General features: G+C 40.8%; 112 protein-coding genes and 1 pseudogene (2 of these 113 running past the window's edge). 65 read left to right on the forward strand and 48 right to left on the reverse strand.

Features of this window, described 5'->3' with window-relative positions:
- The 3 genes from ASE42_RS05745 to ASE42_RS05755 all read left to right on the forward strand — a co-directional run.
- Positions 1-1554, forward strand: the 3' portion of a protein-coding gene (locus tag ASE42_RS05745) for a phospho-sugar mutase (protein WP_056766029.1). 192 nt of this gene lie to the left of the window's left edge; 1554 of the gene's 1746 nt are visible here — the last part of the coding sequence; the start codon falls outside the window, past its left edge; the stop codon is at positions 1552-1554.
- Positions 1555-1709: 155 nt separating this feature from the next.
- On the forward strand, positions 1710-2855 hold the full coding sequence (locus ASE42_RS05750; protein WP_056766031.1) for a GAF domain-containing sensor histidine kinase: 1146 nt from the start codon (positions 1710-1712) through the stop codon (positions 2853-2855).
- Positions 2852-3502: a response regulator gene (locus tag ASE42_RS05755; protein ID WP_056766033.1), complete on the forward strand. Its 651-nt coding sequence runs from the start codon at positions 2852-2854 to the stop codon at positions 3500-3502. Before ASE42_RS05750 ends, ASE42_RS05755 begins: the two co-directional genes overlap by 4 nt.
- A gap of 366 nt (positions 3503-3868) precedes the next feature.
- On the opposite strand, the gene ASE42_RS05760 is transcribed toward ASE42_RS05755, so the two are convergent.
- Entirely contained in the window at positions 3869-4117 is a 249-nt protein-coding gene (locus ASE42_RS05760; RefSeq protein ID WP_024425297.1) for a YhdB family protein, read from the reverse strand.
- Positions 4118-4308: 191 nt separating this feature from the next.
- Here ASE42_RS05760 and ASE42_RS05765 point away from each other — a divergent pair, with 191 nt between their 5' ends.
- A complete protein-coding gene (locus ASE42_RS05765) occupies positions 4309-4629 on the forward strand; it encodes a YqzG/YhdC family protein (protein ID WP_390892003.1) in 321 nt (106 codons plus the stop codon).
- Between the two features lie 112 nt (positions 4630-4741).
- Here ASE42_RS05765 and ASE42_RS05770 read toward each other — a convergent pair whose 3' ends face one another.
- Positions 4742-6217 (reverse strand): catalase, encoded by a 1476-nt coding sequence (locus tag ASE42_RS05770; protein WP_041109904.1) that lies wholly within the window; start codon positions 6215-6217, stop codon positions 4742-4744.
- Positions 6218-6376: 159 nt separating this feature from the next.
- A complete protein-coding gene (locus ASE42_RS05775) occupies positions 6377-6808 on the reverse strand; it encodes an Rrf2 family transcriptional regulator (protein WP_024425294.1) in 432 nt (143 codons plus the stop codon).
- Positions 6809-6991: 183 nt separating this feature from the next.
- Between ASE42_RS05775 and ASE42_RS05780 the strand changes: the two genes are divergently transcribed.
- Both ASE42_RS05780 and ASE42_RS05785 read left to right on the forward strand, forming a co-directional pair.
- Positions 6992-8191: a globin domain-containing protein gene (locus ASE42_RS05780; RefSeq protein ID WP_056766037.1), complete on the forward strand. Its 1200-nt coding sequence runs from the start codon at positions 6992-6994 to the stop codon at positions 8189-8191.
- Positions 8192-8258: 67 nt separating this feature from the next.
- Entirely contained in the window at positions 8259-9680 is a 1422-nt protein-coding gene (locus ASE42_RS05785) for a SpoVR family protein (protein ID WP_370880851.1), read from the forward strand.
- A 46-nt stretch (positions 9681-9726) separates the two neighbouring features.
- On the opposite strand, the gene ASE42_RS05790 is transcribed toward ASE42_RS05785, so the two are convergent.
- Entirely contained in the window at positions 9727-11091 is a 1365-nt protein-coding gene (locus ASE42_RS05790) for an alkaline phosphatase (RefSeq protein ID WP_056766039.1), read from the reverse strand.
- Between the two features lie 353 nt (positions 11092-11444).
- On the opposite strand from ASE42_RS05790, the gene ASE42_RS05795 reads away from it, so the two are divergent.
- Both ASE42_RS05795 and ASE42_RS05800 read left to right on the forward strand, forming a co-directional pair.
- A complete protein-coding gene (locus ASE42_RS05795) occupies positions 11445-12275 on the forward strand; it encodes a C40 family peptidase (protein ID WP_024426592.1) in 831 nt (276 codons plus the stop codon).
- Positions 12276-12727: 452 nt separating this feature from the next.
- A complete protein-coding gene (locus ASE42_RS05800; RefSeq protein ID WP_024425289.1) occupies positions 12728-14128 on the forward strand; it encodes an amino acid permease in 1401 nt (466 codons plus the stop codon).
- A gap of 64 nt (positions 14129-14192) precedes the next feature.
- Here the strand turns inward: ASE42_RS05800 and ASE42_RS05805 are convergent, their stop codons facing one another.
- The 3 genes from ASE42_RS05805 to ASE42_RS05815 are packed head-to-tail and all read right to left on the reverse strand — an operon-like array spanning position 14193 to position 16013.
- The gene (locus ASE42_RS05805; protein ID WP_024425288.1) at positions 14193-14483 is read right to left on the reverse strand and encodes a hypothetical protein; all 291 of its coding nucleotides are present in this window, start codon (positions 14481-14483) and stop codon (positions 14193-14195) included.
- Positions 14471-15529, reverse strand: a complete 1059-nt coding sequence (locus ASE42_RS05810) for an anti-sigma factor (RefSeq protein ID WP_056766041.1) — start codon at positions 15527-15529, stop codon at positions 14471-14473. The genes ASE42_RS05805 and ASE42_RS05810 overlap by 13 nt, the downstream gene beginning before the upstream one ends.
- Positions 15522-16013, reverse strand: coding sequence for a sigma-70 family RNA polymerase sigma factor (locus ASE42_RS05815; protein ID WP_024425287.1), 492 nt, complete (start codon positions 16011-16013; stop codon positions 15522-15524). The genes ASE42_RS05810 and ASE42_RS05815 overlap by 8 nt, the downstream gene beginning before the upstream one ends.
- 371 nt (positions 16014-16384) lie before the next feature.
- Here ASE42_RS05815 and ASE42_RS05820 point away from each other — a divergent pair, with 371 nt between their 5' ends.
- Complete coding sequence (locus ASE42_RS05820) at positions 16385-16987, forward strand: lysophospholipid acyltransferase family protein (protein ID WP_024425286.1); 603 nt, start codon at positions 16385-16387, stop codon at positions 16985-16987.
- A 199-nt stretch (positions 16988-17186) separates the two neighbouring features.
- On the opposite strand, the gene ASE42_RS05825 is transcribed toward ASE42_RS05820, so the two are convergent.
- Both ASE42_RS05825 and ASE42_RS18505 read right to left on the reverse strand, forming a co-directional pair.
- A complete protein-coding gene (locus tag ASE42_RS05825; protein WP_024426590.1) occupies positions 17187-18518 on the reverse strand; it encodes a hemolysin family protein in 1332 nt (443 codons plus the stop codon).
- A gap of 58 nt (positions 18519-18576) precedes the next feature.
- Complete coding sequence (locus ASE42_RS18505; RefSeq protein WP_034667702.1) at positions 18577-19017, reverse strand: MerR family transcriptional regulator; 441 nt, start codon at positions 19015-19017, stop codon at positions 18577-18579.
- A gap of 337 nt (positions 19018-19354) precedes the next feature.
- On the opposite strand from ASE42_RS18505, the gene ASE42_RS05835 reads away from it, so the two are divergent.
- Entirely contained in the window at positions 19355-20737 is a 1383-nt protein-coding gene (locus tag ASE42_RS05835; protein WP_025093319.1) for a hemolysin family protein, read from the forward strand.
- A gap of 90 nt (positions 20738-20827) precedes the next feature.
- Positions 20828-21220 carry a hypothetical protein gene (locus ASE42_RS05840; RefSeq protein ID WP_056766044.1) on the forward strand — a complete coding sequence of 131 codons (393 nt, stop codon included), beginning with the start codon at positions 20828-20830 and terminating at the stop codon, positions 21218-21220.
- On the opposite strand, the gene crcB (ASE42_RS05845) is transcribed toward ASE42_RS05840, so the two are convergent.
- The 3 genes from crcB (ASE42_RS05845) to ASE42_RS05855 are packed head-to-tail and all read right to left on the reverse strand — an operon-like array spanning position 21217 to position 22699.
- Positions 21217-21582, reverse strand: a complete 366-nt coding sequence (gene crcB / locus ASE42_RS05845) for a fluoride efflux transporter CrcB (protein WP_056766046.1) — start codon at positions 21580-21582, stop codon at positions 21217-21219. The genes ASE42_RS05840 and crcB (ASE42_RS05845) overlap by 4 nt on opposite strands.
- On the reverse strand, positions 21583-21978 hold the full coding sequence (gene crcB, locus ASE42_RS05850; RefSeq protein WP_056766047.1) for a fluoride efflux transporter CrcB: 396 nt from the start codon (positions 21976-21978) through the stop codon (positions 21583-21585).
- 4 nt (positions 21979-21982) lie between these two features.
- Positions 21983-22699 carry a glycerophosphodiester phosphodiesterase gene (locus ASE42_RS05855; protein ID WP_056766049.1) on the reverse strand — a complete coding sequence of 239 codons (717 nt, stop codon included), beginning with the start codon at positions 22697-22699 and terminating at the stop codon, positions 21983-21985.
- A 305-nt stretch (positions 22700-23004) separates the two neighbouring features.
- Between ASE42_RS05855 and ASE42_RS18915 the strand changes: the two genes are divergently transcribed.
- The 3 genes from ASE42_RS18915 (at position 23005) to ASE42_RS05865 (ending at position 25120) form a co-directional block, all read left to right on the forward strand.
- Complete coding sequence (locus ASE42_RS18915; protein ID WP_017360338.1) at positions 23005-23106, forward strand: YhdX family protein; 102 nt, start codon at positions 23005-23007, stop codon at positions 23104-23106.
- A 164-nt stretch (positions 23107-23270) separates the two neighbouring features.
- On the forward strand, positions 23271-24359 hold the full coding sequence (locus tag ASE42_RS05860) for a mechanosensitive ion channel family protein (protein ID WP_041109924.1): 1089 nt from the start codon (positions 23271-23273) through the stop codon (positions 24357-24359).
- Between the two features lie 29 nt (positions 24360-24388).
- Positions 24389-25120 (forward strand): NAD-dependent protein deacylase, encoded by a 732-nt coding sequence (locus ASE42_RS05865; protein WP_411809619.1) that lies wholly within the window; start codon positions 24389-24391, stop codon positions 25118-25120.
- 39 nt (positions 25121-25159) lie between these two features.
- Here ASE42_RS05865 and ASE42_RS05870 read toward each other — a convergent pair whose 3' ends face one another.
- The gene (locus ASE42_RS05870) at positions 25160-26014 is read right to left on the reverse strand and encodes a polysaccharide deacetylase family protein (RefSeq protein ID WP_041109926.1); all 855 of its coding nucleotides are present in this window, start codon (positions 26012-26014) and stop codon (positions 25160-25162) included.
- Between the two features lie 296 nt (positions 26015-26310).
- Between ASE42_RS05870 and dat the strand changes: the two genes are divergently transcribed.
- Complete coding sequence (gene dat / locus ASE42_RS05875; RefSeq protein WP_056766053.1) at positions 26311-27168, forward strand: D-amino-acid transaminase; 858 nt, start codon at positions 26311-26313, stop codon at positions 27166-27168.
- A gap of 46 nt (positions 27169-27214) precedes the next feature.
- Here the strand turns inward: dat and ASE42_RS05880 are convergent, their stop codons facing one another.
- Positions 27215-27721 carry a universal stress protein gene (locus tag ASE42_RS05880; protein WP_025093324.1) on the reverse strand — a complete coding sequence of 169 codons (507 nt, stop codon included), beginning with the start codon at positions 27719-27721 and terminating at the stop codon, positions 27215-27217.
- Between the two features lie 556 nt (positions 27722-28277).
- Here ASE42_RS05880 and ASE42_RS05885 point away from each other — a divergent pair.
- A complete protein-coding gene (locus ASE42_RS05885) occupies positions 28278-30035 on the forward strand; it encodes an ABC transporter ATP-binding protein (RefSeq protein WP_034282232.1) in 1758 nt (585 codons plus the stop codon).
- Positions 30032-32047: an ABC transporter ATP-binding protein gene (locus ASE42_RS05890; RefSeq protein WP_056766054.1), complete on the forward strand. Its 2016-nt coding sequence runs from the start codon at positions 30032-30034 to the stop codon at positions 32045-32047. The genes ASE42_RS05885 and ASE42_RS05890 overlap by 4 nt, the downstream gene beginning before the upstream one ends.
- Positions 32048-32163: 116 nt before the next feature.
- Here ASE42_RS05890 and ASE42_RS05895 read toward each other — a convergent pair whose 3' ends face one another.
- The 7 genes from ASE42_RS05895 to ASE42_RS05925 form a co-directional block, all read right to left on the reverse strand.
- The gene (locus ASE42_RS05895) at positions 32164-32781 is read right to left on the reverse strand and encodes an NAD(P)-dependent oxidoreductase (RefSeq protein WP_041109935.1); all 618 of its coding nucleotides are present in this window, start codon (positions 32779-32781) and stop codon (positions 32164-32166) included.
- Between the two features lie 285 nt (positions 32782-33066).
- The gene (locus ASE42_RS05900; protein ID WP_024425744.1) at positions 33067-33270 is read right to left on the reverse strand and encodes an alpha/beta-type small acid-soluble spore protein; all 204 of its coding nucleotides are present in this window, start codon (positions 33268-33270) and stop codon (positions 33067-33069) included.
- A gap of 236 nt (positions 33271-33506) precedes the next feature.
- Positions 33507-34613, reverse strand: a complete 1107-nt coding sequence (locus ASE42_RS05905; RefSeq protein WP_041109937.1) for an ABC transporter ATP-binding protein — start codon at positions 34611-34613, stop codon at positions 33507-33509.
- A 144-nt stretch (positions 34614-34757) separates the two neighbouring features.
- Positions 34758-35633: a helix-turn-helix domain-containing protein gene (locus ASE42_RS05910; RefSeq protein WP_024426580.1), complete on the reverse strand. Its 876-nt coding sequence runs from the start codon at positions 35631-35633 to the stop codon at positions 34758-34760.
- Positions 35634-35653: 20 nt separating this feature from the next.
- A complete protein-coding gene (locus tag ASE42_RS05915) occupies positions 35654-35863 on the reverse strand; it encodes a YheE family protein (RefSeq protein ID WP_003211787.1) in 210 nt (69 codons plus the stop codon).
- Positions 35864-36015: 152 nt separating this feature from the next.
- Positions 36016-37374 (reverse strand): YheC/YheD family protein, encoded by a 1359-nt coding sequence (locus ASE42_RS05920; RefSeq protein ID WP_056766057.1) that lies wholly within the window; start codon positions 37372-37374, stop codon positions 36016-36018.
- Positions 37331-38443: a YheC/YheD family protein gene (locus tag ASE42_RS05925; RefSeq protein ID WP_056766059.1), complete on the reverse strand. Its 1113-nt coding sequence runs from the start codon at positions 38441-38443 to the stop codon at positions 37331-37333. The genes ASE42_RS05920 and ASE42_RS05925 overlap by 44 nt, the downstream gene beginning before the upstream one ends.
- 213 nt (positions 38444-38656) lie before the next feature.
- Here ASE42_RS05925 and ASE42_RS05930 point away from each other — a divergent pair, with 213 nt between their 5' ends.
- The 5 genes from ASE42_RS05930 (at position 38657) to ASE42_RS05955 (ending at position 44550) form a co-directional block, all read left to right on the forward strand.
- Positions 38657-39790 (forward strand): DUF445 domain-containing protein, encoded by a 1134-nt coding sequence (locus tag ASE42_RS05930; RefSeq protein ID WP_024426577.1) that lies wholly within the window; start codon positions 38657-38659, stop codon positions 39788-39790.
- Positions 39791-39911: 121 nt separating this feature from the next.
- Positions 39912-40268 (forward strand): YlbF family regulator, encoded by a 357-nt coding sequence (locus ASE42_RS05935; protein ID WP_056766061.1) that lies wholly within the window; start codon positions 39912-39914, stop codon positions 40266-40268.
- A 452-nt stretch (positions 40269-40720) separates the two neighbouring features.
- Entirely contained in the window at positions 40721-41587 is an 867-nt protein-coding gene (locus tag ASE42_RS05945) for a Cof-type HAD-IIB family hydrolase (protein WP_039177545.1), read from the forward strand.
- Positions 41588-41700: 113 nt separating this feature from the next.
- Positions 41701-43200: a coproporphyrinogen III oxidase gene (locus ASE42_RS05950; protein ID WP_056766065.1), complete on the forward strand. Its 1500-nt coding sequence runs from the start codon at positions 41701-41703 to the stop codon at positions 43198-43200.
- A 75-nt stretch (positions 43201-43275) separates the two neighbouring features.
- Entirely contained in the window at positions 43276-44550 is a 1275-nt protein-coding gene (locus tag ASE42_RS05955; RefSeq protein ID WP_056766066.1) for a lysine N(6)-hydroxylase/L-ornithine N(5)-oxygenase family protein, read from the forward strand.
- 37 nt (positions 44551-44587) lie between these two features.
- Here the strand turns inward: ASE42_RS05955 and ASE42_RS05960 are convergent, their stop codons facing one another.
- From ASE42_RS05960 to ASE42_RS18510, 3 genes are all read right to left on the reverse strand, one after another.
- Positions 44588-45811, reverse strand: coding sequence for a cation:proton antiporter (locus ASE42_RS05960; protein WP_056766068.1), 1224 nt, complete (start codon positions 45809-45811; stop codon positions 44588-44590).
- 3 nt (positions 45812-45814) lie between these two features.
- The gene (locus ASE42_RS05965) at positions 45815-46312 is read right to left on the reverse strand and encodes a cation:proton antiporter regulatory subunit (protein WP_024425442.1); all 498 of its coding nucleotides are present in this window, start codon (positions 46310-46312) and stop codon (positions 45815-45817) included.
- A gap of 64 nt (positions 46313-46376) precedes the next feature.
- Positions 46377-46703: a potassium:proton antiporter gene (locus tag ASE42_RS18510; protein ID WP_235566684.1), complete on the reverse strand. Its 327-nt coding sequence runs from the start codon at positions 46701-46703 to the stop codon at positions 46377-46379.
- Positions 46704-46884: 181 nt separating this feature from the next.
- Between ASE42_RS18510 and ASE42_RS05975 the strand changes: the two genes are divergently transcribed.
- Positions 46885-47658, forward strand: coding sequence for an enoyl-CoA hydratase (locus tag ASE42_RS05975; RefSeq protein ID WP_056766070.1), 774 nt, complete (start codon positions 46885-46887; stop codon positions 47656-47658).
- A 31-nt stretch (positions 47659-47689) separates the two neighbouring features.
- On the opposite strand, the gene ASE42_RS05980 is transcribed toward ASE42_RS05975, so the two are convergent.
- The gene (locus ASE42_RS05980; RefSeq protein ID WP_024425445.1) at positions 47690-47878 is read right to left on the reverse strand and encodes a YhzD family protein; all 189 of its coding nucleotides are present in this window, start codon (positions 47876-47878) and stop codon (positions 47690-47692) included.
- A gap of 172 nt (positions 47879-48050) precedes the next feature.
- Between ASE42_RS05980 and ASE42_RS05985 the strand changes: the two genes are divergently transcribed.
- From ASE42_RS05985 to ASE42_RS06000, 4 genes are all read left to right on the forward strand, one after another.
- Positions 48051-49265, forward strand: coding sequence for a metallophosphoesterase family protein (locus ASE42_RS05985; protein ID WP_056766072.1), 1215 nt, complete (start codon positions 48051-48053; stop codon positions 49263-49265).
- 16 nt (positions 49266-49281) lie between these two features.
- Positions 49282-52068: an ATP-binding protein gene (locus ASE42_RS05990; RefSeq protein ID WP_056766074.1), complete on the forward strand. Its 2787-nt coding sequence runs from the start codon at positions 49282-49284 to the stop codon at positions 52066-52068.
- Positions 52069-52130: 62 nt separating this feature from the next.
- On the forward strand, positions 52131-53078 hold the full coding sequence (gene yhaM, locus ASE42_RS05995; RefSeq protein ID WP_024425447.1) for a 3'-5' exoribonuclease YhaM: 948 nt from the start codon (positions 52131-52133) through the stop codon (positions 53076-53078).
- Positions 53079-53194: 116 nt separating this feature from the next.
- The gene (locus ASE42_RS06000; RefSeq protein ID WP_024425448.1) at positions 53195-53425 is read left to right on the forward strand and encodes a sporulation YhaL family protein; all 231 of its coding nucleotides are present in this window, start codon (positions 53195-53197) and stop codon (positions 53423-53425) included.
- Positions 53426-53478: 53 nt separating this feature from the next.
- On the opposite strand, the gene ASE42_RS06005 is transcribed toward ASE42_RS06000, so the two are convergent.
- Positions 53479-54363: a peptidylprolyl isomerase gene (locus tag ASE42_RS06005; RefSeq protein ID WP_024425449.1), complete on the reverse strand. Its 885-nt coding sequence runs from the start codon at positions 54361-54363 to the stop codon at positions 53479-53481.
- A gap of 161 nt (positions 54364-54524) precedes the next feature.
- Between ASE42_RS06005 and ASE42_RS18515 the strand changes: the two genes are divergently transcribed.
- Both ASE42_RS18515 and ASE42_RS06010 read left to right on the forward strand, forming a co-directional pair.
- Positions 54525-54611 carry a YjcZ family sporulation protein gene (locus tag ASE42_RS18515; protein WP_008361129.1) on the forward strand — a complete coding sequence of 29 codons (87 nt, stop codon included), beginning with the start codon at positions 54525-54527 and terminating at the stop codon, positions 54609-54611.
- Positions 54612-54756: 145 nt separating this feature from the next.
- Positions 54757-54846: a YjcZ family sporulation protein gene (locus ASE42_RS06010; RefSeq protein ID WP_017360317.1), complete on the forward strand. Its 90-nt coding sequence runs from the start codon at positions 54757-54759 to the stop codon at positions 54844-54846.
- Positions 54847-54897: 51 nt separating this feature from the next.
- Here ASE42_RS06010 and ASE42_RS19190 read toward each other — a convergent pair whose 3' ends face one another.
- Together ASE42_RS19190 and ASE42_RS06015 are read right to left on the reverse strand one after the other, a co-directional pair.
- Positions 54898-55083 carry a hypothetical protein gene (locus ASE42_RS19190; protein ID WP_080652927.1) on the reverse strand — a complete coding sequence of 62 codons (186 nt, stop codon included), beginning with the start codon at positions 55081-55083 and terminating at the stop codon, positions 54898-54900.
- 82 nt (positions 55084-55165) lie between these two features.
- On the reverse strand, positions 55166-55687 hold the full coding sequence (locus tag ASE42_RS06015) for a DUF3267 domain-containing protein (RefSeq protein WP_024425450.1): 522 nt from the start codon (positions 55685-55687) through the stop codon (positions 55166-55168).
- A 232-nt stretch (positions 55688-55919) separates the two neighbouring features.
- Between ASE42_RS06015 and ASE42_RS06020 the strand changes: the two genes are divergently transcribed.
- On the forward strand, positions 55920-56264 hold the full coding sequence (locus ASE42_RS06020; RefSeq protein ID WP_056766076.1) for a YhaI family protein: 345 nt from the start codon (positions 55920-55922) through the stop codon (positions 56262-56264).
- Here ASE42_RS06020 and ASE42_RS06025 read toward each other — a convergent pair.
- Entirely contained in the window at positions 56242-56862 is a 621-nt protein-coding gene (locus tag ASE42_RS06025; protein WP_056766078.1) for an HTH-type transcriptional regulator Hpr, read from the reverse strand. The genes ASE42_RS06020 and ASE42_RS06025 overlap by 23 nt on opposite strands.
- 187 nt (positions 56863-57049) lie before the next feature.
- On the reverse strand, positions 57050-57406 hold the full coding sequence (locus ASE42_RS06030) for a YtxH domain-containing protein (protein ID WP_024425453.1): 357 nt from the start codon (positions 57404-57406) through the stop codon (positions 57050-57052).
- Positions 57407-57534: 128 nt separating this feature from the next.
- On the opposite strand from ASE42_RS06030, the gene ASE42_RS06035 reads away from it, so the two are divergent.
- Positions 57535-57726 (forward strand): hypothetical protein, encoded by a 192-nt coding sequence (locus tag ASE42_RS06035; RefSeq protein ID WP_024425454.1) that lies wholly within the window; start codon positions 57535-57537, stop codon positions 57724-57726.
- A gap of 253 nt (positions 57727-57979) precedes the next feature.
- Here ASE42_RS06035 and ASE42_RS06040 read toward each other — a convergent pair whose 3' ends face one another.
- The 3 genes from ASE42_RS06040 to ASE42_RS06050 all read right to left on the reverse strand — a co-directional run bounded on the left by ASE42_RS06040 (position 57980) and on the right by ASE42_RS06050 (position 60493).
- The gene (locus tag ASE42_RS06040; protein ID WP_024425455.1) at positions 57980-58498 is read right to left on the reverse strand and encodes a tryptophan transporter; all 519 of its coding nucleotides are present in this window, start codon (positions 58496-58498) and stop codon (positions 57980-57982) included.
- Between the two features lie 127 nt (positions 58499-58625).
- Positions 58626-59705, reverse strand: a complete 1080-nt coding sequence (gene serC, locus ASE42_RS06045; protein WP_044333715.1) for a 3-phosphoserine/phosphohydroxythreonine transaminase — start codon at positions 59703-59705, stop codon at positions 58626-58628.
- Between the two features lie 359 nt (positions 59706-60064).
- Positions 60065-60493, reverse strand: coding sequence for an HIT family protein (locus tag ASE42_RS06050; protein WP_024425457.1), 429 nt, complete (start codon positions 60491-60493; stop codon positions 60065-60067).
- Positions 60494-60979: 486 nt separating this feature from the next.
- On the opposite strand from ASE42_RS06050, the gene ASE42_RS06055 reads away from it, so the two are divergent.
- The 3 genes from ASE42_RS06055 to ASE42_RS06065 are packed head-to-tail and all read left to right on the forward strand — an operon-like array spanning position 60980 to position 63686.
- On the forward strand, positions 60980-61720 hold the full coding sequence (locus ASE42_RS06055; protein WP_024426563.1) for an ABC transporter ATP-binding protein: 741 nt from the start codon (positions 60980-60982) through the stop codon (positions 61718-61720).
- Positions 61713-62933, forward strand: coding sequence for an ABC transporter permease (locus ASE42_RS06060; RefSeq protein WP_056766079.1), 1221 nt, complete (start codon positions 61713-61715; stop codon positions 62931-62933). Before ASE42_RS06055 ends, ASE42_RS06060 begins: the two co-directional genes overlap by 8 nt.
- 45 nt (positions 62934-62978) lie before the next feature.
- On the forward strand, positions 62979-63686 hold the full coding sequence (locus ASE42_RS06065) for an EcsC family protein (protein WP_056766081.1): 708 nt from the start codon (positions 62979-62981) through the stop codon (positions 63684-63686).
- Positions 63687-63916: 230 nt separating this feature from the next.
- Here ASE42_RS06065 and ASE42_RS06070 read toward each other — a convergent pair whose 3' ends face one another.
- A complete protein-coding gene (locus ASE42_RS06070) occupies positions 63917-65104 on the reverse strand; it encodes a M20 family metallopeptidase (RefSeq protein ID WP_024426560.1) in 1188 nt (395 codons plus the stop codon).
- Between the two features lie 148 nt (positions 65105-65252).
- On the opposite strand from ASE42_RS06070, the gene ASE42_RS06075 reads away from it, so the two are divergent.
- Positions 65253-65540: a hypothetical protein gene (locus ASE42_RS06075; protein WP_225315487.1), complete on the forward strand. Its 288-nt coding sequence runs from the start codon at positions 65253-65255 to the stop codon at positions 65538-65540.
- Between the two features lie 65 nt (positions 65541-65605).
- Here ASE42_RS06075 and ASE42_RS06080 read toward each other — a convergent pair whose 3' ends face one another.
- Positions 65606-66091, reverse strand: coding sequence for an antibiotic biosynthesis monooxygenase family protein (locus ASE42_RS06080; protein WP_056766083.1), 486 nt, complete (start codon positions 66089-66091; stop codon positions 65606-65608).
- 127 nt (positions 66092-66218) lie between these two features.
- Here ASE42_RS06080 and ASE42_RS06085 point away from each other — a divergent pair, with 127 nt between their 5' ends.
- The 7 genes from ASE42_RS06085 (at position 66219) to ASE42_RS06115 (ending at position 76263) form a co-directional block, all read left to right on the forward strand.
- Positions 66219-68354 (forward strand): transglycosylase domain-containing protein, encoded by a 2136-nt coding sequence (locus ASE42_RS06085; RefSeq protein ID WP_024426558.1) that lies wholly within the window; start codon positions 66219-66221, stop codon positions 68352-68354.
- 125 nt (positions 68355-68479) lie between these two features.
- Positions 68480-69538, forward strand: coding sequence for a uroporphyrinogen decarboxylase (gene hemE, locus ASE42_RS06090; protein WP_056766086.1), 1059 nt, complete (start codon positions 68480-68482; stop codon positions 69536-69538).
- 32 nt (positions 69539-69570) lie between these two features.
- Complete coding sequence (gene hemH, locus ASE42_RS06095) at positions 69571-70509, forward strand: ferrochelatase (protein ID WP_024426557.1); 939 nt, start codon at positions 69571-69573, stop codon at positions 70507-70509.
- Positions 70510-70531: 22 nt separating this feature from the next.
- The gene (hemY, locus tag ASE42_RS06100) at positions 70532-71944 is read left to right on the forward strand and encodes a protoporphyrinogen oxidase (RefSeq protein WP_056766088.1); all 1413 of its coding nucleotides are present in this window, start codon (positions 70532-70534) and stop codon (positions 71942-71944) included.
- 173 nt (positions 71945-72117) lie between these two features.
- On the forward strand, positions 72118-72696 hold the full coding sequence (locus ASE42_RS06105; protein WP_024426555.1) for a TetR/AcrR family transcriptional regulator: 579 nt from the start codon (positions 72118-72120) through the stop codon (positions 72694-72696).
- A gap of 64 nt (positions 72697-72760) precedes the next feature.
- Complete coding sequence (locus ASE42_RS06110) at positions 72761-75070, forward strand: YhgE/Pip domain-containing protein (RefSeq protein ID WP_056766090.1); 2310 nt, start codon at positions 72761-72763, stop codon at positions 75068-75070.
- A gap of 143 nt (positions 75071-75213) precedes the next feature.
- On the forward strand, positions 75214-76263 hold the full coding sequence (locus tag ASE42_RS06115) for a M42 family metallopeptidase (RefSeq protein WP_056766091.1): 1050 nt from the start codon (positions 75214-75216) through the stop codon (positions 76261-76263).
- Between the two features lie 34 nt (positions 76264-76297).
- Here ASE42_RS06115 and ASE42_RS06120 read toward each other — a convergent pair whose 3' ends face one another.
- Both ASE42_RS06120 and yhfH read right to left on the reverse strand, forming a co-directional pair.
- Positions 76298-77587, reverse strand: coding sequence for a cation:dicarboxylate symporter family transporter (locus tag ASE42_RS06120; protein ID WP_024425470.1), 1290 nt, complete (start codon positions 77585-77587; stop codon positions 76298-76300).
- A 339-nt stretch (positions 77588-77926) separates the two neighbouring features.
- Entirely contained in the window at positions 77927-78064 is a 138-nt protein-coding gene (gene yhfH, locus ASE42_RS18525; RefSeq protein ID WP_008359029.1) for a protein YhfH, read from the reverse strand.
- 156 nt (positions 78065-78220) lie between these two features.
- On the opposite strand from yhfH, the gene ASE42_RS06125 reads away from it, so the two are divergent.
- The 3 genes from ASE42_RS06125 (at position 78221) to ASE42_RS06135 (ending at position 81682) form a co-directional block, all read left to right on the forward strand.
- Positions 78221-78964 carry an MBL fold metallo-hydrolase gene (locus tag ASE42_RS06125; RefSeq protein WP_056766861.1) on the forward strand — a complete coding sequence of 248 codons (744 nt, stop codon included), beginning with the start codon at positions 78221-78223 and terminating at the stop codon, positions 78962-78964.
- A gap of 2 nt (positions 78965-78966) precedes the next feature.
- Positions 78967-79956: a lipoate--protein ligase gene (locus ASE42_RS06130; protein WP_024425472.1), complete on the forward strand. Its 990-nt coding sequence runs from the start codon at positions 78967-78969 to the stop codon at positions 79954-79956.
- A 172-nt stretch (positions 79957-80128) separates the two neighbouring features.
- On the forward strand, positions 80129-81682 hold the full coding sequence (locus tag ASE42_RS06135; protein ID WP_025093351.1) for a fatty acid--CoA ligase family protein: 1554 nt from the start codon (positions 80129-80131) through the stop codon (positions 81680-81682).
- 81 nt (positions 81683-81763) lie between these two features.
- Here the strand turns inward: ASE42_RS06135 and ASE42_RS06140 are convergent, their stop codons facing one another.
- Entirely contained in the window at positions 81764-82171 is a 408-nt protein-coding gene (locus tag ASE42_RS06140) for a hypothetical protein (RefSeq protein ID WP_024426550.1), read from the reverse strand.
- A gap of 195 nt (positions 82172-82366) precedes the next feature.
- On the opposite strand from ASE42_RS06140, the gene ASE42_RS06145 reads away from it, so the two are divergent.
- Positions 82367-83632 (forward strand): M48 family metallopeptidase, encoded by a 1266-nt coding sequence (locus ASE42_RS06145; RefSeq protein ID WP_029707551.1) that lies wholly within the window; start codon positions 82367-82369, stop codon positions 83630-83632.
- Positions 83633-83834: 202 nt separating this feature from the next.
- On the opposite strand, the gene ASE42_RS06150 is transcribed toward ASE42_RS06145, so the two are convergent.
- The 5 genes and pseudogenes from ASE42_RS06150 to ASE42_RS06165 all read right to left on the reverse strand — a co-directional run bounded on the left by ASE42_RS06150 (position 83835) and on the right by ASE42_RS06165 (position 88933).
- Positions 83835-84980, reverse strand: a complete 1146-nt coding sequence (locus ASE42_RS06150) for a serine alkaline protease SapB (protein ID WP_025093353.1) — start codon at positions 84978-84980, stop codon at positions 83835-83837.
- A 386-nt stretch (positions 84981-85366) separates the two neighbouring features.
- Entirely contained in the window at positions 85367-85951 is a 585-nt protein-coding gene (locus ASE42_RS06155) for a histidine phosphatase family protein (protein ID WP_024426547.1), read from the reverse strand.
- A gap of 61 nt (positions 85952-86012) precedes the next feature.
- Entirely contained in the window at positions 86013-86624 is a 612-nt protein-coding gene (locus ASE42_RS19475; protein ID WP_404841197.1) for a methyl-accepting chemotaxis protein, read from the reverse strand.
- Positions 86625-86768: 144 nt separating this feature from the next.
- Positions 86769-87308, reverse strand: a pseudogene (locus ASE42_RS19480) (protoglobin family protein); the annotation flags it as partial.
- 92 nt (positions 87309-87400) lie between these two features.
- Positions 87401-88933 (reverse strand): FAD-dependent oxidoreductase, encoded by a 1533-nt coding sequence (locus ASE42_RS06165; RefSeq protein WP_056766092.1) that lies wholly within the window; start codon positions 88931-88933, stop codon positions 87401-87403.
- Positions 88934-89074: 141 nt separating this feature from the next.
- On the opposite strand from ASE42_RS06165, the gene ASE42_RS06170 reads away from it, so the two are divergent.
- The gene (locus tag ASE42_RS06170; RefSeq protein WP_024425480.1) at positions 89075-89935 is read left to right on the forward strand and encodes an SDR family oxidoreductase; all 861 of its coding nucleotides are present in this window, start codon (positions 89075-89077) and stop codon (positions 89933-89935) included.
- A 56-nt stretch (positions 89936-89991) separates the two neighbouring features.
- Here ASE42_RS06170 and ASE42_RS06175 read toward each other — a convergent pair whose 3' ends face one another.
- Positions 89992-90228 carry an IDEAL domain-containing protein gene (locus tag ASE42_RS06175; protein ID WP_008348804.1) on the reverse strand — a complete coding sequence of 79 codons (237 nt, stop codon included), beginning with the start codon at positions 90226-90228 and terminating at the stop codon, positions 89992-89994.
- Positions 90229-90517: 289 nt separating this feature from the next.
- Here ASE42_RS06175 and ASE42_RS06180 point away from each other — a divergent pair, with 289 nt between their 5' ends.
- The 8 genes from ASE42_RS06180 to ASE42_RS06215 all read left to right on the forward strand — a co-directional run bounded on the left by ASE42_RS06180 (position 90518) and on the right by ASE42_RS06215 (position 97285).
- Positions 90518-91096: a competence protein ComK gene (locus tag ASE42_RS06180; protein WP_024425481.1), complete on the forward strand. Its 579-nt coding sequence runs from the start codon at positions 90518-90520 to the stop codon at positions 91094-91096.
- Between the two features lie 299 nt (positions 91097-91395).
- Complete coding sequence (locus tag ASE42_RS06185; protein WP_024425482.1) at positions 91396-91878, forward strand: hypothetical protein; 483 nt, start codon at positions 91396-91398, stop codon at positions 91876-91878.
- 266 nt (positions 91879-92144) lie between these two features.
- A complete protein-coding gene (locus ASE42_RS06190; protein ID WP_056766863.1) occupies positions 92145-92423 on the forward strand; it encodes a barstar family protein in 279 nt (92 codons plus the stop codon).
- 161 nt (positions 92424-92584) lie between these two features.
- A complete protein-coding gene (locus tag ASE42_RS06195) occupies positions 92585-93535 on the forward strand; it encodes an ABC transporter permease (RefSeq protein WP_056766093.1) in 951 nt (316 codons plus the stop codon).
- Positions 93528-94478, forward strand: a complete 951-nt coding sequence (locus tag ASE42_RS06200) for an iron chelate uptake ABC transporter family permease subunit (RefSeq protein WP_056766094.1) — start codon at positions 93528-93530, stop codon at positions 94476-94478. The genes ASE42_RS06195 and ASE42_RS06200 overlap by 8 nt, the downstream gene beginning before the upstream one ends.
- Positions 94469-95227, forward strand: a complete 759-nt coding sequence (locus tag ASE42_RS06205) for an ABC transporter ATP-binding protein (protein ID WP_056766095.1) — start codon at positions 94469-94471, stop codon at positions 95225-95227. The genes ASE42_RS06200 and ASE42_RS06205 overlap by 10 nt, the downstream gene beginning before the upstream one ends.
- Positions 95228-95248: 21 nt before the next feature.
- A complete protein-coding gene (locus ASE42_RS06210) occupies positions 95249-96193 on the forward strand; it encodes a siderophore ABC transporter substrate-binding protein (protein WP_056766096.1) in 945 nt (314 codons plus the stop codon).
- Positions 96194-96331: 138 nt separating this feature from the next.
- Complete coding sequence (locus ASE42_RS06215) at positions 96332-97285, forward strand: LCP family protein (protein WP_024425490.1); 954 nt, start codon at positions 96332-96334, stop codon at positions 97283-97285.
- A 72-nt stretch (positions 97286-97357) separates the two neighbouring features.
- Here the strand turns inward: ASE42_RS06215 and ASE42_RS06220 are convergent, their stop codons facing one another.
- Complete coding sequence (locus ASE42_RS06220; protein ID WP_024425491.1) at positions 97358-97720, reverse strand: hypothetical protein; 363 nt, start codon at positions 97718-97720, stop codon at positions 97358-97360.
- 156 nt (positions 97721-97876) lie between these two features.
- Here ASE42_RS06220 and ASE42_RS06225 point away from each other — a divergent pair, with 156 nt between their 5' ends.
- Both ASE42_RS06225 and lepB read left to right on the forward strand, forming a co-directional pair.
- Positions 97877-98494 (forward strand): TVP38/TMEM64 family protein, encoded by a 618-nt coding sequence (locus ASE42_RS06225; RefSeq protein WP_024425492.1) that lies wholly within the window; start codon positions 97877-97879, stop codon positions 98492-98494.
- The gene (gene lepB, locus ASE42_RS06230) at positions 98494-99006 is read left to right on the forward strand and encodes a signal peptidase I (protein ID WP_025093360.1); all 513 of its coding nucleotides are present in this window, start codon (positions 98494-98496) and stop codon (positions 99004-99006) included. Before ASE42_RS06225 ends, lepB begins: the two co-directional genes overlap by 1 nt.
- 39 nt (positions 99007-99045) lie before the next feature.
- On the opposite strand, the gene ASE42_RS06235 is transcribed toward lepB, so the two are convergent.
- The gene (locus tag ASE42_RS06235) at positions 99046-100191 is read right to left on the reverse strand and encodes an AbrB family transcriptional regulator (protein WP_024425494.1); all 1146 of its coding nucleotides are present in this window, start codon (positions 100189-100191) and stop codon (positions 99046-99048) included.
- 268 nt (positions 100192-100459) lie between these two features.
- Here ASE42_RS06235 and ASE42_RS06240 point away from each other — a divergent pair, with 268 nt between their 5' ends.
- Genes ASE42_RS06240 through ASE42_RS06250 form a run of 3 tightly spaced genes read left to right on the forward strand, consistent with a single transcriptional unit; the run spans position 100460 to position 102182 of the window.
- Positions 100460-100882, forward strand: coding sequence for a BlaI/MecI/CopY family transcriptional regulator (locus tag ASE42_RS06240; RefSeq protein ID WP_024425495.1), 423 nt, complete (start codon positions 100460-100462; stop codon positions 100880-100882).
- Entirely contained in the window at positions 100875-101714 is an 840-nt protein-coding gene (locus tag ASE42_RS06245) for a M56 family metallopeptidase (RefSeq protein ID WP_024425496.1), read from the forward strand. Before ASE42_RS06240 ends, ASE42_RS06245 begins: the two co-directional genes overlap by 8 nt.
- A gap of 57 nt (positions 101715-101771) precedes the next feature.
- The gene (locus tag ASE42_RS06250; RefSeq protein ID WP_024425497.1) at positions 101772-102182 is read left to right on the forward strand and encodes a DoxX family protein; all 411 of its coding nucleotides are present in this window, start codon (positions 101772-101774) and stop codon (positions 102180-102182) included.
- A 196-nt stretch (positions 102183-102378) separates the two neighbouring features.
- On the opposite strand, the gene ASE42_RS06255 is transcribed toward ASE42_RS06250, so the two are convergent.
- Positions 102379-102825, reverse strand: a complete 447-nt coding sequence (locus tag ASE42_RS06255) for a ferritin-like domain-containing protein (protein WP_044334155.1) — start codon at positions 102823-102825, stop codon at positions 102379-102381.
- A 151-nt stretch (positions 102826-102976) separates the two neighbouring features.
- Here ASE42_RS06255 and addB point away from each other — a divergent pair, with 151 nt between their 5' ends.
- Genes addB through ASE42_RS06280 form a run of 5 tightly spaced genes read left to right on the forward strand, consistent with a single transcriptional unit; the run spans position 102977 to position 115082 of the window.
- Positions 102977-106486, forward strand: a complete 3510-nt coding sequence (gene addB, locus ASE42_RS06260) for a helicase-exonuclease AddAB subunit AddB (RefSeq protein WP_056766097.1) — start codon at positions 102977-102979, stop codon at positions 106484-106486.
- The gene (addA, locus tag ASE42_RS06265) at positions 106464-110168 is read left to right on the forward strand and encodes a helicase-exonuclease AddAB subunit AddA (protein WP_056766098.1); all 3705 of its coding nucleotides are present in this window, start codon (positions 106464-106466) and stop codon (positions 110166-110168) included. The genes addB and addA overlap by 23 nt, the downstream gene beginning before the upstream one ends.
- Before the next feature lie 26 nt (positions 110169-110194).
- Entirely contained in the window at positions 110195-111370 is a 1176-nt protein-coding gene (sbcD, locus tag ASE42_RS06270) for an exonuclease subunit SbcD (RefSeq protein WP_024425501.1), read from the forward strand.
- Positions 111367-114762, forward strand: coding sequence for an AAA family ATPase (locus tag ASE42_RS06275; RefSeq protein ID WP_034621811.1), 3396 nt, complete (start codon positions 111367-111369; stop codon positions 114760-114762). Before sbcD ends, ASE42_RS06275 begins: the two co-directional genes overlap by 4 nt.
- A gap of 20 nt (positions 114763-114782) precedes the next feature.
- Positions 114783-115082, forward strand: coding sequence for a hypothetical protein (locus ASE42_RS06280; protein WP_024425503.1), 300 nt, complete (start codon positions 114783-114785; stop codon positions 115080-115082).
- A 47-nt stretch (positions 115083-115129) separates the two neighbouring features.
- On the opposite strand, the gene ASE42_RS06285 is transcribed toward ASE42_RS06280, so the two are convergent.
- Positions 115130-115343: the 3' portion of a spore germination protein gene (locus ASE42_RS06285; RefSeq protein WP_003211468.1), read on the reverse strand. The gene runs 5 nt beyond the window's last position; the window shows 214 of its 219 coding nt (coding positions 6-219); its start codon lies beyond the right edge, outside the window; it ends in the stop codon at positions 115130-115132.

Raw genomic sequence — 115343 nt, forward strand, 5'->3', positions numbered from 1 at the left:
GTTCGTAAAGCATCAGCAGGTCTTGCTACGTATATTGCGAAACATGGAGAGGATGCAAAAAATAGAGGCGTCGCCATTGCATATGATTCACGCCATAAATCGCCTGAATTTGCGATGGAAGCAGCCAAAACACTTGCTTCACAAGGCATTCAAACGTACGTATTTGATGAATTGCGTCCGACACCAGAGCTCTCCTTTGCGGTTCGTGAACTGCATGCATTTGCTGGAATCGTCGTGACAGCAAGTCATAATCCACCAGAATATAATGGCTATAAAGTGTATGGTGAAGATGGCGGGCAGCTTCCTCCATTTGAAGCAGATCAAGTCATTCAAGAAGTAGATGCAATTGAAAATGAACTGTCGATTTCAGTTGACTCTGAAGAAACGTTGAAACAGCAAGGGCTGATCAAAATAATCGGAGAAGAAATCGACCATGCTTATATTGAAAAATTAAAAACCATTAGTGTGCACCCTGAGCTGGCACATGAGGTCGATGTCAAAGTCGTGTTTACTCCGCTTCATGGGACAGCCAATCACCCTGTCAGAAACGGGCTGCAGGCTCTTGGATATCAGCATGTCACTGTTGTGCCTGAGCAGGAAAAACCAGATCCACAATTCTCAACAGTGACCTCGCCGAATCCAGAGGAGCATGCAGCATTTGAGTACGCCATCAAGCTTGGTGAAAAACAAAATGCAGATATCCTTATTGCCACAGACCCAGATGCTGACAGGTTAGGCATTGCGGTCAGAGATCACGAAGGAGAATTTACCGTCTTAACAGGTAACCAAACAGGCGCTCTGCTGCTCCATTATTTATTGTCTGAAAAACAAAAGCTGGGTCAGCTGCCGCCTCGTTCCGTTGTGATGAAAACCATTGTTACAAGTGAGCTTGGGCGCGCTGTAGCATCAGCTTTTGGTGCCGACACGATAGACACACTCACAGGCTTTAAATTTATTGGAGAAAAAATTAAGCAGTATGAAAAGAGCGGAGAATACACGTTTCAATTCGGTTATGAAGAGAGCTATGGCTATTTGATCGGTGACTTTGCCCGAGATAAAGATGCGGTGCAAGCGGCACTTTTAGCCGTTGAAGTCGCTGCTTTCTATAAAAAGCAGGGCAAGTCCTTGTACGATGCGCTTGTCGATATTTTCAAGCAGTTTGGATTTTACCGGGAAGGATTAAAGTCGTTAACCTTAAAAGGAAAAGAAGGAGCAGAGCAGATTTCAGCGATCCTTCATACCTTTAGAACAAACCCGCCAGCTGCCATCGCAGGGCAGCGCATCACAGTGATTGAGGATTATCAATCAAGTCAAAGACAACTTGTGGCTGAAAAGAAAGAGGAAACCATTCACCTGCCAGCATCAAATGTGCTGAAATACTTCCTTGAGGATGGTTCGTGGTTCTGCTTAAGACCTTCCGGCACTGAGCCTAAAGTGAAATTTTATATTGCAGTCAAAGGCACGTCTTTAACAGATAGTGAAGAAAAGTTAAAGCATTTGTCAGAAGAAGTGATGAAAGTCGTTTATGATATTGTGGAAGAAACAGCGAAATAACGAAAGACAAGGCCGTCGTGTATGAATACATGATGGCTTTTTCTCAGCCAAAAGGATGAGAAGAAATCATTCTTTTGGAGAAAGGGCGACGAGGGGGCCCATGGTATAATGAGCGTAATGATAAGTGAAGGCTGCAAATGCCGGGGGTAAACAGTATGGGAGAATACCAAGAGAAGGTTGAAACATTAAAAACGTTAAAAGAAATTGCTGAAAAGCTTAATGAAGGTATGGAAATGAAAGAAACGCTCCATGAAGTGCTCCATATGCTGATGGATGTCACAGGCTTTCATTCAGCATGGATTTATTTTATAGAAAAAGACGGGTCATATGAACTGATGGCAGAGGTTTCCTTACCTGAAGCACTAGCAAAGCATCAAAAGCAGCTCATGTGTCAAAATGATTGTTATTGCATCAGTCGATACACAAAAGGTTCACTGCAATCAGCCACCAATATTATTAATTGCAAACGGATTGAAACGGCGATTGAAGAAAAGCTCGGGGATACAGAAGGAATTACTCATCATGCGACCGTACCGCTAAAAGCGTGTAAGCGTACATTCGGTTTATTAAATGTGGCGGCAAAAGGAAAAGTCACGTTTACGCAAGAAGAGCTGAATTTGCTTGAAAGCATTGCACTTCAAATTGGCACTGCCATTCAGCGGATGAAGCTTGTGCAAAATGAACAGCAGCACGCACTTCTGGAAGAAAGAAACCGGCTCGCACAAGACTTGCATGATTCTGTCAACCAAATGCTGTTCTCTGTCAGTCTGACTGCTAAGGCTGCACGGCAAATGACAAGCGATCAGAATCTAGGGGAAATGATTGATTTTATTCAGCATTTGTCACAAGACGCTCTGATTGAAATGCGATCACTCATTTGGCAGCTGAGACCAAGAGGCCTTGAAAAAGGGTTTACGACAGCAATTGAAGAGTATGCACAGCTTTTAGGATTACGCTGCACTTTATCTTTATCAGGCTGTATAGAAATGGATCATTCTCACAATGAAACTTTGTTTCGGGTATGTCAAGAAGCGCTGAATAACTGTCAAAAACATGCGGAAGTAGAAGAAGTCGAGGTCAAGCTTGAGCAATCAAAAGACACGTTGGAGATGAAAATCCTTGACCACGGAAAAGGTTTTCAATATGACGAGCAGATGAGCCTTCCTTCACTTGGGCTGAAAGGGATGTCTGACCGCATCCGAAGAGCAGGAGGTACATTTTGTATCCATTCAGAGTTAGGTAAAGGAACTACGATTCATGTAAAAGTGCCATTTTCACAAGAAAGGAAGGGATCGTCATGAGAGTTGTCATTGCAGATGATCATCATATTGTGAGAAAAGGGCTTGTGTTTTTCTTGCAGACACAGCCTGATGTGGACATCGTTGGTGAGGCGTCCAATGGGCAAGAGGCATTAGAGGTTGTCAGAGAGTCTCAGCCTGACATTGTCTTAATGGATTTGTCTATGCCTGTAATGAATGGCATTGAGGCAACGAAACAAATGACGCTGGAAATGCCGGACGCCCGCATTGTGATCCTGACAAGCTATGCGGATAAAGATTATGTCATTCCCGCCATTCAAGCAGGGGCGAAAGCCTATCAATTAAAGGATGTAGCACCAGAAAAGCTGCTTTCGACCATGATTGAAGTCCAAAATGGCACCTATCAGTTAGATGGTCATATCACGACCTTTCTCGTGCAGCATCTGACAGAGCCAAAAGAGCAGAAATGGGCATTGATGAAAGAGCTCACCAATAGAGAGCGAGATGTCTTATTTGAGATTGCAAAAGGCAAAAGCAACAAAGAAATTGCCTCATCGCTGTTTATTTCTGAAAAGACTGTCAAAACGCACGTATCTCATGTATTATCAAAATTAGAGCTGGCAGATCGAACCCAAGCGGCTCTGTATGCAGTGGATTATCAAAAAAATCAGCCGAAAGAGCTGCTATAACAGAAAAGAATTTAGTCGTTATGCTAAAACTTTTAAGCGCACATTCAAAACAATGAATTGAATAAAAAAGAGCACAGATGTTGGTTATTTGACGTTTCTAATAGAAAAACAAAAAAAGACTTGATGAGAGTATGCTCATCAAGTCTTTTTTTATTTTAAAGGAGGTGAAGAGCTGGTCAATCAAAGGTGAATGTAAAATGGGGGGGGATCAGGTGGAGGCATATGAATTAGTAAGTGATTTTCGTTAGGATTATCTCTAACGCTCCCGTCTATTTCATGTCAGCCACTTTATGTTTCCCATCACAGCGCACTGCTAATTGTATGTAAAAGGGAAGGGCTAAAAAAATTCATTTTAGCCCTTTTTCTTTATGTGTACATCGGTTGTGAATAAACTTCAGCAGCAGCAGCCTCTGAAGCATGGTCAATGTACTGCAGGAGCCCATATAAACATTTTTCAACATCTGCATCGTTCCGGTTAAATTGATACGCATGTAAGAAATGCTCAATACGTTTCGAGAGCAAATCATCTTGCGTACGTACCATAAGAATAAGTAAATTATCCCATTGCGAGCGATGCGTATAATAAAGTGCTTTATCATAATCCGCCACATTCATTAAACCTTCTCCTTTCCCTTGAGAAGTCCTCATTAGTTTGCTCGGATGATATCGACTTTTTCAGGGGAAAAGTTGGTGTCCGCATCAATCGTGTACCGGGAATTATAGGCTGAATAATTGCTTCATGTATGAAAAAGGACCAGCCAGCTAAACCTAAACAAAACATATATGAAAGTGAGTTCAATGATATCATGCAGCCGAAATTGTGGATGCTTATTGCAGCAGGAATCGTTTTGCTTGGCAGTTTGATGATTCATCCTGCATCAAAAGCAGCGGTGCAGCCGTTTGAAAATTGGGAAAGACTTGCGTACACAGCGTTTAAAGATGAATATAAAGGTGCCGCTTTCAATGATTATCATTACATTGGCCGGACAGAAGTGAATGATGAGCAGACAAAAGATGTGTTTCGCGTCACTGTAAAGGAAGGATCAACTCGCTTTGCCGCACATGCAGAAATTTATTTTCATCCGGTAACCGGTCATTTGATTAGTATTAACGTGTTTCGGCTATAAAGAAGCACCTTTTTTTGTAAAAGATGCTCGAGGCGTTCAGTCAAAAAAGACAAAGGGCTAAAATCAAGATCATTTTAGCCCTTTGTCCAACAATTTTTTTTTCGAAATGGAATTACTTCATGCTACCTTGAAGATAAGCGCGAATATCCACTCCAAGTGAATCTGCTAAACGCTGGCCGTAATCTTCATCGGCACGATAGAAGTTGCAGATTGCAAGTAATTTTGTTTTGTCATTCACATCTTTCAAATCAGCTGTTAGGTTTTTAATCAATGCTTGTTTCTCTTCTTCAGAGTAGCTTCGATATTTTTCTCCAGCTTGTTTGAAATCGTTCGGTTTTTCAATTTTTTGTCTCACCATACGGTCACCGTGAAGAACTGGCTCACTTTCTTTGTAGTGAGGGTTTTCTTTTGGCTGATCGGCATAACGGTTTGGTTCATAGTTAATATGACCGCTTGGACGAGTCGTTGTCATAAAGCCATCCTGCTGGTTATTGTGTACAGGTGCATAAGGGCAGTTAACCGGAATGCGCATGTAGTTCGCACCAAGACGGTGGCGCTGCGTATCAGGATATGAGAACAGACGGCCTTGAAGCAGTTTATCTTCAGATGCCTCAATTCCTGGAACAAATGCACTTGGCGTGAAAGCAGACTGTTCTGTTTCAGCAAAGAAGTTATCAGGATTGCGGTTGAGTGTCATGCGTCCTACCTTTTGAAGCGGGTAATCTTCCTCGCTCCACGTTTTTGTTGGGTCACATGGATCATAATCAAGGTCATCATAATCGCTAAGCGGCATAAGCTGAACATATAAGTCCCATGCTGGGAAGTTGCCTTTTTCAATGCGGTCATATAAATCTCTTGTCGCATGCTGGAAATCGTTTGCTTGAATTTCCGCTGCTTCTTCCATAGATAAGTTGCGAATACCTTCAGAAGGTCTCCAGTGATATTTCACATATTTTGCTTCGCCGTATTTGTTCACCCATCTAAATGTATGCACACCAGAACCGCGCATTTCAGCGTAGCTTGCAGGGATTCCTTCGTCAGAGAAAAGCCATGTGAGCATATGAGTGGATTCAGGCGTTAAGGTCATAAAATCCCAATAACGGTCAGGATCTTGAATATTGGTTACAGGATCTGGCTTGAGAGAGTGAACCATATCAGGGAATTTCAATGCATCACGAATAAAGAAGATCGGCAAGTTGTTACCAACGAGATCATAGTTGCCTTCTTCTGTATAAAATTTGACAGCAAAGCCGCGCGGATCACGCAATGTTTCAGGTGAACCTTTCGGATGAATAACGGTAGAGAAGCGAACAAAAACGTCTGTTTGTTTTCCTTCTTCACTTAAGAAGGCTGCTTTTGTATGTTTCTCCATGCTGTTTTCTACTTCAAACACACCGTAAGCGCCGGCGCCTCTTGCATGAACGACGCGCTCTGGAATACGTTCACGGTCAAAGTGTGCGAGTTTTTCAATCAAATGGTAATCATCAAGAAAGGTAGGTCCGCGGTGACCAGCTGTTCTTGAGTTTTGGTTATCGCCAACAGGCACGCCTTGGTTCGTTGTCAAATTTTTATGATTTGAATTTGTCATTCTTTTCTCCTCCTGTAAACAAAAAAGTGTTTTCTAGCAATCTATATACCCTAATTATATTGAATCAAACATGATAGTCAATATTTATTTATAATAATTTTAAATAAATTATTATTACAAGAAGGTAAAGAAAAAGACGAAAGAATAAATTCTTTCGCCTTAAAGCAGGAGCTCTCTAAGAGCATCTTTGTTTTGTGTTAAATCGTTTAGTGTGTATCGGTCTAGAACGCTTAAATAAGCAGTGAGTGCTTCATGAAGTACATGCTTTAATGAACAAATTGGGGAGATGATGCAGCTGTTTTTCTTTGGATCAAAGCATTCAACCATGACTAAATCATCCTCTGTATAACGGACAACCTCTCCAATATTAATGCTTTCTGGGCTTTTTCCAAGCCTGATCCCGCCATTTCTTCCGCGAATCGTTTCCACATACCCGCGTTTCCCAAGATGATAAATCACCTTCGTCAGATGATTTTTAGAAATGCCATAAACATCGGCGATCTGCTGAATATTTGACAGTTCATTATTTTCTCTCGAAGCTAAATAAATGAGTACCCTTAATGAGAAATCTGTGTAATTCGTAAGTTTCATTTTGACGACCTCTAAACCTAATAGAGTTTTGTATCATCGTAACACATTTTAGACAAAAACTGTTCGAGAAAGTGTAAAATGTGACAACATTTAAAACATGTATTATAAATATTGCTTTTAGAGACTGTCATCTATTACGATAAAGATGTATTTAAAATACTTCTTTTGAAAGAAGGAATGACGATGTTATCTAAAGATCAAATGAATGCAATAAAGCAATCAGCTCCTCTTCTAAAAGCCGAGGGAACCAAACTTGTCACTGTTTTTTATCAAAATATGATTCGCCAGCACCCGGAGCTGCTCAATCAATTTAATAAAACAAATCTGATGAACGGAAGTCAGCCAGAGGCACTTGCTGCGACACTATATCAAGCTGCACTGCACATTGAACGGTTAGAGGAATTACTTCCTGCGGTCAAACAAATTGCCCATAAGCATGTCAGTGTCATGGTCAAAAAAGAACAATACCCAATTGTCGGATATCACCTGATTGAAGCGATGAAAGAGGTGTTTGGCTTAAGAGAAGAAGATGCCACTTTATTAGCTTGGAAAGCTGCATATGACATCATTGCGAATATTTTCATGACCATAGAAGCAGAAATGATGGATGAAAATGTGAAACAGACAGGCGGATGGGCAGATGTGAAGCCGTTTGTGATTAAGAAAAAGAAGCAAGAATCTCCTTCGCTTATCTCATTTTATTTAGTACCAGAAGATGAATCAGAGCTGCCAATGTATAAAGCAGGCCAATACATTACGGTTCAGGCAGATATGCCAGGAGAAGCCTATATGTGCAGCAGACAATACAGCTTATCAGACGAGCATCATCCATCTTATTACCGTATTACGGTGAAGCGTGACGGTCATGTGTCTACATTTTTGCATGATGAAATGGAAGAAGGGGACGTTCTTCAAGTGAGTATGCCGCAGGGAATGTTCTGTTTGCAAGATGACATAAAAGAGCCTGTTTATTTCATCAGTGCTGGGTCTGGTGTTACACCAATGATTGGTTTAGTGAAAACTGCCGCACAAAACAGCCAGATATTCACGATGATTCATGCAGATCGATTAGAGGATGTAAACGCTTTTGAAAATGAGTTTGAACGCGTTCTAGCTTCAGCTTCCTATGGACGCATCATCCTATGTAACGAACAATTTGCGCAGTCTGGAAAGGGTGAACTTGTTGAGAAAGCGGCTTCCCGCATTGACCGTCCATTTCTTCAATCGGTGATTGGAGAAGGGAAAGGCCAATTTTATCTATGCGGTTCCCCGGTGTTTACACAGGAGATCATTCATCTTCTAAAAGAGCTGGGAATTCCAGCACAACATATTCATTTCGAATCATTCGGCGGGCAATCCACGAAAGAAATAGAAGTCGTCTAAACGATTGGCGGAACATCATGTTTTTTTACATACGCTCATATAGTAGGGATAAGTCCGATGAGGAGGGATGGTTTCCTTGAGCGTATCTGAAAAACGTCTTTTACAAAGAGCGATTGATGAAATTACAGAGATTGCAGAAGGATTTGGTCTAGATTTTTATCCGATGAGGTATGAAATCTGTCCCGCGGAAATTATTTATACGTTCGGTGCATATGGAATGCCAACACGATTCAGCCACTGGAGCTTTGGGAAGCAATTTCATAAAATGAAGCTTCATTATGATTTAGGGTTAAGTAAAATTTATGAACTTGTCATCAATTCAAATCCTTGCTACGCCTTTCTACTTGATAACAATACGCTTGTTCAAAATAAATTAATTGTGGCTCATGTATTGGCACACTGTGATTTCTTCAAAAATAATTGCCGTTTCCAAAACACAAAACGAGATATGGTCGAAAGTATGTCAGCAGCGGCAGAGCGGATCAAAGAATATGAGCATATCCATGGAACAAAAGAAGTCGAGTCCTTTTTAGATGCCGTATTGGCTATCCAAGAGCATATTGATCCGTCTCTTGTTCGATCAAAATTAAGCTGGAATATGGACGATGAAGAAAGTGAAGATGATAAACCAAAACGTCAAACGCCATATGATGATTTGTGGGGAATGGATGAGCCGAAAACGCGTGAGAAAAAGAAAACCGTTAAGCAGTTTCCCCCAAAGCCGGAAAAGGATCTTTTACTCTTTATTGAGGCGCATTCCCGCGAGCTGGAGCCGTGGCAGCGGGATGTCCTTACCATGCTGAGAGAAGAAATGCTCTATTTTTGGCCGCAGCTGGAAACAAAGATTATGAATGAAGGCTGGGCATCGTATTGGCACCAGCGGATTATGCGGGAGCTTGATTTGGATTCAAGTGAATCGATAGAGTTTGCGAAATTAAATGCAGGTGTGGTGCAGCCATCTAAAACAGGCATCAATCCTTACTATTTAGGGCTGAAGATTTTTGAAGATATCGAAGAGCGCTATAACAACCCGTGTGAAGAATTAAAAAAAGCAGGGGTCACAGAAGGATCTGGCCGCAGTAAAATGTTTGAAGTCAGAGAAATTGAGTCAGATATTTCCTTTATTCGAAACTACTTAACGAAAGACCTTGTGATGAGAGAAGATTTGTACTTGTTTCAAAAGCAGGGGAGAGACTATAAAGTCATTGATAAAGAATGGAAGGCGGTTCGTGATCAGTTAGTCAGTATGAGAGTGAATGGCGGCTTTCCGTATTTGACCGTGATCGATGGCGACTATTTAAAAAATAACGAACTTTATATCAAGCATTGGTATGAAGGCATTGAACTTGATCTGAAATACTTAGAAAAAGTCCTTCCGTATTTATATCAGCTGTGGGGAAGAAGTGTGCATATCGAGTCCGTTCTTGAAGGAAAAGAAGTGATGTTTTCTTATGATGGAAAAGGGGTTCATAGGAAATATCTTGCATGAAAAAGACAAAAAAGATGTCTCTTAGCAGACATCTTTTTTGTCCATTTTATTGGTTTTTCAGCAGTTTGAAAATGTGTTTTGCTTGATCGGTATTTTCCATTAGACCTTTTAGCTGCTGGCTTGTTGGGCCATACGCAAAGAATGGAACTTCATCACCGGTATGGCCAGATGTTGTCCAGCCTGTATGGGATCTTGTATTGATCACTTCTTCAATCGCATCATCAATTTTAACAGTATCCTTTGTTTCAGCGGCCTTTTGAATAGATGCTATTTCTTCTTTTGTGAAATCAAGATTGATATATTGTTTCAGGGCTGACTCGACAGGCATGCCGCTGACAATTTTGTTTGCGATAAAGTCAGGCGTTTTTTTCGCTGCTTTTACCGGTTTGTAATCCCAGCTCCCTGAACCGTCTGCTCCGAAGGAAAGTCCGCCAGTTGAATGATCCGCGGTCGTGATGACTAACGTGTTTTTATCCTTTTTCGCAAAACGAATCGCTTCTTCAAATGCTTTTTCAAAATCCTTCATTTCACTCATCGCACTGACAATATCATGATCATGTCCAGCCCAGTCAATTTGACTGCCTTCGACCATAAGGAAAAATCCTTTTTTGTTTTTAGACAGCTGTTTGATGGCTGAGGATGTCATGTCTTGCAGGGAAGGGGTCGTTTGATCACGATCAATGGCTTTATCGAGACCTCCATCGGCAAAAATGCCTAACACTTTTTCATTTTTGTTTTTTTGTAAGGCGGCTTTATTGGTGACATAATCATAACCGGCTTGTCTGAATTCCTTCGTCAGATCACGATCCTTTCGGACAAAGTCGACAAGTCCTCCGCCCAGCATGACATCGACTGTATGCTGTTTTCCGATTTTCTCATCGAAGAAGTCATCAGCGATGGCTGCAGTGTTTTTCCTAGACACATCGTGAGCGGCATACGCAGCAGGCGTAGCATTTGTTAATTCAGATGTCACGACAAGACCCGTCGATTTTCCTTTTCGTTTGGCTTCTTCTAAAACGGTTTTTAGTTTTTTGCCGTTTTTGTTTACACCAATGGCATTGTTGTATGTCTTTTTACCAGTTGCCATGGCTGTACCAGCTGCTGCTGAATCGGTAATGTTATTTTTAGAGTCGTCAGGGTATGTTTTGTGCATGCCAGTGAGGTAAGGGTCAAACGCTGTTTGCTTTGAAAGGTCACCGTTGTGTTTAAATGAGCGGTAAGTTGAAAGATAAGGTGTTCCCATGCCATCTCCAATCAGCACAATCACATTTTGCACGTCATTTTTCGGCTTCTTTTTAGCCTCAGCTTTGTCAGCTTGTCCAAATTCAATCCCTGAAAAAATGCCAATCGATAGCACAGATGCTGCTGCCACTGCAGTGATTTTCGTTTTCGAGCTTTTCAACACACTCATTCATTTTGCCTCCTCATTGTTTATGTATCGCTCTTACGTTTACAATGGTAGAGCAGAAGTGTGGATTCCTTTTTACAGCACCGTAAAGTTCACTTTAAAATTGTAAAGGTCCACTTTACATAGAATGAACCAAAAAGAGAAATGAATGTATCATTTATCCATGACAAGATGCGATTATTTTGTCATGATTGTGTAATAAAAATGAAATAAAAAGAACCCTAAAAAAAAATAAATTTTGCCGAATTAATAAGCATAATGTCGTAGGAAGTCAAGACTATTTCTTCTGGTATTTGATCCTTATAATAGGGAGTAGATAAAAATTCGGATCAGATAGATACATACAGGAGGAACAAATGAAAAAACAATTGATCACAGCTGCAAGTGCAGTTCTACTTGGGACGACATTATTTGCCGGAGCTGCCTCAGCACAATCAGTAAAAGTTCAAAAAGGTGACTCTCTTTCTGTTCTAGCGAAAAGATACAAAACAAGCGTGAGCAAAATTAAATCAGACAATAAGCTGAAATCTAACGTGATTTATGTTGGACAAACCTTAAAAGTGAATGGCACTTCTTCGAAAAAAGCAGTGAAGACATCAAAAACAACAACAAAAGTAAAAACGGCTTCAGCAACTGCCACTCATAAAGTTGTCAAAGGTGATACATTATCTAAGATTGGCAAAAAATATGGGATGACTGTGAAAGAGTTGAAATCGTTAAATAAACTTAAAACAGACCTCATTAAAATCGGGCAAAAGCTAAAGGTGAAAAAGACGTCTAAAGTAAAGACGAAACCTGTGAAAGAAAAAACAGTCTCTACTTCTTCCTTAAACACGTCTAAGCTTATAGCAGATGCTAAAGCGCAAAACGGTACTCCATATAGATGGGGTGGAACGACACCGAAGGGCTTTGATTGCAGCGGATTTATGTGGTATATCATTAACAAACAAAAAAAGATTTCAAGACAAACAACTGAAGGTTTCTGGGGATCGATGAAAAGTGTATCCAAACCAAAGGCTGGAGATTTTGTCTTCTTTACAACGTATAAATCGGGTCCATCTCACATGGGTGTCTACCTTGGGAACAATAAGTTTATCCATGCTGCTTCTGACGGTGTAACGATCAGTGATATGACATCAAGCTATTGGAAGCCTATTTATCTTGGAGCGAAAACATTTGTAAACTAATTCATTTTAAGAGACTGCTATGAAGCAGTCTCTTTTTTCATATATCATTTACGCCGCAGAACTGGTCTTTTTCTCATAGATCACTATCAGTCTAAAGGCTTTAAAATAACATAATTGTGGACCCGCTTTTAAAAAAAGGGTCTTATTTTTGTTGAATAATAAGTATATGAAAAAAATATAATCTTCCATGTTGTATAATAGATAGAGGGAGGCAAACTATCAATTGAATAAGGATTGAAGAAAATCTAACCGTTTTATTGACAATATTTTCGTTGATATATAAGAATTTTCACTCTATTTTTAAAAAAAGTGTTTTCATTTTTTAATTTTCATATATAATAATTTTACGCCACCAATTTATTGCGCTAAATTTAATCTAAATATTCAGAAAATATTGTGAATTATATGAATGTGGCGTCTTTAGACCGATACTAAGTTTTGGGAGTGATGGTATGAGCAATTCATTGTTTAGAAAAAAGAGCATTTCAGAGCTCATTGCGGCAACACAAGGGGAAAAAGCATTAAAAAAGGAATTGGGTTCATTTGATTTAACCATGCTGGGCATTGGAGCCATTATCGGGACAGGGATATTTGTTCTAACAGGTACAGGAGCCGTCACTGCGGGGCCAGGACTTGTTCTATCATTTGTCATCGCAGGTCTTGCTTGTTTGTTTGCAGCACTGTCATATGCGGAATTTGCTTCCACAGTGCCTGTATCAGGGTCTGTGTATACATTTACGTACGCATCAATGGGGGAATTTCTAGCATTCATCATTGGATGGGATTTAATATTAGAATATATGCTGGCCGCTAGTGCCGTTTCAGCGGGCTGGTCAGGCTATTTTGTGTCTTTTTTAAATGGGATAGGGATTCATATACCAGTTGAGTTAACAGCAGCACCAGGTGGTTTAAAGGGGCAAGTGACATATTTTAATCTTCCAGCATTTATTATTTTAATGGTCATCACCTTCCTGCTGTACTTTGGTATTAAAGAATCAAAACGAGTCAATAACATCATGGTTATTATGAAAATTGCTGTGATTCTGCTCTTTATTTTAGTCGCTGTGAAATATGTAAAACCTGAAAACTGGACACCATTTGTTCCATTTGGGACATCAGGGGTTTTAAGTGCAGCAGCCCTCGTATTCTTTGCATTTATCGGGTTTGATGCAGTTGCTTCTGCGGCAGAGGAGACAAAAAATCCATCACGCAACCTGCCTAGAGGGATTATTACTTCCTTATTGATTTGTACACTGCTTTATGTCGTTGTCAGTGCGATTATGACGGGCATCGTTCCTTTCATGAATTTTGAAGGAGTATCACATCCAGTGTCTCTCGTTTTACAAGTAGCCGGACAAAACTGGGTGGCTGGTATTGTGGATGTCGGAGCGATTCTAGGGATGACAACCGTAATGCTTGTCATGCTGTACGGCCAGACACGCGTGATGTTTGCTATGTCTCGTGATGGCTTGGTGCCAAAGGTATTATCAAAAGTTCACCCAAAGCATAAAACTCCTTACATCAATACACTGTTCTTCGGTACATTGTCAGCATTAATGGGTGGATTTATTCCACTTGATGAGCTGGCAAGCCTAGTGAACATCGGGACACTTTCAGCATTTATTTTGATTTCAGTGGCGGTCATTGTGATGAGAAAAACGCAGCCGGACTTACCACGAGCTTTCAGATGCCCAGCAGTTCCGCTTATTCCGATCTTAGCTATTCTATCTTGCGGATTGCTCATTTATAAGCTTGGTGCAATCACCTTTGTTCGTTTCTTAATCTGGCTTGCCATTGGGCTGGTTGTGTATTTCTTATATTCAAGAAAGCATTCAGAATTGAATAAAAAGTAAATGAAAAAAGCCCGTGCTGCTTGGCATTAGTCAAGTAACACGGGCTTTTGCTTTTGAATGCTGATTAAAAACCTAACTGAAGATCGACATCGATTGATACGATGGCATAGACACAAACAATGACAAAGATATTCAGTACGACACCGAGGAAACCTGGACCCGTACGGCCTTTTTTAATGAACAGTTCAATAATGCCAAATGGAACTGCGGCCATTGCAAAAGGAAGCATTTGAAAAGAATAAAATGTCACGTTGCTGATAATGGCGAGGTTTAGCATGAGCAGGGATAATATCGCTGTGCCGACAGAAATCCAGCCAAATACATTATGCTCTTTAAAAATTCTTACCAATTCCATAATTCCACCTCGCTCACTTTTGCCGTTTTAATGCGTTTTGTCTTTACAAATTTCTCAATTTCTTTAGAAGGTCCAGTGACCACAGAGCCATAAACGGTGACGCCATTTTGATCGATATAGCGTATACGATTAGACAGATCAAGATCAGGTCTGCCAGAGATCGTTGTTGCCCATGTCGGGTGCTGATTAACATAAGCAAGGGCATCTTTGAATTGATCTACCTCAGTTTTTGATGTGTGCTGAAGCTCTTTTAAAAATTCAGAGTCCTTCCCAGGAAAGCCGATTGGCCGCTGATTTCCACTTAATGAATCCTCTGTTTTAATCGCATTCCACAGCACTTTCATATCGTATTTTTTAGCAAAGGAATAAATATCCTTTGGTGTGTAAGCTCTATCATAGGATACATACACTTCACTTACTGTTCCTTCAGGAAGCTTGTCTAACGTAGTGAGTGTTTGTTTTTTTGAGGCATCTGCCTGCGCCGAAGGATGGGTAAAGAAACCCTCCGTTTCGCGTGCGCTGTCACCATAATAAGAGATAGTAGGCTGCTTTAATTTATCGAAAAACATCTCGATTTGTTCACTGCCAATGGCTTCTGTTTTATTGCCAATTTGCTTTTGCAGCTTCAATTCGGTGTTCATCCCAAAAAGCTTGACCTGACCTTTTAAATCCTTCATATCAATGGCCACGTTTGGTTTGGTCAAAGCGACGGTGACAGCGGCTGTTTCCATGAAGTGATTGCCTTTGCTCTCGGCTCCACCAACGCCGTAATATAAATAACTTCCTAATGTACAAAGCGGTAAAATAATGAGTGTCGATATGACAGCAAGTACGGAAATACGTAAATATGACTTTCTTTTTCCGTATTGTAAAATGGCTTTTTGCTTCTCAGGACTGATGGAAAAATCTGTCCAATCCGAGTCGCTCAGTTCCTGGCTTAAGCGTTTTTCGTTTTCTTCAAGCTCTTCCTCAAACGCTATCATTTCTTCCTCATTCATCTCACCATTATTATATTGTTCCCATCGCTTGTTAAACTCTTCATTCATCATTAACACCTCTGTTGTAAAGTGCTTTTAGGCGCTGCCTTGCACGAAATAAAACACTTTTGAAATTTGCTTCAGTAATATTCATGACCTTGGATGCTTCCTTGTAATTTAGTTCTTTTAAATAATACAATGTCAACGCTTCCTTGTAGTTATCTGGAAGCTGCTCTAAATACATGGTGAGGACTTCCTTTATTTCAACCTGTTCAGCAGGGCTTTGTACAGACGTTTGTAAAAGACCGCCAATGAGGTCATCCGATATGGTCACTTCTTTTTTATGTTTCCTGACATAATCAATAAAAGCATTTCGTGCCACCTGAAATAACCAAGGTTTCACTTTGCTATGGTCGTAGGAATGAATATGTATATACGCACGCATAAAGGTTTCCTGCAATAAGTCTTCTGCCAAATGTTTGTCTTTTGTCATGGAGAGCAGAAACCTGTAAACATCGTTCATATACATTTGATAAATTTCATCGATCGTCACTGATTTTTCTCCCCTCTATGTTATACACGCATAAGAAAGGCATAAAGTTGCACGAAACTTCTCATTACCGTACATTACTCATTTCTTTCGCCGAATCAAAATCATTTCTCCTTATCATAGCGAAATTTGCATCATTTATAAAGTATTTTCAATAGAACAAATCAGGAAAAAACATCGAAAAACGACAAAATTGGACACAATTCCTATTCTATTCTCCCCTAAAACCTTGTGCTTGAATACAGACAGAACGTTCATTTTTAAACGAAAAAAATAGGGAGGATAGGACTGTGTACAAATTTTTAGTACCAGGTAATAAAAAATTTGTTATAATAGAGACAAATCCTTCATTCTTCAAACAAAGGAAGTGCACTATGTATAAATTTTCAGGCTATACCGTCAAACTATTATTTGGTCTCCGAGGTGGAATCAAAGTATATCAAAAAGAGAATCTGCCAACTGATCGGGGTTTTGTCATTGCTTGTACACATGAGGGTTTTGTGGATGTTCTTGCATTAGGCGCAGGAATTCTTCCGTTTGAGATCCACTACATGGCGAAAAAAGAATTGTTTGCAAATAAATGGATCGGTGGATTTTTAAAAAAGATTCATGCCTTTCCTGTTGATCGAGAGAATCCTGGGCCAAGCAGTATTAAAACGCCCATTAAATTATTAAAAGAGGGAAAGATCGTTGGGATTTTTCCAAGCGGAACACGTACAACAGAGGATGTTCCTCTAAAAAGAGGGGCGGTTACCATTGCGCAGCTCGGTAAAGCGCCAATTGTTCCAGCCGCATACAAAGGACCTTCAAATGCGAAAAGTCTTTTCAAAAAAGGGAAAATGCGCTTAATCATCGGTGAACCGATTGAGCTGTCTGAATTTGACCATCTGCCGCCAAAAGAAAGATTAGGTGCCATGACAGAAGTATTAAACACAAGAATCAAAGAGCTAGAAGCTCAATTAATGGAAAAGGCATAAGAAAAACGACCGCTTGCTTAGGCAAGGGTCGTTTCAGCGTGTAGACAAACCCTCGCATTCGGTGTCAGTCCTGCGTGCCGGTGCTCACGAATGCTCAATTCGCTCCGCTCCGGTACTCGTCCTTCCTAGACTTCAAAGRTTTTAGCCCTTTGTCCACAATGTGAAACGCCCACTTGCTTAAGCAAGTGGGCGTTTTTTGTTACGAAGCGCCTTCTTCAGCTGCTTCTAATAATTGTTCATTTAACTTTTTTACTTCGATGTATGCCACATGGTGTCCATCGACTTCATTAATAATAAATTCATAGCCTTGTTCACGAATGGCGTCATTTTTCTCTACTTCATATTTCTGAGTAAGGAACCAGCCGCCGATTGTGTCGACCTCTTCATTATCAAGCTGTGTACCTAATAGCAGGTTGACTTGATCAACAAGAACCTTGCCATCAAAGATGTAATGGTCTTCTCCAAGTTTACGCACTTCGTTGATTTCATCAATGTCGAACTCATCACGAATTTCACCAACGATTTCTTCAAGGATGTCTTCAACGGTCACAAGACCTGCTGTACCGCCATATTCATCTGATAAAATGGCCATGTGTACACGTTCACGCTGCATTTTGAGCAGTAAATCATGAACAGGAACCGTTTCAATCACATGAATAATCGGATTTACAAACTTTTCGATCGTATCGCTTGTAGAGCACTCTCCGCTAATGCAGGCAGTGAGAACCTCTTTAATGTTAAGAACACCGATAATGTTGTCTTTGTCGCCATCTTCAATTGGATAACGTGTATATTTCTCTACCTTTGTTACCTTCAGCATTTCCTCAATGGTAATATCATACGGGAAGCTGACAACTTCGGTACGAGGAATCATAATTTCTTTCGCCAGACGGTCATCAAATTCGAAAATTTTATTTACATATTTGAATTCAGACTGGTTAATCTCGCCGCTCTTATAGCTCTCTGATAAAATAATCCGCAATTCTTCCTCAGAGTGCGCCATGTCATGCTCAGATACTTGCTGAAGACCGAACGCTTTCGTTAACAAACGAGCAGATCCATTTAATACCCAAATGAACGGGAACATCACTTTGTAAAAGATCATCAGTGGTCTAGCAAAAAGAAGGGATACTTGCTCAGCCTTTTGAATGGCGAGTGTTTTCGGTGCAAGTTCTCCAACGACAACGTGTAAAAACGTCATGATACTAAACGCAATAATAAAAGTGACAATAGAACTAGCTGATTGAGGAATGGACAACTCTGCAAAGAGCGGCGCAAGCATATGCGCAATTGTTTCTTCCCCTAACCAACCAATACCAAGGGCGGTAATGGTAATACCAAGCTGACAGGCTGATAGGTACTCATCAAGGTGAGTCGTTACATGCTTGACAGCAACTGCTGTTTTATTACCTTCTGCGATTAACTGATCAATTCTTGAGCTTCTTAAGCGAATGATCGCAAACTCTGATGCAACGAAAAACGCGGTTAAAGCTATAAGTAAAGCAACTATGAGTAAATTAACTATGTCCAATTAAGGCCTTCGTTCTGACTTTGAGAACGAAGGTAACACCTCCTGTTTAGTAAAAATTTTAACTTAACAGCAGTAAAAATGATTGGACAGCCGTCATTTTTTCAGGAGTAAGCTGCTCTTTTAGTTTTTCACGTTGTTCTGGCTGAAGCTGCTTACAACGTGCCAAAATGCGGTCCATATGCTCATTCATCCGATCGATATCAGAGGTTAAATGGACAAGTTCATCATGATCTTCCTTTTGAGAAGGGAATTGTTCATCTAATCTGGATTTGATGTCAGAAAGAGCCAATCTCTGCTGTTTGCAAAGAACGATTAATTGTAATCGTTTTAAAGCATATTCATCGTAATAACGATAATTTGAGCAAGATCTAACAGGCGCAAGCAAACCTAGATTTGTATAATAATCTACAGTTCGTTTCGTCACCTGTGCAATCTGTGCTAGTTCACCAATACGATACTTTTTCTCAGCCCCATCTGAACATCTCCTCCTAACCGTCACGTTATAGTTTATGAAAATAGTTTAATATAATTCTAGTCTGAAACACAAGTTAATTGTTCATATTTCCTGCCAATAAGAAGAAACAGAGGAGGATTTCCCTCAATTTAGTCAGTCATGTCAAAAACAGCATGATGATACAGGAATTTTCAGATTATTTATGGTAAGATAAAATGAATACCGTTTCATATATATGTAGAGAGGCGGAATTTTACGTGAACCGGAGGTGGTTAAGTGGGGCCCTCAATGTAGTCTTATTTAATCAGTTAACCGTTTTGCAAAACATAACATCATCAATCAGGAGGTGACTCCTTGTTCTTCTAAGAAAGAGCAAGGTTAAATGGACGATATTGTTAATCTGAGTATAGTCGGTGTTTTGATTGCTTTAACAGCTTTCTTTGTTGCATCTGAATTTGCCATAGTAAAGGTGAGAAGTTCAAGAATTAATCAGCTTGTTGCCGAAGGGTCCAAAAAGGCCATCATGGCGAAAAAGGTGACATCAAGGCTAGATGAATATTTGTCAGCCTGTCAGCTCGGTATTACAGTGACATCCCTTGGTTTAGGGTGGATTGGTAAGCCGGCTGTGAAAGAACTTTTGGTTCGAGGTTTTGGTTTGACAAACATTCCTGATTCAGCAATCAGCCTGATCTCAGCAACACTTGCGTTCTCTATTATTACCTTTTTGCATGTAGTTGTAGGTGAGCTTGCACCAAAAACGCTTGCCATTCAAAAGGCGGAAAAAATGACACTATGGCTGTCAGGCCCGCTGCATGCATTTTATATCCTTATGTTCCCTTTCATTTATGTGTTAAACGGGTCAGCACGTCTGCTAACTAAAATGATGGGCATCGATATGGGGTCTGAAAAAGAACATTCCCATTCTGAAGAGGAACTGAAGATTTTATTATCTGAGAGCTTAAAAAATGGGGAAATCAACCCATCAGAATATAATTATATGAACAAGATTTTCGATTTCGATAATCGAATTGCCAGAGAGATCATGGTACCGCGGCGAGAAATTTGTGCGATTCCAGAAGATATGCCGTTAGATGATATCCTCGCCATCATGACGCAGGAAAAGTATACACGTTTCCCTGTGTTTTCAGGAGATAAAGACCATGTCATCGGCATGCTGAACAAAAAGCAGCTCTTTGCAGATCTTGTGTATCAAGGTGAAAAAGATCAACTGAAAATTCAAGATTATATATATCCAGTGATTGAGGTTATCGACACGATTCCTATTCAAGAGCTTCTTGTCAAGATGCAGCGTGATAGAATGCATATGGCGATCTTAACTGACGAATATGGCGGAACGTCTGGACTTGTCACAACGGAGGATATTTTAGAAGAGATTGTCGGAGATATTCGAGATGAATTCGATGAAGATGAACAGCCAGTGATTCAAAAAAGAGCCGATCATCATTATGTTTTAGATGGCAAAGTGAGATTAGATGAAGTTCAAGATTTGATCGAGATCTCTTATCATGATGAGGAAATTGATACAATCGGCGGACTCATCTTAAAAGAGAATATTGATATCAGAGAAGGACAATCCGTCTATCTTGATGATATTCGAATGAAAGTGCTGGAAATGGATGGACGCTACGTTAAAAAGATTGATTTGAAAAAAGGCGTCACATCGGCAGAAAAAGGCAGTGCACGCACTGGGCTTGATATAAAGGAGCCGCTGCTAGTAAACGAAATGACCTTGAGCGAAAAATAAGCTCAAGGTTTTTTTAGGTATTTAGTCTCTTTCGAACGAATGTATGTTCGGCATATAATGAGAACAAACGTTCGATATAGGGGGATGGACATGCTTTGGTATGAAACAGCAAGTATCACGGAGAAAAAAACCTCAATGAAACGAATTGAGTTTCATTTAAAGAATTTCAAAAATTATCAAGCAGCAATCTTAAATATCGAAAGGCAGCTTGAAAAAAGAAGCCCGCATCATCTCGACCACATGACACGGAAAAAGTTAGAAGAGCAAAAAAGTCAGTATGAACTCATCGTTGCTTGTATTGCAACGGCATTAAAAGAGTTGGACGAAATAGAGCTGCAGCTCATCGATTACAAATATTTTCGAGATTGGCGGATGGCAAAGTGTGCAATGGAAATTGGCTATAGTGAAAAAACACTCTTTTTGATGAAGCGCCAGCTCATGGATCAGCTGCTCATCAGCTTAGCCGCTATTACCAATATTTAAAAAAGATGCTGGCCTATTTGATAAAACGCAGCAAAGAAACATAAAGATCCGATGATTGTGACCAACAAGTAGACAGCAAGAAGTCCAATTTGCCGCTCACGCAGCATGGACGCAGCCTCTACACTAAATGTAGAGAAGGTTGTAAAACCACCGAAAAACCCAGTACCAATGATCATAAGCAGCGGATCATTGTCAGTTACTGCACCTGTCAGTAAACCTAAACCGGCAGCGCCGAGTAAGTTGATGAGAATAATACTATACGGAAAACGAGTATGAAACTTGGTTTTCTGAATCGATTGACTGAGGAAAAAACGAAGGGTACTGCCCATCCCGCCGGCAACAGCTGTATAAAATACAATCATTTATCTGCTTCCTTTCGGCTGCTCATTTTGTTGAAAGAGGCGCTGAGCGGTGATCAGCCCACATAAGGCAGCGCCCACTCCAGCAATCACTGAGAGTATAATGTACATGATACTTGATGTGAACAGTCCATCCTGTAATAAGAGAACCGTTTCTTTAGAAAAAGTGGACATTGTCGTAAAACCACCGCAAAATCCTGTTCCGATCAAAGCAGCAAGATATTTTTTTCCCTTCCGAAACATAAAATACCCTGTTGAAAAGCCAAGAAGCAGACTGCCTGTCATGTTTTCAATCAGTGTTGCATAGGGGAATGTCTGGCTGACAACGGATTGGCTAAGTTCATATCTGCAAAGGGTACCAACCAATCCACCGATAAATACGGCGAGATATGCTTTCATTTAATCATTTCTCCTTTAGAAAAAATGGCGGATGATCCGTCACCACTCCATCAATGTGGTATGTTTTAATCCTGTCGGCTGTTTTTTGATCTTTCACTGTCCATATAAAGACATCCATTCCAAATGAGTGGATGCGATCAATCCACCATCTGTTGATCATCGTTTTCTTCATATTAAGGCAATCCGCAAAGGAGCTGTACTCCACTAATTTCCTTTTCGTCAGTTTAAAGGCAGAGGGTTTTATAATAAAAGCTGTTCGAAGAGAAGGGGCGTAAGCTTTGACTCTTTGAAGTGCATTGGCATCAAAAGATTGAACCATGATGTGACGGGAATAGGCAAACCGGTTGATGATGTCGACAACTGCCTTTTCAATCCCAATCTGCCGTTTTGGATGCTTGATCTCAATCAGTATCCCGACACGCTGACTGTATCTTTCAAGAATTTCCTGTAAGGTGGGAATTCGTTCGTTGGCGTACTGAGAATCGAACCAGCTTCCTGCATCTAATTTCTTCAGCCGATCAAGTGTATAACTTTTCACTAAGCCGCTTCCGTTACTCGTTCGATCAACAGTATCATCATGGATGACGGCTACGTGCTGATCCATTGTCAGCTGGACGTCTAACTCAATATAATCCGCACCCTGCTGAACAGCTAAATCAAATGCAGCGATTGTATTTTCTGGGGCAGCGCTTGAGGACCCTCTATGCGCAATAATATACACATGCTCCAGCTCCTGACATAAGTTCTGGTCTTATCATATCAAATTTTTGCTGTTTTTCCTTCTTTACTATATGGTACGAGGGAGAGCTGTATGTAATGGAACATGGCATCTGGTGAGAAAGCATCGTGTATGAAAGGTGAAAAGTTGCAGGAATATCCCAAGCTCTTATTGAGTAAATCTGAACTACATCATTTTTTCTTCGATCAATTTTGTCCAAATCGTCAGCGTTCGTCAAAATATTAGTGCTTTCGTCATGTTGACTGAAAATTCTGATGTTTTATAATGATGAAAAGGAGGCGAGATGATTGGGTAAAGGGAGAATTAGAGTGGAAGAACGTATTAAGGCCGAAACGGATGCTGAAATGTTTAAAGCGACTCTCCTTGATCAGGCTCAGAAGAAAAAGTAGTTTGCTGCCCGTCGATATGTCTCTAGCCAAAATTTCATATTTGAACTTCATGCCTCGGGATCTGTCCCGAGGCTTTTTATGTAGAGGTCAGACATTTAAGAGAGGACATGAACGAAGGTTATATTATAAACTAGAGAGGATTGTTTTAAAGGAGAGAGACAGACATGTTTACACAAAAATGGATGGATACATATTTTACAGTAGATATTGCGATCCAAATTGGTATTAGCCTTTGTATTTTATTGCTTTTTTTATTGCTTCGGAAAGTATTTACGAAGTATTTATTTCAGCTACTGTTTAGGCTGACGAATCGGTCTAAAACGGAGGTCATTAACCAAATTGTTGTGGCATTTGAAAAACCAGCCAGGCTGTTTTTCGTGGCACTTGGTTTATATTTTGCGTTAAGACAGGCACCATACTTTGAGCACCATATGGATGTCATCATTAAATTGTATAGATCCTCTATTATATTGATGCTGACGTGGGGGCTTTGTAATTTAACCGCTGCATCTTCTTTCTTGTTTCAAAAGGTCAATTCGAAATTTGAATTAGATATGGATGATATTTTAGCACCATTTTTATCAAAGGTACTTCGCTTCATTATTATTGCACTGAGTATTAGTGTCATTGCACAAGAATTTAATTATGACGTAAATGGACTTGTGGCAGGTCTTGGTCTAGGTGGTCTAGCCTTTGCGCTCGCCGCTCAGGATACAGTGGCTAACTTTTTTGGAGGGATTGTCATCATTACAGAGAAGCCTTTTACGATGGGCGACTTTGTGGAGACACCAAGTGTTCTTGGGACTGTGGAGGACATTACATTTCGAAGTACAAGGTTTCGAACACCTGCTGAAGCCGTCGTGACCGTTCCGAATTCTACGCTTTCTAAGGAGCCAATCACAAACTGGACAAGAATGAATAAACGTCAGATTACGTTCTCTGTTCGCGTTTCCTACAATACACCAAAGGAACATATTGATCAGTGTATTAAGCGTCTCAGACAGATGCTTCACGAGCATGATGGTGTGCATAAGGAGACAATCATGGTAAATCTCGATGTACTGGCAGACAGCTATTTGAACTTGTTTTTCAACTTTTACACAAACACGACAGCTTGGTCTGAAAACCTTGATATTAAGCAGGATATTAACTATCGCATCATAGATATTTTCCACGAGGAAGGCGTAGAATTTGCTTTCCCTGGTCAGGCCATTTATATGAAACAAAAAGGTGAGAAGCAGTTGGGTGAATAAAGGAGGAATGGTGCGTGGACCAAACAAAGGTGGATGTGTTAAGAGAGAAATTATCGCAGGCTTCACATATCACAGTACTCTCAGGTGCTGGTATGAGTACAGAATCGGGTATTCCTGATTTTAGATCAACGGGTGGACTGTGGACAGAAGATACTTCCCGCATGGAGGCGATGAGCCGGTCCTACTTTTTATCAAATCCTCATCAATTCTGGCCGAAATTTAAGGAATTGTTTCAGATGAAAATGAGTGGAGAATATGAGCCAAATAGCGGGCACACCTTTTTAGCCAGCCTTGAGCGACAAGGGAAGCATGTGGATATTTTCACCCAAAATATTGACGGTCTTCATAAAAAGGCGGGAAGCCAGCATGTATATGAACTCCATGGCTCCATTCAAACGGCCACTTGTCCATCGTGTCAGGCGGTATATGATCTGCCTTATTTATTAAAAGAAGAGGTGCCGGTCTGTCAAAGGGTTTCCTCAGACGGCAGTACGTGTGGACGTGTGCTAAAAACAGATGTTGTCCTATTTGGCGATATGGTCAAACATTTAGATCAAGTAGAGACATCACTTCAGAAAACGGACATGCTCCTCGTTATGGGGACTTCCCTGGAGGTAGCGCCAGCAAGGTATATTCCAGAAGATGCAGCTCATGATCCTTCCATCTTCATGGTGATGATGAATTTGAGTGAAACAGAATTCGATCCGCTTTTTGATCTTGTCTTTCATGAGCGAATTGGTGATCTCGTGAAAGCTTTATAAATCATTAAAAACCCGCATCCTAAAGGTGCGGGTTTTACTTTATTGCTGCAGCGGCTTCATTGTTTCATCAAGGACTTCAAATGTATAGCCCTTTGCCTTTAGCTGCGTAATTAAGCTGCTTAAGTATTTTGCCGTCGCCGGCTGATCATGCATTAAGATGATTTTTGGTTCTTTTGGATATTTTGTCTCCAGCACTTGCAGCTGATTTAATACCTCTGGTACATATTTTGAGCTTTTATATTTCCAGTCAAGACTGTCAATGGTCCAGTCCCAGTAGACAAAGCCTTTTTGTTTTAAACGTGCCTTTTGCTGATCGGTTAAATTTGGGGTGCTGCCATAAGGTGTTCTTACAAGATGGGTATACTCACCTGTGACAGAAGCCAAAATGCGCTGATCTTCCTTCATCTCGTTAACAGGAGAATCTTTTTTTTGATAAAAGCGTTTCACATCATGGGTGATGCCATGAAGCCCTAATTGATGACCTTCTTGATGGAGTCTTTTCACAGCTGCCGGGTGTTCTTTAATCTGCGGTCCGAGCATAAAGAATGTGGCTTTCACTTGATGCGCTTTTAGCACATCTAACAGCTGATTTGAAGTCGCTGATGGACCATCATCAAAGGTTAAAAAGATCGTTTGATCCGTTACATGTTTATTTGAATTGATCTTAAAATGTGCATCTAATGTTTTCCGAGAAGCATCTTTTGCTTTCATACTAGTGCTTGTGTCCCTAAATTGACTGCTCGCAGACAATTTCGCCGGCTGATCTGCTGCCTGCATATTGGTTTTGGACATATCCCAAATAAAAAAGAGGATCAGTGTCAGGATGACAAAACCAATCGCCTTTGAGAGCAGCATTGTGTTTGAAGGTGTCTGTTTTTTTTTAACCCGTTGCATTACAATCGCTCCAATAAATCAAAAATTTGTGTCGAATCATGTAGTGGATTCTGTCTTTTTTCGCTGTTTTTTGTCGTGTTTATATGGAGTAAGTATACAGGAAAAAAGAGCCTATGAATATAGAAGATGCTAAAAAATTGGAATCTTTTTGGTTATCAATCTATATTTGTTACAATGAAAGGTTATCCATTTCATATGATGTGAAATAATTCTGAATAATCATTGAAACGAACCCATTTATCCGCTAAGATAGCATCAGATTCAACCATTAATGCAAAGCGAAGGGGAGATTCCATATGAAAATATTGTACAATGGAGATTTCATTGAAAAAAAGGATGCACATGTTGATATTGAGGACAGAGGCTATCAATTTGGTGACGGAGTCTATGAGGTCATCCGTGTATACAATGGTACTTTGTTTACGTTAAAGGAACATACAGAGCGTCTGTTCAAGAGTGCAAAGGAAATTGGCATTCATCTGCAAGGTACAGTATCAGATATGGAAGAAAAGTTACAACAGCTCGTCGCTCACAATCAATTAACAGATGGCGGTGTGTATATTCAAGTCACGCGGGGTGTCGCCCCTCGTAAACATCAGTATAGTGATTCTCTTACTCCTCAAATCACGGCATATACGTTCCAGGTGAAAAAGCCTGTTCAAGAGCAGAAAGCTGGGGCAAAGGCCATTTTATCTGAGGATCTTCGCTGGTTAAGGTGTGATATCAAAAGCTTAAACCTTTTATATAACATCATGGAAAAGCAGAAAGCATCTGAAGCTGGTGCGTTTGAAGCAATCCTTGTGAGAGACGGTTTTGTGACCGAGGGAACCTCCTCGAATGTATATGCCGTGATTGATGGCGTGATTCGTACTCACCCTGCAAACAATCTCATTTTAAACGGCATTACTCGTAGAAAGCTGCTGGAGGTATGTGAGGAAGAAGGGTGTACTGTTGAAGAAACTCGTATAAGCAAAGAAGAACTGCTGCGCGCTCAGGAAATCTTCATCAGCTCGACGACAGCTGAAGTCATTCCGATTGTTGAAATAGATGGCGAGCCAGTAGGGGAAGGCGTTCCAGGCAAGCTGACAAAGCGTGTACAGGAAGGCTTCCAGCAAAAAATTAAACATGAAAGTGAAGCATCGATCTCTTCATAAATAAAAAAAGGCTGTAAACCAATGTTTACAGCCTTTTGTGATGCATTTATTTCACAATAAGCACAGGTATATCTGATTTTGCTGATAACTTTTCACTCACACTGCCAAACAGCATTTTTTTCAATCTGCTTTGGTCACGTGCTCCCATGACGATGAGGTCTGCTGATATTTCCTCCGCATATTCGATAATCGCTTCCGCTGGTTCTCCTTCTACAATTTCAATGGCAGCCTCAAACTGCTCCTCATTTAATAGCATTCTTGCTTCCGCAACGACCTCTTCTGTATGGTCTTCAAAAATCAAGGGACTTTGCTGTTCATCATGAGGTACATATACAGGGGGTGTTTGAAGATCTGCCGTACCGCCGCCGATATAAGCTCCGCCAGTCATTGGGCGCGGCACATCAAACACCTGTCTGTCTGTTTTGCCATCATGTGCATAGGTAACGGTCAGCTTGGCATGTAAGGTTTTAGCTAAAGCGATTGCCTTTTTTAATGCTTTCTTACTGTCTTCATGTCCATCAAACGCAACGACCATCCGATCAGCTTGAAACAATGTCCTCATTCCTTTCAAAAGGAGTCTTTACACTCATGGTATACCCGTTAATAGAAAAAGATACACATAAGGAAGATTGATTTTTGTTAGAAAATTTCATTTATTGAAAAATATTTATTGACAAAATGGTGACAGCCGCTATAAGATAAAAAAAGATTCAAGAGCCAAAAGGAGGAAATGTCATGTGCAACATTGGAAGAATGAAACCAAACTGCATGAATGGGTTGATTCACGTGACAATTACACCTTCATTGGTCATTGAAAAGGAACTCGTCTGTTCCAATTGATCGGATGAATCAAGGCGTATGTTGCGTATTTGTCAACATGCGCCTTTTTACATGACGAAAAGAGGCGTACCAGCCAGCTGGTGGCCTCTTTTTTTGTTGAATTCATTTCGCATTTCGAAATAAAGGGATGAAAAACAACAAGTAAATGAAGAGGAGTGAAAGCATGTGAACATGCCAAAATCAAGACAAATGACAAAAGCTCAAAAAACGAAACAAGGTGACTTGCAGGAAAATTTAGAAAGCGGCTAGCTTGAAAAGGAGAGACAAACATGTTTTCAGTATTTGCGAAATTAGGCTGGTTCTTTAAACAAGAGTGGAGGCGTTATACGATTGCTATTACGCTCCTGCTCATTGTGAATGTGCTTGAAATGCTGCCGCCAAGATACCTTGGCCAGGCAGTTGATGACATTCGTTCTGGTCAATTTACAACATCCAGTATTGTGTTTTATGTGACCATTTTTTGCTTACTAGGTGTCGTCGTCTATACACTTACATATTTTTGGATGTATCAGTTATTTGGCGGCGCAAATGTCATGGAGCGTGTGATGCGTGGGAAACTGATGCGCCACTTGCTTAAGATGACGCCTACCTTTTATGAAAAGAAAAAAACCGGCAACTTAATGGCATTAGGTACAAACGACTTGAATGCTGTAGCCTTAACAACAGGCTTTGGCGTTCTGACCTTGGTTGATTCCACTGCTTATATGCTGATGATCTTCTTTACGATGGGGCTGACGATTAGCTGGAAATTAACCTTAATGGCGATTATTCCTATGCCGCTGATGGCGCTCTTAATTGCGTTTTATGGAAGCAAAATCCATGAGCGCTTTACAGTCGCTCAAGATGCATTTGGTGATATGAACGATCGCGTTCTTGAATCAGTGGCAGGTGTCCGGGTCATTCGGTCTTTTGTGCAGGAGAAACAAGATGTCGAACGCTTTCGAGAAATGACAGATGATGTATTTCAAAAAAACATGCGAGTGGCGATCATTGATTCTTTGTTTGAACCGACAGTGAAATTACTTGTGGGGATCAGCTACTTAATCGGAATCGGCTACGGAGCCTATCTCGTGTTCCAAAGTGATTTAACCATTGGGGAGCTTGTTGCATTTAACGTCTATCTTGGCATGATGATCTGGCCAATGTTTGCGATCGGCGAATTGATTAATATTATGCAAAGAGGAAATGCGTCGTTAGACCGGTTAAATCATACACTCAGCTACAAGCCGGACGTAACAGATGCTGCTCAGCCGAAAACGTTACAAGAGCCTGGAGATATTGAGTTTGATCATGTGACATTCAGGTATCCAACCTCATCTAAAGATAATCTCATTGATGTGTCCTTTACCGTTCGAAAAGGACAGACGATTGGGATTACAGGCAAAACGGGAAGCGGCAAAACGACCATTGTCAAACAGCTTCTGCGTCAGTATCCGGCAGGTGATGGGCAAATCTTGCTATCAGGTGTTCCAATCCAAGACATTGAGCTAGATCAGTTATTTCAATGGATCGGATACGTCCCTCAGGATCATATTCTTTTCTCAAAAAGTGTGGAACAGAATATGCGCTTTGGTCATCGGGACGCGAAACAAGATGAGTTAGCACAAGCAATCAAGGATGCTTACTTTGAAAAGGATCTACGCCTTCTGCCAGAGGGTCTGGAGACCATGGTTGGGGAAAAAGGTGTGGCGCTCTCAGGCGGACAAAAACAGCGAATATCCATTGCACGTGCTTTATTAATTGATCCAGACATTTTAATTCTGGATGACTCATTATCTGCTGTAGATGCAAAAACAGAAACCGCTATCCTAGAAAATCTAAGACAAAACCGTCATGGCAAAACGACGTTTATTACAACTCATCGCCTATCAGCTGTAGAACATGCGGATCTCATTCTTGTCATGGAAGAAGGACGCATTGTCCAAAAGGGCACCCACAACGAGCTCATCCAGCAGGATGGGTGGTACAAAGAACAATTTTTGCGTCAGCAGCTAACAAATCAGCTGGAAGGAGGGGATGAGGCATGACAACAGGAAGAAGACTCCTTGCCTACGCACTCCTATATAAGAAAGTATTGTCTGTTGCCTTAATCTTTCTCATGATTGCAGTTGGTGCTGAGCTGACTGGGCCATTTATTGGGAAGAAAATGATTGATGATCATATTTTAGGTGTAGAAAAACCGTATGTCGAGGTCAATGAAAAGACAGACAAAACCGTTTATTACCAGGGAAATAACTATATACGAAGCGATCGATTAAATAATGGAATGGATTCTGGAAAGCAAATCAATGTAGTGCAAGTCGGGTTCGGTTACTATTTTGTGAATGAGCCGATTCGTTTTGATGGAAACAGAAAAATATCGGGAGATCAGCTCACCATTGATAATGGGAACGAGCGTGAAACCTATGAGGTAAAGCGTTTATCAAAAGAGGAGATTTTCGCTTTTTATCAGCCAGAAATCAGTGGTTTGGTGCAGCTTGTTCTATTTTATCTAGGACTGCTCATCGTTGCGATTTTCTTTCAGTATGGGCAGCATTATTTGCTCCAGAGGATTGCAAATCGAATTATTCAAAAAATGAGGGTAGACGTATTTGAGCACATCCAAACGCTGCCGATCCGATATTTTGATAATTTACCGGCAGGAAAGGTTGTCGCCAGGATCACAAATGACACGGAAACCATTCGTGATTTATATGTAACGGTCCTTGCAAATTTCGTGACAAGTGCTATTTACATGATTGGTATTTACATTGCCATGTTTTTATTAAATGTGAAGCTGGCACTCATCTGTTTGGTCGCTGTACCGATTATTTTCCTATGGTCGATGACTTATAGAAAGTTTGCATCAGTGTACAATCACCGCATTCGTTCGATCATCAGTGAAATCAATGCCAAACTAAATGAAGCCATTCAAGGGATGACAATCATTCAAGCGTTTCGTCATGAAAAAGCGACGCAAGAGGAATTTGATGAGCTGAACAACAATCACTTTCGATATCAGCGAAAGATGTTGCATTTAAATTCACTTCTTTCACATAACTTGGTTAACCTGCTGCGAAATTTAGCATATGTGGCACTCATTTGGTATTTTGGTGGTGCGTCGCTAAGTGCGACAGGCATTGTGTCCATTGGTGTGCTCTATGCATTTGTCGATTATTTAAATCGATTGTTCCAGCCGATTACAGGCATTGTGAATCAGTTCTCTAGGTTGGAGTTAGCAAGGGTTTCATCGGAAAGGGTTTTCCGATTATTAGATGAACCAGGAACAGAAGTGGAAGAACCTGTTCAGAAGAAGCTGGAGGGACACGTTCAGTTCAAAGATGTCACCTTTGCTTATAATGAAGGGAATAATGTCTTAAAGAACATTACGTTTGAAGCGAAGAAAGGTCAAACGGTTGCACTAGTGGGGCATACTGGTTCTGGGAAAAGCTCGATCATGAACTTGCTGCTGCGTTTTTATGACATTCAGCAAGGAGACATTCTCATAGATGGTGAAAGCATTTATGATCAGTCGCGCCAAACGCTGCGTAAACAAATGGGCATCGTGCTGCAAGACCCGTATTTATTTTCTGGAACGATTGCCTCCAATGTCAGCTTAGGGAATGAAGACATCAAAAGAGAAACCATTGAATCCTCATTAAAGCAAGTAGGTGCCGCAGAGTTATTGAAGCACCTGCCAGAAGGCTTTGATGAACCAGTCGTTGAAAAGGGAAGCACCCTTTCCTCGGGGGAACGTCAGTTGATTTCATTTGCGCGCGCATTGGCGTATGATCCAGCGATTTTAATTTTAGATGAAGCCACCGCGAACATTGATACAGAAACAGAAGCGATCATTCAGCGGGCGCTTGATGTAGTCAAAGAAGGACGAACGACTTTTGTGATCGCTCACCGATTATCCACAATTAAAAAAGCCGATATGATCTTGGTGTTAGAAAAAGGTGAAATCATCGAGCGTGGCAGTCATGAACAACTCATGCAGCAAGAAGGGCTGTATGCACAAATGTATGAACTGCAAAAAGGCGCTGTTGCCAACAGCTGATGAATAGTAGAAAAAAGAGCCTCTTCCAATTGAATGAGGCTCTTTTCCTTCCATGAAAAAGTCGAGGATTCTGTCCTCGACTTTTACTTGTTATATTGTTTGGACAGGCATCATCATCAATAAGCGATGCCGACGCGTTGATGTACAAACTCCTTCGAATTTAACTGCTGATATAAAAAGTGTGCGGTATCTTCAACTGAAATTTTCTTTCCATCTATAGGGAGAAAATCTTTCTCATAGCGATATGACCGTGTCACTTCTCCATTTGGTAAATAGGTTGGACAAATAATGGTCCAATCTAGATCAGTCGATTGAAGGATTTCAAACGCTTTCGCATGCTCTTTAGCTGCTCGGGAAGTGGTCCGTCTTGATTCATTTGTTTCAAAACGGTAGAGCTCCGGCTGCTTTCTTGCTTTTAAAATACCTGCTGTACCAATTGTAATAATTCTAGATGTATTTGTTTGCTTCATGGCTTGTACGATATGCTCCATTGAAACAGATAATGTATCATCACCATCTGTTGATAGACAGCTCACAACAATATCTGCTCCTTTTATTGTCTCAAGCACATCTTCCCGATTTCTTGAATTGCCGGTGACTTGAAACATACCCGCAAGCATTTCTTCTCGGTTTGTCCGAATCAATGAACGAACCATGTAACGATCATCTACTTGAACGAAACGAAGAAATGCTTGTCCTACACGTCCATGAGCACCGAAAAGAGCTATTTTCATCTGTTCGATCCCTCCACTACATACTATAAGTGAAAAGAACCCAAAATGGTACAACTTTTATGTGATGCTTTTTTTATAAAGATGAAAGGACCGAATACTATGAGCATATTCACATAATAGAGAGATCCCTACAAATTGTAAAAGTTCAAAGTTCATACCAGAAATAATGTCCATGAAGATCCGCTCCTTTCTACTACATGATATGAGCTGAAAGGAGTTTGGTGAGGGATTAAAACAAAAAAAGAAGACACCATAAGAGGTGCCTTCTATGATCCAAATATGAAATTAAGCTTTTGTTCCGCCAAGATTTTGTTGAGCGAAAGACACAAGACGTTTTGTAATTTCTCCACCAACTGAACCGTTAGCACGAGATGTTGTTTCTGCTCCAAGGTTTACACCAAATTCAGAAGCGATTTCGTATTTCATTTGATCGATCGCTTGCTCTGCTCCAGGAACTAGTAATTGGTTTGAACTATTAGAATTTGCCATGATGTGATTCTCCTTTTTGTATATGATTTGTTTTTTTGGTTGGGTTTGCTGGAATCGCACCAGCGAAATGATCAAGTCATTTGCCACTTGGCGAAACCCAATGCAGTAACTGCTTTGTACTAAGTATTATGGTTATTTCCGAAAAAAACATACGAGAAAAGAACATGGTAAATGTTGTGTTAACATACAAAAAACCATCACCCAATGATGAGTGATGGCGCTGCTTATATATTTTTTTATTCTGCTGAGCGAATGCGCAGCTCCGTATCCGCATCAAAGAAATGGGCTTTGTTCATATTAATCGCAAGAGGGATAGACTGTCCGGCCTGTACATCGGTACGAGAATCAACACGTGCAATAAACGATTGACCATCGATAGAAGAATAAAGCATCGTTTCTGCTCCCATTAATTCAGCTACTTCTACGTCAGCATGAATTTTTGTGCCTTCAGACGCCTCTATAAATACTGGTTCATCGTGAAAATCTTCTGGCCTGATGCCTAAAATGACATCCTTTCCAATATAGCCTTGGCTGCGTAATACTTTCATTTTCCCTTCTGGTACACGAATATGAGTTTTTCCAACCGCAATGGCACCGTCAGAGAGCTTTCCTGTGAAAAAGTTCATCGCAGGTGAGCCGATAAATCCACCTACAAACACATTCTCTGGGTTTTCATATACATCTTTCGGCGCTCCTACCTGCTGAATAAAACCATCTTTCATGACAACAAGGCGTGTTGCCATTGTCATGGCTTCAGTCTGATCATGTGTCACATAAATAAATGTCGTTTGCAGACGCTGATGAAGCTTAGAAATTTCAGCACGCATCTGAACACGGAGTTTTGCATCTAAATTAGAAAGCGGCTCATCCAAAAGAAAAACCTTTGCATCACGTACAATCGCTCTGCCAAGTGCAACACGCTGCCTTTGACCTCCAGACAGTGCTTTTGGTTTTCTGTCTAAATATTGCTCAAGCCCTAATATTTTAGCGGCATTTCGAACCCGCTCATCAATTTCTGCTTTCGGAAACTTCCGCAGCTTTAATCCAAAAGCCATATTATCGTACACATTCATATGAGGATATAATGCATAGTTTTGGAAAACCATTGCGATATCCCGGTCTTTCGGCGCTACATCATTCATCCGTTTTCCATCTAACAGAAAGTCTCCTTGTGAAATTTCTTCTAGACCTGCAATCATGCGAAGGGTTGTTGATTTTCCGCAGCCTGATGGACCAACAAACACAATAAATTCTTTATCTTCTATATGTAGATTAAAGTTGTCTACTGCTGTTACCTTGTTATCATATACTTTATAAATTTGATTCAGCATCATTTCAGCCATTAGATGTCAGCCTCCCCAGTCCCTCTTTTTTTGAAAGCGCTTTACTAGTAAATAAAGTGTATAAAATGAGGAAGAGTCTGTAAATGGACAACGTGCACAACATCCTATTTTCATTTTTGGGCAGGGTGCTCATGTCTTCATTCTTTATGAAAGATCGAGTAGAGTCATCATCAAATAAGCAGCGGATGCTTCTGGAAAATGTCGTATATCTAGCCCAGTGCGCTCAATAAATTTATCAATTCGATATTGAAGACTGTTTCTGTGAACATATAACGCTTTTGCTGCTTTGGATGCGTTTAAATTACATTGCATATAGGTCATGAGGGTTCGGTAAACATCCCGGTCAAAGACCGCTTCTTTAAAAGCATCTGAAATAGCATGAGAGAGTGCGGATGCATCATAACAAATGAACGAAGGCAGGCATTGATAAAATGTAGCAGCCCCTGATCTAAGCTTTTCTCGCTGCATATGGTATAAAAATAGCTGTTGTTCATTTAATAACCTCATCTGTAAATGGTCATTTGGCAAATGCAGCTGTCCTTGTATAAAGACTGAGTCTGTTAAAAAATCACTTGTAATAGCTAGAGACAAATCATTTAACTGATCTAATTGACTGTTTTCTGATGTGGCATTTGGTTGAATCAGCATAGCTGTTTCAGGGCCTGTCCATATGAAATGAGTATGTTCGAGGCTGTTATTCACAGCCTCTTTTATTTGCTGTCTTTGTTCTTCTTGATGGATCATTTGAAAATAATAAACACGGACGGGATGTTGGACAGTTAGTGGTTTGTTTTCAAAAAGATAGCTGAACCATTTTTGTTCATCCTCGGTCTGCGCTTTTTGAAATAGATCAATTGGTGTAAGAAAAGAGTTGAGAAGAAGTGTTTCTCTTTCTGAAAGCTCCGATTTGTTTACTCCAAATATTTCACCTTCGTCTGTTTGATACCAAAGAATTTGTTTGTCATGAGTAGGTGTGCTGATGATATGGTCTCCGTAAACAAGTTTTAATTTTTCTAACATGGCGGGGCTCCTTAAACAGTTTAATCATAGACATGGAACAGCATTAATTCGTGGATTTCTTCTTTTAAAGTTGGTTCTACTTCATGGGGCGGAAGCTGAGAGCCCCATTCAATGTCACCTGTTTTGTGGTAGATGCCTTCATAGTGTGCACCATTGTGGAAAAAGGATATTTTCCAGCCTGGCAATTGTGCTTTCTTAAAAAGGGGTTTCCATTGAAAATGAGAAATCATATCATCATTGCCTCCTTGCTTTTATTGATGAAACAATAAACAAACACGACAACACGGAAACAACCTTGAACTTGATTTTATTGTATCTCATCTCATGAAAAGAGCATAGAAAAAGCATAGATTTAAGAGCACTGACATGTGACAAAAAAGCGTCAGTAGACGTTCGCGTGATCTGAAGTGGTGAGTGCCGTTTTTGAAAGGTAAGATGCGTAATCCATGATTCTTTTCCCAATCAGCCATTCTGATTTTTTCAAAGAGACATGCTGGAAAATCTCTCGGCCAGGGCGAGAATTGGCTTCGAACATCCAAATTGCACCTGTTTGATCAATGCCTAAGTCAAAACCGATTTCACCAATATGCCCGGTCATTTTTTTATCTATCACTTGGCTAAGCATGATGGCAGTATGAGAAAGCTGCTGTAAAATCTGCAAACGTTTCTTTTCTTCTGGAAAGACAGCATAAAGTGTTTTCACCGTTCCCCCGTGTAACTGGTGAGTCGTGATGGTATGATCTCCAGAAACCTTTGCTGCTGCTGCTGTGACTGTCCAATCACCTTCTTTATTTTTATTCGTATGAACTCTGAAATCCATCGGTTGATTGTCTATTTGAAGAAGCTCAATGCCTTGTTGTGCAATAAAATCATGAATTGCATGATCCTTTCGCAGCCTTTGAACAAACTGATCTATTGAATCATATGGAATAGAATTTCCGAAATTTGAGGATACAGTGATTCCGTCGTTTTCCTTTTTTAACTGATAAATCCCGTCTCCATGACTTCCGTTTGTCGGTTTTAAGTATATAACTTGATGCAGATGGAGAAGTGTTTCAATTTTACTTAGAGCGTCCACGGGATCTAATTGTACAGAATGTGGGAGAAAGGACCATGTTTTTTCATCTGTTAATAGCTGTTCGTGAATCTCCCATTTATTAAAAAAGTAAGGATTGAACCAAGGGATATCATAGTCTTGGGTGAGTTTTCGCTTCGTTTCTTGAATGAGTGCCGACTGAGCAGCTTTTCTATTTGGAAGCCGATCATAAATGACTGACGGAAGGGGAAGCTGTTTTTTAACCCATGAATCTTCGTGGTACAACAGTCCTTCTACAATTCCTTTTTCCCAATCAATAGAATGTGACCCAAAAAGATAGGCAAAACCAGGATGCTGCCTGAAAGAGTGCAGCAGTTTGATAAAAAATTCTGATCTCGTTCCTAATGGCTGTGTACTTTGCTCAAAACCTGCAGTGAAAATGCCCATCAACGGCCCTATAAAAAGTGTATGGTCAATGATGATCACATCAGCTTTTGATTGGTAAGGAATCAGTAATCCTCTGTATAGATCTTCAGATAATAAAATTTTATTTGGATGCTGATGATAGGAAATGTTGAAGCCATCTACTAAACGAGACCCTAGAGCAAGAGAATAGATGGCATCTTTCTGTTTATAATGGACGGGAAGATGAATTGTTTTTTCACTTGTAAGGTGTGGGGCGATGATGCAGCGCTTTCTGTTCATAAGAAACCTCCTTCGGTTGAGATTTTATCGATTGCGCATGTTCAAGAATGATGCGAATCAATTCGTGTTCCTTCTCAGGATAAACTTTTAAAAAAGCGGACCGCCCTGGCTTTGATCTGATATTTGATATGAAAAGTCTGCCTTCACTTGAATGAAGTAAGTCTACTGCGAATTCAAAGCAAGGAGAGTAAGTTTTATCTATATAAGCTGGGATTGATGCCTGAATGGATGCCATATCATCTAAAAGGAGTTCCTTGATGTGTGGCTGCAATGTATTTAGATAGTGTTCAAAGCCTATCACAGGAGCTGATTTTTGTGTATGACTTAAAAGACTATTTTCTGCAGGTGATTTTGTGTGAATTCCCATGCGTTTCCATTGATTTTGTGAATCTTTCATAAGGAAAATCTTGATTTCATTGAATAAAATTTCTTTTTGATCATTCGTGTTGAAAAATTGAAGGAAATACCGGCCTGCATATTTTTTGCACCAGCGTTCCAGCTCTGACGTACGAGAAAATGTAATGGTTTGATTGGAACTTAGTTGAACAGTAAATGTTGATTTGCCATCAAAGAAAATGAAGTAAGTAGATGCTGCATGCTGATGGGAGAGAGGCTGCATTCTACAATAACCGCCAGCCCCGTACTCCCTTACCATATTGATCAGGTCTGAGGGCTCTTTTAATAAAAAGCAGCCAGGTAAATATGGCTGTGAAGCAGAGAGGAGACGGAGCTGCTCAAATAGCACCATTTTATTTGAAATGCCCGTATTCAAAAAATCTGTTTTTGGATATTTTTTTAGCCATTCCATGATGGGTTTTGCTTTTTTAGATTGTGCGTCATGCCGATAAAGACATCGGTCATAAATCAAGTCGGGAATCGGAAATTGTGCGTCAGCAAACCCTTGGCCATTCGTATATGTTTGGCCTTGTATCAAATTTGAAGCCGGCTTTAAATCAAATGGTGTAAAACGAACAACCTCTAAACGATAAGAAGAGGCAGCTTTGGCGAGCTGCCGTGTGAATGCCTCTTCATACTGCGGAGAAAGGCTCGCAATACCTAATGTTGTCATTAAAAAACACCTTCTTTTCAACTTCTTTTTTTACCATCAAAAAACATTTTTTTGTGATTTTACATAAAGCTTACGCTCCTTTATCATTACGACAGATCGCTTGATCATATGTCTCGCTGCATGCTTCATTTGCTTGGGAACTTGACAACAACTATAATACGTATAGATCAAAACAATAAACCTCGGGTGTTGTTTGAAAGGTAGATGACGACTTTGAATATATTCACAACGTTTATCTTTATGATTGTTATCGGCGCAGTCATAGGAGCAGCGACAAACCATCTTGCAATTAAAATGCTTTTTCGGCCTTATAAGCCATATTACTTATTCGGAAAACAGCTTCCATTTACACCAGGGCTTATCCCTAAAAGAAGAGACGAAGTAGCCAAGCAGGTTGGTGTCATGGTTATGGAGCATTTGCTCACGCCAGAAGGTATTCAAAAGCGATTTGAATCATCGGAGGCAAAGCAGGAGATCCTGCGTACAGTCCATCAATATATTGACAAAGGCGCAAATATGGAGATCACCGTATTCTCCCTGCTAGAAAAATTCGGCGTTTCACAGGCTGATGTTAAAGCAGATAGATGGCTCCATCAGTGGTCTGACCAGAAGCTCGCTTCATTGCTTGAAACATATAACGAGCAAACTTTATCTGAATTGCTCCCGGTAGAAGTGGAAACCAAAATATCATCAAAAATTCCAGATGCAGCAGATTATATTTTAAAGAGAGGCATTCATTATTTTGAAAGTGATGAAGGCAAAGCCAGGCTTGGCAATATGATTGATGATTTCTTAAAAGAACGGGGAATGCTTGGCAGTATGGTCCAAATGTTTCTAGGGAATTCAAGCTTAATTGATCGTGTACATCCCGAAATCATCAAGTTTTTAAGAAACGCAGAAACAAAAAGATTTTTATCAGATTTACTTGTTCAAGAATGGGACAAGGTGAAGCTATTTTCTCTTCATGAGCTTGATGAAAAATGGAATGTGAAGGAACTTATTTTTAGTGTGAAAAATCAATTGCTTTCTCATTTCTCTACAAAGCTGATATTAGACAAACCAGTTGGAACATATGTCAGTGCTGTAGCGGATGACCTTAAAACACATTTTGCGCCAGTGTTGATTGATAAGGGGATCGAAGCGGCTTCAAATGCTTTAGAGAGTCTGCTTGCAAAGCTGCAATTTGAAGATATCATTCGTGAACAAATTGAACTTTTCCCGCTTGAAAAAATGGAAGAGCTTGTAGTCAGCATCTCTAATAAGGAGCTGAAGATGATAACATTTCTAGGCGGTCTTTTAGGCGGGATGATTGGTGCTATCCAGGCTGTTTTTGTGGCGCTATTCTAAGACAAGCTATAGAAATTTTAATGAATTCATTGTATATATGTGAAACGAAAGCCATAGTTTGTTATAGTGGAGTGGTGTCCGCCGATCATATCGGTGATAACGGATAGAAAGGAGACATAACATGTCTGTAAATCTTTATGATGTTGCATATGACCTTGAAAAAGCATTGCGTCATAGCGAAGAATATTCAACTTTAAGAAATCTTTATGATGAGGTAAACGCGGATGATTCCTCTAAAAGAATGTTTGAGAACTTCCGTGACATTCAAGTAAACCTTCAACAAAAACAAATGACTGGTCAAGAGATCACACAAGAAGAAGTGGAGCAAGCTCAAAAAACAGTTGCTCTTGTTCAGCAGCACGACAAAATCTCTCAGTTGATGGAAGCAGAACAACGTGTGAGTGTTCTTATCGGTGAATTAAATAAAATTATCATGAAGCCACTTGAAGAGCTTTATGGGAATCCAGAAGAAAACTAATGGAAAGGGCGATGTCATTCGCCCTTTTTTGTTTTATCTTTTCTCCTCAATATCTTTTAAAAAAAGGTTGTCGAAGCACATAAATTCTGCGATAATACTTATATTGAAAGTGCTTTCAAAAAGGCGCTCTCAAGGGACAATTGGGTGCGTTTCACTTGGGATTTATGGCGGTGAGCCAAACGAGAGAGAAGCGCTTCTGGGAGAAACGCAAAGCATCATAAGGGGATCTGATATAAGCAATGCTTTGGTGTGTAAATGATAAGGGGATCATGGGGAGCTTCATCACTCCATTGTAACGCATCCAAACCATACATAAAAAAAAGCCTAGGGGTAGGCTTTTTTTATTTATCCATCTATTCATAACCTGGGGCTCTTTCAACTGCATGTTCTAAAGCACCAAGCTAGGGCATATCCTCATCGTAAGTACAGTCATCAAGAAGGGGGATGCCTCAGTGTCAAAAAAACTACTTGCACTCAATATAGATGGGACGTTACTTCGTTCCAATGGTAAAATCCATTCTGCTACAAAAGAAGCTGTGGAATATGTAAAGAAAAAAGGGGTTTACGTGACGATTGTCACCAACCGGCATTTTCGTTCCGCTCAAAAAATTGCCAAGGCGTTGAAGATTCCAACATCAACCCTTGTGACGCATAGTGGTGCATTTATCGCCGATAAACTCGATGAGCCGCTTCATGTGAAAAAATTAACGGAAGAAAAGACATTTAATCTTGTGCAAATCCTTGAAAGCTTCGATTGTAATGTCCGCTTGCTGCATGAAAAATTCTCGATCGGCAACCGGAAAAAAACGCAGTCTCAGCTGATGGGAAAGACGCTCATTCATCCGTCTGATCCAATTTTCTATCCTGTCCAATTTGTTGAATCGTTAAGTGATATGCTGATGGATGAACCAGTCAGTACTCCAGTGATTGAAGTATATTCGACCGCGGAGCTTCAGCCTGAGATTCACAGGACTATTCAACAAGCATTCCCATCTGTTGATCTTATTAGGATCAGTGATGAGAAAATGAATATTGTATGCAAAGGGGTTTCGAAGGAAGCGGGACTTTCTCTTTTAACCTCTGCACTCGGTTTTACTTTAGAAGATACGGTCGTCATTGGCCATGGAACAGATGACATTCCAATGCTTGAATTGGCTGGTTTAGGCGTTGCTATGGGAAATGCCCCCAATGATGTCAAGCGTAAAGCCGATTGGGTGACGCGCTCGCATGATGAACAGGGTGTGGCTTATATGATCAAGGAATACTTTAGAATGCAGCAAAGAGAAGGATTTTTACATCAATTCGATATTAAGAGATAATAAAGTGAAGGCCCTGTCAATCAAGAAATGACAGGGCCTTCGTCTGTTCCCTTCATTGCTTTTCCTACATGAATTTTGTAAAATGAAACAAGTTTGAAGATAAAGGTGATATGATGCGAATTTTAATTAAAGGGCTGTCAGATGAACGATTTCATCGCCCGCTTGTCAATATAGCCAATTTATTTGAAGAAGATAGTGAAGTGATGTTTGAACCAAGTGAATTGGATGATGGTATGATCATGGAATTTAGCTGGAAAGAAGAAAATGGCATGGTGGAAGCATCTGGCCATATCGATGGATCAGACATCACCAGTCGTTTTTCGCGGGATGTCCCAGAGAGCTTGAACGATAAGGCGCGCTGGAAACAAATCAAAAACACAGTGCTGTCTGTTTATTTACACTTGCTTCAGGAGCACACAGGAATGACACAAAAGTGGGGGATTCTCACAGGAATACGTCCGACGAAATTGCTTCATAAGATGCTGAGAGAAGGCATGTCAAAGGAAGATGCACATGCGGCGTTAAAGCGTGATTACTTGATTCATGATGAAAAAATCAATTTGATGCAGGAGATCGTCGACCGTCAGCTTAAAGCCATTCCAGATCTGTATGACCTTCAGCAGGAAGTGAGTATTTATATTGGCATTCCTTTCTGCCCCACAAAATGTGCTTATTGCACGTTCCCTGCTTACGCCATTAAAGGACAAGCTGGCAGAGTGGGAACGTTTTTGTTTGGTCTGCATTATGAAATGCAAAAAATGGGCGCATGGCTAAAAGAACATGGGATCAAAGTGACGACTGTTTACTTTGGCGGAGGCACGCCAACGAGCATCACAGCGGAAGAAATGGACTTGCTGTATGAAGAAATGTATCGCTCGTTCCCAGATGTGAAGTATATACGGGAAGTGACTGTCGAAGCAGGGCGTCCTGATACGATTTCGCCTGATAAGCTAGAGGTGCTAAACCGCTACAATATTGACCGGATTAGCATTAACCCGCAATCGTATGAAAATGAAACACTAAAGGCTATTGGCCGGCATCATAGTGTGGAAGAAACGATTGAAAAGTATCACTTATCAAGACAGTACGGCATGAATAATATCAATATGGACTTAATCATTGGATTGCCGGGAGAAGGGCTTAAAGAATTTCAGCACTCCTTGCAGCAGACTGAAGAGCTCAAGCCTGAATCTTTGACTGTGCATACACTCTCCTTTAAAAGAGCATCTGAAATGACGCGCAATAAGGAGAAATACCAAGTAGCAGACCGAGAAGAAATCACACGTATGATGGATGAAGCGGTCACTTGGACGAAATCACATCATTATCACCCATATTATTTATATAGACAAAAAAATATTTTGGGAAATCTCGAAAATGTCGGGTATTCATTAGATGGGCAGGAAAGTTTGTATAATATCATTATCATGGAAGAAGTACAGACAATCATTGGCATTGGATGCGGTGCAGCAAGTAAATTCATTGATCCACGATCAGGAAAAATTACGCAGTATGCCAATCCAAAAGATCCAAAATCGTATAATGACCGCTATGAACACTATACAGAAGAGAAAATTCAATTCCTTGAATCATTATTTGTTTCTCACGTTTAAACACTGCGATGACGCAGTGTTTTTTTCATTTGTAAAAGGGTATATAAGTGATAAAAAGGTAAAGCAGGTGTACATATGATAGATGTGATCGGAATTGGGATTGGGCCCGCCAATTTAGGGTTGGCCGCTTTGTTAGAGGAGTATGAGGATGTCTCATGCTGTTTTTTTGAACAAGAGTCTGAGTTTGCTTGGCATCCTGGTATGCTGATCAAAGGAACGGATTTGCAAGTTTCCTTTTTAGCAGACCTTGTCACAATGGCGAATCCAAGGAGCAGGTATACATTTTTAAATTATTTACATGAATCAAATAGACTTCACCGGTTCTATACATTTGAACAGTTTGATATCCCGCGGAGAGAATTCAATGAGTATTTATCATGGGTAGCAGGAGAATTAGACAGCTGTCAGTTTGGGATGAAGGTAGAAGAAGTGACAGACTGCCAAGATGGCTACCTTGTAAAAGTCAGACGGCTGAAAGATGGATCGCTTTCTGAGTATCGTGCAAAGCATGTCGTGTTAGGCACAGGAAGCAAACCGATGATTCCAGTCGATGTGCCTGAAGCAGCATACCCATATGTGACCCATAGCAGCCGTTATTTAGATCAGCAGAAAGCACTTCATGAAGCTGAGTCGGTGGCGGTAATCGGCTCAGGGCAGAGTGCAGCCGAAATTTTCTTAGACATGCTTCAGCATCAAAAGAAAGGGCAGCAGCTTTCATGGTTTACGCGTTCTAGTGAATTTAGAGAGCTGGAGACGGCAGAGCTTGGCCAAGAGCTTTTTACACCAAAGTATGTCGAGTATTTTCATTCGCTTCCTTATGAAGAACGTATGAACACATTGCCTAGGCTGACAGGATTAAGAAATGGCATCGATGCATCGACGCTTTCGCGCATTTATCAGGAGCTGTATCATCGCTCCGTTTCAGGTGAAGAGCCATCTGTGCTCATTCAGCCAATGACAGAGCTTGAAGCGATTCAAAGAGGAGAGCATCAGCCTTTGGAGCTGCACCTCAAACAGTGGCAGCTGAAGAAAGAAAAAAGCATAACTGTAGATCATGCTGTATTGGCTACAGGATACACACCGAATATTCCTGAATGGTTTAGTGCATATGAACCTTTGATTGAATGGGAAAGTGATGAGCATTTTAAAGTGACAGACGACTTCAGGCTTGTGTTCAAAGACAAGCGTTCAAATCATTTCTTTACATTCACGAATCTTGATCATTCTCATGGAACAGCGGCGACCAATTTGAAACTATCGATTTACCGCAACCAGAAAGTCATTCGAACCATTCGCGGGGTCGAGGAAGCGCCAGTCAAGCAAGAAACTGCATTTCAGCAATTTGAATAAAACATAGAAAAGGGCCCAAGCATAGGGCCCTTTTTTATTAGATCGTCGTTTCTTTTTTTACTTTTGGTTTTTCAAGTTTCCATTTGAAGATTTTGTTTAGGATTTGATAGATTTTCTTAGATTCTTTCGTTACGAGCGGTCCTAAGATCGCAAGGATTAAGACATACAATGCAGCAAAGGGCTTCAAAGTAGCGGCAAGTCCGCCGGCGATGCCAAGCTCGGCAACGATGATTGAAAACTCTCCTCTCGATACGATGGTTAATCCAATATTAGAAGAGGCTTTATGAGAAAATCCAGCTCTCCGTCCAGCGAACATTCCGGCAGTGAAGTTCCCAATTAAGGTAAGAATCACAGCACCGATCGCAAGCCAGAAGGCATCACCCAATGTAAACGGATCGATACTGAGACCAAAGCTGAAAAAGAACATCGCTCCAAAGAAATCTCTAAACGGAACCACGAGATGCTCGATGCGGTCTGAGTGCTCTGTTTCTGAGAAAACAAGACCAAGTAAGAGAGCCCCAATAGCCTCTGCTACATGAATTGTTTCTGAAAAACCAGCGACAAAGAACAAAGCGGCAAAAATCACAATGATGAACACTTCGTTCGAACGGATATCAAACAACTTATTTAATAGTTTTGGCAGCTTCCGCGCAATGATAAAGAAAAGCATCATATAACCAAAAGCGATTAAAATCGATAATAAGGCACCGCCAACAGTAGTGGCATCTCCAAGGACAAGACCTGATACGACGGATAAATATACGGCAAGGAAAATATCCTCAAACATAATAATCCCTAGAATTAACTCTGTTTCAGGATTTGCCGTCCGTTTCAAATCGACAAGGACTTTGGCCACAATGGCACTGGATGAAATGGTGATCACACCTGCCATAATGAGAACCTCAAGGAATCCAAATCCTGTGATAAAACCGTAGAGCAGTCCTAAGCTGAAGTTGATCAAAATATAAATAGATCCGCCGACTGCAATAGATTTACCCGATTTAATGAGTTTTCCGACAGAGAACTCAAGTCCAAGATAGAAAAGAAGGAACAGGACGCCCATTCTGCCAAAAAACGAAATGATCTCCGTGCTTTCGATAAATTTCAAATCAATGATCCCGATAGTTGGAGCATGCGGCCCAACAATCATTCCGAGGACAATGAGAAAAGGGATGATAGAAAATTTAATTTTATTGGCGATTAAGCTGGCGATGGCGATAAGAATTAGCGCCGTCCCAACTTCAAAGACTAAATGATCCATTCATCACTCTCCCCCTCTAGAAAGAAAATCACGTACCAATCGCTTCAAGTGTTTTCTTTCGCCCGAAATGACCATCGTATCATTTGCTTGAATAATCGAATCGGCACCAGGGTTGAGTAATTTTTCATTTGTATGTTTAATGATCGCAATCACGGTGACTTCATAATTTTGTCTCACATCTAAATCACCGAGTGTATGTCCAACCGCTTTTGCACCTTTTTCCACCTTAAACCATTCAATGATCAAGTCGTTGAAGGCCATTTCAATGGTTTCTAGTGCCTGCGGTTTATACACCATACCGCCGATAATAGCAGCGATTTGCCGGGATTCAGCATCATCGAGTGAAATGGTAGACAGCACTTCATCTGGATCATCATCGTCAAAACGATAAATTTCCCGTCTGCCATCATCATGAATCACAATCGTCATCTTTTCTCTATTTCTCGTTTCAATTTCAAATTTCTTTCCGATCCCAGGAAGATCATTTTCTTTAATGTTCATTTTATCCCTCCGAATTTGATAGGCTGTGTTTTTCAAATAGTAAATGCGGATGAAATAAAATGAATCAGTAGAGGTAATTAGATTGATACATAACGGGGATCGCACACTTCATTTCCAAAAAACATAGATCAATGGACAATGCAGCTGATGGGGCAGGCTTTGGCAGAAAAGTCTTGGCATCCACCATGGATAATCTGTCCTTCAACAGAATGGATGAAGCATGTTTTTTTGAAAATGAAGGTGTCTTCACAGCATTGATTTCTTCATCATAAATGGATGGAGAAATCATGCTAGGCATACTCGCTTCTGCCTGTGAAGCAAAAACGACATTTGAAAAAGGAGAAAACATGACGATGAAGCTAACCAATATTATGATGGAACATCTGATCAATCATCCTCCTCCTTTCAAATTTATTTTCTTTCTTTTTTTACTATATAAAAATATATTTCTTGTTTCAATCATTATGCTTATTTTAGTATCAATTGATCTTGAAATTTTTTATTTAGAGAAAAAGGTTTTACATGATGGAAATGGAAGTAAGTGATGAGCTTTTAAAAGAAGAGGGGGATGGATGATGACATATATCAATTGTCAGTTAGACGGGGATGTTTTTGAAATCGTTTTCAATAGGCCTGAAGCTTATAATTCTTTTCATGTGGACATGTTTGCTGAATTCAAAGAAGCATGTGATGCAGCGGAGGAAAGCAGTGCAAAAGTCGTTGTCATCAAGGGAGTGGGAAAAGGATTTTCAGCAGGTGGAGATATTGGGATGATGCTTAAGCAGGAAAGTGAAGAAGATTTTCATCGTGTGATGGATTTGATCGAGGGAATTACACTTTCTCTAGCTAGTATGAAAAAAGTGACGATTGCGCTTGTCCACGGGTCAGCAGCAGGCCTCGCTTTTAGCTTTGCCCTAAGCTGTGACTACTTGTTTATGCATCAGGATGCAAAACTCGCCATGAATTTTAATGGAGTAGGATTAATTCCAGATGGCGGGGGGCATTTTTTCCTCACAAAAAGAGTGAGTGAGCAAACCGCTAAACAATTGATTTGGAGCGGACAAAAGCTGCCGGCTGAAGAAGCGTTAAAGCTGCGCCTTGCAGACGGGGTGTTTCAGGATGAGGTCGATACGTACCAAAAAGTGTGTGTGAAGCCATTTATGAACATGCCGCTGCAAGCCTTTATCGAAACAAAGATGATCTATTTCCAGCAGTCAGAATCAAAGCTCTTAGCAGTTCTTCAAAAAGAGAGAGCAGCACAGGCAAGACTGAGAAAAAGTCATGATCACAAGGAAGGTATACAAGCCTTTTTAGAAAAAAGACGTCCTGTCTTTCAAAAAGCATAAATGAACATGAGGCCGGCGAAAGCCGGCTTTTTTAACGTTCAAATAAAAGCAGCTTTCCTGCTTGATCAACGAGTCGATGAGAATGCTTTGTGTATTGCTGTTCCATTAAGCGATGACGTCCTAATTCCTTTGCCTTCTTGTCACTATCCGCTGTGATTTTTTCATTTAATAAAGTCTCACCCGACCGGTCAAATACGGTTAAAAAGTATGTCTTCTCCATGCCTCATCTTCCTTTCCTCTGTTTTTTAATGTAATTAAACATGGAATAAGACAAAACCTCTTTTTTAGCTCTTAAAAATGTGTTTTTTAGATTGAGAGTGATAGAACGTGCATTCGTAAAAATGGCATGATAAAATATGGACAATGACAGTATCGGACAAGGAGATAGACGTTTGACTAAGCTCACCTTTATTCATGCCGCAGATTTACATTTAGACAGTCCATTTGCAGGAATGTCGACTATACCTAATTCTATATTTAAGCGGCTCAAAGAAAGTACCTTTCAAAGTGCTAAGAACATCTTTGATCTCGCCGTTGCGCGGGCGGTAGACTTTGTGCTGCTGAGCGGAGATTTATTTGATGAATCCAATCGCAGCTTAAAAGCACAGCTGTTTTTAAGAAATCAGTTTGTAAGACTGCAAACGCACGGGATTGAAGTCTTTATTATTTATGGGAATCATGATCATTTAGGCGGTGAATGGACACCGATTGAGTGGCCCGAGAATGTACATGTCTTTTCGAGCAGTACACCAAGTGAGCACTCCTATTATCGAGGGAAGCAGCTTGTCGCGAGTATTTATGGATTTAGCTACAAAGAGCGGGCTGTCTATGAAAATATGACATCTCATTATGTCAAAACAACAGATGCTGCCTATCACATTGCAATGCTTCACGGCACATTAGCCGGACAAGAAGGACATGATGCATATGCCCCATTTCAGCTTCAGCAGCTCATAGCACGGGATTTCGATTATTGGGCGCTCGGACATATACATAAAAGAGCCCTTCTGCATGAAGACCCATTTATTATTTACCCTGGTAATGTGCAGGGCAGACATATTAAAGAAACGGGTGAAAAAGGCTGTTACTTGATTCACCTCTCCGAAGATTCACGGGCAGTGGATTTTATCAGCTGTGCAGATATCATCTTTGAGAAACTGGCCATAGACATCACAGAAACGGTTCATATGACGGATCTTGTCACACTAGTGGAAGGCAAAATCAATGAGCTGAAAGAGGAAGGCGTTCCTCATTTTGTGAGAATTGAATTGACAGGTGATGCACCTTCTTACTTTGAGCATACGCAGCTTGAGGTCCTCGAAGAGCTGTTGACTGTTTTTCATGAGCAGGAGGAAGATGAAGATGTGTTCGTTTGGGTGATGTCAATTGACTGCCGAACAAATGAGGATGTGATTTATCCAGAGGATTCTTTTTTGAAGGAACTAACGGCAGAAATTGCACAGTTTGAGTCATATGAAGAGCTGCTTTTACCGATCAAGCGTCACCCAATCTACAGGAAGTCAGGAAAAGCGCTCACAAAAGAGGATGAATTGGATATAAAAGAAGAAGCACAAAGGCTGCTGAAGGAACAGCTGAAGCAATTATGAGAAAAGGAGAGGTATGATGAAAATACGTTCACTCCATATAGCGAATTTCGGGAAATTTTCAAATCGAACCTTTCACTTTTCTGATGACGGTTTTCAGCTAGTTTACGGCCTGAATGAATCGGGGAAAACGACATTGAAGGCGTTTATTGAGTCGATGTTATTTGGTTTTTCAAAAAACAAGATATACAAGCCGAAACAAGGATCTTTCTATGGCGGCTCCCTCACTTGCTTAGATGAGGAGTTAGGTGTCATTCACATTGAGAGATCGTCCGATCGAGGCGGTCAAGCACAGGTGTTTTTAACGAATGGTGAAGTGAAAGATGAAGCATTTCTACGAACTCTTTTAAAGGGAACAGATCGCAGATTATTCCAATCAATCTATTCATTTGATGTGTTTGGACTGCAAAATGTCCAAGCCTTAAACGAAGATCAAATCGGTGAATTTCTCCTTTTCTCAAGTTTATTTGGCTCAGATGCTGCCTCTAAGATGGATAGCAGGCTGCTTAAGCAGCAGGAGCAGCTGTTTAAACCAAATGGACGCAAGCCGGAATTAAACCAGCAGCTTGATCGTTTAAAAGAGCTGGCTGCCCAGCTGAAACAAGCTAGATTGGCAGAAGGCCGTTATACCGAAAAAAAACGGGAGCATTCTGAATTAATAGAGAATATCGCAGCGCTTCAAAAGGAAATGAAGCAGACAGAAGAACAGATTCAGCAGTTAAACGAACACATTCGACTTTATCCCATGATAGAGAAGAAGTTGGAGTTAAAAAGAGAATTAGCCCGTTATCCAGAACGAGTCAAACGCTTTAGAGCAGAAACAGAGCATGAATTGGATAAATTAGAATCACACCTTCACCCGAAAAAGGCTCAAATGACTGCACTAAAGCAAAAATTAGATCATTTGCAAACCTCGCTGGCACAAGTTCAACCGCTTTATGACAAGGATACATTACTGGAGATGAAGCGTGTCGTTGATGAATCTTCTCATGCTGAACGTGTCAAAAACCGCTTAGCTGAATGTAAAGCAGAACGTGATTCATTGAAACAAAAAATGGACGAAGCCGCAGCGAAGCTAAAGTGGCAGCGTTCAGTCAAGCTTGATCAGATTGACGACTCCCTTGAATTTGAGTGGGAATTAAAGGAGGCTGTCAGCCAATACGTTCGTTTAATGGACAGAAAGGCACAGCTGGATGACCGGTTTGATCATGCAAGACATGAGCTGGAAGAAGCGGAAACCGCTTTAAAAGGATTAAAGGAACAGCAGGCCAAATCGTACAGTACAGTAGAAGCTGGGGAAACAAGAACAAAAGAGAAACAGGTTCATTCCCGGGCGTGGTTATTTCCTGTGATGGTGATATTTGATGCTGCATTTCTGCTTGTCCTTTTCTTTTTAACAGAGTGGTGGGTTACTTTCTTATTTGCAGGGTTTTCTGTTTTTGTCTTCTTTGCTATTTACCCATTTTTGAAATCGGCACAGGTGAAACAGGGAAGCGGCAGGGGAGCATTCGATTCCTTCCAAGTACAGACAGCTTCAGCTGAAACGCTTGTGAGGCAGAAGGAGCTTTTGTACGAAAGGATCATCAGGCAATATGAAGACTGGGAGCAGGAGCTGGAACCTGTCCAGCAGCAAGTAGAGGAAAATAAAAGACAGCTTGGCTTGTCCTCAGAGCTTTCTTTCCTAGTAGAAGCCTTTCTTATTCTGAAGCAATTAAAAACGGATACAGCGGAATATGAGGAGCTTAGCCGGGAAATAGACGAGCTTGCCGGCCAGCAATCCAATTATGAGCACAGGGTGGAAGCGTTAAGCAGTCTTCTGCAACGAAAGGAAGGCACCATTCAAGAGAACATCTCGGCCTTTCAAGAGATTTTGAAAGATGAGGCGAAAAGAGAAAAAGAACGTCAGACATTGGATGTATCGATTCAACATGTGAAACCGCAGATCACGGCGCTGGAAGGGGAAATTGACTATTACGAAAAACAAATGGACGCGCTTTTTCGTCAAGTAGAGGCAGAGTCCAAAAAAGATTACCAAATTCTTTCCCATCTATCGAAAGAATATCGGGAACGGCTTTCCCATTTGCAGCAGCTGAATCAAGAGCTGCATAGAAGCGGCTGCTTTGATGAGGAAGAATCGATTGTTCGTAAAGGAATGCGTCTTCTTGAAGAAGAGTGTGCGGAAGCAAAGCAGCACCTGAATAACATACAATCGAATGCGGCGAATATGGAAAAACGTCTGGCAGAACGAGCAGTGGAAATCCGGCAAATAGAAGCTTCAGGTACGGTGTCTGATTTGACTCATCAGCTTTCAGCTGAGCAGGAGCATGCAAAGCACCTTGCGAAAAAATGGGCGGCGATTCAGCTTGTTCGCTCCGTCATTCGAGAAAAATTGAATGAACATAAAGAAAAAAGGCTGCCAGCACTGCTGCAAACAGCTTCCCGCTTTATTCAGCCGTTAACGAATGATCGATATGAAGCCATTTTATTTTCACCCGAGGATGACCGGCTGATCGTGAAAAGGATGGACGGACGAATATTCCGCCCAGAGGAGCTCTCACAAGCAACCTGTGAACAAGTCTATCTGGCCATTCGTTTTGCACTCGCCTTGTCTCATCAGCATGAATGTCAGCTTCCGTTTATGATGGATGACAGCTTCGTTCATTTTGATCATGTTCGTCTAGGAAGAGTACTGGAGTTGATGAATGAATTCACGCGTTTTGAAACACAGCTGTTTTATTTTACCTGTCATCAGCATATGACGCAGGGAGCAGAAGATGGACAGATTACGAGTTTAGCAGTTGAATGATTGACAAATAATGACTTATGTTATACTTATATGAGCAGAAACATGGAAGGAGCTTTTATTGAATGGCTAAAGGGATCATGACCTATGATGTCGGCGAACAAGTTGACCTGCATTTATTAATTAAATCATCTACTAAAGGGATTGCAAGTAATGGCAAACCATTTTTAACGCTCATTCTTCAAGATCAAAGTGGAGATATTGAGGCGAAACTATGGGATGCAAAGCAGAATGATGAAATCACCTACGGTCCGCAAACCATCGTGAAGGTAGTAGGCGACATTCATCATTATCGCGGGAGGAATCAGCTGAAGCTTAGGAATATACGCCCTGTTGCTGAAAACGAGCAAATTCGAATTGATGACTTTCTCGAAACAGCTCCTATTCCAAAACACGATATGATGGATACGATTATGCAATATATTTTTGATATGAAAAACCCTAATATTCAGCGTGTTACAAGGCATTTGCTGAAGAAATATGGACAGGAATTTGCTGATTATCCAGCAGCGACAAAAAATCATCACGAATTTGTCTCTGGACTCGCCTACCACGTTGTGTCTATGCTGCATTTAGCAAAATCAATTGTTGACCTATATCCATCACTAGATCGAGATCTTTTATATTCAGGCATCATTCTTCATGATTTAGGGAAAGTCAAAGAGCTTTCGGGTCCAGTCTCCACGACATATACTGTGGAAGGGAATTTAATTGGCCACATTTCCATTATGGTGACAGAAATTGCGAAAGCTGCGGAAGAGCTTAGCATTGATTCAGAGGAAATTCTCATTTTACAGCACTTGGTCCTGAGTCATCACGGAAAAGGAGAATGGGGCAGCCCGAAACCACCAATGGTGAAAGAAGCTGAAATTCTCCACTATATTGATAATTTAGATGCGAAAATGAACATGATGGATCGTGCGCTTGAGCATGTGAAGCCAGGAGAATATACAGAACGTATTTTTGCACTTGAGAATCGTTCGTTTTATAAACCAACCTTCCATCACGAATAATCATGTCAAAACGTCCGTTTATGCGGGCGTTTTTTTCATAACTTGTCTTCTTTTCGCATAAGCATGTAACACAAAGGAAGAGAGGAATTTCCTTAAGAAAAGGAGGCGATGAAAAAATGTTGTTTTTTCCGTGGTGGGTGTATGCATGTATTATCGGCATTATTTTCTGTGCGTATAAATTAATGACAACAGCCAAAGAGGAGCAAGAAATTGATCAATCCTTTATTGAAAAGGAAGGAGAAATATTTATTGAGCGAATGGAACAGGAAAGAGAGCGCAGACGCCAGAATCAGCAGGTGAAAAGATCACAGGATACTGCGGCACATGAAGATCATTCAATTGCTTAATCTCGTCATACAAAAACCCCTCTGCACGATTACGGCAGAGGGGTTTTTTGTGATTACTGGTTCTGTTGTGTCTGCTGATTTTGTGCAGGCTGTTCAGATTTTTCTTTGAACGTTTTTTGAAGCTCTTTATCTTTTACTTTCACATCAGCATCTTTTACTAATTTGTTTAAGATGTTTTGGATTTCATTTGTGTCTGCTTGTTTTTGGTCAAGCAGTTCTTTTTTCAAGTCTGCTTTCATGTCATCATATTTACCGCGTTCTTCAGTCTTTTTAATGATATGGTAGCCGAATTGGGATTTTACTGGCTTGCTGATTTCATTTACTTTTAGTTTGAAAGCAGCTTTGCTGAAGTTCTCGTCCATTTGGCCTTCTTTTGCGAACCAGCCTACATCTCCGCCTTGTGCTGCTGAAGCAGTATCAGTTGAATATTCAGAGACAAGGGAATCCCATTTTTCACCTTTATCTAATTTCTTTTCCACTTCGTCAGCTGTTTTCTTATCAGCTACTAAAATGTGGCTTGCACGGATTTTTCCTTTAAGGTCATCGTAATACGATTTTACTTCTTTATCAGTGATTTTGATGTTAGCTTTGGCAGCCTTTTGAGTCAGCAGCTCATATTTCACTTGATCTTTGATGTAATCTTTACCGAATTCATCTTGAAGCTGTTTTAAACGATCTTCACCAAGTGTCTTTTTATATTCTTCCAATTTCTTATCAATTTCTTTATCAGATACTTTGTATTTGTCAGCAAGAACCTTTTGTTGAACAAGTAGGTTTAGAGCATCTCCACCTGCTTGTTTCTTAAGAGTTGTATAAAGTTCTCCTTTTGTGACATCTCCTGATTTCGTTGTGGCGATCACATCTTTATCACCGCTACTGCATGCGCCAAGAGTTAAAACACTTACTGCTGTTACAGCTGCTAAAGCCATTTTTTTCATTCAAAAAACACTCCTAATCTTTCCAATTTATTTATCATTGCTTGTATCATAACATATTGTGACACGCTGTAAAAAGAAATGCAAATGGAAGGGCATTCGTCTAGTCAAAAAATTGCGCGCGACATACACATATAGTGATCACAAAAAGGAGGCTGAATTATATGGGAGCAGGATATTCTAATGGGTTTGCTTTATTGGTCGTGCTATTCATTTTGCTGATCATCGTTGGTGCAGCATATCTTTACTAATTAAATCGCTGTGACAGAAGGGAGCCGTCCTGCCGTGCGTGAGGGCGGTTCTTTTTTCAAACGATGACAGGTGCCTAAACGTTTTTTATTTTTCTGCATACACTGAGCTTAGAACAGAGGAAGAACTGGCAGGAGGTGTTTTCACATGGGAGGAGAAGTCTTTGCTGGCGGTTTTGCACTAGTCGTCGTATTATTCATTTTATTGATCATCATCGGTGCATCTTGGATTTGCTAATTCAAATATACACAAAAAGCTGCCCTCAAACTGGCAGCTTTTGCTTTGATCTTAAATGGAAATGTTAATTTGAACAAATGATGAGATAAGTAAGATCAGTATTGATACATTGATAAAGCGAAACACCTTATCTTGCCGTTCTTCAGGAATCTCTCTGACAAGGCATAATGTATTAGTAAGCCTGTTTATTGAATACACAATAAACGCGGCAAAGACGATGAAGTAAAATAAAACTATCGGAGATCCCCCCTCTCTATGCTATTCCCATACTACATTACCAAATTTTTTATGAAAAAGATAGAAGTTGGCTTTAAAAACCTCATGATGAGGAAGTCTGGTCAACTAAAATATCAAACTCGTCTTGAGCTTGATCGATGATGCAGGATTTAGGTGCTTTGAGCAGCTTCCATGCAAATAAAAAGTCAGGCAAACAATAGCCTGCATGTATACTTGCGATGATGATAAAATAGTGTGCGTACATAGGAAACGCCACGCCTAACACAAAGTAAACCGGTGAGATGACACAAAACGGGCTGAGAAGTGAAAAAAGCATCACTTTCTTAGGCACGCGCTGCCAGCAATTTCGTTTCATTAATAGCGTCATTTTTTTCTTATTTTTCATCACTGGGATCAAGTGAACCACACGGTGGACAAGCAATGTCACAAGTAAGAGCACGGCAAAAAGCGGTGCGTTATGGCTGCTTAGCCTCGTTTCAGGATGAGTCAGTTGAAAACATAAAAATGCCATAATGAAAAAAAGGATAGCAAGACTTATGGCAGAAATCATCATTCTCGTATAACCATAATCCTTTTCAAGATTAATGGTCTTCCAACAATTCATTTTTCATCCTTCCAATCTAAAAATCGAATTGAATATCTCAAGATAATTTACTCTTCCTGAGGATAAAAATCAATGGTTTTGATGAAAAAAAATAAAATGGTGCCTTCATATGGAATAAAGAGAGGAAACTTTGGATTTTTCAAGAAAAAAGAACTGAAGGGGGAGGTTCGTCTCTTTCGTCAATGAGTATTTTCGGCTAAAATAGAAGGACTAAGAGAAAGAGGGAACGTACATGAGTATTGAGGAACGAATGAGCCAGCTTGAATATTATATGGAACTTTTATTGACAGCAGCCGATATGAGCCGTTATCCATATTATGCGTTATTGATCAGGCAGCGTGTATCGAAAGAAGAGGCAGAGGAAATTGAGCGTATTTGTGCTGAGCTTACAGAGGAAATGGATAAGCAAAAAGCACAAGGCTACGTCATGTTTGACGATCTCCTTGCGCTCTTTGCGGGACAGTTAATTGAAAAGCTGGATGTTCATGAGACGATATTTGCTTTGCATGATCAAGGGCTCTTTCAGCCGCTAATGAATGAATTTATAAAGATCATTAAACAATTTGATTTGTTGTAGACGCTTTTTCTGCTGCCTCAGCTGAGTTTTCAAGTTCCTCAGTCTTTTTTGTGACTTTTCCTTGCTCATTCAAAAAGTCCTTCTCAATGTTTGAAAACGATTTCTCAAAAATCTCCATGAAATCCTCACCATAAATGTTTCGGATGATACACATCATTTCTAAAATCTCAGGGAACTTTCCGTAAATGTCATGAAGCGGCTGTGCGCCTTTGACAATACCAGTTCGGGCCGGGTCATAATCTTCGAGTAGTTTATGGAATGTCTCTTCGCCTTTTGGCGTTAGCTCAATATACGTATTGCGCTTATCGTTTAACTTTTTAGAAAATTTTAAAAATCCTCGTTCCTCCAGTTTCTTGGAGAAGTTAAACGCCGTTGATACATGCATGACGCCAAACTTTGCAATTTCTGATATTGAAGCTCCTTTTAATTGATACGCAATCCACAAAATATGATGTTCATTGATATTTAGGTTATACGGTTTGATCCACTGCTGCCAGTCCTTTTCAATGGATTTCCAAAGAGCTTTGCTCAATTGGGCCATTCTTTGACTGAATAAAAGTGCTTCTTTTACATCGAAAGGCTGTTCCGAATGATTCATCCATTTCACCTACTTCTCTTTTTCTTGTAATTCTATTATGCCAATAAAATAAAGATTAATAAAGCTGAAAATTCAAGAATTTTTAAAAGTCATGAAAAACATTGTCAAAATAACCTTTTTTCAACAAAAAAAGTGCGGGATACGCACCCCGCACACTTTTGTAAACGAATATTTTTTTGTGAGTATATTAGTTTTGTAAGGTTTTCTCCAGTTGTTTGAGCTTTTCCTCAATTTCCTGAATTTCCTTTTGTAAGTCCTGCTGATGAGGTTTGATTTCTTCGCGCCATTGCTGAATCGATGTTTGCAATTCAGACCCGACTTCTTTAATTACCTCTGCGCTTTCTTTTGCTGTTTCCACGATTTGCTCTTTTAAAGCTTGTCCATCTCTTTTTAATTTTGTCAGCGTATCTTCGAATTTGTCATAGCCGTCTTTCACTTTTCCGCGCACATCTCTGCCAGAAGAGGGAGTCGTCAGGAGCACTGCCGCACCTCCGAGGAGACCGCCTACAAATAATCCTGTTAATAAAGAACGTCCACTAGCCATTCAAATCACCTCTAGTCAAATTTTACACATTCGCATGTTCTCTCTGAGCTGACGATCAGCTTCATTGAACTTCCATACATAGCTTGCTTTATTTTAGCATACTTTTGAAGAAAAGGGAGGGGAGAAGGTTGTCTGTCTTTCTGTTCGTTTTTATGTGTATCGTCATCGTTTTTACAGGTGGTTCTATTCATTATGCAAGACAGCTTGGGTATGCAGGGTCTTATCCGCCAAAACATGTTTTAAAGCAAAAAGCACTTGTGTGTGCGGCTGGTGCAGGAATTTCGCTCCTCATTTTGCTGCTGACCCTTTTTCTTTTATAAAAGCATGAAAAAAACCTCTTCATCTATCATGAAGAGGTTCCAGCGTGTAGACAAACCCTCGCATTCTTTGTCAGTCCTGCGTGCTGGTGCTCACGAATATCAAATTCGCTCCGCGCCAGTACTCGTCCTTCCTAGACTTCAAAGGTTTTCTATCACGCTGAAAAGAAGACAAAGGGCTAAAATCAAGATCATTTTAGCCCTTTGTCAACAATCTGAAACCTCTTCATCTATCATGAAGAGGTTCGGTTATTCGTTAAGCAACTTCTATCATTCTTGCACGTCTCAGAATGGACTGAGCAATTGGGAAGACAAATACCATAGCGATGGTATTAATCACGGCTGCTGGCAGGACAACACCCACAAGAAGTGCCGGTAATGCAGCTGGCAGTCCAGTGATCAGTAAAGCGGCAGATAAGAAAATCACGCCGGATACGATGGTTCCAATCGCAGTTAATACAGCGGTCAGCACGACTTTGTTCTTTATCTTCAAGCAAGATAAGAAAAGGGCTAAGAAGATAAAGGCTGTCACTGGCTTATCAATCATATTCGGAATTTGTCCGCCTGGGAATCCCGTTGTTAATGCAGAAATGACACCAGTCACTAGCGCAATCACGACAACATGCTGTACCTTTGGGAAAAGGATGATGCTTAAAAACATCATGACCAGCATCATATCAGGTTTCATTCCGAAAAAGATGGGTGGGAAAATCGTATGCAAGACAGCTCCCATTGCTGCAAGCAATGACATAATCACTAATTCTTTTGTTTTCATTTCTATGCTCTCCTCTGCTAAGCTCTTATAGGACTCTCCAATAATATGGCTCATCATTTATTGCAAGAGTCATGACTTTATATTTCTCGTTATTATAACAAATTTATTTCTCTATAGAAAAGCCTTTTTACTCATTTTCTTGCTGGAACTTTTTCATAAAGTCCGCAAGCTTTTGGCAGTCTTCAATTGAGACCGCATTGTAAATAGATGCTCTGCATCCACCGACAGAACGGTGGCCGGCAAGTCCAACCATTTGCTCTTGCTTTGCTTTTTCCACAAAGGAAGAAGTAAGTGCATCATCGCGAAGAGTAAAGGTGACATTCATATGTGAACGGCTGTCAGCGCGCGCATGCCCTTGATAAAAACCGCCGCTTTGATCAATGGTATCATAGAGAATGCCTGCTTTTTGTTCATTGCGTTTTTCCGCTGCTTCTACACCGCCAGCTTGTTTGACATGCTCAAGGACAAGTGACAGCATATAAATCGCAAAAGTCGGTGGTGTATGATAAAGAGAGTTAGCTTTTGCATGTGTTGAATATTTTAATATTTTCGGCGTGCTGCTTTTCTCTTTCTCTAATAAACGTTTGCGTGCAATCACAATCGTGATACCTGAAGGCCCTAGGTTTTTTTGTGCCCCAGCATAGATGAGATCAAATGAAGAAACGTCTATTTTTTTGCTGAGAATATCACTGGACATATCCGCAATGAGCGGCAGTGACGTGTGCGGGAACGTTTTCCACTGAGTACCGAAGATCGTATTGTTCGATGTGATGTGTAAGTAAGCACCATCTGTTAAACCGGAAGTATCTACTTCTGGAATATACGAGTAGTTGTCATCTTCACTTGAAGCAAGCACAGATGTCTGACCAAACCCTTTTGCTTCTGACAATGCTTTTTCTGACCAAGCGCCTGTTTGAATGAAATGAGCCGTTTCGCCTTCATGTAAGAAGTTCATAGGAATCATCGCAAATTGAAGACTAGCTCCGCCTTGTAAAAAGAGGACTTCATAATCTTCTGGAATGTCCATCAGTTCCACCAAAAGCGCTTTTGCTTTATTGTGGACTTCTTCATATTCACCGCTGCGATGAGAAAGCTCCATCACAGACATCCCAGTTTGTTTAAAATCAACAAGTTCTTCCTGTGCTTTTTGAAGCACTTCTAGCGGCAGTGCCGCCGGACCAGCATTAAAATTTGTCGTTCGCTTCATCACAATCTCTCCCTATTTCTCGCGTTAATGGATCAAAAGATAAAACCATCCTATCACAAATTTGAAGCATTTGGACAAAAAATTTGAATCGTTCAAAATATCTTACTATTAAGAGATGGTAGCGATAAAAAGAGGGCAGAAATAAGAAAAACCTCATCTGTTAAGATGAGGTACAGATTGTTGACAAAGGGCTAAAATGATCTTTATTTTAGCCCTTTGTCTTTTTTTCAGCGTGAAAGAAAACCTTTGAAGTCTAGGAAGCTCGAGCACTGGAGCGGAGCGAATTTGACATTCGTGAGCACCAGCGCGCAGAGCTGACAACGAATGCGAGGGTTTGTCTACACGCTGAACCTCACCTGTTAAGATGAGGTAAGCCGCGTGTGGATGGCAGAAGAAATGTCTTTTAAATCCTCTGACGTGTATTGATCTTGGTGTGATTTCCATACGGCACCAAAGCCATCGCCTTTTCCGTAGCGCGGAATGATATGCATATGGTAATGGAACACCGATTGACCGGCTTTTTCACCGTTGTTGTTCAGGAGGTTTAACCCAATTGGTTCAAACTCCTGTTTGATCGCCCTTGCAATTTTCGGAATCGCTTGGAAGTAGTGGTTAGACACTTCTGGTGTCATCTCATAGATGTTTTCTTTATGTATTTTCGGGATTACAAGGGTATGTCCTTTTGTTACTTGGCTGATATCAAGAAAAGCCAATACATGCTCGTCTTCATATACTTTTGCACATGGAATGTCTCCATCAATGATCTTGCAAAAAATGCAGTCGCTCACGCCATGTCACTCCTCATTATTTTTCCTTTATCGTATCACAAAAAGAAGCAAAAAAGAAAACAGGACAAGCGAACTCCTTTGGTCGCTCATCCTGCTCCTGCAGAAGAAATGCTGATGCTTTCATTCGAATGCCTTTTGAATTCTCTATTGACTGAAATAAAGAATTCATGTGCCTGCTATTTCTGCCGTAAACACCTCATTTGACGTTTTGGTTTGTCGTATACATATTGTATAGGACACAAAAATCAAGAATCAGTGAAGCAAAACAGAAGCTAAGGTTTTTAGATGAAAAACCAACTTGTCATGCGGTTCTTTGCCTTTAACAAACACCTCATTTACTTATTGGTCATCAAGTTCATTTCTTCTACATACATTATGATGACCAAAGCGCCTATTTTTTATTCATGACTCGTCTATAGGTAAACATTTCAAATTATCATTCGTTTTTGTTACTATAAAGGAAAAAAGAAAGAAAGGAACGAATTCATGTCCCTTCTCACTGTAAAAGATGTAACGGGCGGATATACGAAGAATCCCGTTCTAAAAAATATTTCATTTGAATTAGAAAGAAATCAAATCGTCGGTCTCATTGGCTTAAACGGGGCGGGGAAAAGTACAACCATCCGCCATATTATCGGGCTCATGAAACCGCATAAAGGTGTCATTGAATTGAATGGACGAACTCTTCAAGACGACCAAGAGGCGTATCGTTCACAATTTACATTTATTCCTGAAACACCTGTTTTATATGAAGAATTAACGTTAAAAGAGCATTTAGAGCTGACAGCGATGGCTTACGGTCTATCAAAGGAACAATTAGACGAACGCCTGCCATCATTGCTGAAAGAATTTCGAATGGAGAAAAGGCTGAAATGGTTCCCTGCTCATTTTTCAAAAGGAATGAAGCAGAAGGTCATGATTATGTGTGCATTCCTTGTGGAACCAGAGCTGTATATCATCGATGAACCGTTTTTAGGGCTTGATCCTCTTGCAATCAATGCTCTGCTTGAACGGATGAATGCAGCGAAGAAAAGCGGCGCTAGTGTCCTGATGTCAACGCATATTTTAGCGACAGCTGAGCGCTATTGTGATTCCTTCATTATTTTGCACGAAGGGGAAATCAGAGCGAAAGGAACACTGGCAGAGCTGAGAGAACAGTTCGATATGAGAGATGCGACACTCGATGATCTTTATTTGGAATTAACAAAGGAAGAAAGCTATGAGTAAAACAACGCTTACTATTTGGAAATCAAGATTAGAGGAACACATACAAGAAACAAGAAAATACTTAAAATACATGTTCAACGATCATCTTGTCATTGTGCTCATTTTTTTCCTTGCAGGCGGAGCAAGCTGGTACAGCAGCTGGCTCAAACATATTCCAGCTCACTTCCCATCCTACTGGGTGATGGCAGTTGTTTTCTCATTGGTGCTGACAAGCTCTTACGTACGTACGTTGATTAAAGAAGCCGATCTCGTGTTTTTGCTTCCTTTGGAAGGGAAGATGGAGCCTTACTTAAAACAAGCGTTTAACTTTAGTTTCATTTCTCAGCTGTTTCCTCTCATTGCTGTATCCATTGTCGCACTTCCGCTTTATTCGGCGGTGTCTTCAGGAGGCATCACGGAGTATGTGCTGATATTGGCGCAAATGATCTTAATAAAGGGCCTGAATACAGCCATTCAATGGAGAATGACTTATTTTCAAGGAAAACACGTGAGATGGCTCGATGCAGCCCTTCGTTTTCTATTAAATATGATGTTGATCTACACCATCTTACAGGCAGCCTATGCGATTGCAATCGTTTTTTATCTTATCTATGGTGTCTATCTTGTCTACTTAACAAATGCAGTGAAAAAACAGCCCTTTCAATGGGAACTGCATATTTCTGATGAATTAAAACGGAAGCAGCGCTTTTATCGTTTGGCAAACTTATTTACAGATGTTCCTCACTTAAAGAAACAGGTGAAAAGAAGAGCATACATGGACTGGATGTTGAAGTTTGTTCCTTATGATCAGCGTAAAACTTTTTCTTATATGTATGTGAGGGCGTTTGTACGCTCAAATGACTATTTTGGTCTGGTGTTTAGATTAACGGCCGTGTTTGTCCTGATTATTTTGTATACAGGTGCAGCAGGCTGGGTGGGTGCGTTACTAGTCTTGTTCACAGTATTTATCACAGGTGTACAGCTTGTGCCGTTAACGAAGCACTTTGCTCATCTTTCATTACAGGCACTTTATCCAGTTTCTCAAAAAGAAAAGGATCGAAGCTTTTTTGTTCTCGTCCGTAATGTGCTCATCATCCAATCGATATTGCTGAGCTGTGCGGTACTTCCAGCAGGAGGCTGGCAGGGAAGCGGACTTGCCCTTCTCATTTCTGTAGCGTTTGTGCTTGTCCTCTTTAAGCCTTACGTACAAAGCAGGTTAAAAAAGATGAGATAAGTGGAGATTACAGCGAGCGTATGATGACATCAAGGAGGGGACCGGATGAATGCAGCTGAATGGGAGTTGTATGAAGAAGCCATTCTTTTTCAAACACGTTTTTTAAGAAAACCTTCAAAGATCGAACGGTTTTCAAAAGGAGTTCAGCAGCAGGTGAACCGCCGAATTCCTGCCAGGTTTCATCAAGTCATCACAAGTGCAGTCAAAACAATGGTTGAATCCACCGTATCAGGATCACACTTTACTTCATTTTCAGTGATTGATGAACAATTATCTATTGTAGAACGAAATGAACTGGCAAAGGATAAAGTGAAGTATTACCAAAAGGCGGCTGCTATCGAAGGGGTTGGAACAGGTGCAGGCGGTTTATTCCTCGGAATGGCAGACTTTCCGCTGCTGCTGAGCATAAAGATGAAATGTCTTTATGAGCTGGCGAGTATTTATGGCTTTGATTTATCTCAAAAGGAGGAAAGACTCTTTTTGCTCTGTATATTTCAGCTCGCCTTTTCCAGCAGTGCCCATCGTCAAAAAATGATGAAGATCATAGATGATTGGGAAACGAGCCGCGAGGAAATGGATTGGTACAGCTTTCAGCAGGAGTATCGAGATTATATTGATCTTGTAAAGCTGTTTCAATTAATGCCGGTCGTCGGAGCCGCTGTTGGCGGGGTGGCAAATCATCAGCTGACAGGACAGCTCGGAGAGGTTGCACGCCATGTATTTCACTTGCGAATATTGAAAGAAATGAAATAGAAAAGCCGCTGATGACAGCGGCTTCAGATTGTTGACAAAGGGCTAAAATAATCTTTATTTTAGCCCTTTGTCTTCTTTTCAGCACAGCGTGATAGAAAACCTTTGCAGTCTAGGAAGGACGAGCAGCGGAGCGGAGCGAATTTGACATTCGTGAGCACCGGAGCGCAGACCTGACACCGAATGCGAGGGTTTGTCTACACGCTGAAACCGCTGATGACAGCGGCTTTTTTTTATTCATTGTAGGAAAGAACGGCGTTAGCGAGAACCTTTGCTGCGATAGGCATTGCTTTTTCGTTGATATCAAACTTTGGATGATGATGTGGATAGACGTCTTTGCTGTTTTCCGGCATGGCGCCTGTGTAGAAGAAGGTACCAGGGACATGCTGAAGGTAGTAAGCAAAGTCTTCTCCGCCCATTTGGGTTTCCGCTTCTTTTACTTCTGTGACACCTTCTGTCTGGTTTGCGATGCCAGCAATATATTCAGTCGGCTTTGGATGGTTTTTGACAGCAGGGTATCCTCTTACGTATTCATATGTGTAGGCAGCATCATGCATCTGGCATACCCCTTTTACCACCTGTTCAATTTCTCGTTCGATAATATGCCGTGCACTTTCTTCAAAGGATCGTGCTGTACCCGTTAAAACAGCTGAATCTGCAATAACGTTAAAGGCATTCTCTGCTACAAAACCTCCAACAGAAACAACAGCAGAATCAATTGGATTGACTTTACGTGCAACGACTTGCTGCAGGTTTGCGACGATTTGTGAACCGATGAGTACGGCATCTTTGGTTAAATGAGGCTGGGCGCCATGTCCGCCTTTCCCTTGGACTTGAATGGAGAAACGATCGGCCGCTGCCATAAAGTTCCCGCTTTTATAAAGAATCGTGCCACAAGGCTCTGAAGACCAAAGGTGCGTACCGAATATCACATCGACCCCGTCTAAACAGCCGTCTTCAATCATTGGTTTTGCACCGCCGGGAGCATATTCTTCTGCATGCTGATGAATGAGGACGATCTTTCCTTTTAATTGATCACGATGCGTATGCAAGACTTTTGCTAATACAAGAAGTGTCGCAGTATGCCCATCGTGACCGCACGCATGCATCACACCAGGCTTTGTTGATTTGTAAGGTACATCTTTTTCATCATGGATGGGAAGTGCATCAAAATCAGCTCTGAGGGCAATGGTTGGTCCCGGAGAAGCTCCTTCAATAAAAGCGAGTACGCCATGACCGCCCACCTTGGTGCGCGTAGGTATTTGTAATGTATCATAGTAGCTGGCGATGAAAGCGGCTGTTTCTTCTTCCTGAAAAGAAAGTTCAGGATTCATATGGAGATGGCGTCTAATTTCAACCATTTCCTCATAATGTTCATCAAGACGTTCATTGATGCTTTTTTGTAAAGTGGATATTGTCATTGAATCGAAAACCTCCTTCATGCTCTTTTACTGATTGTATGGTAATTGTTAGAATCTTTCAACAGAAGAGGATTTCGTGGTCAGTATCCAAAGGTCATTTTACATAAAAGTCGAAGTTGATATGAAGCAGGGAAAGGGAGGAGTAGCGTTGGGAAGCTGTCCAAATTGTTCAAAAACATTTTCTTTCGTCGAAAAATTTCATTTATCACATACGAAAATGATGATGTGTCCAAGCTGCCGGCATCAAATCAAAGAAACCTTTGTCTCAAAAATGAGTTTTTTTATGATCTGCTTGATTCCACTATTGGTGCTGCTGATTCAATTGAAAGGTGCTTCACCTATGTTGAAGTGGCCGGTCTTATTAGGGTGGATATTGCTGAATTTCTATGTGCTTCAGCCGATCATTCACCGGTACGAGCTGAAATCAAGTTCATAAAATGAAGAGCCCAGGCGACTGGGCTTTTTTTAATGAAAAAAAGAAGTGCTGAGAGCAGCACTTCCTTAATTGTCTGTGACGGCATGGTAGGATGTGAGGTAAGCTGGACGAGAGAAAATGGAGCCTGTATCCTCGTGTGGCTGAAAGAATGCTTCTGATTCTTGAAAGTCTTGAAATAAGTCCTCTGATTCCCAAAGTGTCAAAATCAAATAAACTTCTTCATCTTTTTTAGGTCTTAAAACGCGAATAGCCTGGAAGCCGCGCTGATGTTCTGAGATGTTCGTCTTTTTCTGAAAGGTGGATTCAAACAGTGCTCTGCTTTCAAGCTTAACAGGGATATGATTCAAGGTGACGAAACCAGATTGGACAAGCCCGCCTTTCGCATAAATCACATCATAGGCATGAGGGGCTTTAAATACAGTCTCACCCTCCGTTTCATGAAAAAGAGCTGCTTGTTCTTTTCCGACCATATAAAGCAGATTTTCCAGATGGTGTTTCTTTGCGATTTTATGCAAAAAATCTGCTGTTCCATATGTAATATAGAAATTCATCTAAACCGCCTCCTGCTTGATAGTATAACAAAAGAATGATATATAATTCTTTGGCAGTCAATCCATAAAACATATTATGAAGCAATACATCCCATACTATCCGTATAAAGGAATGAGGTGACCTAATTTGAAGAAAAAGAAGATAATCATTCCATTAGTCATTGCAGGAAGTACAATCGTACTCTCATTCATTGGCTATCTGACGATTTTATTTTTAGGACATTATGTCATAGATGAAAAGAAGCTTGTTTTTCACGCTTCCTCCAAAATCATTGATCAGAATGGAAAAGAACTCACAAGCATGTATTCAGAAAATCGGGACCCTGTGTCATTAAAAGAGGTGCCTGATAAAGTAGCAAAAGCTTTTGTGGCTGTCGAGGACAAGCGTTTTTATGAGCATCACGGAATTGATGCACAGTCTATTTCAAGGGCGGTTTATCGAGATATATTAGCAGGAGGGAAGGTAGAGGGCGGCAGTACAATTACCCAGCAGCTCGCAAAAAATATTTTTCTCACAAATGACAAAACCTTTCTTCGAAAAACGAAAGAAGTCATTATTGCCATTAATTTAGAGAGAGATTATTCAAAGGATAAGCTGCTAGAGATGTATTTGAATCAGCTTTACTTTGGCCATGGTGTTTATGGTATTCAGGCAGCAGCCAATTATTATTTTAGTAAGGATGTGAAAGATTTAACGGTCAGCGAAGGTGCCACACTCGCTGCGATGCCAAAGGCACCATCTTCTTACTCGCCTGTTTTACACCCTGATAAAAATAAACAGAGGCGGGACACCATCCTGAATTTAATGAACGAACAAGGATATTTGTCTTCAACAGAAACAGTAGAAGCAAAAGGGAGAACACTAGGCATTCATTTAAAAAAGAAATCAGAAACGCCTTGGGTGGACAGCTATGTTGATCTCATTATTAAAGAAGCAGAATCAGAGTATGCCATTTCGCATGAACAATTGCTTCAAGGCGGCTATACCATTACAGTTCCGATTGATATGAATCTGCAAAAAACCGCTTATGATGCGATGAAGAACAACCGTTATTTCCCGGGAAAAAGCGGTTCTCCGGAAGGCAGCGCCGTATTCATTGATAACGAGTCTGGTGGAGTGAAAGCAGCCATCGGTGGACGAGAATATCAGGCGAGAGGCTACAACAGGGTGACAGCTGTTAGGCAGCCGGGATCTGTTTTTAAGCCGATCGCAGTCTACGGTCCGGCAATGCAGGAGAAAAAATTCAGACCTTATTCACTGCTTGAAGACAAAGAAAAAAGCTATGATGGCTATTCACCTAAGAATTACGATGGGCAGTATGAAGGCAGGGTCACAATGGTGGAAGCCCTCATGAAAAGTAAAAATACCGCTGCTGTGTGGACATTAAGCCAGCTGGGCATTGATATGTCGAAATCATATCTCGAGAAAATGGGGATAGATATCTCGGATAAAGGCTTAGCTATTGCACTTGGCGGTTTAGAAAAAGGAGTTTCTCCATTACAGATTGCTGGAGCCTTTCATACTTTTGCAAATGAAGGCGTATATAAAAAGCCTTTCTTTATTCAAAAAATCACCAATGATGAAGGAGAAACTGTAGAAAAGAATCGTAGTCAGCAAGAACGAGTATTTAGTGTGCAGAATGCTTGGAATATGACAAGAATGCTTCAGCAAGTTGTCAAGGGCGGGACAGCCCAGAGCGGTTCATACGCTGGAGATTTAGCAGGTAAGACAGGTACGACCACATATTCAGGTGTGAAAGGTGCAACAAAGGATGCTTGGTTTGCCGGCTATACGCCTAGTACAACGGGTGCAATTTGGATGGGGTATGACAAAACCGATAACAGCCACTATTTAACTGGAGGCAGTCAATACCCTGTGCAGCTGTTTAAAGATATTTTAACAGCAGCTCAAATCACCAATGAAACGTTTGAAAAACCAGAGGGGATAAAAGAGCTCGAGTCGCCCATCCATTTAGAAGGACTATCAGGATTTGAAGCCCGCTATGCGTTTAAAATCAAAGGCTTGTTTACATTAGAGCTGTCTTGGGACAATCAGGAGGATAAACGCATTGAATACCGCATCTATGAAAAGAGAAATGGAAGCGAGACGCTGATCGACACAGTGACAGGCGTGGACAGCTATACAATGCCGTATGCCAATGTATTTTCAAATGCAGAGTATAAGGTTGTTCCATATAATACCCAAACGCAAGAAGAAGGAGAAGGCAGTCCATATGTCAAGCCAGAGGCTTTTGGACGTTAATATTCGGCGATTTTTTGAACATTGAGCCGCTTTAGTATACCGTGCCTTGAAAAAACGGTATAGTAAAAGCAGGTTTGAGCCTTGTACAAAAAGAGAGTATAAGGCGAAAGGTGGAATGAAAGGTAATGGGAAAAACGAAGGTTTTTAATGACACGTTCTTAAAGGCGTGTAAAGGGGAAAAAACAGACCATGTACCAGTTTGGTATATGAGACAGGCAGGACGCTCACAGCCTGAATATCGTGCCCTTAAAGAAAAATACGGGCTATTTGAAATTACGCATCAGCCAGAGTTATGTGCTTATGTAACAAGACTTCCTGTAGAACAATATGGTGTAGATGCCGCTATTTTATATAAAGATATTATGACCCCGCTTCCGGCTATTGGAGTGGACGTAGAAATTAAAAATGGAATTGGACCTGTGATTGATGCACCGATTCGATCTAAAGCAGATATTGAACGTCTTGGGGAACTTCATCCTGAAGAAGACCTGCCATATGTGCTTGATACCATTCAGCTTTTAACGAAGGAGCAGCTGAATGTTCCGCTTATCGGTTTTGCTGGCGCACCATTTACGATGGCAAGCTATATGATTGAAGGCGGTCCATCTAAAAATTATCATAAAACAAAGGCGCTGATGTACAGTGATCCTGAGGCGTGGATGCTGCTCATGAACAAGTTAGCTGATATGACGATCACGTACATACGTGCGCAGGTAAAAGCCGGGGTCAGCGCATTTCAAATTTTCGACTCATGGGTTGGTGCTTTAAATGCAGCAGATTACCGGACATTCATTAAGCCTGTCATGCAGCGAATTTTCACGGAGCTGAAGTCTGAAAACGTCCCAATGATCATGTATGGAGTTGGTGCAAGCCATTTAGCGAAAGATTGGCATGACCTGCCGCTTGATGTGGTTGGACTGGATTGGCGTATGAGTGTAGACGAAGCAAGAAAAGAAGGGCTCACAAAAACGTTACAGGGGAACCTTGATCCAACTATTTTACTTGCTCCTTGGGAAGTCATTGAAGAGAGAGCAAAAGATATTTTAGATCAAGGAATGAAATCAGATCACTTTATCTTTAACTTAGGTCATGGGGTATTTCCAGATGTTTCACCAGATACGTTAAAGAAGCTGACAGATTTTATTCACGATTATTCAGCGACACATAAAAAATCATCCATCTAAACTATTTCAAATGATCTGAAGGAGTGTTGGTTGTGGAGAAAAAGAAAATGGGACTTCTTGTCATGGCATATGGCACCCCATATAAAGAAGAAGATATTGAGCGTTATTATACACATATCCGTAGAGGCAGAAAGCCGGAGCCAGAGATGCTGCAAGATTTGAAGGATCGCTACAAGGCAATCGGCGGTATTTCTCCTTTATCAAAAATTACCGAACAGCAGGCAAATGGTTTGTGTGATCATTTGAACGACATCCAAGACGACATTGAATTTCATGTCTATATTGGCTTAAAGCATATTGAGCCGTTCATTGAGGATGCAGTTGCAGAGATGCACAAGGACGGCATCACAGAAGCAGTGAGTATTGTTCTTGCGCCGCATTTTTCAACCTTTAGCGTGAAATCGTATAACAAGCGTGCACAAGATGAGGCAGACAAGCTTGGCAATCTGAAGATTACGTCTGTGGAAAGCTGGTACGATGAGCCGAAGTTTGTGGACTATTGGGTGAAACAAGTGAAGGATACGTATGCATCAATGAGTGAAGAGGAAAGAGAATCAGCCGTACTCATTGTGTCTGCACACAGCCTTCCTGAAAAGATTATTGCAGCAGGAGATCCATATCCTGATCAGCTCGCACAATCTGCCAAAATGATTGCAGAAGGTGCAGGAATTGAACATTATGAAATTGGCTGGCAAAGCGAAGGCAACACGCCTGATCCATGGCTTGGACCAGACGTTCAAGACTTAACACGGGACCTATTCGAACAAAAAGGCTATAAAACGTTCGTATATGTGCCTGTTGGGTTTGTCGCTGACCATCTTGAAGTGTTATACGACAACGATTATGAATGTAAAGTCGTGACAGATGAAATCGGTGCAGCCTACTATCGACCAGAAATGCCAAATGCGAAACCAGCATTTATTGATGCCCTCGCAACTGTCGTATTAAAGAAGCTTGACGAAAGCAAGTAATTATATAAAAGAAGGCGATCCTATGCATGACAATCAAAAACACCTTGTCATCATTGGCGGTGGCATCACTGGTTTAGCCGCCGCCTTCTATTTGGAAAAGGAAGTCGAAGAAAAAGGTCTTCCCATTCAAATATCTCTTATTGAAGCGAGCCCTAGGCTAGGTGGAAAAATCCAAACATTATATAAAGACGGCTACATCATTGAACGTGGACCTGATTCATTTTTAGAAAGAAAGGTCAGTGGACCGCAGCTGGCGAAAGATGTAGGTTTATCCGATCAGCTCGTCAATAATGAAACAGGGCAGGCGTATGTACTAGTCAATGAAACCCTTCACCCGATGCCAAAAGGCGCTGTCATGGGTATTCCAACTCAAATCAGCCCATTCATCACAACCGGTCTTTTTTCAGTTGCAGGAAAAGCGAGAGCCGCAATGGATTTCGTCTTGCCAAAAAGCAAGCAAACAGAAGATCAGTCGCTCGGTGAATTTTTTAGAAGACGTGTCGGTGATGAAGTAGTTGAGAATTTAATCGAACCTCTTCTATCAGGCATTTATGCAGGTGACATTGACCGTCTCAGCTTAATGTCCACCTTCCCGCAGTTTTATCAAACAGAACAAAAGCATCGCAGTTTGATTCTTGGGATGAAAAAATCACAGCAGCATGCGAAAGCGCAGCAAGTGACAGCGAAAAAACAAGGGCAGTTCCAAACGATCAATCAAGGACTTCAAGCGCTTGTTGAAGCAGTAGAAAGCAAGCTCAAGCTGACAACGATTTATAAAGGGACAAAAGTGAAGCAGATTGAAAAAACAGATGGGGGCTACGGTGTGCAGTTAGACAGCGGTCAAACGCTTTTGGCTGATTCAGCCATTGTGACAACTCCTCATCAATCGATCTATTCCATGTTTCCAAAAGAAGCGGGGCTTGAGTACTTGCATGATATGACATCTACTTCTGTTGCAACGGTTGCACTCGGTTTTAAAGAAGAGGATGTTCATAATGAATATGACGGTACTGGTTTTGTCATCTCAAGAAACAGTGATTTCTCTATTACAGCTTGTACGTGGACGAACAAAAAATGGCCGCATACAGCTCCTAAAGGAAAAACATTATTGCGTGCTTATGTAGGGAAGGCTGGCGACGAATCAATTGTCGAACAGTCAGACCATCAAATCGTCAGCATTGTACTGGAGGATTTGAAGAAAATTATGGATATTAAAGCAGATCCAGAACTGACAACAGTGACTCGCTGGAAGACGAGCATGCCGCAATATCACGTCGGTCATCAAAAAGCCATTTCGAACATGCGAGAAACGTTTAAGCAATCATATCCTGGTGTTTATATCACAGGTGCTGCTTTTGAAGGTGTCGGAATCCCTGATTGTATTGATCAAGGAAAAGCTGCCATTTCAGAGGCTGTATCTTATCTATTTTCATAAAACAAACTCCCTTTTCTATCAAGGAAAGGGAGTTTTTCATGTTCGAATAATTCAAAAAGAGTTGTGAATCATAAAAGTGAACAAAGTTGTTGCATCTGGAGAAAAGGATATGGTATATTACTTTCTGTACTTAATGACCAAAACGTTCAAATAGTCATTTTGGGAGTGAGATCATGAGTGTTGATAGGAGACAAATGATTTTAGACGGGGCTACGAAGGCATTTACTCAATTCGGGTATAAAGCCACCACAATGGACCTTGTGGCGAAGCTTGCCAACGTCGGAAAAGGAACCATTTATACCTTTTTCAAAAACAAAGAAGAGCTGTTCGATGAAATTTTTACATCCCTTTTAAGTGAGATGAGGAAAATTGCGGATGAAGCAATGGATGAGGAGAAAAGTTTCTCTGAAAACCTTCATTTAGCACTCTTTGCAATATTGGAATTTCGAAAAAATCACCAGCTCACAATCAAAATCTTTCAGGAAAATGCGAAGCTTGGCACGTCAGCGGTCAAGGAAATGATTGAGAAGATGGAGCAAATGATCATTCGCTATATTAAAACGAAAGTAAAAGAAGCGATTGATAAAGGCGATATTAAGCCATGTGATCCTGAATTGACTGCATTTGTGATGGTGAAACTATATATTGCACTTATTTTTGATTGGGAAAAGCGATACGAGCCTTTAACAAAAGAAGAGGTGGCCGAGTCGCTGGAGCTTTATGTACTCAAAGGACTTTTAGCAGCAAGATAACTTTTTTTAAGTTCAAATGACCAAATTCTAAATTTAGTCATTCATCTATGGGAGGAAAACAGCAATGAATTTAATTCGGAATCAATGGAAAGACATTGTGACGAGCAAAAAACTACTGATCCCGATTTTCGCTGTCTTATTTATTCCGCTGATTTACAGCGGTGTATTTTTAAAAGCGTACTGGGATCCATATGGTACAGTTGATCAATTGCCTGTAGCAGTTGTCAACTTGGACGAAGGCAGTCATTATGACGGAAAAACACTGCATGTCGGCGATGATTTAGTGAAGGAATTAAAGAAAAATGATAATTTCAAATGGAACTTTATCGATAGTGAAGAAAAAGCCTTGAAGGGATTAAATAACGAGGATTATTATCTCGTCGTGGAAATACCAAAGGAATTCTCGAAAAATGCAAGTACAGTCCTTGATAAACATCCGAAAAAATCGAATCTGAAATATTATACGAATCCAGGCGCCAACTATGCGGCGTCACAAATTGCGAATAATGCCATTATCAAATTAAAAGATTCGGTTTCAAAGGAAGTCACAAAAAATTACGCAGAGGTCATTTTTGATAACTTCAAAACGATTGCAAAAGGCTTAGATCAAGCAAGCGATGGTGCGAAGAAAATTGATGACGGAACAAAAAATGCAAAAGATGGCAGTAACAAATTAAAAGAAAATCTAGCAAAATTGGCTGAGGGAACGTTAACCTATAGCGAAGGTGTTCATCAGTTTGCTGGTAAAATGGGTGAACTGAACACAGGGATACAATCTCTTGACAGCGGTCTTGGCCAGCTCTTAACAGGCTATCAAACCATCGATCAGAAATTTGGAGAGCTTGGTACAGGGATTGATACATTGACTGAAGGGCTAAACACAAGCCGCGAAGGTCATCAGCAGCTCGCTTCTAAAATGCCGCAATTTACAGCGGGTATTGAGCAGCTAAACAACAAAGCACAATCTTTTTCAGAAAAAATTGAAGCAGTAGAAAAAGTCTTGTCGTCACCAGAATTAGCGAATCTTGAAAAGATGGCGCCTAAACTTGATCAGGTGAAAAAAGACGCAAAAACGTTTAGTACAAAACTGGCTTCATTAAAAGAAGCGTTATCGAATCGAGATGCTAAAGTAAAAAGCATCATCCAAAACAGCTCAATGACAGATGAAGAGAAAAAGGCGGCAATGGATCAGCTTGACAGTCTGCCTAAAATCGAACTGCCTGATCTGTCTGGACTTGAACAAAGCTTAGCGGCCTTGCAGGAACTGCCTGATGCTAGTGAGGTTCAATCTGCGGTTGCTTCTGCAAAAGCTCAGCTGCAGCAAGTCAAACAGCTGCCAAAGAAAACGGAACAGCTGTACACGTCTACAGTCGCGATACAAAATGCGATTGATCAAATGACATCTGGTACGAATAAATTGTATCAAGGTGCACTGAAGCTCCAAACAGGTCAAGGCCAATTACAAGTTGGTCTGCAAACAGCAAATGGAAAGCTTGATACAGCGAAAAGCGGTGCAGATAAGCTTGCGAATGGTTCAAGCCAGCTTAGTGCAGCGTTAAATAAGCTGGAAAGTGGTTCAACGAATATCCAAAGCAACACATCTAAGCTTGCTGAAGGTTCAAAATCACTCGATAAAGGATTGGGAGATTTAAAGAGCGGTACAGGTAAGCTGTCCGATAAATTAAAAAGTGCCGCAGATGAAACAGGAGAAATTGATGCGGGTCAAGACAATTACAATATGATTGCGAGTCCCGTGAAAACAGAAAATGATACAGCGAAAAAGATCGATAATTATGGTACAGGGCTCACACCTTATATTTTATCGATGGGACTCTTTGTAGGGGCTCTCATGCTCACTGTTGTATTCCCAATGAAAGACCCTGCTGGACGCCCTAGAAATGCGTTTGAATGGTTTTTCAGCAAATATAGTGTGCTCCTCTTTGTCGGTATCCTGCAAGCAGTCATTGCAAGCTCCATGCTCATCTTTGGGCTTGGTCTTGAGGTGGAAAGCCTCTGGCGCTTCTATCTCTTTGCGATTATCGTCAGTCTGACATTCTTAGCGATCATTCAGCTGCTGGCGACAACTATGGGGAACCCAGGACGCTTCATTGCCGTTATTATCTTGGTTCTTCAGCTCGCAGCAAGTGCTGGTACATTCCCGCTTGAGCTTGTGCCGAAATTCTTCCAAGTCATTCATAGTCTGCTTCCAATGACGTATACCATCAACGGATTTAGAACGATCATTGCAAGCGGTGATGACAGCTATTTATGGCACCAAGCAGCGATCCTTGGAACAGTTGCGATCATCATGATGGCAGCAACAACAGCATACTTTGCTTGGAACGTAAGAAAAATGAAACAGGACGAAGCTTAATCTATGAATCCTTTCTCTTTATAGAGGAAGGATTTTTCATTTGAAATTAGACATCTCGAACCTGAAGCGATATATTTTAAGAAGAGATGCTGAAAAAGGCATACATGGAAGGAATTGCTTTCAGACAAAGGAGGAAATGCCGAATGATAACTGAAGTAAACGAAACCGTTCAGCTGATTCAAAAGCTCGTATCAATCCCAAGTCCATCAGGCAATACAGAAAAAGTGATCGGCTTTGTTGAACGTTTTTTACAAGATTTGAATATTGAGACAAAACGAAATCGAAAAGGCGGATTAATTGCCACCATCAAAGGGACAGATGACAAAGAACACCGCATGCTGACAGCGCATGTTGATACGCTCGGTGCGATGGTTAAGGAAATTAAATCAAATGGACGGCTTCGTCTTGCACTCATTGGAGGCTTTCAATATAACTCAATTGAAGGCGAATATTGTGAAATTGAAACAGCATCAGGCCATACATACACAGGGACCATTCTTATGCATCAAACATCCGTACACGTCTATGCGGATGCTGGAAAAGCGAAACGAAATCAAGAAAATATGGAGATTCGTCTCGATGAAAAGGTGAAAAATGCAGACGATATCAAAGCACTTGGCATTCAAGTAGGGGACTTTATTTCATTTGATCCGAGAGTGGAAGTGACGTCTTCAGGGTTTATTAAATCAAGACATCTTGATGATAAGGCAAGTGTTGCGCTGCTTTTGCGTCTCATCCACCGGATTCAAAAGGAAAAGATCACATTGCCGCATACGACGCATTTCTTAATTTCCAATAATGAAGAGATTGGCTACGGCGGCAACTCGAATATTCCAGAAGAAACAGTGGAATATCTAGCTGTAGATATGGGTGCGATCGGTGACGGTCAATCAACAGATGAATATAGTGTATCGATTTGTGTAAAGGATTCGAGCGGCCCTTATCACTATGGATTACGCAAGCATTTAGCTGCATTAGCAGAAGAGAACAACATTGATTACCGCCTTGATATTTACCCTTATTATGGCTCTGATGCATCAGCAGCCATTAGAGCAGGGCATGATATCATTCATGGACTGATAGGTCCTGGTATAGACTCCTCGCATGCTTTTGAAAGAACACATGAAGATTCACTTATCCATACAGCGGATCTCCTTTACTACTATGTTCAATCACCATTAATCACAGCATAAAAAAAGAACCCCTGATAGATGGGGTTCTTTTTGATTAGCTTGAAAGCTGTGTTGGCTCAGGTGCCTCTTGTCCAGTCATCACACGATGTCCTTTTTCAGGGTCATACTGCCCTTCCCATTTAGACATGACAACAGCTGCAAGTGCATTTCCTGTTAAGTTTACAACTGTCCGCGCCATATCCATGATACGGTCCACACCTGCAATAAATGCAAGACCTTCAGCAGGTACACCGATCGTTCCTAATGTCGCGAGTAATACAACAAATGAAGTACCAGGAACGGCAGCCATACCTTTAGATGTAACCATCAGCACAAGAACTAGTGTAAGCTGCTGGACGATCGTAAGGTCAATGCCATATACCTGTGCAAGGAAAAGTGCAGCAATGGCTTGATACAAGACGGAACCGTCCAGATTAAATGTATAACCGATTGGGATAACGAACGAAACAATGCCTTTTGGACATCCGATGCGCTCCATTTTATCCATGACTCTTGGTAAAACTGTTTCAGAGCTGGATGTACTAAAGGCAAGAAGCATTTCGTCTTTCATGTAAGCAAGAAATCTGAAAATATTGACGCCAATCATCTTTCCGATAATTCCGAATACAACGATAAGGAAGAGAGCGAGCGCAAAATAAACAAGACCTACAAGCTTACCTAATGAAATAAGAGATTCAAGACCAAATTTTGATACGGTCACACCAATGAGTGCAAATACACCAAATGGTGCAGCTTTCATCACAACATTGACGACATGGAACATGGCATGTGATACACCCTCGAAGAAGGCGAGCACTGGTTTACCGCGTTCCCCAATCGCTGAAACGCCAAGTGCAAATAGCACAGTGAAGAAAATAATCGCAAGCAAATCACCTTCCGCCAATGATTGGAAGAAGTTCGTTGGAACGATATGAAGGAACGTATCAGCAACTGATTTGCTGCTTTGCTCTTTTTCCGTTTCAACATATTGGCTAATATCTTGTTTTTCTGCATGTCCAAAGTCAACGCCTGCACCAGGTTGTACAAAGTTTGCAAGGACAAGACCAAGGACAATCGCAAATGTTGTGATAATTTCAAAATAAAGAATGGTTCTAAAACCTAGTTTCCCTACTTTTTTACCATCACCCGCACCTGCAACACCTAAAATTAAGCTGGATACGACAATTGGTATGACAATCATCTTGATGAGTCTTAAGAAGAAGTCTCCAATTGGTTTTAAGTATGTCTCGACACCTGGGTTACCGAAAAAGATTGCCCCAACAACGACACCGAGAATAAGACCGATTAGGATTTGAGTAGCCAATCCAAATTTTAATTTTTTCATAGATTTCCTCCCTAACATATTCATTAAAGGAATATTCCCATCATATTAAGTTTTAATATATGAATTAAAGTATAACTAAAATTAAAGAGGTTCGTCCACGATAAAATTATATTAAGAAAATACAAAATTGTTAGAAAAAATAGACATTTAGAACCCCCTTCATTGCTTCGAGTCAATAAAAAGTGTCTTCAGAACTAAAACTCATCATATGAAAATACTAAAAAACCCTTTTGTGACAGGGGTTTTACCTTTTTACCTATTTTTCAGAAAAAATAAAAAGCACTTTTGACTCCAACTGACGAAGGAGGAAAAAAGTGCTTTTTTATTCAATTTATTTCCTTATTTAAGATAACTTACTTGTGAGCATTCCTCACATTCATTACCATAACACTCGTGCTGTTCCATTAAATCATTTCCACATTTTGTGCATTTTTTTGAGGGCAAATTTCTAAAAAACTCTGTGATTTTTCCTAGCATTTGTCATCCTCCTATACGTTTTGTTGCTATTATTGTATTATAACAGATTAACAATTGTCAATCTGTTTTGTAACAATAGGCAGGAAGAATGCTTTTTTCATGAAAAATGGGTATATTGTAAGAAGGGGATTTTTAGAAAAGGAGGGAAAAATGACGATGAAATTAACCGTAATTGGATGCTATGGAGGGTTTCCGGCAGCTGGTGAAGCGACATCAGGCTACCTTTTTGAATCAAATGGCTTCAGGCTACTTATAGACTGCGGAAGCGGTGTTCTTTCAAAGCTGCAGCAATACATTGATATAGAAGAACTAGATGCTGTTCTCCTTTCTCATTATCACCACGATCATATTGCAGATATCGGACCACTCCAATATGCGAAGCTAGTGGGATATCATTTAGGAAAAAGCAGCGGCCCGCTTCCGATCTATGGACATATTGGTGATCAAGAAGCATTTGGACGGCTTTCTGATGATGTACATACAAAGGCAAAGCCTTATCAGCCGAAAGAAGGGATTCAACTCGGACCCTTTCAAATTGATTTTTTGAAAACGGTTCATCCAGCAGAATGCTATGCGATGAGAATTCAGGCAGAAGATGCTGTGGTCGTGTATACAGCAGACTCAAGCTATCAGGAGGCATTTATTCCATTTAGCAAGGGGGCAGATCTGCTCATTGCCGAAAGCAATTTTTACGCCGGACAAGATGGATCAGGTGCTGGACATATGAACAGTACGGAAGTAGGAAAGATTGCAACGGAAGCAAATGTTGGGGAACTCATCATCACCCATCTGCCCCATTTTGGTCGTCATAAAGACCTAGTCAATGAAGCACAGGCGTTATATACTGGCAGTATACAGCTTGCCCATTCAGGGCTTAGATGGAACAAGGAAGGAAGATAGAGATGCTGTTTATCGATAACGAACAACATTATGATCCAATGATTAATTTGGCAATTGAAGAATATTGCTTAAAATATTTAGATCCAGAAGAAACATATTTGCTGTTTTACATCAATCAGCCGTCGATCATTATTGGAAAGAACCAAAATACAATAGAAGAAATCAACACAAAGTATGTGGAAGACAACGGAATCAAAGTCGTGCGCCGCTTATCTGGCGGTGGTGCAGTTTACCATGACAAAGGGAACTTAAACTTCAGCTTTATCACAAAAGATGATGGAGACAGCTTCCATAACTTTAAAAAGTTCACAGAGCCAGTCATCAAAGCGCTTGAAAAGCTGGGCGTTAAAGCTGAATTGAGCGGCAGAAATGACATCATGGCAGATGGACGTAAAATTTCTGGAAATGCCCAGTTCGCAACAAGAGGACGTATTTTCAGCCATGGCACACTTCTATTTGATTCAGAAATTGAACATGTCGTTTCGGCTTTAAATGTGAAAAAAGAAAAAATTGAATCAAAAGGCATCAAATCGATTAGAAGCAGGGTTGCCAATATTAGTGAACTGATGGATCAAAAAATGACAACAGAAGAATTTAGAAAAATTCTTTTAAGCTACATTTTTGATACAAATGGGGACGTGCCTCAATATCGCCTGACTGAAAAGGATTGGGAAAAGATTCACGAAATTTCTCGAGATCGCTATCAAAAATGGGAATGGAACTACGGCCGTTCACCGAAATTTAATTTGCAGCATTCTAAGAGATTCCCTGCAGGCTCCATTGATTTGCGATTAGAAGTGAAAAAAGGGATGATCCAGGATTGCAAAATCTTTGGTGATTTCTTTGGCGTAGGGGATATTGCCGATATTGAGAAGCGGCTCATCGGACAGCAATATGATCGTAAAACGATCAGTGATGTCTTAGAAGATATGGATATGCGCCACTATTTCGGCAACGTATCAAAAGAGGATTTTCTTGATTTGATTTATTAATTGCGGGAAAGCACAGCTAGAGATAGCAGTGCTTTTTTGATTGAAGGAAATGAAAGCGATTTACATTTGATCTTGTGGATTTTTTCGATTGTCTATTATAATAGAAAGGAGGAATGTTCGGCCATAAAATGAATGGTCATTCATTCATTGATGACATGTAAGGGGTGGGAGAATGGATTTGATCAAAAATCTTCAGCAGACGGCGATGACGAAGGGAGAAAATATCGCACTGATCTTTGAAGGAAAGAAGTGGACCTATCGAGAGCTGATGACAAGTATCGAGCGTTTTGCAGATGGATTAGTCAACGAAGGGTTTCAAGCTGGGGATCATATCGCGCTTATTTTAGGAAATTCACCGCATTTTGTCATTTCTTTTTTTGGCGCATTAAAGGCAGGGCTTGTCGTTGTACCTATTAACCCAACGTATACACCTAGTGAAATTGGATATATGCTCATCACAGGCGATGTGAAAGGTATTGTGGCGCCTGAACAGCTTCTGCCAGTTTACGAGCAGGTGTATGAGCAGCTTCCGTCGATTGAAAGAGTCATTATTTGTGCAGAAAATGAATCGGCGTGCAGATCAAGCTTCAAGGAAGTATCTGATCGACTTGTTTTCTTTGGAAAGCTTGTGTCAGGTGCTGCGAATGAAAACGTACATCCTTCCATTCAGCCAGATGATACTGCTGTTATTTTATTTACATCTGGCACGACAGGAAAACCAAAAGGTGCCATGCTGACTCATTTCAACCTTTATTCAAATGCCAGAGATGTCGCTGAGTATTTATCGATTGATAAAAAGGACAAGGTTATTGCTGCTTTGCCAATGTTCCATGTATTTTGTTTAACAGTCTGTATGAATGCACCGTTGATTCATGGTGCGACGATTTATGTCTTGCCGCATTTCAGCCCGTCAGAGCTTTTGCGCATGATGGAAAAAGAGAAGCCAACGCTATTTGTTGGAGTGCCCACCATGTATAACTATTTGTACCGCCAGGAGGGGCATGAGGAAGCGATGTCATCCGTGAGGATCTGTATATCAGGTGGTGCCTCAATGCCTGTTGCCTTACTCCATGGCTTTGAGAAAAAATTCGGTGTTACGGTCCTTGAGGGCTATGGGCTATCAGAGGCATCTCCAGTGACTGCATTCAATCCTCTTGACGGAAAAAGAAAACCAGGTTCTGTCGGGACTGACATTATGAATGTGAAGAATAAAATTGTGAATGAACTAGGAGAAGAAGTCGGTCCAAATGAAGTCGGAGAGCTGATAGCAAAAGGGCCAAACATCATGAAAGGCTATTATCAAATGCCAGAAGATACAGAAGCTGCACTAAGAGACGGCTGGCTGTATACTGGCGATTTGGCGAGAAGAGATGAAGAAGGATATATTTATATTGTCGATCGGAAAAAGGATATGATTCTTGTTGGCGGTTATAATGTTTATCCAAGAGAAGTAGAAGAAGTACTCTATCAACATGAAGCTGTAGCAGAAGCCGTTGTCATCGGTGTGCCAGATCCGAACACGGGAGAGGCAGTCGTCTGTTACATTTCCCCTAAGAAACATGCTCACATCAATCAAGAAGACATCATCACACATTGTTCACGCTATTTAGCAAAATATAAGCAGCCCCAAACGATCCATTTCATAGATGATATTCCTAAAAACACAACAGGTAAAATTTTAAGAAGAGCGCTAAGAGAAAAGTATCAAGCAGAAGAAAGTAAATAAAAAAAGGGAGTCTCTGATGAGGAGACTCCCTTCGCATGTAGACAAACCCTCGCAATTCAAAGTTTTCTCTCAAAGATCATTCTAGCTCTTTTGAATGGCTTCTTTTAACTGTCTCTGAAAAGAATTCGACTGTTTTTGATTCAGTTCATAAAACGTTCCATCAACTAAAAAAACGACCTGTGATCGGTTGGTCCAAAGCTGGAAGGTGGTGCCGTTTGTTCGTCCGAACATCACCTTGGCGATATAATCGGGCTTTTTTAAATTTTTCTTGAGATGATTGCTTGTTTGTTTGCCTTTATTTAATTCTTCAATTAAATCTTCTACTGTGTCCTTATCATCTATTTCATAAGAGATGGATTCATTCGCAGGTGAGAGCAGCAATTTTTCAGCTCGATTCTCATCAAAGATTTCGCTCGTCCGGCTGAACACATAAAAGAAGGTGATTAATAAAAGTCCAAAAATCACAACTCCTGCAAGGATTTTCTTCATTTTGATCCTCCAACTTACTGTTTTACATGTAGCTTCTCCGATTTTTGAGTCGCATAATCATTTTTTTCGCGAAAGCTTTTTCTGATGGGGCATGCTATGATGGAGCCACATGAGACAGGTTCTAAACGAAAAAATGCGTGACTAGAATAGAGAGAGGGATGGAAAGGAGGCTGACCTGTGCGAGTACGTAAATGGATGGCTCTTGCAACGGTAGCATACATATTGTACGGTCTTTTTATTTATTCGTATCTGTTTCTAATGGGGGATTCATCGGTACCTGAAAGTGTAAAAGGGACAAGTGCAGATCCGCATACCTTTATGACAAGTCATGAGCTTGTGATCAGCGAGAATTTCTCGAACATACGGAATCTGCTGTATTTCATAACCATCCCATTAGATTGGTATGTCTTTTTCCTTTTGCTCATTTCAGGGTTTTCACGGAAAATAGCAGATTGGAGCCTGGCAGCAGCTCGTTTCAAGTTTTTAAGCAAACTTGTGTATGTGTTTGTGCTGTCACTTCTAACAATGATCATTTCATTGCCAATTAAGTGGATTGGCTATCAGCTGTCTTTGCACTACGGAGTATCTGCACAAAGTACGGCAAGCTGGTTGAAAGATCAAACACTGGATTTTTGGATTCAATATCCGCTCCTTGCCCTTTGTGCTATTGTGTTCTTTTGGCTGATTCAAAAGAGAAGAAAACGCTGGTGGCTGTATGCGTGGTGTTTGACAGTCCCAGTTACGCTGTTTCTCTTCTTTATACAGCCGGTCGTTATTGATCCGTTATATAACAATTTTTATCCACTAAAGGATCAAGCTCTAGAGAAGAAAATATTAACGCTGGCAGACAAAGCGCATATTCCGGCAGATCATGTATATGAGGTCAATATGTCTGAGAAAACGAATACGATGAACGCTTATGTCACAGGAATTGGTGAAAATAAGCGTATTGTCTTATGGGATACAACACTGCAAAAGCTGAAAGACCAAGAAATTTTATTTATCATGGCGCATGAAATGGGTCATTACGTTATGAAACACGTCTATATTGGATTAGCAGGATATTTAGTGCTGTCATTGGCCGGATTATTTGCGATCGACCGTCTTTATTTTTATCTTTATCAAAAAGGAGCAGCCACATTTCGTCTCAAGGTGTCACACGACATTGCTGCTCTTCCGCTTCTTTTAATCATCGTATCGATGCTGTCATTTGCAGCTTCACCATTTACAAATGCAGTGTCAAGGCATCAAGAACGGGCAGCCGACGAATATGCGGTGAACATGACAAAAGACGGGGAGGCAGGCGTAACGTCTTTTCAAAAGCTTGCAAAATCAGGGCTGTCCCAGGTAAATCCACCGTTTTTAGTGAAGATCTTCCGCTATGGACACCCAACCATGATGGAGAGAATCATGGATATGGAAAAAGCGGCGGAAAAAGAGAAAACGCCGAAAAAGCAGTAATAAATAAAATCCGGCTGGATCAGCCGGATTTAGATTTTTGACAAAGAGCTAAAATGATTTTTATTTTAGTTCTTTGTCTTCTTTTCAGCGTGATAGAAAACCTTTGAAGTCTAGGAAGGACGAGTACCGGAGCGGAGCGAATTGAGCATTCGTGAGCACCGGCACGCAGGACTGACACCCCGGATTTTTTTATCACACTTGGTTAGTTAGAAGCAGCTTGAACGTTGATTAACCCTTTTCCATAATAGAATGAGTCACCAAGCGGTGTCGCTGTATTTTCTAAGCGCTGGCGAACCTGTGAATTTGTTAGGTTCGGGTTTTTAGAAAGTATAAGCGCTGCTGCTCCTGCTACATGAGGAGACGCCATAGATGTTCCAGTATAAGAAGTGTATCCACTGCTTGGCACTGTACTTAAAATAGAAGTACCAGGTGCAGAAACATCTAATTCAGGACCTGCGCTAGAAGATGAGTTTCTGACATTGTTACTGTTTACATTGGCAACAGCAATTGTAGACTCGTATTTGGCTGGATAGCCAACTGTACTTCTAGAGCCACTAGAGCCTGAATTACCTGCGGCGGCAACAACAACGACTCCGCGGCTGTTTGCTGTATCAACGGCATTTTTAAGTGCTGTTGAACCGCTTGCTCCGCCTAAACTCATATTGATGACATCCATGTTATTGGCTACAGCCCATTCAATACCGCTAATAATCCAGCTGTATTGTCCGTCGCCATTGCGGTCTAATACTTTCACAGCATATAGGGAAGCGCTTGGAGCGACCCCAAGAACACCAATTGTGTTATCAAGGGCAGCAATGGTTCCAGCTACGTGAGTTCCATGTGATTGAAAGTCTTGGGTGGCATTTGGCTCTGAAGGGACGAAGCTCGCACCGCCTGCAACATTTAAGTCAGGGTGTGCAGCGTGGATTCCAGTATCAAGGACAGCTACTTTGACATTAGCACCTTTATAACCTTGAGCGTGTACAGCTGGAGCTTTGATTTGAGGGATTCCATAAGGGACGGTTTGTGCATATGCTTCTGCTTTATGGTCTTCTTCTACGTAAGCAATGCTAGGGTCATGTTCAAGTTTTTTGGCAGCTTGTTCGGACATTTTCACTTGTGCAGCATTAATGAGGCGGTATTGTTTTTCTAGTTTTCCACCATTTTGAATGACAGCTTGTTTCTTAGAGCTGTTTGTGGTGGCAGAGGCTTTAAAACCAACAATATAGCTTTTTTCACTATCTGTTTTGGAGACCGTCTCGGCATTTGCCATGGAGCCTCCAAACCCTGCTGAAAACAGAAGAGGGACAGCCAATAAAACACTTGTCATCACATTTTTCTTTTTCACGCACACTCCACATCCCTTTTTCTTATTTCAGAATAATCATCCGTAGTCTATAAGAATGATCCGTTTGATTATTCTGTATATTCAGTTTAAGGGAAGTAGGCAAATAAGAGTAGACCCGAATTTTTGTGAAAGTCCTAGCGAAAATTGGGGAATTAAGTCACTTGGAACTGATGGTAAAATATGTTTATTCTATCGTTTCAGCGATGATCTATTAAAAAGGGAGTGTGCTTTTTTTCTCATGATCCATTTCTGGTTAAATATTCGGTACCCGAAAAGCCATAAAATAGGTAGAATCGTCTAGCATCTATTTCGAATTTCGATATAAAAAAATATTATTTTATCATTGTTTTTGCCATAAAAAAGAACCTGCTAAGATAACAGGCTCTTTAAGAAGGGGCGGATTGAGTTAAATGGCTGACCACGTTGTAATCACGGACCTTCCATTTACCATCTGACCATTCCACATAATTTAAGCAAGCATTAACAAGTCTCGTGTTCTGTAAACCCATATGTTCATCAGCCAAAGTGGTGAGTAAAGCATGGATAGCAGCTCCGTGAGCCACGATCAGGACATGTTGATCTGGATAGGCGGCTCTGACTTTCTCAATACCTTCCAGCATTCGGTTTTGAATCGTCTCAATTGGTTCCATATTTGGATATTGTTTATCTGGAAACAGCTTTTGACGCTCCTCAAACGACATGCCTTCAGCGTCACCATAATCTCGTTCTATAAAATCATCCATGATGACAAGTGGGGCATGGACATGATTTAAAATCAAGTGTGCCGTTTCTTTTGCCCTTGTTAGTGGACTGGAAATGACAACATCCCAATGGACATCCTTTAAGTAAAGTCCAGTTTGTTCAGCCTGCCATTTACCTGTGTCGTTTAAAGGGATATCTGTTCGTCCTTGAATTCGTTTCGCTGCATTCCAATCTGTTTCCCCGTGTCTGACTAGGCAAATTGTTGTCAATCAAATCCCGCCTTTTCTATCTTTTCTTCTATTATACTAAAGCAGAAGAAAAAAGACTGTATTAGCGATTTGTCAGGCTTGTTAAGGATTCGACGGAGCTTGCGACTTGAGACACCGTTTGTTTGACTTCCTTCAATTCGTTAAGGAAGGTCTGAAGGTCAATTTCAATTTTTCCGTTTTGGTTTTTGCTTAAGTTCATGCTGCTGACGATATCATCAAAGAGTGAATTGATTTGTGTCATTTTTTCTTTACTGTCTGTCACAAGTAGATTCACGTCCGCAATGTGCTGAGAAACAATGGCGATTTGTGAATTGGTATTGTTGACAAGTTCAGATACAGTTGAAACCGTTTTCTTGGTGTCCTCTGATAATTTGCGTACCTCGTTTGCAACCACAGCAAAACCTTTTCCATGTTCACCTGCTCGTGCAGATTCGATTGAGGCATTTAAAGATAACAAGTTCGTCTGCTCTGCAATGCCTGTGACAATCCCAAAGATTTGTTCAATTTGTTTGGCGATTTCTTCAAGGCGCTTAATTTCTGTTTCAATTTTTGTCATGCTGCCATCAATTTGGTTCATTTGTGTTTGCTGAATTTCTAATTCTTTTTTACCGCCGATTGATTTTTCTTCGACTTGTGCTGAAATTTGTGTTCCAGCTTGTGACATGTCCGCCATCTCATCAGATTTTGAGACAAGCTTGTCGACTGCACTTGTTGTGTTTGAGAAGAGCGAAGCAAGCGAATTTGAAGTCTCTGTGATTTTTGTATGAAGCTCCTGCTGCTGCTCTTCTGCTTCATCACGAATTTTAGAATATTCATTTTGGAATGTATCTAGGACTAACTGCTGTTCTAAATTTAAAATTTTCGTCGTCGCTTTGACCGCTGTCTGATATTCTTTGAAATCTTGGATATGGTTAGCGAATAAATCCATAATGGATAGCAGAAGGTCTTGGAATGCTGCCATGTACCATTTAGGCTGGAGTCCAATCCGTAAATGAACTTGCGCGATTTTAATGCGTTTTGCCACATAGGCTTCGTCAATCACACCTGCAAACATTTCGCTAATATGAATGCGGAGTGTTTTTTTCAAACGATCGACAGAACTATTGTCTTGAATGATATGCATCAAGGAAGACTCGACTTCTAAATTTTTATAAAACTTATCAACAATATGTGCAATATCATCCTGAACAATTGGATTGAGCTGCTTTAATATCAATAGGTCATGCTGCGTCAGGTCAATCATTTTGATTTGTTTGGCGATGTCCGTATTGTTCGAGAAGTTGATTCGTTTTATCCCATCATCCTGCTGTGTGAAAAAAGCAGTGTTTTTTCTTTTCGGTTCTTTTTTAAATAACAATGTGTTTGTCCCCCCATAATCATCAAAAATATCAGACTTTATGTTTTTTATCGGATAATATTGGATTTTTTAAAGGGGGGACGAGTGAAATTTCACTGTTCTTTATATGACCTTTTTAGTGGTTTTTTAGCAGGGCCTTCTACTACTTCTCCAGTAATGGAAAAACGTGAACCGTGGCACGGGCAATCCCAAGTGCGGTCACTATTATTCCAAGCCACTTCACAGCCTAGGTGAGTACACGTTGTATCGACTAGAAAGACATTCCCATCCTCTGATTTATAGGCGCCGCACTTTTTATGTTCATACGAGATAATGCCGCCCTCGCCTGGTTTTAAATCATCGATTGTTTGATCAGTTCGTTTGAATTTACCACTGATCAGCTTGGTAGCGACATTGGCATTTTCTTTAACGAAATCTTTGACGAAAGAGTCAGTAACAGGTCTTGATGGCGTAAAGATTGATTCATATGGATTCGATTTTCCTTCAATTAAATCACCGATAAGAGTGGCTGCGACGTGGCTTGTGGTCATACCCCATTTTCTAAAGCCGGTTGCTACAAAGATATTCTGGTGGTGTTTGGTCAGGCGGCCAATGTAAGGGATTTGATCCATTGTGACCATATCGTGTGTCGACCAGCGATACAGCACTTCTTCTATTCCAAGGGTAGCGTCTCCAAACGTTTCTAGTCCTTCATAGTGAGCGGATTCATCTCCGCCTTGTCCTGTTTTATGGCCTTCTCCTCCGATGAGGACTACTTCTTCACCGTGCCATTCTGCCGTTCTTAAAGAGTGAGCAGGCTGGTCAATTCCTAGGTACATTCCGTCTGGGAGTGGTTTGGTTGTTCTAGCTGCTACGACATAGGATTGCTCTGGATGAATTCGGGTGAAATAAAGTCCTTTTCCATCATAAAAAGGAAAGTGTGAACATGAAATGACATAGCGCCCTGTCAGATGATGTCCGCTTTTTGTGACGACAGCAGGGCGGTTCCCTTCTTTTACATCAACAGCGGTTGTTTGTTCAAAGATACGTACACCTCGCTCTAGGAGCTTGTCGATTAGTGCATTGAGATAATGAAGGGGATGAAACTGTGCTTGCTTGGTCATTGCAAGGGCTGCTTTGATGTCAGCGTCAAAAGGAAGCTTTGTTTTCCATTCCCGGTCAATACCAAGCTGTTTGTAGGCATCTAATTCCTTCTTTAACTTTTTTACACCGCTTTCTTCCTTTGTATAAAGGTAAGCATCTTTTATCTCTAGCTGACAATCGATGTCGTGCTCTTTGATACGAGCTTGAATGAGGTCTTTTGCTTTCTCATTTGCTTCTACATACAAACGTGCTTTTGGCATCCCAATTTGTTGAATCAGCTCATAATAGTACACATCATGCTGTGAGGTGATTTTAGCCGTTGTGTGTCCGGTCGTGCCTTGCAGCAATTGTTCGGCATCAATGATGATTACATCTAATCCTCGCTCTGTCATTTCAAACGCCGCAGCGATACCGGTAATACCGCCGCCGACAATGATCACATCTGTTGTGAGATCTTCACTGACAGCAGGAAAAGAATGTTTCTGACTGTCCGCCAGCCATAATGATTTTGCCTGTTCCATTCCTTTATGTTCTTGTTCCATGTTGTCGCCTCCATTGACTTGTTGTGTATAATTTTTCCACAATGCTGAAAATCATACATCTGAAAGGAAACAGGGGTGCCATACATAAAAAAGCCGCCAGCACATAAAAATAAACAAGATAAAAGGAAGGAGTGGACTAACGTGTCAACAAAGCAGCCGAAGAAAACATTGCCACCTCAGCACCAAAATGAACGTCCGGGTCTTGAATATAAAATGAACCCTAGACCTGTCTTTGATCGTGAGGTACAGGATAAAAAGTTAGCAGGAAAAACAGCCATTGTGACAGGTGGAGACAGCGGGATTGGAAGAGCAGTTTCTGTTTTATTTGCGAAAGAAGGTGCCAATGTCGCCATTGTTTACTTAAGTGAACATCGTGACGCCGAGGAGACGAAGGACTATATTGAGAAAGCGGGAGGCCGTGTCATTTTAATTGCAGGTGATTTAGGGGATGAGGCTTTTTCGAATGAGGTCGTCAAAAAAACAAAAGATGCCTTCGGTTCCATTGATATTTTGGTGAATAACGCCGGGGAACAGCATCCGCAAAAAAGCATTGAGCAAATTACCTCGCATCAGCTTCTTCGGACATTTCAAACGAATATTTTTGCCATGTTTTATTTAACAAAGGCTGTCCTTCCTCATTTAAAAAAAGGAAGCAGTATTATTAATACAGCATCTGTCACCGCCTATAAAGGGCATGAAACATTGATCGATTATTCATCCACAAAAGGGGCGGTCGTAACCTTTACGAGATCATTATCTTTATCGCTCATTAAACAAGGGATTAGAGTGAATGGAGTAGCTCCCGGTCCTATTTGGACACCGCTGATTCCCTCAACCTTTACGGAAAAAGAAGTCTCTGAATTTGGCGGAGATGTCCCAATGGAACGTCCTGGTGAGCCAGTAGAGCTTGCGCCAAGTTATTTATTTTTAGCGAGCGAAGACTCATCTTATATGAATGGACAAATGCTGCATGTGAATGGCGGGACCATTTTAAATGGATAAACAAAAAACTTGCGGTAAAGAGACGAGTTGATGTCTCTCTGCCGCAAGTAAAATCATCATGATTGATGTAAGCAGTGTTCTGCATATTGAGCTGACAGGTCATTGAATCGCTTTTCATCACGCTGATCCAGTGCCTTATCAATCTCTTCTCTTAGGAAGGTTAAGCGCTGTTTATAAAGCGCCTCATCTAAAACCATTTGAATATAGATGTCTAAAATGGTGACGCCGTTTTCTTCGGTTTTTTGGGTGTTGCGGGACTTCATGAGCTCAGCATACGTTTTTTTCTCTTTCATAAAGAATCCCCCCGATGCCTTTTTTATAGTATATGGATTGGCGGAGAAAAAATCAACAAGAATTTATAATTTTTAGACAATTTATTTTTGAGCAGAATCGACACCTCTTGTCCAATCGACAGGATGTGATATATCTTTAAAAATGGCTTTTCGATAGATCGAATGGACTAAAAAATATGATAAAAAGATGATTTTTAATAAATTTTGAAAAAATCCTGTCGTTTCTTATATGTTGGTGATAGATTAATAGTATCTTAAATAACCAAATATTAACACAGGAGGAAATGAAGTGTCAGGAATTAGTGAAACACCTTTAGATTCATACGTCATTAATCAAACAACAATGGCGGTCCTTCCAGTTGAAGAAGGAAAAAGAGTATATTCAAAAGTCATAGAAAGAGAGACAAGCTTTTACGTTGAATTAAAGCCCCTGCAAATTATCGAACGCAGCTGCAGATTCTTCGGCTCAAGCTATGCAGGCAGAAAGGCGGGAACATACGAAGTAACAGGAATTTCTCACAAACCCCCAATTGTGATTGACTCATCCAATCATCTGTATTTCTTCCCAACCTATTCATCCAACCGTCCTCAGTGCGGCTGGATCTCCCACAAATACATTCATACCTTCCAAGAATCATCCCTCGGAGACACGGTGGTCACCTTTACAAATGAGCAAACCGTCAAACTTGATGTCTCATATAAATCATTTGAGAGTCAGGTGCACCGGACAGCATATCTCCGAACGAAATTTCAAGATCGTCTTGATGGAGGTCTTCCGAAGAAACAAGAATTTATGCTGTATCCAAAGGAACAGCAGCTCAATCTCGTATACGATTTTATATTAAGGGAGCTTCGCAACAGATATTAGTCAAAATCCAGCGGCAGAACAGCCGCTGGATTTCTTATCAAGCATGAATGCAATGCAAAAAGGCGCCGCTACATCATAAAGATGAATTCATTGAAACCAAATACGTATGTCTCGTCGTCTATTGGTTGTATTGGGAAATGACAGGGAAATGTGGATCCTTTGACGTATTTTCATCCATTTACTCATAAATCACAGAAGTGACACGAGCTTGTCTGTTACAATAAAAGAAATCTTATGTGGTAAAGGATGCTTATATTTGACCGATATGAACGAATGGGATGAAGAAATGGAGGCTCTGTATGAAAAAACAATCACATTTGGTGCTGCTATTTATCCTAACTTTGACTTTACTAGCAGCCTGTCAGCAAGCAGGTCAGCCGCCTTCAAAGCAAGACACAAAAGAAGCTGCTTATGAACAATGGGTGCAGTCTTATATGGATGAGTTAAATAAAGCATATGAAAATATGACCGATCAGTTTATCTCAGATGGACATGGAAAGATCCAAACAAATAAAAAATTGACAGAAGCGACGAAAGCATTTGATCGTGTGATTCAAAAAGGGCTGGATCATCAAGAAGTTCCAGCCGCTTATCAAAAGGCCGATCAACAATTAAAGACAGGTCTTGCTTCCTTTGAAAAAGGGATCAGTAAGGTGGAAAAGCTCTTGAAGCATCCCGATCAAGAAAAGCTGTTTATTTCCGCTACCCATCATTTTCAGGATGGCTTGCAGCAAACAGCCGCATTTATTGAAGAAGTAGGTCAAATTCAGCAATCATCCTAAAAAAGCTTGGAAGTAAACCTTCCAGGCTTTTTTAAATGTGAAGGATTTTCTTTAAACGGCGAACGCCTTCTTGAATCATGCTTTCGTCCGTACAGGCGAATCCTAGCAGTAATCCCTTCGATTGCTTTCAAGCCAACACCAGCGGCTTTTGCTGCCTGTCTCATTCTATTAATCTCAGGTGCCGGGCAGTAACAAAAGTAAGATGTCCATCTTTCTCTTTCTCCTCCAATTCGTTTAAAATATAGAGAGGAGAGGGGAAGATGAACATGAAAAAAGTGCAGCTTGACGGTGCAGCATGCAGGTCGCAAGAAGAGCTTCATGACCAGCTAAAAACAGTTTTACACCTTCCTGACTATTACGGAAAAAATCTTGATGCCCTTTGGGACTGTTTGACAGGAGAGGTGACTCTTCCAGTAGAGCTGACATGGGTGAATTTTCAAACGAGCAAACACGCTCTTGGTGATTATGCTGAGAGCTTGCGTCAGTTATTTCAAGAAGCAGAAGAGGAATTGAAGGGACAATTTCAATTGAATATTCAATCATGATGAAAAAAGCAGCCGCTGCCGCAGGCTGTTTTTTTGAGTTTGCGTCTTTTTCATACCGCTATTGAATATTTCACTAGATGTGATAATATATGAACTGTCGCTTAATTGATAATGATAATCATTTGTGGCGGATAGAGCTTGATAGAAAGAGAGAAACCTGTATGAAATTGTATCAATTAAGTTTGTTATTTGTATGTTTGGCATGTATATCTCTGTTTGTCGGTGTACAGGATCTGTCCATTTTACAGCTGTTTCATTTAACAGATGAACAAGTGCACACGTTAGTTTCAAGCCGCCTCCCGCGTCTCGTGAGTATTGTGCTTGCTGGTATGAGCCTTAGTTTATGCGGCTTTATTATGCAAAGCATGACGAGGAATAAATTTGTTTCACCAACCACTGCAGGAACGATGGATTGGGCGAAGCTTGGTATTTTAGTAGCAATGCTTGTTTTTACACATGTGAATCCGCTTATGAAAATGGGGATTGCGTTTCTATTTACTTTAGCTGGGAATCTTCTTTTCTTAAAAATCCTGCGGCATATTAAGGTGAACGATACGATTTATGTACCATTAGTCGGCTTAATGTTTGGGGGGATTGTCAGTTCAATATCTACGTTTATAGCCTATAAATATGATTTGATCCAAAACGTATCCGCATGGCTTCAAGGGGATTTTTCTCTTATTGTCCAAGGGCGTTATGAACTGCTCTATGTGAGCGTTCCACTATTGATCATTGCGTATTTATATGCTGACCGCTTTACAGTGGCAGGCATGGGTGAGAGCTTTGCCGTTAACTTAGGTTTAACGTATAAACGTGTGATGGCGGTTGGTTTGGTGATCGTTTCAATGATTACGTCTGTCACCATTTTAACTGTCGGAATGCTGCCATTCCTTGGATTAATCATTCCGAATATTGTATCGATCTACCGCGGCGATCACTTGAAAAAAGGCCTCCCGCATACAGCTTTACTAGGAGCTATTTTTGTTCTGATTTGTGATGTGCTCGGAAGGGTGATCATTTATCCATATGAAATATCAGTTGGACTCATGGTAGGTATCATCGGAAGTGCGATCTTCCTGTATATGTTATTAAGGAGGAAACGCTATGCATAAGAAACGTATATTATGCCTGATTGCAGCCATTGCAGCCGTGTTGATCGTAATTTTTATTACCTTTCAAATGGGGTACTGGCCGTACACAGTCCCAAGTCGTTTAAAGAAAGTGCTTGCGATGACATTAACGGGAGGCGCGATTGCCTTTTCATCTGTTGTTTTCCAAACTTTGACCAACAATCGAATCTTAACGCCGAGCATATTGGGTTTAGACGCACTGTACTTGTTTTTGCAAACAGCGATTATTTATGTGTTTGGGTCGACTCATTTAATGATCGTCAATAAGAATTTTAATTTTTTCCTTTGCGTTGGGCTGATGATTCTATTTTCTGTGCTGCTGTATACAGTCATGTTCAAACGCAAAAATAAACATATTTTCTTGCTTCTGCTTGTTGGAATTGTGTTTGGGACATTGTTCAAAAGTCTTTCTTCGTTTATGGAAATGCTGATCGATCCGAATGAATATCAAGTCGTACAGGATAAATCCTTTGCAAGCTTTAATCACATGAACACGGACATCTTACTGATTGCTTCTGTTTTATTTACGGCGCTGTGTGTGTACATTTGGACATTCCGCTCCAAATTAGATGTCATGTCTCTTGGGAAGGAGCATGCGGTGAATCTAGGCATTGACTACGACAGTGTCACAAAAAAGATGCTGATCGTAATAGCTGTCCTTGTGTCTATCGCAACGGCACTTGTCGGACCGATTACGTTCCTCGGCTTACTCGTCGTAAACGTCGCACGAGAGCTTTTTCGGACATACCGGCATACATACTTGCTATTAGGCTCTTTTTTTATTAGTGTGATTGCCCTTGTAGGCGGGGAATTTCTTGTAGAAAAGGTATTTACTTTTCAAACGCCGCTTAGTGTGTTGATTGATTTAGTCGGCGGACTGTATTTTATTTATTTACTGTTAAAGGAGAGTCGTTCATGGTCTTGATGAAGGGCGTCAGTAAGACGTATAACGGAAAAACAGTGCTTCACGACACAACAATCAGTGTGAAAAAGGGACAACTGACCTCTCTCATTGGTCCGAATGGTGCGGGGAAAAGCACGCTTTTATCCATTATGAGCCGGCTGATTCAGCCAGACTCAGGTGCAGCTTATTTAGAAGACAAGCCCTATAGCGCATACCCTCCGCAGGAACTTGCGAAGAAGATGAGTATTTTAAAGCAGGCCAATCATATGAATGTGCGGCTGACCGTTCGGGAGCTTGTCAGTTTTGGCCGTTTCCCTTACTCACAGGGCCGTCTGACTAAAGAGGATGAGAAGATGATCGATGTGTCCCTCCAATACATGAAGCTTGCTGATATCCAGCATCAATATGTAAATGAACTGAGCGGTGGACAAAGACAAAGAGCCTTTATTGCAATGGTGCTGGCGCAGGATACAGATTATATTTTCTTAGATGAGCCTTTAAACAATTTGGATATGAATCATTCTGTCGAGATGATGAAGCTCTTTCAGCAGCTCGTCAAAGATCTTGGGAAAACAATTGTTGTCGTTCTTCATGATATTAACTTTGCTTCTGTGTATTCCGATCATATCGTCGCCTTAAAAGATGGACAGGTTATTAAAGAAGGTGGAGTGGACGAAGTGATTCAAACAGATGCACTTGAACAAATTTATGACATGCGCATACCGATTGAAGTTATTCGCGGTGAGCGTATTTGCTTATATTTTTCTTAAAAAATAAAGAGGTGATCACGTATGAAAAAATGGATATGGATGATGACTGTATTAACAGCGATCGTGGTACTCGCTGCCTGCGGAAATCAAGGAAAAACAGAAGGAATTAAAGAAGAAACTGTAACGGTAAAAGACATGCTGAATAAAGATGGTGTAAAGATCAAGAAAAACCCGAAAAAAGTGGTCGTGTTTGATATGGGAAGCCTTGATACGCTAGACAAACTAGGTGTGAATGTAACAGCTTTACCGAAACAAGTGGTGCCTAAATATTTATCTAAATATGAAGGAGACAAATATGAAAATGTCGGCGGATTAAAAGAGCCGAACTTTGAAAAAATTGCAGAAATCAAGCCGGATTTAATCATTATCCAGCACCGTCAAGCAGATGCATTCGATGAATTTTCTAAAATTGCCCCTACGATTTATATGGATGTAGACAATGCCAATTATATGGAATCATTTAAAAAGAATGCCACAACTTTAGGCAAGATTTTTGATAAAGAAGACAAAGTCAAAGAAGAACTTGCTGCCATTGATCAAAAAGTGGATGCTTTAAAGAAAGAAGCAAAAGAGTTAAAGAAAAATGGACTGGTAATCATGGCGAACGACAGCAAAATGACAGCCTTTGGTCCTAAGTCAAGATACGGTCTCATCCACGATGTGTTTGGTATCACACCGGCAGATCAAAAGCTTGAGCCATCTGATAAACACGGACAAAGCATTTCGTATGAATACATGGTCAAAACGAACCCAGATTATCTATTTGTCGTTGACCGAGGCGCAGCGATCGGAGAAGAAACGTCTGCGAAACAGCTTGTTGAAAATGATTATGTGAAATCAGTGAAAGCAGTCAAAAACAATCATGTGGTGTATTTGAACTCTGACATGTGGTATTTATCTGGCGGCGGCCTTGAATCATTCACTGCCATGATTGATGAAATAAAACAAGGAATTAGCCAAAAATAATGGACGAAAGCTGCTCATCTTGAGCGGCTTTTTTATTGTGGATTCATAAAAATATGTTGCATGCAGGAAACTTTCATCAAAATATGTTATAGTGGAACCTACATTGATAGACTAAGATAGAGTGAGGGTTCGGAAAGGATGAAGGAAAAAAGATCAAAAAGAAGACTAAGGCCTTGGGTAAAAGCCGTGCTGTTTATCATGGCATTTGTCATGGTGATGGCAGTGTCAGTGACTGGATACGCATACTATAAAATTTCAAAAGCGTCGAATAAGGCGCAAGTATCATTAGAAAGAGGAGACACCTCGCAAAAGCGTGTGAAAGCTTTTGATCCAGGAAAGGACAGCTTTTCGGTGCTGCTGCTTGGAATTGACAGCCGTCCAGGTGAAACGGTAGACGAAGCAAGAAGTGATGCGGTCTTACTGGCGGCGGTGAATCGAACAGACAAAACCATTAAGCTTCTCAGTATTCCTCGTGATGCTTATGTGGATATACCAGGGAGAGGATATGATAAAATTGCTCACGCCCATGCGTTTGGGAGTGCAGATTTGTCAGTCAAAACGGTCGAAAACTTGTTGAACATTCCTGTAGACTATGTGATTTCAGGGAACTTTAAGGCGTTTCAAGACATTGTGGATGAGCTAAATGGAATTGACGTAACGATTAAAGATGAAGGCATCGCAAAACAAATGGAAAAGGATTCAAAAGGGAAAGTTCATGTGCAAACAGGAACACATACGTTAAATGGTGAAGAAGCTTTAGCCTTTGTGAGAACGAGAAAAGCAGACAGTGACCTCATGCGCGGAAAACGCCAAATGGAGGCACTTCAAGCCATCTTCGAAAAATCTAAATCGATTTCTTCGATCCCGTCATATGACAACATCATTGATACGCTTGGTGATAATGTCTCAACCAATCTTTCCATGAAGCAGTTCATCGGTCTTTTTCCATTACTGAGCTCATTGAAATCAGTGGATACGATTCAGCTAAAGGGCCATGATTATCAGCCTGGGAATGTGTATTACTTTGAGTTAGATGGACCAGGATTAGAAGAAGTTAGAACAGAGCTGAGAAAACAGCTTGAATTATCATAAATAAGAAGGAGCCTGCCGCCGCGGCAGGCTTTTTTCTTTGAAATGGGTACCACGTCGCATTTCAGCAAGAAGTTAATTTGCTTGATGCAGAAAATATCCAGTCAGCAGTTCCTCTACCCGGTGACGTATACGCGGATTAAAGTATTTATGCTTTTCTTCATAGCCATTTATGATAAATAGATACGTTGTAAATCCTTCATCGTGTTCAATTTGCTGTACCTTCATGTTTTCTTTACGTAAATGCTGCTTCAGTTCGTAAAGTGCTTTCTGGGCTTCCTTTAACACGGAGGTCACAAGCTGAATGTATGGTTCATTTAATTTAAATGTTTGATGTTGTTTTAAGTGTGTCAGATCACGATTGAGGATGGAGATGACCATTGGGAGAAAGATGGCCTGTTCCATCATCTGAAGCTGTATTCTTGATAGTCTCGTCATGTCCAAGCCTGCTTTCTTTAAAAATAGAACAAATGTTCTTGTTTATTATATCGAATGAGTCAAACAATCTCAAGGGGGCGAGTGGTATTCATTTGTATATTTTTATGTTTTCCATGTAAAATGAAATGTAGACAAACCTTGAAGGAGTCAAACAAGTTGACATCATTTCTTTCTCTATTTACTCATGAAAATATCACATCATTTTTTGAAAGCTACAAGGCCTTTGGACCAATTGTCGCTATATTGCTTCCTCTGATTGAAGCATTTCTTCCGTTTTTACCACTCGTGGCGTTTGCGGTGGCAAATGCGAATGCATTCGGCCTTTGGGAAGGCTTTTTATTAACCTGGATCGGTGCAAGTGCAGGTTCTATTCTTGTCTTTTTACTGATCAGAAAATTTGGACAGATGAGAATGCTGAACTTTATCAGCAGACACCCTTCCATTAAGAAATTAATGCTTTGGGTGGAGAAGCGGGGATTTGGTCCGTTATTTATTTTACTCTGCTTTCCTTTTACACCTTCTGCGGCTGTCAATGTTGTCGCAGGCTTATCAAGAATTAGCATGTGGCAATTTTCATTAGCTGCTTTAGCTGGTAAGTGTGTCATGCTCTTTATCATTAGTTTTATCGGTTATGATCTTTCTGCTTTAGTAAAGAATCCGTTAAGAAGTGTTTTTGCGGTTCTAGTTATCGTTTTATTATGGTATGTTGGAAAGAGAGTAGAAAATAGGTTGAATATTCGAATGAGCAAGCGTGAGGACAAAGGAGGCTCTTAATGAAAAAGAAGCCATTGCTATGGTTGATGATTATTACATGCATCGTCTTATTGTTCCAGGTAAAGAATTTCATGTTTGTGAAGTATAAAGTAGAAGGGGTTAGTATGGACCCCACATTTACAGATGGAACAGAATTATTAATCAACAAGTTCTCGCCAAAACTCACGAAAATTAGCCGGTTTGATTATGTGTTATTTCACGGTCCTAAAAATCAAATTTTGATCAAAAGGGTCATTGGGCTCCCAGGAGAATCGATCAAGTATGTAGATGATCAGTTATTTGTTAATGGGAAAAAATGGAAAGAACCGTATTTAAAAGAGCAGAAAAAACATAAAATGGGGAATGTCCTGACAGGAGATTTTCAGCTGAAAGCCATCACAGGACAAGATAAAATCAAAAAAAACCATTACTTCGTAATCGGAGATAACCGAATACATAGCTTCGACAGCCGGCATTTTGGAACGATTTCAAAGGATCAAGTAGTTGGTGTCAAAAGAAATCAGGATGAATAAAAAAAGAGACGCTCTGCATATGCAAAGCGTCTCTTTTTTTTATTTTGCGGCTTTATATTCAGGATGTCTTTTTGCCCAGACATGATGTAAGAATCGAAAAAACGGTGGCAGCATCGCAATGACAAGAATGATTCTAACGACTTGTACAGCTACTACAAAGGTTGAGTCCTCATGGAGTGTGACTGCTGTTGTTGCCATTTCTGCAATACCGCCAGGCGAAAAGGCAAGAATGGCTGTAATGACAGAAATGCCTGTGACCTCTGCAATGGCAATTGAACTGAGAACCGTTGCAGCAATCAATCCTGCTGAGCTGACGACGGCTACAATTAACGTGTTTTTTAGCCCGACAAACATCTGTTTATTCATTTTTGAACCGATGGTTGCACCGAGAAATACCTGTGATGCGATATTCGCTTGTGCTGGCCAATAAGGAATCAAATCATGACCTATGAGCGCACCTGCACCTACTTGAAGAGCTGCAACTCCTAACATGCTGCCAATCAGCCAAGGGGCAGGGAAATGAAGCCGAACCGCGAGGCGTGACATAAGCCAGGCACCTAAAATAAGTGCAGCAGTCCACGAGATATTTGACAGGGTGAAAACGCCGGATGAAAAGGCGCTCCCTTGCACGCCTGCAGCTGCATCCGCTGGATTTTTTGTATTTAAATAGAACACCGTAAATGGGATGGTGAGTACCACCATTAATACACGTGTTGTTTGTACGAGACTGACAACGGCTGTATTTGCTCCAACCTCTTGGGCAATCCCTGGCATAGCAGATAAACCGCCTGGGGCTGTTCCGACAAAGCTGGTCAGCATATCTGTTTTACTCAGCTTCCATAAGGCAAAGCCAGAGAGCATCGCCAGTAGAATAGAAAAAACGAGCATGAAACTCACAGGGAGCCAATGTTCAGCGAAAATATGAAGAACTTTCATGTTCATTTTCTGTCCGAGTTCGATTCCGAGAATGAATTGACCAAGGAGTAGCCATCTGCTGTGAATACGCAAGGTGTTGTTTCCTTTACGCTGAAACAGGGTGGGACGTCGCATGGCAATAAATGCAGCTGTGATTAATGTACCGACCATCCAGCCAATAGACATTCCTGTTAAAGACAAAAGAAATCCACCTAAACCGCTTATCGCGATCAAAATGAGATCGGTTCGAAGGCTGTTTCCTTGTTTCATCACATGTAAACCTTCTTCCTATAAATTTGTTCAGTAAGTGAAATGTTGTTATCTTTACTATAATACAAAAGTCTTTATAAATAAAATACGAATTTTTTTACCTTTTTCATAAGATTATCTTATCAAAGGCGAGATAGACTCTTGATAAAAGTAAAGATATAATTTTTACCAAAAACAAAAACAATATACAACGATTTTCCCCTATTTTAGTTATCAGTTGACTATCATTTTCAATTGCACTACAATGCTTAGTGTGTGAGGTGATTACATGAAAATTCCTTCATTTAAATATAATGAAAAGGGATTGAATCGTTTTTTCGGTCCTTTAGAGGGAAGAATTATGGAAATCCTTTATCAAGGTGAGGATATGCCGATTAAAGAAGTGCAGCAGAAGCTGTCAGATGAAAAGCCGATTAATTTCAACACAGTGATGACTGTGCTGAACCGCTTAACCGAAAAGGGAATTGTCGAGAAGAAAACAAAAGGGCGTTCATCTATTTATAATCCCATTTTAACAAAAGAAGAATTTCTAAATGAGCAGACAAAATGGATTACGCAAGGGCTGATGGACGATTTTGGTCCACTGGCAGTGAATCATATGGTGGATGCAATTGAAAGTGCTGACCCTGAATTACTCAAAGTGCTTGAAGCAAGGCTGGCATCCAAAAAAGAGGAGCAGCAAAATGAATAAAATGAAATCGAGCCTGCTATTTTTAAGCGGTATATTGATTGGTTTAACGATTTTTTATCAGATGGGGTATTACGTGCTTTCAAGCTTTTTTGGCTGGAATCAAGCATATAATCTCATTCATGTATGCCAGTCTGTTCTCGAATTCTATGGATTCACTCCTTTGAAATATTTCCTAGATGCTTTAGTCCTCTACACATTGGGATTTGCAATTTTTTATATGACGAAGCAAATCAAAACGTACATTCAATTCAAGCAAAATCTGATGCTTGCAGTCGATTACCAGTCGACCGAATCTTTATCTGAAAAATATGCAAATGACATCATTGTGTTTCATTGTCATGAACCGCTTGCTTTTGCCATGGGGATGCTTCATCCAAAGGTCTACTTATCAACATCTCTCATGGACATGCTGGATGAAGAGGAAATTGATGCTGTTGTTCATCATGAATTGCACCACAAATACAGCTACGATCCTTTAAAGGCCTTCACATTCTCAATGCTTACAAAAGTGATTTGGTACATTCCAGTGTTAAAGCATATGAGACAAAGCTATTCCGTTTTTCGTGAAGTGATCGCAGATGACTACGCGATTCGGCAGACAGGCACTGAGCTTGGAGTAGGGCAAGCCCTTTTGAAACTGATTAAAAAGAGAACGCAGTTTCAAAAACAAACGAAGTTTGCGGTATCCTTTGGAGATCGGGCATTGAATTTAAGAATACAGAAGATTTTAAACCCAACATACAATATTCCTTTCAATGTACCCATCATTCCCATTGTCACATCAACGATTCTCATGGTGGCCTTAATCATTATGCTTAATCTAAATTACTAATTTTTTTTACTTATTAACATTACATTATGTAGTGTAAAAACAGGAGGAAATCACTATATGAAAACAAATCAAGAAATAGGAACACTTTTCGTACGTGTTATTTTAGGTATCATCTTCTTTCTACACGGACTTCAGGCATATCAAGGAGGTCTGGGAGGAACAGCGGCATTCTTTGGACAAATCGGTATACCGGAATTTATGGCCTATATTGTGAAGACAATTGAACTGGTCGGTGGTATCGCCTTGATTTTAGGTCTAGGAACACGTATTTTCGCAGCCTTATTTGTACCCATTATGGCTGTGGCGATTATGACGGTTGGTTTTTCTAAAGGATTTGTGGGCGGTTATGAATTTGAACTATCGCTGCTTGTCATGGCGCTTTATTTAACACTTAGCGGCAGTAAGATGCTGTCCATTGATGGGATGCTAAAACATCAGCAGCAAAGCAATGAAGCAAAATTTCATTAAACGATCATGAAAAAAACTCCTTCTGCTATTTGTGGCAAAGGAGTTTTTTTATTTACAAATTGTCGTTTTCACGTTTGAAAAAGTGAAAGAGATGAGAGGTTTGCTGAGAATCGTCCTTTATTTTATAGATTGAATGAATAAAAAGACAATTTCATTTTTTGACGGAACATACGATCTCCTATTAAAATAGGACTATCTAAGACACATGGTGCGTTAAAAGATATAAAAACCATACAGCATGCTGCTGTTCATCTTGAGCGATACGTTTCATCAGCTCTTTTGTTCCTTGATCCCGGACATAATCTGATATCGTTAAGTAAAAATCGACCGTTCTTTGTTCATCTTTAAATGCGAAAAGAAGCCCTTCTCTAAATTGATCTGGACAAGGTTCTGTTATGCTTGGTTTGTGGTTTTTACCTGTTAAAGAATAATATAGCTTTGAAAATAGTTGATAGTGTCTGACTTCATCCTGGCGTATTTCTTGAATGATTTTTTTTGCCTCAGGAGTTTTTGCTCTTTGGGCAAGTTTTTCGTAGCATTGGATCGCAGAATATTCACCATTGATTGCTTTTTCAAGATCTGAAATGATTCTTGTGTTTTGGCGCATGTCATATGGTGAGTAGTCATAATAACCGTAATACATGATATTGCCAGCCTCCTTTGAGTTCATGATGGTTTATGATATGAGAAGAGTAAGGAAAGGTGCCTATATCTTTTTAGGAAGGAGAAGGGGAAATAGCTATTTACTTTTATTTTCGCTAGAATATGAGTACATAAGAAAGGTGTTGTGGAGCGTGGAGATTCAGTTTTTAGCAGGCAGATCGGGGAGTGGGAAAACGACTGCAATCTTAGAGGAAATCAAAGAACAGCTTCGGCTTGATCCGTTGGGTCCGCCAATCATTTTTTTAGTCCCGGATCAAATGACATTCTTAATGGAATACGAGCTTGCAAAAACGTCTGAAGCTGGCGGGATGATCAGGGCCAAAGTATTTAGTTTCACGCGTCTTGCTTGGTCTATTTTACAGCAGACTGGCGGAGCGAACCGGCAATTTGTGACAAGCACAGGAATTCAAATGCTTTTAAGAAAAGTGATTGAAGAGGAGAAAGAAAAGTTTAAGGTATTCAAAAAAGCGAGTGATAAGCCGGGGTTTGTGGAGCAAATCGAAAAGACGATGGCTGAGTTCAAGAGATACTGCATGCTGCCGGAGGATATTGAAAAAATTTCATTATCGAGCATGCATTCAGAGTATACAGAAGAAAGACGGGCAGCCGAGAAATTGCATGATCTGCATGTTCTTTATCAGCAGATGGAGCAGCATTTACAAGATGAATATGTGCACTCAGAAGACTATTTGACACTTCTCACGCAGCAAATTCCTTTATCTGAAGAAATAAAAGGAGCACACATTTATATAGATGGTTTTTATCAATTTACACCACAGCAGCTCCTCGTCATTGAACAGCTTCTGCTGCATGCTGAGAAAATAACGGCTGCTTTCACAGTGGATCGTTCCTATCATGATAAGCAGCCAAATGAACTTGATTTATTTCGTATGACAGGTAAAACGTATTTCCAGCTCTATCAGCTTGCCAAAGAGTGCGGAGCGGCCATTTCTGAGCACATTTTGGAGGGAAATAACCGTCATCTTCATACGCCGGATCTTGCTTATTTAGAACAGCAATATGAGCAGAGACCGGTGCAGCCATATCAGGAAGTCACTCCTCATCTCACAGTATCTAAAAGTGCGAGTAAACGAGCTGAAATTGAGGGAGTAGCGAGAGAAATTCTTCATTTAGTGAGAGAAGAAGGACTTAGACTGCGAGATATTTCGATTGTAGCGCGGCATGTAGACGACTATAAAGATACGTTAAAAGAGGTTTTTCGAGATTACGATATTCCTTTTTTTATTGATGGAAATGAATCGATGCAGTATCATCCGCTCATTGAATTGATTCGTTCGAGCTTGGATGTCATAAAAGGAAACTGGCGGTATGAGGCCGTGTTTCGATGCGTGAAGACAGAGTTCTTATTTCCGCTCGAACTTGCCAGAAACAAAGCGAGAGAACAGGCAGATCAGCTTGAAAACTACTGTATTGCTTATGGTGTAAAAGGAGAACGCTGGACAAACGGCTCCCGTTTCCATTACAGGCGGTTCCAATCCTTAGATGAGGATTTTGGACAAACAGATCAAGAAATTGAAATGGAACAGATGCTGAATGATGTAAAGGAATGGATCGCACCTCCGCTTTTCCAATTGCAAAAAAGGCTGAAAAAAGCGCAAAAGGTAAAAGACATGGTAGAGGCAGTCTATGTCTTTTTAGAGGAAATACAGGTGCCGGATAAACTTGAAAAGGCTAGGCTGGAAGCTGAAGAAGCAGGTAGATTAGCTGAAGCCATGCAGCATGGACAAGTATGGGATGCTGTTATTCAATTAATGGATGAATTTGTTGAAATGCTCGGTGAGGAGGAGCTCTCATTTCCTTTATTCCAACAGATGATGGATACAGGATTGGCTTCTTTAAAATTCGCTTTAATTCCGCCTTCACTCGACCAAGTATTTATCGGAAGTATGGATTTATCTAGAATGTATCAAGTGAAGTGTATGTTTATCATTGGGGTAAATGATGGCGTTATTCCCGCACGCCCTTCTGACGAAAGTGTATTGTCTGAGGATGACAGGGAATGGTTAAAGCGAGCAGGAGCAGAGCTGGCAGAGACAGGAAAGGAACGGCTGCTAGATGAGCAATTTTTAATTTACCAGGCGCTGTCGAGTCCATCTCATCATTTGTATCTGTCTTATTCAGTGTCAGATGAAGAGGGGCGCTCTCTATTGCCTTCGACTCTTATCAAGTATTGTCAGGAGCTTATGCCAAATCATGAGCATGCTTTGTATGTGTTAGACCCGGAACAGCTGGATGACAAGGAGCAATTAAAATTTGTAGCGAATGAGCATGTCTCGTTATCGTATACTGTCTCGCAGCTGCAGCAATGGCTCAACCAATATCCCATTAGTGGTGTATGGTGGAGTGTCTATAATTATTTGATGACGTCATCTCATCGGGATGTATCAAAAAACATCTTGTCGAGTTTGTTTTTTACAAATCGAGCGAAGCGCTTAAAACCAAACGTCACAAAAGAACTTTACGGTGATCACATTCAAGGCAGTGTTTCAAGAATGGAGAAATTCAATGCGTGTGCATTTTCTCACTTTGCTTCCCACGGGTTAAAACTAAAGGACCGGCAATTTTATAAATTGGAAGCACCCGATATCGGCCAGCTGTTTCACTCGGCCTTAAAGCATATTTCAGATACGCTTGTTGAACAAAAAAAGGATTGGAAAAACCTAACGAAGGATGACTGTGTCAACTATTCAAGACATGCAATCGAACAGCTTGCACCGCGTCTTCAAAAGGAAATCCTATTAAGCTCTAACCGGCATGCTTATATTAAAGAAAAACTCCAGAAAATCTTGATTCGAGTCTCTTCTATATTAAGTGAGCATGCAAGAGTGAGTGGATTTTCTCCCGTTGGGCTTGAGTTAGGCTTTGGAGGCCAAGGACCACTTCCGCCGTTTACTTTTCAATTGAAAAATGGCTGCACAATGGAGCTTGTCGGAAGAATTGACCGGGTGGATAAAGCAGAAGGTTCAAAAGGGCTGCTGTTGAGAATCGTCGACTACAAATCGAGTGAGAAAGGTCTTGATCTAGCAGAAGTATACTATGGGCTGGCCTTGCAAATGCTCACATACTTAGACCTGACCATTACGTATTCGAAGGAGTGGCTCGGTGTAGAAGCAACACCAGCTGGCATTTTATATTTCCATATTCATGATCCGCTCATTCAAGCACCGATTCCGCTTGCAGAGGATGAAATTGAACAGGAAATATTCAAGAAATTTAGAATGAAAGGTTTATTGCTTGAAGATGTAGAAGCGGTAAAGCTAATGGATCAAACGCTTGAATCAGGAAGATCACAAGTCATTCAAGCCGGCTTGAAAAAGGATGGGTCCTTCCGTTCTGACTCTGCTGTTTTAAGTGAAGATCATTTCCATATACTCACACAGCATGTTCGGCGCACGTTTGAAGAGGCAGGCGAAAGAATTACAAATGGCGAGGTAGCCATTAATCCATATAAATTGAAGGATCAAACACCATGCCGCTTTTGTTCATTTAAGTCTATTTGCCAATTTGATGAATCGATAGAGGATAATGAATTTAGAGTGCTTTCATCTGAAAAGGATGATGTTGTGATAGACCGGATCAAAAAAGAAGGGGATCAGTATGCAAATACCAAAACCGAATAACAGTACTTGGACGGATGACCAGTGGGAAGCCATCGTTTCAGAAGGACAAGATATCCTTGTTGCGGCGGCGGCAGGGTCAGGTAAAACAGCTGTTTTGGTTGAACGGCTGATTCGAAAAATGACCCGTCCTGAAGATCCAATTGATGTGGATCGTCTGCTCGTTGTGACTTTCACAAATGCATCTGCGGCAGAGATGAAGCATCGGATCACAGAAGCACTTGAAAAGGAATTAGCCCAAAACCCCGGGTCCCTTCATATGAGAAGACAGCTGTCGCTCATGAATCGTGCCAATATTTCCACCCTGCACTCCTTTTGCTTGCAGGTTTTGCGCACCTTTTACTATGAGATTGACCTAGATCCAGGCTTTCGTTTGGCTGATCAAACAGAAGGAGAATTATTAGGAGATGAAGTGTTAGATGAACTGTTTGAGGACGAATATAAGGCTGGAAAGCCAGCGTTCTTTGAACTGGTTGATCGCTACACTTCTGATCGACATGATTTAGACTTGCAATGGCTTGTAAAGAGAATTTATGAGTTTTCCAGATCTCACCCTTCACCTGAGCAATGGATGAGGGCATTCCTTTCTCTTTATGATGTAGATGCTCAAACAAAAGTAGAACAATTACCGTTTTACCCATATATCAAAGAGGACCTTTCTCTCGTTTTTCGAAGCTGTCTGGAACTGCTCGAACGAGCTCTCGCCCTATCAAAAGAACCGGGCGGGCCGGCACCGAGAGCAGAAAATTTTATTGATGATTTAGAGCAAGTCAATGAATTAATCAGGCACCAAGATGATTTTGAGAAGCTTTACGAGCTTTTGCCAAACATCAATTTTAAAAGGCTCAAAACATGTAAAGGGGACGAATATGACCCTGTGCTGTTAGAAAAAGCCACAGATGCACGCAATCAAGCAAAAAAACAATTAGAAAAGCTTAAAGATGAATACTTTATGCGCAGTCCGGCCCAGCATTTGAAAAGCTTAGCAGAAATGAAGCCGGTGGTCGAGACACTTGTGGAGCTTGTCATCCAATTTGGACAGCGTTTCGAAAGAGCGAAGCAAGAAAAATCAATCGTGGATTTTTCGGATTTAGAGCATTATTGCTTACGCATTTTAGCAGAGCAGGACGCGGAAGGAAATTTGATCGAAACAGAAGCGGCCAAGTACTATCAACAGCAGTTTGAAGAAGTACTCGTTGATGAATATCAAGATACAAACCTTGTGCAAGAAACGATTTTAAAGCTTGTATCTAAAGGGGAACATGCTGCAGAGGGCAACCTGTTTATGGTTGGTGATGTAAAGCAATCCATTTATCGTTTTAGACTGGCTGAGCCCATGCTCTTTTTAAACAAATATAAACAATTTACACCAGACGGCAAAGAAACAGGGAAGAGAATTGATTTAAATAAAAACTTCCGCAGCCGTTCAGATGTGTTAGACAGTACGAACTTTTTGTTCAAACAGCTGATGGGGGAAACAGTTGGAGAAATTGAATATGATGAACAAGCTGAATTAAAGCTTGGAGCGAGTTATCCAGAAAGCGAAGATACAACGACGGAAATGCTTCTTGTACATTTAGATCAACAGGAAGCAGAAACTGACGAAGAGCGAGAAGAGCTAGAAACCGTACAGCTTGAAGCGAGAGTCATTGCTAAAAAAATAAGACAATTAGTGGAGCAGCCATTTCAAGTGTACGATTCAAAACAGCAAATGACCCGTAACTTGCAGTATCGGGACATTGTGATTTTGCTTCGCTCCATGCCGTGGGCACCGCAAATGATGGAGGAATTGAAGAAGCAGGGAATCCCTGTGTATGCGAATCTTTCCTCTGGTTATTTTGAAGCAACAGAGGTGTCTGTGATTCTTTCTTTGTTAAAAGTCATTGATAATCCATATCAAGATATCCCGCTTGCAGCTGTATTAAGATCACCAATTGTTCATTTAGACGAAAATGAAATGGCACTGATCCGCACGAGTGATAAAAAAGGCACCTATTATGATGCTGTGAAAGCATTTATGAGTGTGACTCATTCAGATCACCCTACATGTAAAAAACTAGAACGATTTTTCAGGTTGCTGCGTAAGTGGCGTGATTTCTCTATGAATCATTCAGTAGCGGAATTGATTTGGGAAGTATACCGCGATACGCAGTATCTAGATTACGTCGGCGGGATGCCTGGAGGCAAACAGAGACAGGCGAATCTCCGTGCTCTTTATGATCGAGCGAAGCAGTATGAAAAAGCTGCTTTTAGAGGGCTGTTCCGTTTTCTTCGCTTTATCGAAAGAATGCAGGAGCGTGGAGATGATCTTGGGGCGGCAAAAACGTTCAGTGAAACAGAGGACGTTGTTCGCATGATGACGATCCACAGCAGTAAAGGATTAGAATTTCCAGTCGTCTTTACCGCAGGACTCGGCAGAAACTTTAATATGATGGACTTAAACCAGTCCTACTTACTTGATAAAGAATTAGGCTTTGGAAGCAAATATATTCATCCAGAGCTGAGAATTAGTTATGCAACATTACCGCTTGTTGCGATGAAAAAAAAGATGAGGAAAGAGCTATTATCTGAAGAGCTGAGAGTTCTATATGTAGCGCTCACAAGGGCTAAGGAAAAATTATTTCTTGTCGGCTCTGTCAAAAATCAGGTGAAGGCATTAAGCAAATGGCAAAATGCTGCAACCGGAGAGGACTGGCTCCTCCCTGATTTTGAACGTTATCAATCGAAAACATACTTAGATTTTATTGGTCCTGCTCTCATCCGTCACCAAGCAATGTCATCTATTTTAGAAGAAACAGGTGATGTTGTTCTTTCGCACCCATCAGCATTCACAATCTCATTTACTCAAGCTTCCGATCTTCTAAAAGAAGATATGTCACTTGAAAAGAAGCAGCAAGATGAGGTGGTACAAGCATTGATGGACGGCTTACCTGTTGAAGGATATGGTGATGCTGATGAGAAAGTAGCAGAGAGACTTTCATGGAGATACCCGTATCTAGCGGCCTCACAAGTCGGCACAAAGCAGTCTGTTTCAGAGATAAAGAGAATGAAAGAAATACAGGATGAGTACAGTGTTCCTTCTTCTCTTAGAAGAGCTCATGCAACGTTGTATGACCGGCCGGCTTTCATGAAGAAAAAAGCACTCACTGCCGCAGAGCAAGGCACCGCAATGCATACAGTCATGCAGCATATTCCGCTTTCTTCTGACGAGCCCCTCGATGAAATCCATATACATCAGCTGCTCGATTCCTTACAGCAGCGAGACTTGCTAACAAATGAGCAAGTTCAGTCAATTGATCAAGAAGGAATTTCCGCTTTTTTCTCTACTTCTATTGGTCAAAAGCTGCTGAAAGCGGACTGGGTGAAACGAGAAGTGTCATTTAGTATGGTGTTACCTGTTAAAGAGGTATACAGCCATATTGATGCAGAGGGGGAGCCTGTCCTAATTCAAGGGATGATTGACTGTTTATTTGAAACGGATGGAAAACTATATTTACTAGATTATAAAACAGATAGAGTGCAAGGCAGATATACAGGCGGTCTTGAAGCAGCTGTACCTATTTTGAAAAAGCGCTATGAAACTCAAATAGCGTTATATGCAAAAGCGGTGGAACGTTTAACAAACAGAACATTAGAGGAGAAAATTCTTTATTTCTTTGATGGGAATTTAGAAATTTCATTATAAATGTATCGGAATGAGAGGTGAATCACATGAGGATTCTGCATACGGCAGATTGGCATTTAGGAAAAACCCTTGAAGGCCGGAGCCGGCTTGATGAGCAAGCACAGTTTTTAGATGAGCTGTATCAAATCGTAAAAGACGAACACATTGATGTCATTGTCATGGCTGGAGACGCCTTTGATACAGTGAATCCGCCTGCTAGAGCAGAACAGCTTTTTTATGAAAGTCTATCCGCCTTATCTGATAAAGGAAAACGTCAGGTCGTGGTCATCTCAGGCAACCATGATAATCCGGATCGACTATCTGCCGCATCGCCTTTAACAAATGATCAGGGGATTCATTTAATTGGATATCCGACAAATGACATCATCCGCGTCGATGTTCCTTCTTCGAGTGAACGTTTATCCATTGCAGCACTCGCTTATCCGTCTGAAGCGAGACTTAACGAGGTACTGGCTGAAACATTTGAAGAGAAATTGCTTCGTGATCATTACAATTTAAAAATACAGCAAGCGTTCCAACATTTAAGCGCTCAATTTCAAGCCGATACGGTCAATATCGCAACAAGCCATATTTATGTGGCAGGAGGAAGTCAAACAGATTCAGAAAGACCGATTGAAGTAGGCGGTGCATATACCGTTGCGGCTGAAAGTCTGCCAGAAGCAGCCTGCTATGTGGCCCTTGGTCATTTGCACCGCCCGCAAACCATCAAACGTGCCAAAACGATTGCCCGCTATTCCGGGTCCCCTCTTGCTTACAGCTTTTCTGAATCAGGATATGCCAAATCAGTCACGATTGTAGAGGCAAAACCTAATGAAAAAGCAAGCTGGAAGGAAGTGTTGTTATCAAGCGGAAAACCACTTGTGAAATGGAAGGCAACTGAAGGATTGAGCCAAGTACACGAGTGGCTGGATGAAAAACGGGATCTTCAGGCATGGATTGATTTAGAGATTCATTTAACAGATCAGCTCTCCATAGAAGAGATTCATCAGCTCCGAAAGCAGCATAGCGGGTTTGTCCATATTAGACCGAAATTTAAAGAACTGCAGCAAATGGAAGAACAAAAACAAGCCGAAAAGCTCTCAATCGAAGAGCGGTTCGTGAAATTTTATGAGCGCCAGACAGGCGGCGGTCTTCCTGATGAAAAAACAGTCAAGCTGTTTTTGGAGCTCGCCAATGAAATGCAAGAGGAGGAAGCGACTTGAAGCCGATTACGCTAACCATTAAAGGACTTCATAGCTTCAGAGAAGAACAAACAATTGACTTTAGCTCATTATGTGATGCAGGTGTGTTTGGCATTTTTGGACCGACAGGAAGCGGAAAGTCGTCCATATTAGACGCCATGACCCTGGCGCTTTATGGAAAAGTGGAACGTGCGTTAAATAATACACATGGTATTTTGAACCAAGCGGAAGAGAAGCTGTCAGTTTCCTTTACGTTCGCTTTACAAAAGGAACACCACATTTCTTATAAAGTCGAACGTGCTTTCAAGCGGGCAGATGAAATGAAAGTCAGAACGACACTATGCCGTCTGATTGAAATTGGGGATACGCAGACAGTTCTTGCAGATAAAGCGAGTGAGGTCAATCGTAAAATAGAAGAATTACTCGGGTTAACCATTGATGATTTTACGCGTGCGGTAGTCTTGCCCCAAGGGAAGTTTGCAGAATTCCTTTCTTTAAAAGGAGCCGATAGACGACAAATGCTTCAGCGTTTGTTTAACCTAGAGAAGTATGGGGATCAGCTCGTTAAACGTTTGCGCGCAAAGGCGCAGAATCAGTATGGACAAAAAAATGAACTGCTTGCTGAGCTGAATGGCTTAGGAGAAGCTGGCCCAGAGGCGCTCGCAAAGGCAAAGGAAGCGGCTGAGCAGGCAAAGGCTATTTTTCATGAGAAAAAACAAGCGCGGGATGAAGCGTTCACTGCTTTTACAAAGGCGCAAACAATTTGGCAGTATCAAAAGGAACGAGAAGCTTATGAGACGGAACTAAACCATCTGAATCAACTGGCACCATCAATGGAAGAGAAAAAGGCCAAGCTTCATATTGCTGAGCAGGCAGAGGCATTAAAGCCTTATGCGGATGCATTAACAAAGGCTGAAAATCAGCTTTCTCAAGCATTAAAAGAGAAGCAGGAAGCAGAAAATCAGCTGCTGCATCAACGAACGATCTATGATCAAATGACACAGAACTATGAGCAAGCAAGGCAAAAGAAAATAGAAACTGAGCCAGAACTTCTTCAAAAGAAAGAGCAGCTGCTTCAGCTAAAGGAAATTGAACGGAAAAAAGAGGCGGCTCTTCAGGAAAAGACGGCAATCGAACAGCGAAAAAACGATACAGCGCAGCAATTATTACAAAAAAAAGAAGAAGCAGACAATCTCCAATCTTTGTTAGAACGTGCACTGGCAAAACAAACACAGCTGAAGCGTGAGCTGGAGCAATTACAAGTCTCTGTAAAAGAACGGAAAAGTGTACAGGATGCTTTGCGTTTAAGCGAAAATGTTCAAAGAATACACCAAAGCATACACAAGGAAGAACAAAAGATGGAGGAGCTCAAAAAGCGATCATCACAGACCGCAGCAGCATTTGAAAAGCTTCAAAAACAGCAAAAAGACCATCATGAAAAAATAGACCAATCGTTTCAAGCGATTGAACAGCTCTATTTCTATGTATGTGAATTTGAACGGGCTTTTACAGAATGGAGTAAAAGAGAACAAAGTCAGAAGCTCGAAAAATTAAAACAGCGTGATGCTGTTAGGGCGGCAGAATTAAGAAAAGAATTAGCGGCAGAGCTCGTAGATGGTGAGCCATGTCCTGTTTGTGGATCGATTCATCATGACCCAAAGGCACTGGAAAACACTGATCATGAAGAAACAGTGGCACAAATCGATGAAGTGATTCAACGGATGGACACAGAGCTCAAGCAGGTAGAGGAATATACAAGAGACATGTATGCTGCCAAGCAGCTATTGGAAACGCACGCCAATCAATTAGTAAAGCAGTTTGCCTTTTTATCTCAGAAAGCTCCAGGTGCGGAAGTTGCAGCAGCAGTAGAAGCAGTGCAAAAGCCGGAGTCCTTGCAGTATCTCATGCAAGAATGGAAAGGCTTGAAACAAGATATTCAAGAAGTTGAACGTAAACGAGCTCGTTTAATGGATGAAACATATGATCAAGCAGCAGAGATAAGCAAGACGAAAGATCAAATGACATTTGATCAGCAGCGTACCGAAGAATTAGACGGGCTGATCAAGGAGCTTCAATCTGAGCTTGCAGAGCAAACGTCTCAATTTGAACAGGCCTTCCCGCACTTTACATTGCACCAAGTACAAGAGATGCAAAAGCAGATCGACGAAAAGGACCAGCAAGCGGAAGGCTATAAAGAGCGTATTGAGAAAAGTATTTCATTTTTGGAAGAAAAACAGCTGGCAAAAGAACAGCTGCAAACAGCCATATACGATGTAGAGAAGGAACTTGATAAACTAGCGCATCAGCTAGAAAGCCAGCAGCAGCTCATTCATCAATATGAAACAGATTTAGGGAGATATCCATTGAAAGCTGTCTCCATTTCTGATGAATTGATCGAGGTTGAACACACGCTTGCTCGTCTCAATGAAATGGAACAGCAATCGTACAAGCAATTACAGCAAGCGCAGGAGCTCTTTAGTGAAGCACAAAGTCATTTTTCAAGCTGTGAGCGTCAGCTTCAAGAGGCTGACCGGAGAAAACAAGAAGCAAGTGAAGCATGGACTAAAGAATCGGAGTCTTCTCCTTTTGATAAGCCTCAAGAGATTGAATCTGCTTTCATGAATCAATCAGTACGTCAAACTGTTAAACAAGAAATTGACGAATTTGAGGATAAAAGAAAGCAATGTACCGCAAACTTAAAGCGAATTTCTGAACTGCTGAAAGATGAGTTACTAGATGAAAAGCAATGGACTGACATTCAACTGAGGAAAGAAGCGGCAGAAAAGGCTTTGGAAGAAGCAACGGTGATGAGCGGCTCTGCATATGAACATCTGCGTGTAATGGAAGAAAATCACCAGCGATTTGCAAGTATTCATGAACGTTTGGCGGAGCTGCAGCAAGAAATTGATCGGCTCGATAAGCTGCAAACCGTGTTTAAAGGAAATACATTTGTTGAGTTTTTAGCAGAAGAACAGCTGGAAAGTGTCAGTCGTGATGCATCTGCCCGTCTTGGTATTTTGACAAGACAAAGGTATGCGATTGAGGTTGATTCAGAAGGCGGTTTTGTCATGCGTGATGATGCGAATGGCGGTGTCAGACGTCCAGTGTCCAGCTTGTCCGGCGGGGAAACCTTCCTGACGTCGCTTGCGCTTGCGCTAGCTCTTTCAGCGCAGATTCAGCTGAGAGGTGAGTTCCCGCTGCAATTCTTTTTCCTTGATGAAGGCTTTGGCACCCTTGATCAAGACTTGCTTGATACAGTGATTACTGCATTAGAGAAATTACAGTCTCAAAACTTAGCTGTTGGTGTCATCAGCCATGTGGAAGAATTGAAAATGCGGTTGCCGAAAAAACTGATTGTCCATCCGGCAGATCCAAGCGGGAAAGGGACAACAGTCTCAATGGAATTAATGTAAATATTGAGGTGATGACACGGGTGGCAAAGCAAACAATTGGATTATGTGAAATGTGCGGAAGACAAGATGTCCTGCTTACAGAACATCACTTAACCCCAAGAGAAGAAGGCGGGGCTTTTTTACCGACTGCCTACCTATGCATCCCTTGTCATAAACAAGTACATGCCCTCTATACAAACCAGGAGCTTGCCGCACGTTTGAACACAATTGATGCGCTGAGGCAGGATGAAAAGCTTGCTTCGTACATCAAATGGATTCGGAAACAGCCGGCAAGCAAGCTGGTCAAAACAAAAAAATCGAGACAGCGCAGAAAGAAATAAGCATAAAAAAGCGCTCCTCTATTTGAAATGGATGTAGAGGAGCTGCTTTATGCATTGCCTACCATATTCTGATCATTTAAGTCAGGATCCACATAGTTGGTGGCGCTAATGCCATTATTTAATATCAAGAAATCTCCGGTATTCCCCGCTCCAGAGCCTAAAGCAGATTTTGACGAACTTTTAGGCGATAGGTAGAATGAGTCACCGACGTTTACGACGCCTCCAGAAATAGAGTTAATGTAAATGGGTCCGACAATTGCT

The organism is Bacillus sp. Root920 (assembly GCF_001429445.1).
GTDB lineage: Bacteria > Bacillota > Bacilli > Bacillales > Bacillaceae > Bacillus > Bacillus safensis.

What these genes read in the sequence shown, in the direction of transcription:
- ASE42_RS06195 (WP_056766093.1), top strand. Translation starts at nt 92,585, where the DNA reads ATGAAATTGTATCAATTAAGTTTGTTATTTGTATGTTTGGCATGTATA.
- ASE42_RS05925 (WP_056766059.1), bottom strand. Translation starts at nt 38,443, where the DNA reads ATGACAACATTAGGTATTGCGAGCCTTTCTCCGCAGTATGAAGAGGCA.
- dat (WP_056766053.1), top strand. Translation starts at nt 26,311, where the DNA reads ATGAAAATATTGTACAATGGAGATTTCATTGAAAAAAAGGATGCACAT.
- ASE42_RS06235 (WP_024425494.1), bottom strand. Translation starts at nt 100,191, where the DNA reads ATGAAACAAGGAAACAGCCTTCGAACCGATCTCATTTTGATCGCGATA.
- crcB (WP_056766046.1), bottom strand. Translation starts at nt 21,582, where the DNA reads ATGATTGTATTTTATACAGCTGTTGCCGGCGGGATGGGCAGTACCCTT.
- ASE42_RS05760 (WP_024425297.1), bottom strand. Translation starts at nt 4,117, where the DNA reads ATGAATGTGGCGGATTATGATAAAGCACTTTATTATACGCATCGCTCG.
- ASE42_RS06020 (WP_056766076.1), top strand. Translation starts at nt 55,920, where the DNA reads ATGAGTATTGAGGAACGAATGAGCCAGCTTGAATATTATATGGAACTT.
- ASE42_RS05785 (WP_370880851.1), top strand. Translation starts at nt 8,259, where the DNA reads ATGGTTTCCTTGAGCGTATCTGAAAAACGTCTTTTACAAAGAGCGATT.
- ASE42_RS06105 (WP_024426555.1), top strand. Translation starts at nt 72,118, where the DNA reads ATGAGTGTTGATAGGAGACAAATGATTTTAGACGGGGCTACGAAGGCA.
- ASE42_RS06115 (WP_056766091.1), top strand. Translation starts at nt 75,214, where the DNA reads ATGATAACTGAAGTAAACGAAACCGTTCAGCTGATTCAAAAGCTCGTA.
- ASE42_RS05915 (WP_003211787.1), bottom strand. Translation starts at nt 35,863, where the DNA reads ATGATTTCTCATTTTCAATGGAAACCCCTTTTTAAGAAAGCACAATTG.
- ASE42_RS05775 (WP_024425294.1), bottom strand. Translation starts at nt 6,808, where the DNA reads ATGAAACTTACGAATTACACAGATTTCTCATTAAGGGTACTCATTTAT.
- ASE42_RS05885 (WP_034282232.1), top strand. Translation starts at nt 28,278, where the DNA reads ATGTTTTCAGTATTTGCGAAATTAGGCTGGTTCTTTAAACAAGAGTGG.
- crcB (WP_056766047.1), bottom strand. Translation starts at nt 21,978, where the DNA reads ATGAAAGCATATCTCGCCGTATTTATCGGTGGATTGGTTGGTACCCTT.
- ASE42_RS05920 (WP_056766057.1), bottom strand. Translation starts at nt 37,374, where the DNA reads ATGAACAGAAAGCGCTGCATCATCGCCCCACACCTTACAAGTGAAAAA.
- ASE42_RS05770 (WP_041109904.1), bottom strand. Translation starts at nt 6,217, where the DNA reads ATGACAAATTCAAATCATAAAAATTTGACAACGAACCAAGGCGTGCCT.
- ASE42_RS05900 (WP_024425744.1), bottom strand. Translation starts at nt 33,270, where the DNA reads ATGGCAAATTCTAATAGTTCAAACCAATTACTAGTTCCTGGAGCAGAG.
- ASE42_RS05950 (WP_056766065.1), top strand. Translation starts at nt 41,701, where the DNA reads ATGCGAATTTTAATTAAAGGGCTGTCAGATGAACGATTTCATCGCCCG.
- ASE42_RS05935 (WP_056766061.1), top strand. Translation starts at nt 39,912, where the DNA reads ATGTCTGTAAATCTTTATGATGTTGCATATGACCTTGAAAAAGCATTG.
- ASE42_RS06130 (WP_024425472.1), top strand. Translation starts at nt 78,967, where the DNA reads ATGCTGTTTATCGATAACGAACAACATTATGATCCAATGATTAATTTG.
- ASE42_RS06165 (WP_056766092.1), bottom strand. Translation starts at nt 88,933, where the DNA reads ATGGAACAAGAACATAAAGGAATGGAACAGGCAAAATCATTATGGCTG.
- ASE42_RS06025 (WP_056766078.1), bottom strand. Translation starts at nt 56,862, where the DNA reads ATGAATCATTCGGAACAGCCTTTCGATGTAAAAGAAGCACTTTTATTC.
- hemY (WP_056766088.1), top strand. Translation starts at nt 70,532, where the DNA reads ATGCATGACAATCAAAAACACCTTGTCATCATTGGCGGTGGCATCACT.
- ASE42_RS06250 (WP_024425497.1), top strand. Translation starts at nt 101,772, where the DNA reads ATGAAAACAAATCAAGAAATAGGAACACTTTTCGTACGTGTTATTTTA.
- ASE42_RS06055 (WP_024426563.1), top strand. Translation starts at nt 60,980, where the DNA reads ATGTCCCTTCTCACTGTAAAAGATGTAACGGGCGGATATACGAAGAAT.
- ASE42_RS05905 (WP_041109937.1), bottom strand. Translation starts at nt 34,613, where the DNA reads ATGGCTGAAATGATGCTGAATCAAATTTATAAAGTATATGATAACAAG.
- ASE42_RS06185 (WP_024425482.1), top strand. Translation starts at nt 91,396, where the DNA reads ATGAAAAAACAATCACATTTGGTGCTGCTATTTATCCTAACTTTGACT.
- ASE42_RS06175 (WP_008348804.1), bottom strand. Translation starts at nt 90,228, where the DNA reads ATGAAAGAGAAAAAAACGTATGCTGAGCTCATGAAGTCCCGCAACACC.
- ASE42_RS05780 (WP_056766037.1), top strand. Translation starts at nt 6,992, where the DNA reads ATGTTATCTAAAGATCAAATGAATGCAATAAAGCAATCAGCTCCTCTT.
- ASE42_RS06030 (WP_024425453.1), bottom strand. Translation starts at nt 57,406, where the DNA reads ATGGCTAGTGGACGTTCTTTATTAACAGGATTATTTGTAGGCGGTCTC.
- ASE42_RS05750 (WP_056766031.1), top strand. Translation starts at nt 1,710, where the DNA reads ATGGGAGAATACCAAGAGAAGGTTGAAACATTAAAAACGTTAAAAGAA.
- ASE42_RS06120 (WP_024425470.1), bottom strand. Translation starts at nt 77,587, where the DNA reads ATGAAAAAATTAAAATTTGGATTGGCTACTCAAATCCTAATCGGTCTT.
- ASE42_RS06245 (WP_024425496.1), top strand. Translation starts at nt 100,875, where the DNA reads ATGAATAAAATGAAATCGAGCCTGCTATTTTTAAGCGGTATATTGATT.
- ASE42_RS06190 (WP_056766863.1), top strand. Translation starts at nt 92,145, where the DNA reads ATGAAAAAAGTGCAGCTTGACGGTGCAGCATGCAGGTCGCAAGAAGAG.
- ASE42_RS05870 (WP_041109926.1), bottom strand. Translation starts at nt 26,014, where the DNA reads ATGCAACGGGTTAAAAAAAAACAGACACCTTCAAACACAATGCTGCTC.
- ASE42_RS06065 (WP_056766081.1), top strand. Translation starts at nt 62,979, where the DNA reads ATGAATGCAGCTGAATGGGAGTTGTATGAAGAAGCCATTCTTTTTCAA.
- ASE42_RS05955 (WP_056766066.1), top strand. Translation starts at nt 43,276, where the DNA reads ATGATAGATGTGATCGGAATTGGGATTGGGCCCGCCAATTTAGGGTTG.
- ASE42_RS05795 (WP_024426592.1), top strand. Translation starts at nt 11,445, where the DNA reads ATGAAAAAACAATTGATCACAGCTGCAAGTGCAGTTCTACTTGGGACG.
- ASE42_RS06240 (WP_024425495.1), top strand. Translation starts at nt 100,460, where the DNA reads ATGAAAATTCCTTCATTTAAATATAATGAAAAGGGATTGAATCGTTTT.
- serC (WP_044333715.1), bottom strand. Translation starts at nt 59,705, where the DNA reads ATGAAGCGAACGACAAATTTTAATGCTGGTCCGGCGGCACTGCCGCTA.
- ASE42_RS05910 (WP_024426580.1), bottom strand. Translation starts at nt 35,633, where the DNA reads ATGTTAGAAAAATTAAAACTTGTTTACGGAGACCATATCATCAGCACA.
- yhfH (WP_008359029.1), bottom strand. Translation starts at nt 78,064, where the DNA reads ATGCTAGGAAAAATCACAGAGTTTTTTAGAAATTTGCCCTCAAAAAAA.
- ASE42_RS06125 (WP_056766861.1), top strand. Translation starts at nt 78,221, where the DNA reads ATGAAATTAACCGTAATTGGATGCTATGGAGGGTTTCCGGCAGCTGGT.
- ASE42_RS06215 (WP_024425490.1), top strand. Translation starts at nt 96,332, where the DNA reads ATGAAGGAAAAAAGATCAAAAAGAAGACTAAGGCCTTGGGTAAAAGCC.
- addA (WP_056766098.1), top strand. Translation starts at nt 106,464, where the DNA reads ATGCAAATACCAAAACCGAATAACAGTACTTGGACGGATGACCAGTGG.
- ASE42_RS06060 (WP_056766079.1), top strand. Translation starts at nt 61,713, where the DNA reads ATGAGTAAAACAACGCTTACTATTTGGAAATCAAGATTAGAGGAACAC.
- ASE42_RS06005 (WP_024425449.1), bottom strand. Translation starts at nt 54,363, where the DNA reads ATGAAAAAAATGGCTTTAGCAGCTGTAACAGCAGTAAGTGTTTTAACT.
- lepB (WP_025093360.1), top strand. Translation starts at nt 98,494, where the DNA reads ATGAAAAAGAAGCCATTGCTATGGTTGATGATTATTACATGCATCGTC.
- ASE42_RS06205 (WP_056766095.1), top strand. Translation starts at nt 94,469, where the DNA reads ATGGTCTTGATGAAGGGCGTCAGTAAGACGTATAACGGAAAAACAGTG.
- hemE (WP_056766086.1), top strand. Translation starts at nt 68,480, where the DNA reads ATGGGAAAAACGAAGGTTTTTAATGACACGTTCTTAAAGGCGTGTAAA.
- ASE42_RS05810 (WP_056766041.1), bottom strand. Translation starts at nt 15,529, where the DNA reads ATGAATGAAGAGTTTAACAAGCGATGGGAACAATATAATAATGGTGAG.
- ASE42_RS05800 (WP_024425289.1), top strand. Translation starts at nt 12,728, where the DNA reads ATGAGCAATTCATTGTTTAGAAAAAAGAGCATTTCAGAGCTCATTGCG.
- ASE42_RS05755 (WP_056766033.1), top strand. Translation starts at nt 2,852, where the DNA reads ATGAGAGTTGTCATTGCAGATGATCATCATATTGTGAGAAAAGGGCTT.
- ASE42_RS05835 (WP_025093319.1), top strand. Translation starts at nt 19,355, where the DNA reads ATGGACGATATTGTTAATCTGAGTATAGTCGGTGTTTTGATTGCTTTA.
- ASE42_RS18515 (WP_008361129.1), top strand. Translation starts at nt 54,525, where the DNA reads ATGGGAGCAGGATATTCTAATGGGTTTGCTTTATTGGTCGTGCTATTC.
- ASE42_RS06200 (WP_056766094.1), top strand. Translation starts at nt 93,528, where the DNA reads ATGCATAAGAAACGTATATTATGCCTGATTGCAGCCATTGCAGCCGTG.
- ASE42_RS05840 (WP_056766044.1), top strand. Translation starts at nt 20,828, where the DNA reads ATGCTTTGGTATGAAACAGCAAGTATCACGGAGAAAAAAACCTCAATG.
- ASE42_RS06010 (WP_017360317.1), top strand. Translation starts at nt 54,757, where the DNA reads ATGGGAGGAGAAGTCTTTGCTGGCGGTTTTGCACTAGTCGTCGTATTA.
- ASE42_RS05960 (WP_056766068.1), bottom strand. Translation starts at nt 45,811, where the DNA reads ATGGATCATTTAGTCTTTGAAGTTGGGACGGCGCTAATTCTTATCGCC.
- sbcD (WP_024425501.1), top strand. Translation starts at nt 110,195, where the DNA reads ATGAGGATTCTGCATACGGCAGATTGGCATTTAGGAAAAACCCTTGAA.
- ASE42_RS06135 (WP_025093351.1), top strand. Translation starts at nt 80,129, where the DNA reads ATGGATTTGATCAAAAATCTTCAGCAGACGGCGATGACGAAGGGAGAA.
- ASE42_RS06000 (WP_024425448.1), top strand. Translation starts at nt 53,195, where the DNA reads ATGTTGTTTTTTCCGTGGTGGGTGTATGCATGTATTATCGGCATTATT.
- ASE42_RS19475 (WP_404841197.1), bottom strand. Translation starts at nt 86,624, where the DNA reads ATGGCGGACATGTCACAAGCTGGAACACAAATTTCAGCACAAGTCGAA.
- ASE42_RS05980 (WP_024425445.1), bottom strand. Translation starts at nt 47,878, where the DNA reads ATGGAGAAGACATACTTTTTAACCGTATTTGACCGGTCGGGTGAGACT.
- ASE42_RS06255 (WP_044334155.1), bottom strand. Translation starts at nt 102,825, where the DNA reads ATGTATTACGGTTATTATGACTACTCACCATATGACATGCGCCAAAAC.
- ASE42_RS06015 (WP_024425450.1), bottom strand. Translation starts at nt 55,687, where the DNA reads ATGAATTGTTGGAAGACCATTAATCTTGAAAAGGATTATGGTTATACG.
- ASE42_RS05965 (WP_024425442.1), bottom strand. Translation starts at nt 46,312, where the DNA reads ATGAACATTAAAGAAAATGATCTTCCTGGGATCGGAAAGAAATTTGAA.
- ASE42_RS06220 (WP_024425491.1), bottom strand. Translation starts at nt 97,720, where the DNA reads ATGACGAGACTATCAAGAATACAGCTTCAGATGATGGAACAGGCCATC.
- ASE42_RS06070 (WP_024426560.1), bottom strand. Translation starts at nt 65,104, where the DNA reads ATGACAATATCCACTTTACAAAAAAGCATCAATGAACGTCTTGATGAA.
- ASE42_RS05820 (WP_024425286.1), top strand. Translation starts at nt 16,385, where the DNA reads ATGTATAAATTTTCAGGCTATACCGTCAAACTATTATTTGGTCTCCGA.
- ASE42_RS05890 (WP_056766054.1), top strand. Translation starts at nt 30,032, where the DNA reads ATGACAACAGGAAGAAGACTCCTTGCCTACGCACTCCTATATAAGAAA.
- ASE42_RS05765 (WP_390892003.1), top strand. Translation starts at nt 4,309, where the DNA reads ATGCAGCCGAAATTGTGGATGCTTATTGCAGCAGGAATCGTTTTGCTT.
- ASE42_RS06140 (WP_024426550.1), bottom strand. Translation starts at nt 82,171, where the DNA reads ATGAAGAAAATCCTTGCAGGAGTTGTGATTTTTGGACTTTTATTAATC.
- ASE42_RS05790 (WP_056766039.1), bottom strand. Translation starts at nt 11,091, where the DNA reads ATGAGTGTGTTGAAAAGCTCGAAAACGAAAATCACTGCAGTGGCAGCA.
- ASE42_RS05895 (WP_041109935.1), bottom strand. Translation starts at nt 32,781, where the DNA reads ATGAAAATAGCTCTTTTCGGTGCTCATGGACGTGTAGGACAAGCATTT.
- ASE42_RS06110 (WP_056766090.1), top strand. Translation starts at nt 72,761, where the DNA reads ATGAATTTAATTCGGAATCAATGGAAAGACATTGTGACGAGCAAAAAA.
- ASE42_RS06080 (WP_056766083.1), bottom strand. Translation starts at nt 66,091, where the DNA reads ATGAATTTCTATATTACATATGGAACAGCAGATTTTTTGCATAAAATC.
- ASE42_RS06145 (WP_029707551.1), top strand. Translation starts at nt 82,367, where the DNA reads ATGGCTCTTGCAACGGTAGCATACATATTGTACGGTCTTTTTATTTAT.
- ASE42_RS06040 (WP_024425455.1), bottom strand. Translation starts at nt 58,498, where the DNA reads ATGAAAACAAAAGAATTAGTGATTATGTCATTGCTTGCAGCAATGGGA.
- yhaM (WP_024425447.1), top strand. Translation starts at nt 52,131, where the DNA reads ATGGCTAAAGGGATCATGACCTATGATGTCGGCGAACAAGTTGACCTG.
- ASE42_RS06210 (WP_056766096.1), top strand. Translation starts at nt 95,249, where the DNA reads ATGAAAAAATGGATATGGATGATGACTGTATTAACAGCGATCGTGGTA.
- ASE42_RS05990 (WP_056766074.1), top strand. Translation starts at nt 49,282, where the DNA reads ATGAAAATACGTTCACTCCATATAGCGAATTTCGGGAAATTTTCAAAT.
- ASE42_RS05805 (WP_024425288.1), bottom strand. Translation starts at nt 14,483, where the DNA reads ATGGAATTGGTAAGAATTTTTAAAGAGCATAATGTATTTGGCTGGATT.
- ASE42_RS05975 (WP_056766070.1), top strand. Translation starts at nt 46,885, where the DNA reads ATGATGACATATATCAATTGTCAGTTAGACGGGGATGTTTTTGAAATC.
- ASE42_RS05860 (WP_041109924.1), top strand. Translation starts at nt 23,271, where the DNA reads ATGTTTACACAAAAATGGATGGATACATATTTTACAGTAGATATTGCG.